110 protein-coding genes (2 of these 110 only partly in view) are annotated in these 113,288 nt (G+C 63.6%); 44 read left to right on the forward strand and 66 right to left on the reverse strand.

Features of this window, described 5'->3' with window-relative positions:
- On the forward strand, window positions 1–552 hold the 3' portion of the coding sequence (locus ACYG97_RS00740) for an LLM class flavin-dependent oxidoreductase (RefSeq protein ID WP_023732175.1). It extends 804 nt beyond the left edge of the window; the window shows 552 of its 1,356 coding nt (coding positions 805–1,356); the start codon falls outside the window, past its left edge; it ends in the stop codon at window positions 550–552.
- A 62-nt stretch (window positions 553–614) separates the two neighbouring features.
- On the opposite strand, the gene ACYG97_RS00745 is transcribed toward ACYG97_RS00740, so the two are convergent.
- The 16 genes from ACYG97_RS00745 to ACYG97_RS00820 form a co-directional block, all read right to left on the reverse strand.
- Window positions 615–2,324 (reverse strand): APC family permease, encoded by a 1,710-nt coding sequence (locus ACYG97_RS00745; protein WP_023684441.1) that lies wholly within the window; start codon window positions 2,322–2,324, stop codon window positions 615–617.
- A gap of 307 nt (window positions 2,325–2,631) precedes the next feature.
- Complete coding sequence (locus tag ACYG97_RS00750; protein ID WP_023732174.1) at window positions 2,632–5,001, reverse strand: DUF1989 domain-containing protein; 2,370 nt, start codon at window positions 4,999–5,001, stop codon at window positions 2,632–2,634.
- Window positions 5,002–5,353: 352 nt separating this feature from the next.
- Window positions 5,354–5,986, reverse strand: a complete 633-nt coding sequence (locus ACYG97_RS00755) for a sarcosine oxidase subunit gamma family protein (RefSeq protein WP_084023662.1) — start codon at window positions 5,984–5,986, stop codon at window positions 5,354–5,356.
- Window positions 5,964–8,957: a sarcosine oxidase subunit alpha gene (locus tag ACYG97_RS00760; RefSeq protein ID WP_031253312.1), complete on the reverse strand. Its 2,994-nt coding sequence runs from the start codon at window positions 8,955–8,957 to the stop codon at window positions 5,964–5,966. The genes ACYG97_RS00755 and ACYG97_RS00760 overlap by 23 nt, the downstream gene beginning before the upstream one ends.
- Window positions 8,958–9,138: 181 nt before the next feature.
- Window positions 9,139–9,414: a sarcosine oxidase subunit delta gene (locus tag ACYG97_RS00765; protein WP_023732171.1), complete on the reverse strand. Its 276-nt coding sequence runs from the start codon at window positions 9,412–9,414 to the stop codon at window positions 9,139–9,141.
- Window positions 9,415–9,424: 10 nt separating this feature from the next.
- Window positions 9,425–10,678 carry a sarcosine oxidase subunit beta family protein gene (locus tag ACYG97_RS00770; protein ID WP_023732170.1) on the reverse strand — a complete coding sequence of 418 codons (1,254 nt, stop codon included), beginning with the start codon at window positions 10,676–10,678 and terminating at the stop codon, window positions 9,425–9,427.
- 36 nt (window positions 10,679–10,714) lie between these two features.
- The gene (gene glnT / locus ACYG97_RS00775; RefSeq protein WP_023696631.1) at window positions 10,715–12,022 is read right to left on the reverse strand and encodes a type III glutamate--ammonia ligase; all 1,308 of its coding nucleotides are present in this window, start codon (window positions 12,020–12,022) and stop codon (window positions 10,715–10,717) included.
- Between the two features lie 30 nt (window positions 12,023–12,052).
- Window positions 12,053–13,381, reverse strand: a complete 1,329-nt coding sequence (locus ACYG97_RS00780) for an FMN-binding glutamate synthase family protein (protein ID WP_023668552.1) — start codon at window positions 13,379–13,381, stop codon at window positions 12,053–12,055.
- A gap of 6 nt (window positions 13,382–13,387) precedes the next feature.
- Window positions 13,388–14,116, reverse strand: a complete 729-nt coding sequence (locus ACYG97_RS00785; RefSeq protein ID WP_023732169.1) for a GltB/FmdC/FwdC-like GXGXG domain-containing protein — start codon at window positions 14,114–14,116, stop codon at window positions 13,388–13,390.
- Window positions 14,117–14,120: 4 nt separating this feature from the next.
- Entirely contained in the window at window positions 14,121–15,017 is an 897-nt protein-coding gene (locus ACYG97_RS00790; protein ID WP_023668550.1) for a class II glutamine amidotransferase, read from the reverse strand.
- Between the two features lie 84 nt (window positions 15,018–15,101).
- Window positions 15,102–15,425 (reverse strand): hypothetical protein, encoded by a 324-nt coding sequence (locus ACYG97_RS00795; RefSeq protein ID WP_023732168.1) that lies wholly within the window; start codon window positions 15,423–15,425, stop codon window positions 15,102–15,104.
- Entirely contained in the window at window positions 15,422–16,111 is a 690-nt protein-coding gene (locus ACYG97_RS00800; protein WP_023732167.1) for a hypothetical protein, read from the reverse strand. The genes ACYG97_RS00795 and ACYG97_RS00800 overlap by 4 nt, the downstream gene beginning before the upstream one ends.
- A 42-nt stretch (window positions 16,112–16,153) precedes the next feature.
- On the reverse strand, window positions 16,154–17,548 hold the full coding sequence (locus tag ACYG97_RS00805; RefSeq protein WP_023668547.1) for an APC family permease: 1,395 nt from the start codon (window positions 17,546–17,548) through the stop codon (window positions 16,154–16,156).
- A 14-nt stretch (window positions 17,549–17,562) separates the two neighbouring features.
- The gene (locus ACYG97_RS00810) at window positions 17,563–17,724 is read right to left on the reverse strand and encodes a hypothetical protein (RefSeq protein ID WP_023668546.1); all 162 of its coding nucleotides are present in this window, start codon (window positions 17,722–17,724) and stop codon (window positions 17,563–17,565) included.
- Between the two features lie 27 nt (window positions 17,725–17,751).
- Window positions 17,752–18,129: a hypothetical protein gene (locus tag ACYG97_RS00815; RefSeq protein ID WP_023668545.1), complete on the reverse strand. Its 378-nt coding sequence runs from the start codon at window positions 18,127–18,129 to the stop codon at window positions 17,752–17,754.
- Window positions 18,130–18,157: 28 nt separating this feature from the next.
- The gene (locus ACYG97_RS00820; RefSeq protein WP_245260716.1) at window positions 18,158–18,544 is read right to left on the reverse strand and encodes a hypothetical protein; all 387 of its coding nucleotides are present in this window, start codon (window positions 18,542–18,544) and stop codon (window positions 18,158–18,160) included.
- A 185-nt stretch (window positions 18,545–18,729) separates the two neighbouring features.
- Between ACYG97_RS00820 and ACYG97_RS00825 the strand changes: the two genes are divergently transcribed.
- From ACYG97_RS00825 to ACYG97_RS00840, 4 genes are read left to right on the forward strand one after another with little or no spacing between them, the layout of a single operon-like run.
- Window positions 18,730–19,863, forward strand: coding sequence for an aminomethyltransferase family protein (locus tag ACYG97_RS00825; protein WP_023732165.1), 1,134 nt, complete (start codon window positions 18,730–18,732; stop codon window positions 19,861–19,863).
- A 41-nt stretch (window positions 19,864–19,904) separates the two neighbouring features.
- Window positions 19,905–20,501 carry a dimethylamine monooxygenase subunit DmmA family protein gene (locus ACYG97_RS00830; protein ID WP_023732164.1) on the forward strand — a complete coding sequence of 199 codons (597 nt, stop codon included), beginning with the start codon at window positions 19,905–19,907 and terminating at the stop codon, window positions 20,499–20,501.
- Window positions 20,498–21,463 carry a PDR/VanB family oxidoreductase gene (locus tag ACYG97_RS00835; protein ID WP_023732163.1) on the forward strand — a complete coding sequence of 322 codons (966 nt, stop codon included), beginning with the start codon at window positions 20,498–20,500 and terminating at the stop codon, window positions 21,461–21,463. Before ACYG97_RS00830 ends, ACYG97_RS00835 begins: the two co-directional genes overlap by 4 nt.
- 9 nt (window positions 21,464–21,472) lie before the next feature.
- Window positions 21,473–22,513, forward strand: a complete 1,041-nt coding sequence (locus tag ACYG97_RS00840) for a heme-dependent oxidative N-demethylase family protein (protein ID WP_023732162.1) — start codon at window positions 21,473–21,475, stop codon at window positions 22,511–22,513.
- Between the two features lie 123 nt (window positions 22,514–22,636).
- On the opposite strand, the gene ACYG97_RS00845 is transcribed toward ACYG97_RS00840, so the two are convergent.
- Complete coding sequence (locus ACYG97_RS00845; protein WP_023687066.1) at window positions 22,637–23,347, reverse strand: helix-turn-helix domain-containing protein; 711 nt, start codon at window positions 23,345–23,347, stop codon at window positions 22,637–22,639.
- A 265-nt stretch (window positions 23,348–23,612) separates the two neighbouring features.
- Here ACYG97_RS00845 and ACYG97_RS00850 point away from each other — a divergent pair, with 265 nt between their 5' ends.
- A complete protein-coding gene (locus tag ACYG97_RS00850) occupies window positions 23,613–24,971 on the forward strand; it encodes an NAD(P)-binding domain-containing protein (protein WP_023732161.1) in 1,359 nt (452 codons plus the stop codon).
- Window positions 24,972–25,012: 41 nt separating this feature from the next.
- Here ACYG97_RS00850 and ACYG97_RS00855 read toward each other — a convergent pair whose 3' ends face one another.
- From ACYG97_RS00855 to ACYG97_RS00900, 10 genes are all read right to left on the reverse strand, one after another.
- Complete coding sequence (locus tag ACYG97_RS00855) at window positions 25,013–25,807, reverse strand: hypothetical protein (protein ID WP_023687067.1); 795 nt, start codon at window positions 25,805–25,807, stop codon at window positions 25,013–25,015.
- 295 nt (window positions 25,808–26,102) lie between these two features.
- Window positions 26,103–26,903 carry a hypothetical protein gene (locus ACYG97_RS00860; protein ID WP_023732160.1) on the reverse strand — a complete coding sequence of 267 codons (801 nt, stop codon included), beginning with the start codon at window positions 26,901–26,903 and terminating at the stop codon, window positions 26,103–26,105.
- An 8-nt stretch (window positions 26,904–26,911) separates the two neighbouring features.
- Entirely contained in the window at window positions 26,912–28,891 is a 1,980-nt protein-coding gene (locus ACYG97_RS00865; RefSeq protein WP_023732159.1) for an ABC transporter permease, read from the reverse strand.
- A complete protein-coding gene (locus tag ACYG97_RS00870; protein ID WP_023732158.1) occupies window positions 28,888–29,967 on the reverse strand; it encodes a quaternary amine ABC transporter ATP-binding protein in 1,080 nt (359 codons plus the stop codon). The genes ACYG97_RS00865 and ACYG97_RS00870 overlap by 4 nt, the downstream gene beginning before the upstream one ends.
- Window positions 29,968–30,027: 60 nt before the next feature.
- Window positions 30,028–31,002 (reverse strand): ABC transporter substrate-binding protein, encoded by a 975-nt coding sequence (locus ACYG97_RS00875; protein WP_023732157.1) that lies wholly within the window; start codon window positions 31,000–31,002, stop codon window positions 30,028–30,030.
- A gap of 425 nt (window positions 31,003–31,427) precedes the next feature.
- Entirely contained in the window at window positions 31,428–32,246 is an 819-nt protein-coding gene (locus tag ACYG97_RS00880) for an SDR family oxidoreductase (protein ID WP_050590350.1), read from the reverse strand.
- Window positions 32,224–32,988 carry an SDR family oxidoreductase gene (locus ACYG97_RS00885; protein ID WP_023732155.1) on the reverse strand — a complete coding sequence of 255 codons (765 nt, stop codon included), beginning with the start codon at window positions 32,986–32,988 and terminating at the stop codon, window positions 32,224–32,226. Before ACYG97_RS00885 ends, ACYG97_RS00880 begins: the two co-directional genes overlap by 23 nt.
- 106 nt (window positions 32,989–33,094) lie before the next feature.
- Entirely contained in the window at window positions 33,095–34,603 is a 1,509-nt protein-coding gene (locus tag ACYG97_RS00890; RefSeq protein ID WP_023732154.1) for a sugar ABC transporter ATP-binding protein, read from the reverse strand.
- 30 nt (window positions 34,604–34,633) lie between these two features.
- Entirely contained in the window at window positions 34,634–35,572 is a 939-nt protein-coding gene (locus ACYG97_RS00895) for a sugar ABC transporter substrate-binding protein (RefSeq protein ID WP_023668529.1), read from the reverse strand.
- A 128-nt stretch (window positions 35,573–35,700) separates the two neighbouring features.
- Window positions 35,701–36,684, reverse strand: a complete 984-nt coding sequence (locus tag ACYG97_RS00900; protein ID WP_050590357.1) for an ABC transporter permease — start codon at window positions 36,682–36,684, stop codon at window positions 35,701–35,703.
- 286 nt (window positions 36,685–36,970) lie between these two features.
- Here ACYG97_RS00900 and ACYG97_RS00905 point away from each other — a divergent pair, with 286 nt between their 5' ends.
- Window positions 36,971–37,933: a sugar-binding transcriptional regulator gene (locus tag ACYG97_RS00905; protein ID WP_023668527.1), complete on the forward strand. Its 963-nt coding sequence runs from the start codon at window positions 36,971–36,973 to the stop codon at window positions 37,931–37,933.
- A gap of 16 nt (window positions 37,934–37,949) precedes the next feature.
- Here ACYG97_RS00905 and ACYG97_RS00910 read toward each other — a convergent pair whose 3' ends face one another.
- The 9 genes from ACYG97_RS00910 to ACYG97_RS00950 form a co-directional block, all read right to left on the reverse strand.
- A complete protein-coding gene (locus ACYG97_RS00910; RefSeq protein WP_023732153.1) occupies window positions 37,950–38,195 on the reverse strand; it encodes a hypothetical protein in 246 nt (81 codons plus the stop codon).
- Window positions 38,192–38,542, reverse strand: coding sequence for a hypothetical protein (locus ACYG97_RS00915; RefSeq protein WP_156937148.1), 351 nt, complete (start codon window positions 38,540–38,542; stop codon window positions 38,192–38,194). Before ACYG97_RS00915 ends, ACYG97_RS00910 begins: the two co-directional genes overlap by 4 nt.
- A 97-nt stretch (window positions 38,543–38,639) precedes the next feature.
- Window positions 38,640–40,127, reverse strand: a complete 1,488-nt coding sequence (locus ACYG97_RS00920; protein WP_023732151.1) for a xylulokinase — start codon at window positions 40,125–40,127, stop codon at window positions 38,640–38,642.
- A 20-nt stretch (window positions 40,128–40,147) separates the two neighbouring features.
- The gene (locus ACYG97_RS00925) at window positions 40,148–41,470 is read right to left on the reverse strand and encodes an NAD(P)H-dependent oxidoreductase (protein WP_023732150.1); all 1,323 of its coding nucleotides are present in this window, start codon (window positions 41,468–41,470) and stop codon (window positions 40,148–40,150) included.
- Window positions 41,471–41,631: 161 nt separating this feature from the next.
- The gene (locus tag ACYG97_RS00930; protein ID WP_023732149.1) at window positions 41,632–42,735 is read right to left on the reverse strand and encodes a mandelate racemase/muconate lactonizing enzyme family protein; all 1,104 of its coding nucleotides are present in this window, start codon (window positions 42,733–42,735) and stop codon (window positions 41,632–41,634) included.
- A gap of 17 nt (window positions 42,736–42,752) precedes the next feature.
- On the reverse strand, window positions 42,753–43,460 hold the full coding sequence (locus tag ACYG97_RS00935; protein WP_023732148.1) for a GntR family transcriptional regulator: 708 nt from the start codon (window positions 43,458–43,460) through the stop codon (window positions 42,753–42,755).
- A gap of 180 nt (window positions 43,461–43,640) precedes the next feature.
- Window positions 43,641–44,795, reverse strand: coding sequence for an efflux RND transporter periplasmic adaptor subunit (locus ACYG97_RS00940; RefSeq protein ID WP_460221549.1), 1,155 nt, complete (start codon window positions 44,793–44,795; stop codon window positions 43,641–43,643).
- Window positions 44,796–44,809: 14 nt separating this feature from the next.
- The gene (locus ACYG97_RS00945) at window positions 44,810–47,998 is read right to left on the reverse strand and encodes an efflux RND transporter permease subunit (protein WP_023732146.1); all 3,189 of its coding nucleotides are present in this window, start codon (window positions 47,996–47,998) and stop codon (window positions 44,810–44,812) included.
- Window positions 47,992–48,252: a hypothetical protein gene (locus ACYG97_RS00950; RefSeq protein WP_023668519.1), complete on the reverse strand. Its 261-nt coding sequence runs from the start codon at window positions 48,250–48,252 to the stop codon at window positions 47,992–47,994. Before ACYG97_RS00950 ends, ACYG97_RS00945 begins: the two co-directional genes overlap by 7 nt.
- Before the next feature lie 242 nt (window positions 48,253–48,494).
- Between ACYG97_RS00950 and ACYG97_RS00955 the strand changes: the two genes are divergently transcribed.
- Complete coding sequence (locus ACYG97_RS00955) at window positions 48,495–49,076, forward strand: TetR/AcrR family transcriptional regulator (protein WP_023668517.1); 582 nt, start codon at window positions 48,495–48,497, stop codon at window positions 49,074–49,076.
- A 336-nt stretch (window positions 49,077–49,412) separates the two neighbouring features.
- On the opposite strand, the gene ACYG97_RS00960 is transcribed toward ACYG97_RS00955, so the two are convergent.
- The 7 genes from ACYG97_RS00960 to ACYG97_RS00990 form a co-directional block, all read right to left on the reverse strand.
- Window positions 49,413–50,435, reverse strand: a complete 1,023-nt coding sequence (locus ACYG97_RS00960; protein ID WP_023668516.1) for a LacI family DNA-binding transcriptional regulator — start codon at window positions 50,433–50,435, stop codon at window positions 49,413–49,415.
- A gap of 137 nt (window positions 50,436–50,572) precedes the next feature.
- A complete protein-coding gene (locus tag ACYG97_RS00965) occupies window positions 50,573–51,367 on the reverse strand; it encodes an ATP-binding cassette domain-containing protein (RefSeq protein WP_023668515.1) in 795 nt (264 codons plus the stop codon).
- A 4-nt stretch (window positions 51,368–51,371) separates the two neighbouring features.
- Complete coding sequence (locus tag ACYG97_RS00970; RefSeq protein WP_023668514.1) at window positions 51,372–52,358, reverse strand: ABC transporter permease; 987 nt, start codon at window positions 52,356–52,358, stop codon at window positions 51,372–51,374.
- Between the two features lie 118 nt (window positions 52,359–52,476).
- Window positions 52,477–53,409 (reverse strand): substrate-binding domain-containing protein, encoded by a 933-nt coding sequence (locus tag ACYG97_RS00975; RefSeq protein ID WP_023687083.1) that lies wholly within the window; start codon window positions 53,407–53,409, stop codon window positions 52,477–52,479.
- 296 nt (window positions 53,410–53,705) lie between these two features.
- Complete coding sequence (locus tag ACYG97_RS00980; protein ID WP_198029665.1) at window positions 53,706–54,734, reverse strand: ABC transporter permease; 1,029 nt, start codon at window positions 54,732–54,734, stop codon at window positions 53,706–53,708.
- Entirely contained in the window at window positions 54,731–56,275 is a 1,545-nt protein-coding gene (locus ACYG97_RS00985) for a sugar ABC transporter ATP-binding protein (protein WP_023726381.1), read from the reverse strand. The genes ACYG97_RS00980 and ACYG97_RS00985 overlap by 4 nt, the downstream gene beginning before the upstream one ends.
- A gap of 137 nt (window positions 56,276–56,412) precedes the next feature.
- Window positions 56,413–57,570, reverse strand: coding sequence for a fumarylacetoacetate hydrolase family protein (locus ACYG97_RS00990; RefSeq protein ID WP_023668510.1), 1,158 nt, complete (start codon window positions 57,568–57,570; stop codon window positions 56,413–56,415).
- 176 nt (window positions 57,571–57,746) lie between these two features.
- Here ACYG97_RS00990 and ACYG97_RS00995 point away from each other — a divergent pair, with 176 nt between their 5' ends.
- The 6 genes from ACYG97_RS00995 (at window position 57,747) to ACYG97_RS01020 (ending at window position 63,825) form a co-directional block, all read left to right on the forward strand.
- On the forward strand, window positions 57,747–59,024 hold the full coding sequence (locus ACYG97_RS00995) for an NAD(P)/FAD-dependent oxidoreductase (protein ID WP_023732143.1): 1,278 nt from the start codon (window positions 57,747–57,749) through the stop codon (window positions 59,022–59,024).
- Window positions 59,025–59,091: 67 nt separating this feature from the next.
- The gene (locus ACYG97_RS01000) at window positions 59,092–59,973 is read left to right on the forward strand and encodes an ABC transporter permease (RefSeq protein WP_023732142.1); all 882 of its coding nucleotides are present in this window, start codon (window positions 59,092–59,094) and stop codon (window positions 59,971–59,973) included.
- On the forward strand, window positions 59,970–60,797 hold the full coding sequence (locus ACYG97_RS01005; protein WP_023709184.1) for an ABC transporter permease: 828 nt from the start codon (window positions 59,970–59,972) through the stop codon (window positions 60,795–60,797). Before ACYG97_RS01000 ends, ACYG97_RS01005 begins: the two co-directional genes overlap by 4 nt.
- Before the next feature lie 25 nt (window positions 60,798–60,822).
- Window positions 60,823–61,929, forward strand: a complete 1,107-nt coding sequence (locus tag ACYG97_RS01010) for an ABC transporter substrate-binding protein (protein WP_023668506.1) — start codon at window positions 60,823–60,825, stop codon at window positions 61,927–61,929.
- A gap of 212 nt (window positions 61,930–62,141) precedes the next feature.
- Window positions 62,142–62,750, forward strand: coding sequence for a helix-turn-helix domain-containing protein (locus ACYG97_RS01015; protein WP_023687089.1), 609 nt, complete (start codon window positions 62,142–62,144; stop codon window positions 62,748–62,750).
- Window positions 62,740–63,825 carry an ABC transporter ATP-binding protein gene (locus ACYG97_RS01020; RefSeq protein WP_023687090.1) on the forward strand — a complete coding sequence of 362 codons (1,086 nt, stop codon included), beginning with the start codon at window positions 62,740–62,742 and terminating at the stop codon, window positions 63,823–63,825. The genes ACYG97_RS01015 and ACYG97_RS01020 overlap by 11 nt, the downstream gene beginning before the upstream one ends.
- 440 nt (window positions 63,826–64,265) lie before the next feature.
- On the opposite strand, the gene ACYG97_RS01025 is transcribed toward ACYG97_RS01020, so the two are convergent.
- Window positions 64,266–64,970, reverse strand: coding sequence for an SOS response-associated peptidase (locus ACYG97_RS01025; RefSeq protein WP_023732141.1), 705 nt, complete (start codon window positions 64,968–64,970; stop codon window positions 64,266–64,268).
- 186 nt (window positions 64,971–65,156) lie between these two features.
- On the opposite strand from ACYG97_RS01025, the gene ACYG97_RS01030 reads away from it, so the two are divergent.
- Window positions 65,157–65,510, forward strand: a complete 354-nt coding sequence (locus ACYG97_RS01030; RefSeq protein WP_023732140.1) for a nuclear transport factor 2 family protein — start codon at window positions 65,157–65,159, stop codon at window positions 65,508–65,510.
- Window positions 65,511–65,600: 90 nt separating this feature from the next.
- On the opposite strand, the gene ACYG97_RS01035 is transcribed toward ACYG97_RS01030, so the two are convergent.
- Together ACYG97_RS01035 and ACYG97_RS01040 are read right to left on the reverse strand one after the other, a co-directional pair.
- Window positions 65,601–66,080 carry an SRPBCC family protein gene (locus ACYG97_RS01035; protein WP_023732139.1) on the reverse strand — a complete coding sequence of 160 codons (480 nt, stop codon included), beginning with the start codon at window positions 66,078–66,080 and terminating at the stop codon, window positions 65,601–65,603.
- Window positions 66,077–66,433: an ArsR/SmtB family transcription factor gene (locus ACYG97_RS01040; protein WP_023687094.1), complete on the reverse strand. Its 357-nt coding sequence runs from the start codon at window positions 66,431–66,433 to the stop codon at window positions 66,077–66,079. Before ACYG97_RS01040 ends, ACYG97_RS01035 begins: the two co-directional genes overlap by 4 nt.
- Window positions 66,434–66,595: 162 nt before the next feature.
- Between ACYG97_RS01040 and ACYG97_RS01045 the strand changes: the two genes are divergently transcribed.
- Window positions 66,596–66,943 carry an ArsC family reductase gene (locus tag ACYG97_RS01045; protein ID WP_023687095.1) on the forward strand — a complete coding sequence of 116 codons (348 nt, stop codon included), beginning with the start codon at window positions 66,596–66,598 and terminating at the stop codon, window positions 66,941–66,943.
- Between the two features lie 139 nt (window positions 66,944–67,082).
- On the opposite strand, the gene ACYG97_RS01050 is transcribed toward ACYG97_RS01045, so the two are convergent.
- The 3 genes from ACYG97_RS01050 to ACYG97_RS01060 all read right to left on the reverse strand — a co-directional run bounded on the left by ACYG97_RS01050 (window position 67,083) and on the right by ACYG97_RS01060 (window position 69,712).
- Window positions 67,083–67,439, reverse strand: a complete 357-nt coding sequence (locus ACYG97_RS01050) for a DUF488 domain-containing protein (protein ID WP_023704867.1) — start codon at window positions 67,437–67,439, stop codon at window positions 67,083–67,085.
- A 15-nt stretch (window positions 67,440–67,454) separates the two neighbouring features.
- The gene (locus ACYG97_RS01055) at window positions 67,455–68,711 is read right to left on the reverse strand and encodes an aminopeptidase (RefSeq protein WP_023732138.1); all 1,257 of its coding nucleotides are present in this window, start codon (window positions 68,709–68,711) and stop codon (window positions 67,455–67,457) included.
- Between the two features lie 86 nt (window positions 68,712–68,797).
- Entirely contained in the window at window positions 68,798–69,712 is a 915-nt protein-coding gene (locus ACYG97_RS01060) for a LysR substrate-binding domain-containing protein (RefSeq protein WP_023732137.1), read from the reverse strand.
- A 106-nt stretch (window positions 69,713–69,818) separates the two neighbouring features.
- On the opposite strand from ACYG97_RS01060, the gene ACYG97_RS01065 reads away from it, so the two are divergent.
- From ACYG97_RS01065 to sbmA, 3 genes are all read left to right on the forward strand, one after another.
- A complete protein-coding gene (locus ACYG97_RS01065; protein WP_023732136.1) occupies window positions 69,819–70,028 on the forward strand; it encodes a hypothetical protein in 210 nt (69 codons plus the stop codon).
- Window positions 70,029–70,111: 83 nt separating this feature from the next.
- On the forward strand, window positions 70,112–71,269 hold the full coding sequence (locus ACYG97_RS01070) for a YbfB/YjiJ family MFS transporter (protein WP_023732135.1): 1,158 nt from the start codon (window positions 70,112–70,114) through the stop codon (window positions 71,267–71,269).
- A gap of 115 nt (window positions 71,270–71,384) precedes the next feature.
- Window positions 71,385–72,641 carry a peptide antibiotic transporter SbmA gene (gene sbmA, locus ACYG97_RS01075; RefSeq protein WP_023732134.1) on the forward strand — a complete coding sequence of 419 codons (1,257 nt, stop codon included), beginning with the start codon at window positions 71,385–71,387 and terminating at the stop codon, window positions 72,639–72,641.
- A 26-nt stretch (window positions 72,642–72,667) separates the two neighbouring features.
- Here sbmA and ACYG97_RS01080 read toward each other — a convergent pair whose 3' ends face one another.
- Complete coding sequence (locus ACYG97_RS01080) at window positions 72,668–73,672, reverse strand: polysaccharide deacetylase family protein (RefSeq protein ID WP_023732133.1); 1,005 nt, start codon at window positions 73,670–73,672, stop codon at window positions 72,668–72,670.
- Window positions 73,673–73,865: 193 nt separating this feature from the next.
- Between ACYG97_RS01080 and ACYG97_RS01085 the strand changes: the two genes are divergently transcribed.
- Window positions 73,866–74,528, forward strand: coding sequence for a tetratricopeptide repeat protein (locus tag ACYG97_RS01085; protein ID WP_023732132.1), 663 nt, complete (start codon window positions 73,866–73,868; stop codon window positions 74,526–74,528).
- Between the two features lie 76 nt (window positions 74,529–74,604).
- Window positions 74,605–76,035, forward strand: coding sequence for a ribosome biogenesis GTPase Der (gene der / locus ACYG97_RS01090; protein WP_023732131.1), 1,431 nt, complete (start codon window positions 74,605–74,607; stop codon window positions 76,033–76,035).
- 233 nt (window positions 76,036–76,268) lie between these two features.
- On the opposite strand, the gene ACYG97_RS01095 is transcribed toward der, so the two are convergent.
- Complete coding sequence (locus ACYG97_RS01095; RefSeq protein ID WP_023732130.1) at window positions 76,269–77,177, reverse strand: LysR substrate-binding domain-containing protein; 909 nt, start codon at window positions 77,175–77,177, stop codon at window positions 76,269–76,271.
- 117 nt (window positions 77,178–77,294) lie between these two features.
- Between ACYG97_RS01095 and ACYG97_RS01100 the strand changes: the two genes are divergently transcribed.
- The 7 genes from ACYG97_RS01100 to ACYG97_RS01130 all read left to right on the forward strand — a co-directional run bounded on the left by ACYG97_RS01100 (window position 77,295) and on the right by ACYG97_RS01130 (window position 82,881).
- Window positions 77,295–78,590, forward strand: a complete 1,296-nt coding sequence (locus ACYG97_RS01100; protein ID WP_023732129.1) for an MFS transporter — start codon at window positions 77,295–77,297, stop codon at window positions 78,588–78,590.
- Between the two features lie 137 nt (window positions 78,591–78,727).
- On the forward strand, window positions 78,728–79,912 hold the full coding sequence (locus tag ACYG97_RS01105; protein ID WP_023732128.1) for a cell wall hydrolase: 1,185 nt from the start codon (window positions 78,728–78,730) through the stop codon (window positions 79,910–79,912).
- Window positions 79,913–80,177: 265 nt separating this feature from the next.
- Complete coding sequence (locus ACYG97_RS01110; RefSeq protein WP_023668486.1) at window positions 80,178–80,570, forward strand: AtpZ/AtpI family protein; 393 nt, start codon at window positions 80,178–80,180, stop codon at window positions 80,568–80,570.
- Between the two features lie 65 nt (window positions 80,571–80,635).
- Complete coding sequence (locus tag ACYG97_RS01115; RefSeq protein WP_023668485.1) at window positions 80,636–81,394, forward strand: F0F1 ATP synthase subunit A; 759 nt, start codon at window positions 80,636–80,638, stop codon at window positions 81,392–81,394.
- 68 nt (window positions 81,395–81,462) lie between these two features.
- On the forward strand, window positions 81,463–81,687 hold the full coding sequence (locus ACYG97_RS01120; RefSeq protein ID WP_006206606.1) for a F0F1 ATP synthase subunit C: 225 nt from the start codon (window positions 81,463–81,465) through the stop codon (window positions 81,685–81,687).
- Between the two features lie 92 nt (window positions 81,688–81,779).
- Window positions 81,780–82,379: a F0F1 ATP synthase subunit B gene (locus ACYG97_RS01125; RefSeq protein ID WP_023684380.1), complete on the forward strand. Its 600-nt coding sequence runs from the start codon at window positions 81,780–81,782 to the stop codon at window positions 82,377–82,379.
- Window positions 82,380–82,389: 10 nt separating this feature from the next.
- A complete protein-coding gene (locus tag ACYG97_RS01130; RefSeq protein WP_023732127.1) occupies window positions 82,390–82,881 on the forward strand; it encodes a F0F1 ATP synthase subunit B in 492 nt (163 codons plus the stop codon).
- Window positions 82,882–83,114: 233 nt separating this feature from the next.
- On the opposite strand, the gene ACYG97_RS01135 is transcribed toward ACYG97_RS01130, so the two are convergent.
- Entirely contained in the window at window positions 83,115–83,828 is a 714-nt protein-coding gene (locus tag ACYG97_RS01135) for a ribonuclease HII (protein ID WP_023732125.1), read from the reverse strand.
- Between the two features lie 154 nt (window positions 83,829–83,982).
- Entirely contained in the window at window positions 83,983–85,137 is a 1,155-nt protein-coding gene (locus tag ACYG97_RS01140) for a PA0069 family radical SAM protein (RefSeq protein ID WP_023732124.1), read from the reverse strand.
- 150 nt (window positions 85,138–85,287) lie between these two features.
- Here ACYG97_RS01140 and ACYG97_RS01145 point away from each other — a divergent pair, with 150 nt between their 5' ends.
- The gene (locus tag ACYG97_RS01145) at window positions 85,288–85,791 is read left to right on the forward strand and encodes a glycosyltransferase (RefSeq protein ID WP_023732123.1); all 504 of its coding nucleotides are present in this window, start codon (window positions 85,288–85,290) and stop codon (window positions 85,789–85,791) included.
- 254 nt (window positions 85,792–86,045) lie between these two features.
- On the forward strand, window positions 86,046–87,020 hold the full coding sequence (locus ACYG97_RS01150; protein WP_023732122.1) for a hypothetical protein: 975 nt from the start codon (window positions 86,046–86,048) through the stop codon (window positions 87,018–87,020).
- On the opposite strand, the gene ACYG97_RS01155 is transcribed toward ACYG97_RS01150, so the two are convergent.
- The 7 genes from ACYG97_RS01155 to ACYG97_RS01185 all read right to left on the reverse strand — a co-directional run bounded on the left by ACYG97_RS01155 (window position 87,010) and on the right by ACYG97_RS01185 (window position 91,278).
- On the reverse strand, window positions 87,010–87,438 hold the full coding sequence (locus ACYG97_RS01155) for a GFA family protein (protein ID WP_023732121.1): 429 nt from the start codon (window positions 87,436–87,438) through the stop codon (window positions 87,010–87,012). The two genes, ACYG97_RS01150 and ACYG97_RS01155, sit on opposite strands and share 11 nt — an antisense overlap.
- A 124-nt stretch (window positions 87,439–87,562) precedes the next feature.
- Window positions 87,563–88,117 (reverse strand): molybdenum cofactor biosynthesis protein B, encoded by a 555-nt coding sequence (gene moaB / locus ACYG97_RS01160; protein ID WP_023732120.1) that lies wholly within the window; start codon window positions 88,115–88,117, stop codon window positions 87,563–87,565.
- Window positions 88,104–88,997 carry a 4-(cytidine 5'-diphospho)-2-C-methyl-D-erythritol kinase gene (locus ACYG97_RS01165; protein ID WP_023732119.1) on the reverse strand — a complete coding sequence of 298 codons (894 nt, stop codon included), beginning with the start codon at window positions 88,995–88,997 and terminating at the stop codon, window positions 88,104–88,106. The genes moaB and ACYG97_RS01165 overlap by 14 nt, the downstream gene beginning before the upstream one ends.
- 26 nt (window positions 88,998–89,023) lie before the next feature.
- Entirely contained in the window at window positions 89,024–89,209 is a 186-nt protein-coding gene (locus ACYG97_RS01170) for a membrane protein (protein WP_023668475.1), read from the reverse strand.
- A 72-nt stretch (window positions 89,210–89,281) separates the two neighbouring features.
- Window positions 89,282–90,139, reverse strand: coding sequence for a S49 family peptidase (locus ACYG97_RS01175; protein WP_023702057.1), 858 nt, complete (start codon window positions 90,137–90,139; stop codon window positions 89,282–89,284).
- A gap of 120 nt (window positions 90,140–90,259) precedes the next feature.
- Window positions 90,260–91,054, reverse strand: a complete 795-nt coding sequence (locus tag ACYG97_RS01180) for a tRNA1(Val) (adenine(37)-N6)-methyltransferase (RefSeq protein ID WP_023702056.1) — start codon at window positions 91,052–91,054, stop codon at window positions 90,260–90,262.
- Window positions 91,054–91,278, reverse strand: a complete 225-nt coding sequence (locus ACYG97_RS01185; RefSeq protein ID WP_023692106.1) for a putative signal transducing protein — start codon at window positions 91,276–91,278, stop codon at window positions 91,054–91,056. Before ACYG97_RS01185 ends, ACYG97_RS01180 begins: the two co-directional genes overlap by 1 nt.
- 221 nt (window positions 91,279–91,499) lie before the next feature.
- On the opposite strand from ACYG97_RS01185, the gene ACYG97_RS01190 reads away from it, so the two are divergent.
- The 5 genes from ACYG97_RS01190 (at window position 91,500) to ACYG97_RS01210 (ending at window position 96,708) form a co-directional block, all read left to right on the forward strand.
- Entirely contained in the window at window positions 91,500–92,516 is a 1,017-nt protein-coding gene (locus ACYG97_RS01190) for a polyprenyl synthetase family protein (RefSeq protein WP_023668471.1), read from the forward strand.
- Window positions 92,517–92,603: 87 nt separating this feature from the next.
- On the forward strand, window positions 92,604–93,272 hold the full coding sequence (locus tag ACYG97_RS01195; RefSeq protein WP_023732118.1) for a GntR family transcriptional regulator: 669 nt from the start codon (window positions 92,604–92,606) through the stop codon (window positions 93,270–93,272).
- Between the two features lie 351 nt (window positions 93,273–93,623).
- Window positions 93,624–94,214: a biotin transporter BioY gene (locus ACYG97_RS01200; protein WP_023702054.1), complete on the forward strand. Its 591-nt coding sequence runs from the start codon at window positions 93,624–93,626 to the stop codon at window positions 94,212–94,214.
- Window positions 94,215–94,323: 109 nt separating this feature from the next.
- Window positions 94,324–94,740, forward strand: coding sequence for a DUF1284 domain-containing protein (locus ACYG97_RS01205; RefSeq protein WP_023732117.1), 417 nt, complete (start codon window positions 94,324–94,326; stop codon window positions 94,738–94,740).
- A gap of 192 nt (window positions 94,741–94,932) precedes the next feature.
- Window positions 94,933–96,708, forward strand: coding sequence for a tetratricopeptide repeat protein (locus ACYG97_RS01210; RefSeq protein WP_023732116.1), 1,776 nt, complete (start codon window positions 94,933–94,935; stop codon window positions 96,706–96,708).
- Window positions 96,709–96,917: 209 nt separating this feature from the next.
- Here the strand turns inward: ACYG97_RS01210 and ACYG97_RS01215 are convergent, their stop codons facing one another.
- A complete protein-coding gene (locus ACYG97_RS01215) occupies window positions 96,918–97,379 on the reverse strand; it encodes a GNAT family N-acetyltransferase (protein ID WP_023684366.1) in 462 nt (153 codons plus the stop codon).
- Window positions 97,380–97,555: 176 nt separating this feature from the next.
- Here ACYG97_RS01215 and ACYG97_RS01220 point away from each other — a divergent pair, with 176 nt between their 5' ends.
- The 3 genes from ACYG97_RS01220 to glyS all read left to right on the forward strand — a co-directional run bounded on the left by ACYG97_RS01220 (window position 97,556) and on the right by glyS (window position 102,194).
- Window positions 97,556–98,500, forward strand: a complete 945-nt coding sequence (locus tag ACYG97_RS01220; protein WP_023684365.1) for a glycine--tRNA ligase subunit alpha — start codon at window positions 97,556–97,558, stop codon at window positions 98,498–98,500.
- A 398-nt stretch (window positions 98,501–98,898) separates the two neighbouring features.
- Entirely contained in the window at window positions 98,899–99,300 is a 402-nt protein-coding gene (locus tag ACYG97_RS01225; protein WP_023732115.1) for an endonuclease domain-containing protein, read from the forward strand.
- A 425-nt stretch (window positions 99,301–99,725) separates the two neighbouring features.
- On the forward strand, window positions 99,726–102,194 hold the full coding sequence (gene glyS, locus ACYG97_RS01230; RefSeq protein WP_023732114.1) for a glycine--tRNA ligase subunit beta: 2,469 nt from the start codon (window positions 99,726–99,728) through the stop codon (window positions 102,192–102,194).
- A 76-nt stretch (window positions 102,195–102,270) separates the two neighbouring features.
- Here glyS and ACYG97_RS01235 read toward each other — a convergent pair whose 3' ends face one another.
- Both ACYG97_RS01235 and ACYG97_RS01240 read right to left on the reverse strand, forming a co-directional pair.
- On the reverse strand, window positions 102,271–102,660 hold the full coding sequence (locus ACYG97_RS01235; RefSeq protein ID WP_023668461.1) for a hypothetical protein: 390 nt from the start codon (window positions 102,658–102,660) through the stop codon (window positions 102,271–102,273).
- Window positions 102,661–102,819: 159 nt separating this feature from the next.
- Window positions 102,820–103,272, reverse strand: a complete 453-nt coding sequence (locus ACYG97_RS01240; RefSeq protein ID WP_023732113.1) for a hypothetical protein — start codon at window positions 103,270–103,272, stop codon at window positions 102,820–102,822.
- Between the two features lie 372 nt (window positions 103,273–103,644).
- On the opposite strand from ACYG97_RS01240, the gene ACYG97_RS01245 reads away from it, so the two are divergent.
- From ACYG97_RS01245 to ACYG97_RS01255, 3 genes are all read left to right on the forward strand, one after another.
- A complete protein-coding gene (locus tag ACYG97_RS01245; RefSeq protein WP_023732112.1) occupies window positions 103,645–104,610 on the forward strand; it encodes an L-threonylcarbamoyladenylate synthase in 966 nt (321 codons plus the stop codon).
- An 18-nt stretch (window positions 104,611–104,628) separates the two neighbouring features.
- On the forward strand, window positions 104,629–106,059 hold the full coding sequence (locus tag ACYG97_RS01250; protein WP_023732111.1) for an FAD-binding oxidoreductase: 1,431 nt from the start codon (window positions 104,629–104,631) through the stop codon (window positions 106,057–106,059).
- A gap of 184 nt (window positions 106,060–106,243) precedes the next feature.
- Complete coding sequence (locus ACYG97_RS01255) at window positions 106,244–106,810, forward strand: DUF6101 family protein (protein WP_023684357.1); 567 nt, start codon at window positions 106,244–106,246, stop codon at window positions 106,808–106,810.
- A 174-nt stretch (window positions 106,811–106,984) separates the two neighbouring features.
- On the opposite strand, the gene ubiA is transcribed toward ACYG97_RS01255, so the two are convergent.
- Window positions 106,985–107,968 (reverse strand): 4-hydroxybenzoate octaprenyltransferase, encoded by a 984-nt coding sequence (gene ubiA / locus ACYG97_RS01260; protein WP_023732110.1) that lies wholly within the window; start codon window positions 107,966–107,968, stop codon window positions 106,985–106,987.
- A 51-nt stretch (window positions 107,969–108,019) separates the two neighbouring features.
- A complete protein-coding gene (locus ACYG97_RS01265) occupies window positions 108,020–108,931 on the reverse strand; it encodes a LysR family transcriptional regulator (protein WP_023732109.1) in 912 nt (303 codons plus the stop codon).
- Window positions 108,932–109,022: 91 nt separating this feature from the next.
- On the opposite strand from ACYG97_RS01265, the gene ACYG97_RS01270 reads away from it, so the two are divergent.
- Complete coding sequence (locus tag ACYG97_RS01270; protein WP_023706642.1) at window positions 109,023–109,817, forward strand: phytanoyl-CoA dioxygenase family protein; 795 nt, start codon at window positions 109,023–109,025, stop codon at window positions 109,815–109,817.
- 133 nt (window positions 109,818–109,950) lie between these two features.
- Entirely contained in the window at window positions 109,951–111,234 is a 1,284-nt protein-coding gene (purD, locus tag ACYG97_RS01275; RefSeq protein ID WP_023732108.1) for a phosphoribosylamine--glycine ligase, read from the forward strand.
- Between the two features lie 3 nt (window positions 111,235–111,237).
- Here the strand turns inward: purD and ACYG97_RS01280 are convergent, their stop codons facing one another.
- Window positions 111,238–112,350: a glycoside hydrolase family 25 protein gene (locus ACYG97_RS01280; protein WP_033003791.1), complete on the reverse strand. Its 1,113-nt coding sequence runs from the start codon at window positions 112,348–112,350 to the stop codon at window positions 111,238–111,240.
- Between the two features lie 448 nt (window positions 112,351–112,798).
- On the opposite strand from ACYG97_RS01280, the gene ACYG97_RS01285 reads away from it, so the two are divergent.
- Window positions 112,799–113,288, forward strand: partial view of an acyl-CoA dehydrogenase family protein gene (locus ACYG97_RS01285; RefSeq protein WP_460221550.1) — the 5' end (the start) only. It continues 1,280 nt past the right edge of the window; 490 of the gene's 1,770 nt are visible here — the first part of the coding sequence; the start codon lies at window positions 112,799–112,801; its stop codon lies beyond the right edge, outside the window.

The raw sequence follows: 113,288 nt of genomic DNA on the forward strand, positions 1-113,288 counted from the left end.
GACATCAAGATCCTGCCCGGCGCCTTCGTCATCGTCGGCGACAGTGTCGAGGAAGCACAGGCCAAACGCGCCAAGCTCGACAGCCTGGTCTATTACGAGAGCGGCATTGCCTCGCTGTCGATCGCGCTGGGGCACGACGCATCCGGCTTCGATCCCGAGGCGCCCCTGCCCGAAATCCCCGAGACCAATGCCTCGAAGAGCGGCCGCGAGCGCGTCATCGAGCTGGCGCGCCGGGAGACTTTGACCGTCCGCCAGCTGGCGCAGCGGCTCGGCGGCTATTCCGGCCTTGCTTTCGTCGGCACGCCGAAAACCATCGCCGATTCGATGGAGGAATGGCTGTTTGCCGAAGGGTCAGACGGCTTCAACGTCATGTTCCCCTATCTGCCAGCCGGGCTCGACGACTTCGCCGAGAAGGTGGTGCCCGAGCTGCAGCGGCGAAAGCTCTTCCGGCGCGAGTATGAGGGCACCACCTTGCGCGAGAATCTCGGCCTGAAGCGTCCGCCGAACCGGTTCTTCAAAGGCTCCGAAGGGGCCATTCGCAAGGCCGGCTGACGTCCTGCCATAAAAAGAAACAGGCGCGCCGAAGCGCGCCCATTCTTTTCAAGCCATTACTTTCAGATGACGAAGTACCAGTTGGCGAGCAGCATCACCACCACGCCGGCGACCAGCGTCAGGTAGGGCAGCATGCCTGCCTTTTTGACCGAGAGGTCTGCGCCCGCCATGCCGAGGTCGGCCAGCATGTGGTCGGGGAACTTGCCCTTGTCTTGGACGTAGTGCCGGTAGCAGAACACCGGGATGATCAAGGCGGCTGTGATCAGGCCGGCCCAGAGCGCCATCGGGTTCCACACCTTGGCGCCGGCGCCCATGAAGATGGCGTTTACATAGGCGAAGATGGCGCCGAGGCCGAGCAGCCAGCTCGGCGCCTTCCAAGGCCGGTTGATGTGGCCGTTGTCGATGCGGTGGATCCAGCCGGCATTGAGGTTGAGGAAGTTGAAGATGATGTAGCCGCAGTTCGACACGGCGAGGATGAAGAAGAAGCTCGTCGCGTCGGCCGAGGCGATGGCCAGCACGATCAGGTTGAAGACGAGATCGGTCCACATGGCGCGCGTCGGCGCGCCATGCTCGTTGACGTGGCTGAGATAGCGCGGCAGCCAGCCATCGACCGAGCCCTGGTAGAGCGTGCGCGACGAGCCGGCCATTGCCGTCATGATGCACAGCACCAGCGCCAGGATCATCAGCATCACCAAGAGGCTGTGGATCAATGCGCCACCCCCGACCATGCCGGCCAGTGCATCGGCGACACCCGAGCCGTCGACGATCGGCGTCGCCAGCATGCCGTTGAGGCCCAGCACGCCCTGGAAGGTGAAGGGCACCAGGATGAACAGAAGCATGCAGAGCAGGCCGGAATAGAAAATCGCCTTGAACGTGTCGGTGCCCGGGTTCTTGAACTCCGATGTGTAGCAGACGGCGGTCTCAAAACCATAGGTCGACCATGCGGCGATGAACATGCCGCCCAGCACCAGCGTCCAGCCGGCAATGTTCCACGAGCCGGGCTCCGGCGCGTAAGCCGCCGCCAGCGGCACCAGCGGCGAAAAGTTCGCCCAGTTGATCTGGCCGGTGACGATCGGCACGACACCGACGATCAGCATCGGGATGATGACCAGGAGGCCGATATACTTCTGCACATTGGCGGTGCCGAGAATGCCGCGATGCTGGATCGAGAAGATGATCAGCATCAGCACCGCGCCGATGAAGAAAGTGGCATTGAGGGTGAAGGAGACAGGACCTAGCGTGTGGCTGAACAGCGTCCAGTTGCGGATCGCCGGCGTGGCCGCCGCGGTCACCGCGGCGATGGCGTCGGCAGGCACCGTTCCGGCATGCGCCGCGATATAGGCGACGACGTCCGGCGACGCCTCGGTGAACAGCGGCACCGGCGCCAGCGCGTTGAGAATATAGGCGGCGGCGATCGAGCAGCCCAGCGACAGCACCGGCGACCAGGCGAACCAGTTGCACCACACCGACAGCGGCGCGATGAACTTGGAATAACGCAGCCAGGCGGTGGCGCCGTATATCGAGGCGCCGCCCGACTTGTTCGGGAACAGGCCGGCGATCTCGGCATAGGTGAAGGATTGCAGGAAGCCCATGATCATGGAAGCGATCCAGATCCCGAATGCCAGCGTTCCGGTCGTGCCGGCAATGCCGCCGATCGAAAACAGGACAAGGGCAGGAACGCCGCTCGCCACCCAGAAGGCGCCGCGCCAGTCGATGTTGCGGAGCAGCTTGCCTTCAGCGGGCTGCTCCAGGGCAGTGGTAATCGTGCTCATCTGTCTGAATTCCCCATTTTTGTGTTCCCGGCCGGTGATGCCTCAGCTTCGCGAAGCTTGTTCCCCGGTACATGACCGCACGACTCCTGTGTTTCCACTCAGTCGTATTTTTTTCTTAACAGTGAAGATTGATCCGGCGCGCTTTCACGTCAAGTGATTTGTGGCGTCGTGCACATCACGGTTGCGAAACGCTCGCTTTGTCCTTCTCCCCTTGTGGGGTGAGAAGCGGTCCGCGGTAGCGGACGGAAAGCCAATTGCTTTCGAGCTTCGAACGCCCTGAGCCTGCGAAGGGCCGGGGGTGCAACCCTCAGGATCGCGGCCTGGTCTTTTGCGGATCGTAGTGAGCGAAGGCCACCACCCGCGCCGGCAGCCGCTTGGCATGACCGTCGAGCTTGCCGATCTCCACCTCTGTGCCGGTGGCCGCATGGGTGACGTCAAGCCTCGCCAGGGCGATGTTCTTGTCCAGCACCGGCGAGCGCATGCCCGAGGTGACGACACCGATCTGGGCGCGGCCGACATGCACGCAATCGCCATGGCCGACCGCGACATTGCTGTCGATGTCGAGGCCGACGAGCTTGTGCTGCGGATGTTCCTTGCGCCTTATCAGCGCCTCGCGGCCTATGAAATCGTCGGTCTTGGTCTTCAACGGCACGGTGAAACCAATGCCCGCCTCGAACGGGTCGGTCTGGTCGGAGAATTCGTAACCGGCGAAGATCAGCCCGGCTTCGATGCGCACCATGTCGAGTGCCTGCAGGCCCATCGGCTTCAGCCCGTGCGGCTGGCCGGCCTCCCAGATGGCATCGAACACTTTTTCGGCGTCGCGTGGGTGGCACCAGATTTCGTAGCCGAGCTCGCCGGTATAACCGGTGCGCGACACCACGACCGGAATGCCATTGCCGCCGCCGATGCGCGCGACAGCGAAGCGGAACCATTCGAGTTCGTCGATCGACGGTTGCAGCGGCGAGGTCCAGACCACCTCTCGCAAAATGTCACGGCTCTTCGGCCCTTGGACAGCGACATTGTGCATCTGGTCGGTGGACGAGCGCACCAGCACTTTGAGGCCGAGTTTTCTGGCGGTGTCGCGCAGCCATTCGCCGGACAGGTCATCGCCGCCGACCCAGCGGAAATTGTCCTTGCCGAGCCGCAGCAGCGTGCCGTCGTCGATCATGCCGCCATGCTCGTAGCACATGGCGGAATAGACGACCTGGCCGACGCCGAGCTTCTTGACGTCGCGGGTCAACGTGTATTGCAGCAGCGCTTCGGAATCGGGACCGGTGACCTCGAACTTGCGCAGCGGCGACAGGTCCATGATCACCGCGTCCTGCCGGCAGGCCCAGTACTCGGCGATCGGCCCCTCTTTGGCGAAAGAATTGGCCAGCCAATAACCCCGGTATTCCACGAAGTTGCGGGTGTGCTTGGCGAAGCTGGAATGGAAGGCGGTCTCGCGGGTCATTTTCGGTTCCGAATCGGGCGTCATGCGTCTGGCGATCGCTCGCGAGAATTTGTGCTGGCCGGAATAGGTTCGCACATGGATGTCGGTCGGGTTCCAGCCATTGGCCGGTGTCGTGTCGTCGGGACAGGCGGAGGAGACGCAGACAACGTCGGTGAGCGCCCTGAGCAGCACATAGTCACCCGCCCGCGACCACGGCTCGTCCGACACCATCACGCCATGGGCGTCGATCGCCGTGTTGAAGAAGAAGTTGATCGCCATCCAGCCGGCACGGGGCGTCACACCCTTGTCGGCCAACGCGCGATTGAAATTCTCCGAGCAGTTGGTGTGGCCGGGATAGCCGATGTCGTCATAATATTTGGCCGCACACGCGAGCGCGAAGGCGTCATGCCGGCCGCACGTGTCCTGGATAACCTCGACCAATGGCTCCATGTCCTGGTCGTAATATTTCGAGTGAAGGCCGGGCATCGGGTAGCTCGACCCCATCAGCGTGCGCGTGGTCGTAACGTCGAGCGGATGGTCCAGCCCCTTGTCCAGCTTGCGCGCCGAGAAGCACTGGAAATCGGTGCACTGGCGGCCGTCGACATCGATGATCTGCAGGTAGTCGCCGGCCTTGACGAAGTAGGATTCGGCTGTCGCCGAATGGACGCGCAGATCGAGCACCAGATCGGCAAGCGGATCGGCCAGCTGCGACTTTGTCTTCAGGCGCACGGTGGCGCGGCGCACCATGACGGTGAGCGGCGTTGCCGTATAATGGCCGTCGACGAGCATCGGCCCGCCGGGTGCGGCAATCAGCATCGCGCCGTCGCGCGTGACCGTGAATGCCTGCTCGGTGCCGGCAGGCGTTGCGCCGCCGAACACACGCACCGCCTTGGGCTCGTCGAGCTGCACCTGGCGGCGCTCAAGGCCACGACGGACGGAAGCCAGGCTGTCATCGCCCTCGGCCAGAAGCGCCTTGATCCCGGCGGCATTGCTGTTGGACTTTTCGCCGAGGATGGAAGGATCGGTGGCGCCGGTCCTGCCCCAGGCCAGCAACTCGCAAGCCTGCCCGCCCTCGACATTGCGCACGGTGAACGTATCGCCGGCCTCGACCTCGATCAGCACCGCGCCATTGCCCTGGATCGTATACCGCTCCATGCCCGGCGGCAGCGCGATCTGTCCGGGCCTCACGACGAGGCTCGGCCGCGGCGGCCCAGCTGTCACTGAAGGGTAGGGCGACTGGCTCATCTCAGCCTTGCGGTTAGAGAAACATGTTTGCCTGTGTGTAAAATTATTTTAGCAGCAAGAATAGCAGCGCGGTTGGGTTTGGCAAGGTGGAGGTGGCGTTCTCGACGCGGTCGCTGCAGGTTAGACCCTTCCAATCAAACCCATCTTCCGAACGCCAGCGCCGCCCCTCATCTGGCTGCCCATCTTCTCCTCGTAAACGGGGCGAAGGATGCTGTCGTCGCCGGTTTCGCCAATCGCCAGCGTTGCAGGACGAGCGCCGAGGCTGCGACCAGCTTCTTTCTCCCCGTCACTATACGGGGAGAAATGCCCGGCAGGGGAATGAGGGGCGGCGCCAACATCTGAAACTATCGAGCTAAAGCTCCTCGGAATGCCCGATAGCCACACCATACTCCGCAGCCGAATCCAACATCGTGTGCCACAGACTTTCGGCAAACGTCGCAAACACCAGGAGGTTGAACACCGCCTGCCCATCCGCCTTGTCACCACCACGCCAGAGCGTGACGCTGGTGTGATCCATCGAGGTCGCGGCAGCAGCGCCAACCGGAAACGCATCGGGATGCAAATCAATCGACGACAGTTTCGCCAGCATGGCGCGCGCCTTGAGGCCGCAGATGCTGATCAGCACGCGTGCATGCGATTGGTCGGATAGCGAAGCGGAAGATGCAAAGGTCTGAGCGAGCACCTCAGTCCTGCCACCCTTCGACAGGACAAAAAACTGATCCGGTCCCGACCAGATCGGCGTCGCATCAGCGGTGCCAATTGCCTTCGGCGTTTCCGGAGCCGCGACGCCGAAACGAGCGTTCGCGGCCTCGGCCAAATCACCCGCCTTGCCGCGCCGTGCCATCACCTGGACGAGGTCGAAATTGCGGATCTCGGTCAGCGACACACCGGCATCGCCTTGCGGGCCGCAAGCGCCAGGAGCGAGCGCGCGCTCGAGCGGGCTGCGAACATCCCAGAAAAAGTCAGCCACGCTGGCGCCCTCCATCGGGATCGTAGAAGACGGGATTGCAGAGTTCGACATCGTAGTCTTCACCGCGCAGCGGATCATGCGCGTGGACGATCTCGCCGATGCGTTCGCGGCCGCGCTCGACAAGGCCGAGACCGATCCACTGGTCGAGCGTCGGCGAGAAGCAGACCGAGGTGACGTAGCCCTGGTCGTTATCAGGCCCGGGCGTCTGGCCCTTCGGGATGATGTGCGCGCCGGAGCGCAGGCGGCGCGCCTTGTCGACCGGCTTGATGCCGACCACGACCTGCCGGTCCGGCGCCACCAGCGCCTCGCGGCCGGCCATGACGCGACCGATGAAATCCTTCTTGGTCGACATCATCTTGCCGAGACCGAGATCGGCGGCGGTCGTCGTGCCGCTCAGTTCCGGTCCGGCGACATGGCCCTTTTCAACGCGCATGACGCCGAGGGCTTCTGTGCCATACGGCGTCACGCCGAACGGTTTTCCCGCCAGCATCAAATTGCGTGCCATCGCTTCACCGTAACGCGCCGGCACCGAAATCTCGAACGCCATCTCGCCGGAGAAGGAGATGCGGAACAGCCGCGCCTTGATGCCGCCGCGCAAAGCGACTTCGCGCACGCCCATGAATGGAAAACCTTCGTTCGAAAGGTCCTCGGCAGGGTCGACGATTTCCTTCAACAGGTCTCGCGTCCTTGGCCCGGCAATCGAGAATTGCGCCCACTGGTCGGAGACCGAGGTCAGTTGCACGTCGAGTTCGGGGAATAGCACCTGCCGGCAGAATTCGAGATGCTGCATCACCAGCCCGGCCTTCGCCGTGGTCGTGGTGAGGAAATAATGGTCATCGGCCAGCCGCGAGGTCGTGCCGTCATCATAGACGAGGCCGTCCTCGCGCAGCATCAGCCCGTAGCGGGCTTTTCCCACGGCAAGGTTTGAGAAGGTGTTGATGTAGACGCGGTCGAGGAAGGCGCCGGCATCGGGGCCGTGCACATCGATCTTGCCCAGCGTCGACACATCGCAGAAGCCGACGCCGCCGCGCACCGCCTTGACCTCGCGGGTGACCGATTCCAGCCAGTCTTTCTCGCCGGCGCGCGGATACCATTGCGCGCGCTTCCACAGGCCGGTGTCGACAAAGATCGCGCCCTGTTCGGCCGCCCAGTGATGCGACGGCGTCAGCCGCGTCGCATGGAAATTTTCGTCGCGATGGTGGCCGGCAAAGGCGCCGATGGCGACCGGCACGTAGGGCGGGCGATAGATGGTCGTGCCCGTCTCGGGAATGGATTTGCCCGACACCGCCGCCATGATGGCGAGGCCGGCGACATTGGACGTCTTGCCCTGGTCGGTCGCCATGCCGAGCGTGGTGTAGCGCTTCAGATGCTCGACCGATTCAAAACCCTCGCGCTGCGCCAGCTCGATGTCGGACGCGGTGACGTCATGCTGCTGGTCTACAAAGGCCTTGCCTTTGCCGGCGACGTGCCAGAGCGGGGTCAGTGAGAAGGACTCGTCGCCGGCAACAGCTGCAGAGCCCGGATTGCCATTGCGTCCCGCGTCCCGCGCCGCTGCGGCGCCGGCCTCGAAACCTGCGCGCAGGCAGGCGCCTAGCCCGAAGTCGCCGTTAGCCGCACCTGCGGCGACCATACCGGGCGGCGCGCCGTCCGGCACGAAGGCGGCGATGTCGTCTCGCCATTTCGGCCGGCCGCGATGGTAAGAGGTGAGCCCGACCGCCGGATTCCAGCCGCCGGAAACGGCAAGCCCGTCGGCCTCGACCTCGGCGCGCGCGCCGCCGGTCAGCGACACCGCTATTTTTCTTACGCCGTCCTTGCCGCCGTCGACGCCGCTGACCGAACCATGCAGCACGGTGAAGCCGTTCCTGGAAGCGAGAGAACGATGGGCAGGCGAGACGTCAGGCCGCGCGTCGATCACCGCCGCGATCTGCAGCCCGGCGCCGAGTGCCGTCTCGACCGTGCGCCAGCCATCCTCATTGTTGGTGAACAGCGCGATCCGCTTTGCCGGCGTCGCCGCATAACGTGTGACGTAGGTGCGGATGGCGGACGCCATCATCACGCCGGGCGTGTCATTGCCGGCAAAGACGATGGGACGCTCAATCGCGCCGGCGGCGACGACGCAGCGCTTGGCCACGATGCGCCACAGGCGCTGGCGCACCTGATGCTCGGGCGGCACCGGCAGATGATCGTTGACCCGCTCGATCGCGCCATAGGTACCGCCGTCATAGACGCCGAACAGGGTCGTGCGGGTCATGATGCGGACATCCGGCATCGAGCTGAGCTCGGCCAGTGTGCGCGACAGCCACTCCGCGGCCGGCAGACCGTCGATCGTGCCGCCATCCGACAACAGACGGCCGCCGGGCGCAAAATCTTCTTCGCACAGGATGACGCGCGCACCGCTGCGGCCTGCAGCGAGTGCGGCGGCGAGACCGGCCGGACCGGAGCCGGCGATCACCACATCGCAATGCGCCCAGGCCTTGTCGTAGTGATCCGGATCGGGGGTGACCGCCGCGCGACCCAGACCCGCGGCGCGTCGGATCGCCGGCTCGTAGACCATTTCCCAGAATTTTGCCGGCCACATGAAGGTTTTGTAGTAGAAGCCGGCGACGAAGATCGGTGCGAACAGCTGGTTCACCGACATCACATCGTGGCGCAGCGACGGCCAGCGGTTCTGGCTGGCCGCTTCGAGGCCTTCATAGAGTTCGGCCGTCGTGGCCTTGGTGTTGGCCTCGCGCCGTGCGCCGGTGCGCAGTTCGACCAGCGCGTTGGGTTCTTCCGAGCCCGCAGTCAGAATGCCGCGCGGACGATGGTATTTGAACGAGCGGCCGACCAGCTTGACGCCATTGGCGACCAGCGCCGACGCCAGCGTGTCGCCCTGGAAGCCGGAAAATGTCGTGCCGTCGAAGCGGAAGGTGAGGGGGGTGGAACGGTCGATGAGACCGCCGGATGAGAGACGATGAGAGGTCACGATGTCCAGCCTCTGATCCATATGGTGTCATGGCGAAGGATGGCGCCGCCCCTTACCCTCCCCCTTGTGGGGAGGGTCGCTGCGCAGCAGCGGGGTGGGGGTGCGGCACCGACCCCCACCCGGACCTGCGGTCCGACCTCCCCACAAGGGGGAGGTAGGGGGCTGGCGCTTTTCGCGACGGCTACGATTTCGACAGGATAGCTCATTTCGCCACCTGCCTCGCCCCGGCGCCCGCCGCCGGCTCCACCGCCGAGATCTCGTGCGTCAGCGTGTTGCGGGTGACCTTCAGCCAGGCCCGGCAGCCACCGCCGTGATACCAGTTCTCTGCCATCACGCCGGCGATGTTGTCGCGCAGATAGACATAGTCGTAGACGGCATCTTCGCCGGCATCCGCCGCCGGCCGTACAGGCTTGGCGTCGCCGAGATAGCTGAACTCGCCGAGTTCGCGTTCGCCGCAGAAGGGACAGACAATACGCATCTCGCCAGCCTCAGTGCAGGTTCGGTTGGGCGCCCTGGCCCTTTTCGTCGATCATGGCGCCAGTCCGGAAGCGGTCGAGGCGGAAACGAGCCGCCTCCTTGTGCGTTTCGTCACGCGCCAGCAGATGGGCAAAGACCAAGCCCGACCCCGGCGTCGCCTTGAAGCCGCCATAGCACCAGCCGGCATTGAGATAGAGTCCGTCGACCGGCGTCTTGTCGATGATCGGCGAGCCGTCCATCGACATGTCCATGATGCCGCCCCATTGGCGCAACAGCCGCACGCGACCGATCATCGGGATCAGCGCCATGCCGCCCTCGCAGACATCCTCCATGACAGGCAGATTGCCGCGCTGGGCATAGGAATTGTAGCCGTCGATGTCGCCGCCGAAGACCAGCCCGCCCTTGTCCGACTGGCTGACATAGAAATGGCCGGCGCCGAAGGTCATGACGCCGGGAATGAGCGGCTTGATCGCCTCCGAGACGAAGGCTTGCAGCACATGGCTTTCGATCGGGAGGCGCAGGCCAGCCATTGCGGCGACGCGCGAGGAGGAACCCGCAACCGCCATGCCGACCTTGCCGGCGCCGATCTTGCCGCGCGAGGTCTCGACACCGGCCACCTTGCCGTTGCCATCCCGGACAAAGCCGGTGACCTCGCAGTTCTGGATAATGTCGACGCCGAGTTCGCTCGCCGCATGGGCATAGCCCCAGACCACCGCGTCGTGGCGCGCCGTACCGCCGCGGCGCTGCAGGAGGCCGCCCTGCACGGGAAAGCGCGCATGGTCGAAATTCAGGAACGGCAGCATCTTCTTCAGCGCCGCCTGGTCGAGCAGTTCGGCATCTATGCCATTGATGCGCATGGTGTTGCCGCGCCGCGCATAAGCGTCGCGCTGCGCATCGGAATGATAGAGGTTGAGGACGCCGCGCTGGCTGACCATGGCGTTATAGTTGAGGTCCTGCTCCATCCGCTCCCAAAGCTTCATCGAAAGCTCGTAGAAGCCGGTATTGCCGGGCAGGCCGTAATTGGAACGGATGATGGTGGTGTTGCGGCCGGCATTGCCGGAGCCGATCCAGCCCTTTTCCAGCACGGCGACGTTTCTGATGCCGAACTCGCAGGCGAGGAACCAGGCGGTGGCGAGCCCATGGCCGCCGCCGCCGATGATCACCACATCGTAGTGGTCCTTGGGCGGCGCATCGCGCCAGGTGCGCTGCCAATTCTTGTGGCCGGAAAGGGCAGCACGGGCGAGCGAGAAGATCGAATATTTCATCAGGTCATTCCGAGGTCGCTCGCACAGCTGGGACGATTATATGTCCAGCGTGTGGTCGCGCTCCCATTGCGTGAAGTGCGAAGCATAGGAATTCCATTCCTGGTGCTTCAGCTTTAGATAAGCCGACGAGAATTCCTCACCCAGCGCCGCCTTGAGCGATTTGTCCTTGTCGTATTCGCGAAGCGCGTCGAGCAGATTGAGCGGCAGCTTCGGCGCGCCTTTCACCGTGTGGCCGTTCTGGTACATGTCGATGTCGTAGCGCTTGCCGGGATCGGCCTTGGAGCGGATGCCGTCGAGACCGGCGGCAATGATGACGGCCTGCAGCAGATAAGGGTTTGCGGCGCCGTCCGGCAACCGCAGCTCGAAGCGGCCGGGGCCGGGCACGCGCACCATGTGGGTGCGGTTGTTTCCGGTCCAGGTCACCGTGTTCGGAGCCCAGGTGGCGCCCGAAATGGTGCGCGGCGCGTTGATGCGTTTGTAGGAGTTCACCGTCGGGTTGGTGATGGCGGCCAGCGCCGAGGCATGTTTCATGATGCCGCCAAGGAAATTCTTGCCCTTAGCCGACAGGCCGAGCTCCATCGCATTGTCGGCAAAGACGTTGACCTTGCCGGCCTTGTCCCACACCGAAATATGGGCGTGGCAGCCATTGCCGGTCAGGCCCTGGAAGGGCTTAGGCATGAAGGTCGCGCGCAGGCCGTGCTTTTCCGCCACCGACTTGACCATGAACTTGAAGAACGAGTGCTTGTCGGCGGTCGCCAGCACATCGTCGAAGGCCCAGTTCATCTCGAACTGGCCGTTGGCGTCCTCATGGTCGTTCTGGTAGGGGCTCCAGCCCAGCGCCAGCATATGATCGCAGATCTCGGCGATGACATCGTAGCGGCGCATCACCGCTTGCTGGTCGTAGCAGGGTTTTGAAGCCGTGTCGTATTTGTCGGAGATGACGCTGCCGTCCGGCGAGATCAGGAAGAACTCAGCCTCGACGCCGGTCTTGACATGCATACCGTCAGTGGCGGCTTCCGCAATCAGCCGGCGCAGCGTGTTGCGTGGCGCCTGCTCGACTTCCTTGTCGTCCATGATGCAGTTGGCGGCGACCCAGGCGACATCGCGCTTCCACGGCAGCTGGATCACCGAATCCGGATCCGGCACCGCCAGCATATCAGGATGCGCCGGCGTCAGGTCGAGCCAAGTGGCGAAACCGGCGAAGCCGGCGCCGTCCTTCTGCATGTCGGCGATCGCCTGCGCCGGCACCAGCTTGGCGCGCTGGCCGCCGAACAGGTCGGTGTAGGAAATCATGAAATATTTGACGCCGTTCTCTTTGGCGAATGCGGCGAGATCGTTCCCCATTATAGTTCCTCGCTTATTTTGATGTGTTTTTTAGAAGCCGTTTTTCCCCGGTATCCAGTTGGTGCCGGCCAGCGGCACGCCGGCCATGGCGGCGGCTTCGATGGTGAGGGCTACGAGATCCTCGGGCTCGAGATTGTGCAGGCTGTTCTTGCCGCAGGCACGCGCAATGGTCTGCGCCTCCAGTGTCATCACCTTGAGGTAGTTCGCCAGACGCCGTCCCGCGGCGACCGGATCAACCCGCTTCATCAGTTCGGGGTCCTGCGTGGTGATGCCCGCGGGGTCGCGGCCCTCGTGCCAGTCGTCATAGGCCCCGGCGGTGGTGCCGAGCGCATTGTACTCCGCTTCCCAGCGCGGATCATTGTCGCCGAGTGCGACCAGCGCTGCCGTGCCGATCGACACCGCGTCCACGCCGAGCGCCAGCGCCTTGGCGACGTCGGCGCCATTGCGGATGCCGCCCGACACGATCAGCTGCACCTTGCGGTGCATGCCGAGATCCTGCAGCGCCTGCACCGCCGGCCTGATGCAGGCAAGCGTCGGCTGGCCGACATTTTCGATGAATACTTCCTGGGTGGCCGCCGTGCCGCCCTGCATGCCGTCGACGACGACGACATCGGCGCCGGCCTTCACCGCAAGTGCAGTGTCATAATAGGGGCGGGCGCCACCGACCTTGACGTAGATCGGCTTTTCCCAGTCGGTGATCTCGCGTAGTTCGAGGATCTTGATCTCGAGATCGTCCGGCCCGGTCCAGTCGGGATGGCGCGAGGCCGAACGCTGGTCGATGCCTTTCGGCAGCGTGCGCATTTCGGCAACGCGATCGGAGATTTTCTGGCCAAGCAGCATGCCGCCACCGCCCGGCTTGGCGCCCTGGCCAACGACCACTTCGATGGCGTCGGCGCGGCGCAAATCCCTGGGGTTCATGCCGTAGCGCGACGGCAGGTACTGGTAGACCAGTTGCTTGGAATGGCCGCGCTCTTCCTCGGTCATGCCGCCGTCGCCGGTGGTGGTCGACGTGCCTGAGAGTGTGGCGCCACGGCCGAGCGCTTCCTTGGCCGGGCCGGACAGCGACCCGAAGCTCATGCCGGCAACGGTGATCGGGATTTTCAGCTCGATCGGCTTCTTGGCATAGCGCGAGCCCAGCACCACCGACGTGTCGCAGCGCTCGCGATAGCCTTCCAGTGGATAGCGCGAGATCGAGGCGCCGAGGAACAAGAGGTCGTCGAAATGCGGCAGCTTGCGCTTGGCCCCGGCGCCCCTGATGTCATAGATGCCGGTCGCAGCCGCACGGCGGATTTCGGAGAGTGTGTAGTCGTCGAAGGTCGCGGATTTGCGCGGCGTCGTCGGCGGGTTCTTGTAGGTCATGCTGCCTCAATACGCGTCGGCGTTGTCGATATTGAAATTATAGAGCGTGCGCGCCGAGCCGTAGCGCTTGAATTCCGACGGCTTGACGCCGGTGACGCCGGCGCGGTCGAGCAGTCCCTGCAGCAGTTCGATATGCTCGGGCCGCATCTCCTTGGCGATGCAGTCGGCGCCCAGGCTTTCGACGTTGCCGCGCACGAACAGCCGCGCTTCGTAGATGGAATCGCCAAGTGCGTCGCCGGCATCGCCCAGCACCACCAGATTGCCGGACTGCGCCATGAAGGCCGACATGTGGCCGATATTGCCGTGCACGACGATGTCGATGCCCTTCATCGAGATGCCGCAGCGCGACGAGGCGTTGCCCTCGATGACGAGCAGCCCGCCCTTGCCGGTGGCGCCGGCATACTGGCTGGCGTCGCCCTTGATGACGATCGAGCCCGACATCATGTTTTCGCCGACGCCAGGTCCGGCCGAGCCGTGCACGGTGATGGCAGCGCCGTCATTCATCCCGGCGCAGTAGTAGCCGACGCTGCCGCGCACATCGATGCTGACAGGCTGGTCGACGCCGACCGCAACCGAATGGCTGCCCTTCGGGTGCAGCACTTCCCACGCCGTTTCGTTGGAGCCGGGCGTCAGATTGTGAAGCGCCTGGTTGAGCTCGCGCAGCGACGACACATCAAGATCGAAGACCCGGGACGCCTGGTCTTGCGCCGCCTTCGAAAGTTTGGTTGCCGGCATGGGCTCAATGCTCCCAGAAATAGACGGTTGCGGGTTCCGGCTCCCAGACCCTCGCATTGTCTATGCCGGGCAGCTTGGTCAGCGCCCGATATTCCGAGCCAAAGGCGACATACTGGTCGGTCTCGGCCATGACGGCGGGCTTGCAGGCGATCGGATCGCGCACCACGCCGAAACCGTTCTTGGTGCCGACGACGAAGGTGAAGAAGCCGTCGAGGTCGGACAGCGTGCCTTCCAGCGCCTCGCCGAGGTTCTTGCCATGCGCCATCTGCGAGGAGAGATAGGCGGCGGCGACCTCGGTGTCGTTCTCGGTCTCGAATTTCATGCCCTCCCGCACCAGCTCACGCCGCACATTGTTGTGGTTGGACAGCGAGCCATTGTGCACCAGGCACTGGTCGGCGCCGGTCGAGAACGGATGCGCGCCCATAGTGGTGACGGCCGATTCCGTCGCCATGCGGGTATGGCCGATGCCATGCGTGCCGGTCATCGAGCGGACGTCGAAGCGGTCGACGACCGCTTCCGGCAGACCGACTTCCTTGTAGATTTCCACCGCTTCGCCGGCGCCCATGATGCGCACGTCGGGGCGGATTGACTGCAGCGCTTCGCGCGCGGCATCGACCTTGTCGGGCGCGGTTCTCAACACTGCATGGGTGGACTTCACCGCTATGCTCACCGGCGCGCCGATGGCCTTCGCGAGTTCGGCGTCGAGGCCGCGGAAATCGCGCTCGGGCTTCGCGGACTGGATGGTGATCTTGGCTTCATTCCTGGAAGGCGCGCCATAGATGGCAATGCCGGCGCTGTCGGGGCCGCGATCGCTGAGCGATATCAGCATCTGCGACAGCATCGAGCCGAGCTGCGGCTCAAGCGACTTGTCTTTCAGAAAAAGTCCGACGATTCCACACATGTCAGCCTCCCGGCGTTACCACTAGACGATGATGTATCGAATGCGTCGTGCGAATTCAATCATATGAAAAAAATATTCCTGTAGTTACGTATGCGGTTCGATGCCGCTTGGTGCACTATCGCTGCCGTCGCGGGCGCTGTGAAACCATGTAGCGGTGCGGATGCGGGCGATTTTGTAGGCGTCGAGGATCGACAGCGCATAGATCAGGAAGCCGCCGGCGTGGCGGCCGACGAAGCTGGCGTCGGCCGGCGCGATCTTGGCTGTCACCCAGGCGAGGATCACCATGAAGAACAGGAATTGCAGGCCGCGCACAGGCACGCCCAGAATGACGTGGCCGCTGGCCGGCAAGACGATTGCGGCGCCGAGCACGAGATAGGGGTTTGCCGGTGGGGGTAGGGGGGCGTTCATGCCACCTGCCTTTCCTGTCGGTTGATGGCATCGCGCAGCGCCGATGCTGAGGTCAGCAGTCTCTCGACCAGCGTTGGATCCAGCCTTGCGCCGCCGAATGCGGCCTGCCGGAACACGCCGTAGCGCGCCCGCTCGGCCTCGGCCAGCAGCCAGACGATGCGCACGCCATTCGGTGTGATCAAGAGTTCCTTGGCGCGACCTTCGGCAAAGATGTCGAGATGGCTGGCGATCAGGTTTTGCGGAAAGCGCGCCGCCCTGAGGTCGGTTCGCAGCACCGCTTCGGCCGGGAATCCGGGTGCCTTCGGCAGTGTGTGCTGGAGGTGATCGAAATTGGAGAAGGTCGTCGGCGAGCCCGGCCGCATCATCATGTCGAAGGTCGCCGGCACCGCAACCGGCTCTGCGATCGTGACACTCAACCATCGCGCCGGCAGCTTTCGCGTTGCCAGCGTGTCGACGATGGTGCGCAGCTGCACGCGCTGTCCGTTCCATGTGCCGGCCCAGGTGACAACGCCGGCTGTGCCATCGGAGACATCAACGGCATCTGTGATGACGGTCCGGATGCTGGCTGCCTCGGCTGCAAGATCAGCCTTGGCCTTTTTGCGGCTGGCGCGCGTATGCCAGGCGAGGTGCAGGACGAGAGCCACGGCGACCGCCCCGGCCAGCAATGCTGTCGTCACGTCAGACACCTCGTCACGCCATGCCCGCCCAGACCGGCAGGCCCTCTCCTGTCAATAGCCCTGCGGCTTCGGCCACGGCATGGTGAACTGGTCGCCGCGACGCACATAGCGGTAACGGTAGAAGTGGAACCACAGCGAGATCAGGAAGTAGAAGGCGACCATGGCGATCAGCTGCGTGCCGTAGCCGAGGAAGATCGCAAAGAATGTCACCACGCAGAGGCAAAACAACACGATGGCCGGGATCGGGTGGAACGGGTGCGTATAGCCGCGGCGGATCGTGCCCAGCGGCCACTTTTTGCGGAACATCATGATGTTGATGCTCATGAAGGTGTATTGCAGCACGCCCGACAGGATCGAGAAGGTGATCGCCTGGTTGAGGTCGGCAATGAAGGCGAAGGCGAGCGCGATCGGCAGCAGGAACAGGATCGAGCGATAGGGCGTGCGGTATTTCGGGTGCACGGCCGAGAACCATGTCGGCAGATAGCGGTCGCGTCCAAGCGAGAACCACGCGCGGGCCGCATCGTTGATACAGCCATTGGCCGACGCCAGTGCCGCGAGCAGCGTGGCGACGAACAACAGGTTTTCCAGCAGCGGGCTGCCGGTCAGCTTGCCGGCGTCCCACAAGGGATAATAGGTGATACCGAGGTACTCCCAGGGCATCAGCGAGGCGCAGACATACCAGGTCATGGCGGCGGCGATCAAAAGCGTGATCATGCCGGCCATGGTGCCGTAAGGCAGCGAACGCGCCGGCGAGCGCACTTCCTCGGCGGCCTGCGTGGTGCCTTCGATGCCGAGATAGTACCAGATGCCGAACTGGAAGGCCGCGATGACGCCGATCCAGCCATAGGGCAGCGCATTGCCGGGGGTGACCAGCTCGTTGAGCTTCAGCACAGCACCCTGCGTCCAGGGGCTGACCGAGAAGAACAGGATAACGATCGAGACATAGGCTATCGCCGTGATGACGAAGTTGACGTTGAGCGTCATCAGCACGCCGCGATAGTTCAGCCATGCCAGCACGACGATGGTGGCGGCAATGAAGGAGTTGTGGGTGAGCCCTTCGACGCCGGCCTTGGCGACGATGGTGTCGCCGAGCAGGATGGCGTCCGAAACCTCCAGCATGGTGTAGGCAAAGACCAGGAACAGCGCGACGTTGAAGGCCATCAGGGGCCCGACAATGTGCTTAGCCTGCGCGTATTGGCCGCCGGCGGCGGCAACCGTCGATGTCACCTCGGAGTCGATCATGGCGACCGAAGTGTACAAGAGCCCGACCACCCAGCAGACGATCAGCGCCGCCAGTGCGCCGCCCTTGTCCGCCGAGAAATTCCAGCCGGTGAATTCGCCGACCAGCACGATGCCGACGCCAAGCGCCCAGACATGGGCCGGGCCGAGCACGCGTAGCAGTGAAACTCTGTCGCCGTGTATTGCCGGTTCAAGCGTGATCGTCATTGTTCAATCCCCACTCAGATCCGGTGTTTTTCGGAAGCGGCTTCAAGCTCGCCTTCGCGCGAGGAAGTCAGCACCTCCTCGGAATAGGTCGTGTCGATCTTGAACCAGTCGTAGAGCATCCACAGCGCAAGCACGACCGAGATGCCCCACGATGCGTAAGAGAGTGCGACCCACATGAGCGTGCTTCCCCAAAATCTCTGGCGTTACTTGTCGTCGAACTTTTCGTTGATGACGTCGCGATATTCGCGGTCGGAGGCGCGGAACAGGAAGACAAAATAGCCGATCAGCACCGCCGCCATGATGATCAGCGTCGGCCAGTCGATGATGTAGTGGAAGCGGTTCTGGATGATGTCGTGCGCGGTCTCCGGCGTATAGCCGAGCTTTTCCCAGATCGAGGCCATGGTCGGGTTCTGTCCCAACGCTTCCCAGGTCTTGGCATCGAGCGCGTCGATGGATTTCGCCGCACCCGCCAGGCCGAGTTTCAATGGCAGCCACAGCGCCACGAAAATGGCGACCACGACGACCACGATATCGAAAATCTGCCCGGCCTTGCCTTGTTCCGGCGGCGTGTAGCGCGACATGTCTTCTACCCCTCAGGACGTTCTATTTTCAGGACTTGCGGCTGCGGGCCGCGTCGGCGTTCTTGATGTCGAGACCGTAGATGAAGTCCTTGTCTTCCTTGTAGTGATTGACCATCGCCAGGATGGCGGCCGTGTTGAAGATCAGCACTGCGGCCGCCGCGATCGCGACGACCATCTTGATCCCGGTGTCCGGGATGTAGGGCCATGTCATGACGAGCACGAAGAGGATCGTCGCCCAAAGGCAGATGATCAGGAGCGCGGATCCGCGCAGGTCGGAACGGTACAGCGCTTCGATGCGCTGCTGCAGGTCTGACATCGGTTTCCCCTTTTCCAGCGCCCGACCCCGAATTGGCCGCCCGCTGCCCTCTTTCAACAGAGTGAAATTTTTTTCATAAATTCGGGCCGAATCCAGCAATTGTCAAGCCGATTTTACGTTGGGTTAACCGTTTGTCCCCAGCGGTAAATATTGCCTGACAATGAAATTATTTGCTTGCGGGTATTGCGGCATCAGGACGTTTGCGATCAATATTCGACCAAATGCTCCCGCCTCCGCGCAGGGAGCCGGGAACACAATAGCATTTTCGAACGGAGGATTTGCGCATGACGGCATCCTGGAGATTTTCGACCCTGGCGGATCGCCATCGCGCGTTAGGCGCGAAGCTCGAAGACTGGAGCGGCATGGGCACCGCCTGGACCTACGACAAGGACGCCGACGAGGAATACACCGCCATCCGCAGCAGGGCCGGGCTGATGGATGTGTCGGGCCTGAAGAAGGTTCACATCACCGGGCCGCACGCCTCACACCTCATCGACCTGGCAACGACGCGCGACGTGGAGAAGATCTATCCCGGCAAGTCGGCCTATGCCTGCATGCTGAACGAGGCCGGCAAATTCACCGACGACTGCATCCTCTACCGCACCGGGCCGAACGCCTGGATGGTGGTGCACGGCTCCGGCACCGGCCATGAGGAATTGCAGCGCGCTTCCGTCGGCCGCGACGTATCGCTGCGCTTCGACGACAATCTGCACGACCTGTCGCTGCAGGGACCGACCGCGGTCGACTATCTCTCAAAGCATGTGCCGGGCATTCGCGACCTCAACTATTTCCATCATATGCAGACGCAGCTGTTCGGCTTTCCCGTCATGATCTCGCGCACCGGCTATACCGGCGAGCGCGGCTACGAGATATTCTGCCGCGGCCAGGACGCCGGCACGATCTGGGACAGGATCCTCGACGAGGGCAAGAGCGCCGGCATCATTCCGTGCCGCTTCACCACGCTCGATATGCTGCGCGTCGAAAGTTATTTGCTGTTCTATCCCTATGACAACTCGCAGAAATATCCGTTCGAGAACGAAGGCCCCGGCGACACGCTGTGGGAGCTCGGCCTCGACTTCACCGTCAGCCCCGGCAAGACCGGCTTTCGTGGCGCCGAAGAGCATTACCGCCTCAAGGGCAAGGAGCGCTTCAAGATCTACGGCGTGCTGCTCGACGGCAAGCAACCCGCGGATGAGGGCGCGCCGGTCTATCGCGACGGCAAAAAGGTGGGCGTGGTCACCTGCGCCATGTATTCGCCGCTGGTCGAGAAATCGATGGGCATCGCCCGCCTCGACGTCGACTGCGCGGTCAAGGACACCAGGCTCGAGATCCGTAACAAGAGCGGTTCGATCAGGGCGACGGCGCAGCCTCTGCCCTTCGACGATCCCAAAAAAACCAAGCGCACGGCGAAAGGCTGAGGCACAATCGACAGCGAGGGTTTCGAGGTACGAAGTAGAGAATGGCAGCCAAAACGATCATCAGCCGGCCCATTTACGGAACCCTGTCCCCGCAGCCCGGCAAGCATCATCTTTTCGTGGCGGATGCGGAAGGCGCGCTGACGATCGTCGATATGGCAAGGACGGCGCCCCCCGGCTTCTTCGACGGCGCCGAAATCGTCTTCATTCCCGGGGCCGACGGCAAGCACGTTGCCGCTCTTGAGGCACTGAAGTCCGCGCAATTTCATGTCGCGCCAACCTTCGCCAGCCTGCTGCCCCGGCTGAAGCAGACGCTTGCCAACGCGCATATGGGCCTGCGCCTCTATCTCGCCGGCACCGAAGGGCTGATCGGCCAGGCCATGCAGGTGGCGCTCGAAGCCGGCATCGATCATACCTCCATGCAGACCGAGCATCGCGGCTCATTGGCGCGGCGCATGCAGTGCGTGCATTGCAAAGGCATCACCGAAAATGTGACGACGCAGCCGGCCACCTGCGCGCATTGCGGCCTGCTGCTTCTGGTGCGCGATCATTATTCGCGACGGCTGGCAGCATTCCAGGGCGTCTGCATAAATGCCGAGGATCGCTCGGAGATTCCTCCCATCGAGGAGGTCTTCCCATGAGCACCGGCACCACCAAGCTCGATGTCGTCGTCAGCGACGTCGTCCCGGTCAACGAACTGGTGACACGCTTCCATTTCCGCCGCCGTGGCGGTGAGCTTTTGCCGACCTTTTCCGGCGGCGCCCATGTCGTGGTCGAGATGCGCGATGGCGACCGCACAAGGCTCAATCCGTATTCGCTGATGGGGTCGCCGCTCGACACCCGCGAATACACCATCTCGGTGCGCCGCGACGATGTCGGCCGCGGCGGCTCGCTGTTCATGCACCGGAGCGTCAAGCCTGGCCTGGAGATGGTGGTCAGCTACCCCGTCAATCTGTTCTCGCTCGACCTCAGGGCAAAGAAGCATCTGATGCTGGCCGGCGGCATCGGGATCACGCCGTTCATGGCGCAGACCGCGCAGCTCGCCGGGTCCGGCGGCAATTTCGAGCTGCACTACACCTGCCGCACCGCCTCGCTCGGCACCTATGCCGATGTGCTGCAGGAGCGCTATGGCCGTCGCGTCCGGCTCTATCACGACGACCGCGGCGAGCGCATCGAACTCGACCGTCTCTTGTCCTCGCAGCCGCTCGGCACCCATCTCTATGTCTGCGGCCCGGCCGGCATGATCAACTGGGTGCGCGAGCGCGCCGCGGCTCTCGGCTGGCCGGCGGAGACCGTGCATTACGAGCATTTCGCGGCACCCCAGCCCGGCCTGCCGTTCGACGTCACACTTGCCGTCAGCGCCAAGACCATCCGCGTCGGCGAGCAGCAGAGCCTGCTCGAAGCCATCGAGGCCGCCGGCGTCGATCCGCCCTATCTCTGCCGCGGCGGTGTCTGCGGCCAGTGCGAGACCAACGTCGTCTCGTATGACGGCAAGTTCATCCACAACGACCACTGGCTTAGTGAGGAAGACCACCGTTCCGGCTGCAAGATCATGCCGTGCGTGTCGCGCTTCGAAGGCAAGTCACTGGTCCTGGAAAGATAGGAGGCGAGCTTGGGCATCACCTTTCGCAAGGAAACGTTTCGGGACGATTTCACCTTCAAGAACAGCCCGGAACACATCAGGCGGTTTCCGTTCCCGTTCCACGAAGACGCCTACATGTATGCGGTCAACATCGAGCCGCATGTGGTTGGCCCCAAGGGCAGCGTTCTGGAAAACCTGATCGACGTCGACGAGCACTATGTCGCCGAGATGCAGGACCGTGCACTGGTGCTGGCCGACGATCCGCTGCGCTGCCAGTCGCTGCCGCATATGACGCTGGCCGGCTGGGACCTGCTCGAACTTTTGATGGAGCAACAGGCACTTGGCTATCCCGAGCATTTCACCCTGACCCGCGACGGCGACCGCTGGCGCTGGATCAACCGGCCGCTCGGCATCGACGACACCTTCACCTTCGGCGACACCTCGACACTGCCTTACGGGCCGATGGAGTACATCACCCGCCAGAGCCAGGGTGATTTCTGCATTCTCGATCAGCGCGACGGCAATCTTTGGATGGACGCCGGCATGGTCACCACTCAGGCCGACTGGTCGCTCGATTTCGACATCGGCATGAATTTCTTCGAATGGCACGCGCCGGTGCCGCTGGCTCATGAGAAGGGGATTTTCGTCAGGGCGCTGAAGTTCCTCACCAACATCCAGCAGGGCAAGCCGGCGCGGCGTCTCAACTGGACGATGACCATCAACCCGCGCCTCGACACCAGCCCGGAGAATTACCACAAATGGGGCCCGGACCGCGCGACGGTGACGCCGGAGAATGTCGGCGACAAGGTGCATCTGCGCGTCGAACTGCAAAGCTTCTGGCGCCTGCCGCGCTCGAACGGCATCGTCTTCCCGATCCGCTGCTATCTCATCAAGATGGACGAACTGGTGACACAGCCGAAATGGGCAAGACGACTGCACCGGGTGATCCGGGATTTGCCGGAAGAGCTGGCCACCTACAAGGGCCTGACGCGGTATCGGCCGACATTGGTGGAATGGCTGTCGAAGCTGGATGATGGCAGTGCGACGTCACCGGGGTTCGGGCCGGACTAAAGGCCCCCTCATCCGGCCGCTGCGCGGCCATCCTTCTCCCCGAGCGGAGAAGAGATCGCCAGCGCTGACGCCAGACTCCTCTCCCCTCGGGGCAATCCGGGTGAGGGGGCTGCGGCGGTCCGACTACCCCGCGCTCTGCGGATAGCAAATAATTGACAGATACCGCATCGGAAGTTTCGTCAGTTGCTCCGGCCCGTGCGGCGCGTCGGCGTCGAAGAACAGGCTGTCGCCGGGCTTCATCGGATAGAGGTTGCTGCCGTGCCGGTACACCACCTCGCCCTCCAGCATATAGAGGAATTCCATGCCCTCATGCTGGAAGGTCGGGAACACATCCGAATCCTCGGTCAGTGTGATCAGATAGGGTTCGACGACGACGCCGCTGGTGTTGGAGCCGATATGGCCGAGCAGATTGTATTGATGGCCGGCGCGGGTGCCGCGGCGTTCGACATCGAGGCCTTCGCCGGCCTTGACGAAGACGGCGCTGCGCTCTTCCTCGAATCGGCGGAAGAAGGCGGTGACGGGAACGCCGAGCGCCCTCGACAGCGCCTGCAGTGTGGTCAGCGACGGCGAGGTGATGCCGTTCTCGATCTTCGACAGCATGCCCAGCGAAATATCGGTGGCGACGGCGAGATCGGCGACGGTGATGCCGAGCTTCTTGCGGAAGGCGCGCACCTCGCGCCCGATCGCCACCTCCAGCACTTTTTCGCGGGTGTCGCGAATGGCATGCGGGTTCTGCGTCAGCGGCGCGCGGATGGTCTTCCCGTCCACGGATGCCTTCGCCGGTGGCTTTGCCCTTGTCGAAGCAGTCTTGGAGTCGGAACTTGTCTTCGCCATCTCGCCCCCGAATCCCCATGATTATTTCACTCCAGGTGAACATATTCGGTGCCGATACAGAAACGCAACCGCGCAGCAAGCCCGTTAAGTCGAATGGTGTCCGCACCGGATTTGCGCCGTCATCCGTTTCCGGAAATCCGCTGGGGCGAAACGCGGTTTCTCCACAAGGCCTGTTGACAGCATCCAAGAGGCAATTACTGTCCTGTGAGTGAAATTTGTTTCGTAAGAGCAATTCCAAAAATCGAATGACACCGGGAGGCCTGCCATGAAAACGCGCGTTGCCGTCATTGGAGCGGGGCCATCCGGTCTGGCCCAGCTCAGGGCCTTCAAGTCGGCTGCCGACAAGGGCGCCGAGATACCCGAAATCGTCTGCTTCGAAAAGCAGTCCGACTGGGGCGGCCTGTGGAACTACACCTGGCGCACCGGCCTCGACGAGCACGGCGATCCCGTCCACGGCTCGATGTACCGCTACCTCTGGTCGAACGGACCGAAGGAGTGCCTGGAATTCGCCGACTACACGTTCGAGGAGCATTTCGGCCGCCCGATCGGATCCTACCCGCCGCGCGCGGTGCTGTGGGATTACATCAAGGGTCGCGTCGAGAAATCAGGCCTGCGCGAATGGGTACGCTTCAACAGCCCGGTGCGCATGGTGACTTTCTCCGACGAGACGAGGAAATTCACCGTCACCGCGCATGACCGCACCAACGACGTCACCTACTCCGAGGAGTTCGACAATGTCGTCGTCGCCTCAGGGCATTTTTCCGTTCCCAACGTTCCCTATTTCGAAGGCTTTTCGACATTCAACGGCCGCATCCTGCACAGCCATGATTTTCGCGACGCCATGGAGTTCAAGGGCAAGGACATACTGATCATCGGCCGCTCCTATTCTGCCGAGGACATCGGCTCGCAATGCTACAAATACGGCGCCAGATCTATCACCTCCAGCTACCGCTCCAAGCCGATGGGGTTCAAATGGCCGGAGAACTGGAAGGAAGTGCCGCTGCTGCAGAAGGTCGTCGGCAAGACGGCGCACTTCAAGGATGGCACCACCAAGGACGTCGACGCCATCATCCTGTGCACCGGCTATCTGCATTCCTTCCCGTTCCTCACGGAAGAGCTGAAGCTGAAGACCGCCAACCGCATGTGGCCGGACGGGCTCTATGAGGGCGTCGTGTGGGAGAAGAACCCGAAACTGTCCTATATCGGCATGCAGGACCAGTTCTACACTTTCAACATGTTCGACGCCCAGGCCTGGTTCGCCCGTGACGTCATCATGGGCCGCATCAAGCTGCCGTCGGTACAGGCGATGGCCGAGCACGGCGCCAAGTGGCGGGCACGCGAAGAGACGCTGGAAGACGCCGAGCAGATGATCTGGTTCCAGGGCGACTACACCAAGGAATTGATGGACCAGACCGACTATCCCGGCTTCGACGTCGAGGCGGTCAACCAGACCTTCATGGAGTGGGAGCACCACAAGGCGGAAGACATTATGAGCTTCCGCGACCACGCCTACCGCTCGCTGATGACCGGCACCATGGCGCCATTGCACCATACGCCCTGGCTGCAGGCGCTGGACGACTCGATGGAAAGCTATCTCCAGGTGAAGGGCGTGGCAGCGGAATAGGTCGGCGTGATGCAAAACAATGCGCCGGCACCGGCCCAGTTTCAATTCAGAGGGTAGTCGGGAGCCGCATCGGTCTCCGTCACCTTGACCCAGACCAATTCGCTATAATAGGCGCCCTCCGGGCCGGTGCCGTACATGGACAGTCTGTCAGCCATCAGCAGATGTGTCATGTCGTTGAGTGCCCGGCCGGTCGGCTCCTCGGGCCAGGCGAAGACGCCGTCGGTTTTGGCGCCGAACCTCACATCGGTGCATCCGAAATCGATCTCGACCTTCCACGACAGCAACGGCCTGATATCGCTGAGCGGCGGGCGCGGCGGATCGGGCTGCTCGAAGTGATGGTCGACCGAGACTCTCGTCGGCACTGCCGGCGTGATGCCTTTGGCTTTGAAGGAGGCGATGGCGTCGTCGCCAAATCGTGCGAGCAGGCCAGCGTGCCATAACCGGTAGGTCGCGCGGAAAAAGCCGCTGACCCGGATAGATTTGCCATCGTTGTTGAAGACGTTCACAGCGGCGTAGAAACGGCGCAGTCGTGGCGCCAGCGCCCGCCAGTCGCATTCGGCCGGTGTCCCCGGCGTCGCGATGAAATCGTCAAGCAGATCGCTGCCGCGCACATTGGCGTTCAGCACCGTGCAATCCTCACCATGGATATGCCAGTGCCGCCGGAGCTCGGCTGCTGCGATGCCAGGCTTGCGCAGCTCTTCCACCGAGGCGCGAACCCGAGCAATCGCGTAGGACGTAGCCGCATCCAACGTCTCAAACCCCGAAACCACATGCTCGCCGGTCTTGGCCATGTCGAAGACGACGACAGTAAAAGGCGGTTCGCGCTGATCGGGCATTCGGCAGCAAGCTCAGGCTGGTCGAGGATGAAGCAGCTTTCCGCGCGAAAATGCGTCAAAGTCAAGAGCTGGAGCGCGGCCTGCCATTTCCAGAAGAGGCGAACTCCAGAAGAGGCGAAACCGTCTATCCGAGCCGTGCTTGAGCTTTCGCGGCTCAGGGGTCGGAGACCGACCGCGATGATGTCGATGGCAGGTTGTTGCCAGCCCGCGACAATGCCGCGACCCTGGACCGTGCGATGAACACTTCCTGGCCAGATCGCGTGTGCCGGCCACGGGGCAGGTGATGATCATCACTTCAATCCAGCGGATAGTCGGGAGGCGCCTCCGTCTCGGTCACCTTGGCGGTTAGTATCTCGCAGTCGTTGGCCCAGTCGGGGCCATCGCCGCGCATGGCCATCATGTCGGCCATCAGCAGGAACTGCATGGTTCTGAGCGCCCAGTTGGTGGGCTCTTGCGGCCAGGCGAAGATTCCGGCGGCGTCGCCGCCGAACTTCACGTCATGGCAGACGAAACCGACCTCGACCTTCCAGGATCGCAGCGTCACGCCTGGCGGCGGGTAGGGCGGGTCGGGAAGCTCGAAGTAATTGGCGACCATGAGCTTCGTCGGCTCCGCCGGCTCGATCCCCTTGGCCTTGAAGGCGGCAATGGCGTCGTCGCCAAAGCGCTCGAGCAGACCGTCTCGCGACAGCCTGAAGGTCGAGCGAAAGAAGCCGCCGGCCCAGACGGATTCGTTGTTGCCGTTGGAGATCAGCAGCGAGGCGCGGAAGCGGCGCAGCCTGGGCGCGAGAACTTGCCAGTTGCATTCGGCCGGCATCGACGGCGTCGCAATGAAATCGTGGAGTAGATCGCTGCCGCGCACTCCGGCGTTCAGCACCGAACAGTCTTCGCCATAGAGGTGCCAAAGCTGGCGTAATTCGGTGGGTGTGAGGCCAGGCTTGCGCAATTCCTCCACCGAGGCGCGAACCCGCGCAATCGCATAGGCCGTCGCCGCCCCCAGCTTCTCGAAGCCGGAAATCAGATGCTCGCCATCCGGCTCGCCGGTCTTGGCCATGTCGAAAACGACAACGGTAAAAGGCGGTTCGCCGGGATTGGACATTTCAACAATTATCCTAGTCTTGCCCGCGCCTTCGCCGTCCAGGCATTGAACAGCCGGTCGGCGACGATGCCGATAAAGGCTATTGCCAGCCCGGCGACAATGCCGCGGCCGGAAGCGGCTTTCGACAGCGCGATGAACACTTCCTGGCCGAGATCGCGCGTGCCGACCATGGCGCAGATGATGATCATCGCCAATGCCATCAGGATGGTCTGGTTGACGCCGAGCATGATCTCGGGGAGCGCCAGCGGCAATTGCACGCGAAAGAACGTCTGGCGCGGCGTGCAGCCGGAAACCTTGGCAGCCTCGATCAATGCCGGCTGCACCTGGCGAATGCCGTGATTGGTGTAGCGGATCGCCGGCACCACGGCGAAGGCGATCGTGGCGATCATGGCCGTGACGTCGCCAACCCGGAACAGCATCACCACCGGAATGATGAAGCAGAAGGACGGCAGCACCTGCAGCGTGTCGATGATGGGCGTGACGATCTTTTCGAAGCGGTCGCTGCGCGCGGCCATCAGGCCAATCGGGATGCCAATCAGGCAAGCGATGAAGGCCGAGATGCCACAGAGATAAACCGTCGCCATGGTCTTTTCCCACAGGCCGGTGACGGCGCAGAAGGCGGTCAGCGCGGCGACGAGGGCGGCGAGACGCAGGCCACCGAACTGGTAGCCGGCGAGGCCGAGCAGGGCCACCGCGCCGAGCCACGGAAAGCCTTCGCAGAAGGCGCGCAGCGGGTTCAGTACATTGAGGATGAGCGCCACGCGAAACGCTTCGATCACGTCGAAGAAGTTGATCGTCACCCAGCTCACCGCCGCCTTCCACAGTGGCGCAGTGGTGAAGGTGATCGCCTTCGGCACCGCCGCGAAGGCCGGTACGAACAGGCCGAGCAGCGTCGTCACGACCAGGATGGCGATGGCCAGCGACAGATTGGGATAGCGCCGCCAAACGCTCTGGTTCGCCTGCCGTTGAACGTGGCCTTTTGCCTGCTTATGCGCGATCGCCTGGCTCAGCCGGTCGAGCGCGATTGCGAGCGCCACAATGGCGAGCCCGGCTTCCATCGCTTCGCCGACCTTCAGCGCACGCAGCGCCAGCAGCACATCATAGCCGAGGCCGCCGGCGCCGATCATCGAGGCGATGATCACCATGTTCAGCGCCAGCATGATCACCTGGTTGACGCCGATCATCAGTGTCGGCCGCGCCGACGGCAGCAGCACGCGCCACAATTTCTGCCGCGCCGTGCAGCCGGCCATCTCTGAGAAATCGTCGATCTCGGAGGGCACCCGCGACAGACCCAGCATCGTTGCTCGCACCATGGGCGGCGTGGCGAAGATGGCGGTGGCGATCATCGCCGAGACCGGGCTGTTGCCGAACAGGAGCAGCATCGGGATGAGATAGGCGAAGGTCGGGATGGTCTGCATCAAATCGAGGGCAGGGGAGATGATCAGCCGCTCGGCCCATGGCTTGCGCCACGCCCAGATGCCGGCGAACAGGCCGGTGACGATGCAGAACGGCACCGCGATGGAAATCAGTGCCAGTGTCAGCATGGCGCTGGTCCATTGGCCGAACAGCGCGGTGTAGAGGAAGCAGCCGCCGACCAGCATGCCGAGTTTTCTACCGCCCACGGCGTGCCCGGCGATGAAGGCGGCTACGCAGACGCCGATCCAGGACAGGCGCGGCAGGACATAGGCATCGGCACCGTGACCAATCTTGAAATTCTTGGCCAGCAGGTCGAGCGCGAAATCGAGGGGAACGCCGAGCACCGCGGTGATCGAGCGGGTCAGCCAGGACAAGTTCGACTTGATCCAGCGCATCAGCGCACTGACCCAGTCGGCGACGGGAACGACCGCATCGGCCGGATAGTCGACCGCCCATGGCAGCCTCTCCTGCAGCAGGAATACCACCAGCACGGCGGCCAGCGCCAGCGCCCAGATCAGCAGCCAGCGCTGAACCGGCGGCCTCGTTTCGCTGGCGCTTGCCGTGACCGTCATGCGCCGGCTCTCGTATGCTCGATACCGGCCAGCAACTCGATCACCGATTGCGGCGTCACCTCGCCGATCGGCCTGCCGGTGCCGTTGACCACGGCGAAGGGCTTACCCGAAGCGACGATGCTGGCCGAGAAGCTGGCGATCCTGGCGTCGGGCGAAACCGTACCGCCGTGCTCGGCGCCATCGCAGGCACGCATCAGGCTGCGGGCCGAAATCACCTTGGCGCGGTCGACATCGCGGGTGAATTCGGCGACATAGTCGGTCGCCGGGTTGACAACCAGCTGTTCCGGCGTGCCGGTCTGGATGACCTCGCCATCCTTCATGATGGCGATGCGGTCGGCAAGCCTTATCGCCTCGTCGAAATCATGGGTGATGAAGACGATGGTCTTGTGCAGCATGGTCTGCAGCCGCATCAGTTCGTCCTGCATCTCGCGGCGGATCAGCGGGTCGAGCGCCGAGAACGGCTCGTCGAGGAACCAGATCTCCGGCTTGGTCGCGAGGCTGCGGGCAATGCCGACGCGCTGCTGCTGGCCGCCGGAGAGTTCGCGCGGATAGAAATGCTCGCGGCCGCGTAAGCCCACGAGATCGATCACCTCCCGCGCTCTCGTTTCGCGCGTCGGTCGGTCCTGGCCCTGGATGCTCAGGGGAAAGGCAATGTTGTCGAGCACGTTAAGATGCGGCAGCAGCGCAAAATTCTGGAACACCATACCCATGCGATGACGCCGCAGTTCGATCAGCGCCGCATCGGAAATCTTGAGCAGGTCGTTGCCTTCGAATTCGACCTTGCCGTGGGTCGGCTCGACCAGCCGCGACATGCAGCGCACCAGCGTCGACTTGCCGGAGCCGGATAGCCCCATGATGATGAAGATCTCGCCCTGGCGTATTTCGAGATCGACGGCGCGCACCGCACCCACCAGTCCTGCGGCAGCGACATCGGCCATGCTGGCCTTGCCGTCACGCTCGCGGATGAAGCTGGCCGCGTTCGATCCGAACAGTTTCCAGACATTGCGGCAAGCAAGCTTTATCGGCCGCGCATCCTTTGGCGTGCCAACTGCCTGCGGTTCAGTCGCTTCCGTCATCCAATGGTCCTTCTGGAAAATGGAGATAAGACCCGCCGGGTCCGGCTTCCAGTCAGGCGATCACTGCGCCCAGGCTTTCCAGTCGGCTTCGTGGGCAGCGATCCAGGCGGCGGCGACATCTTCGGGCGTCTTGCCGCCGAGGTCGATCTCGCCGCTCATCTTGTTGAGCTCATCGGTATCGATCGTGTACGCCTTGGCCACCTTGTAGGCGACCGGCCATTTGTCCTTCATGCCGGACCAGGAGTATTTCCAGATTTCGCCATGCGGTTTGCCGCAATCATATTTGGCATCCGGGTTGGTGCCCCATTTCGGGTCGGTGTAGCACTCGGGCGTATACTCCGGGAATTCGACCCACTCGCCCTTGTACTTGGCCGGCGCCCAATGCGGCGAATAGATCCACAGCATGATCGGCGCCTTGCGCTGATAGGCCGAGTCCAGTTCGGCGAACATCGCCGCGTCGGTGCCGGCATGGATGACAGTGAAGGGCAGCTTCAGCGCCTCGACGCGCTCGTCGTCAAAACCCTCCCAGGTTACCGGGCCGCCGAGATAGCGGCCCTTCGGCGCCGTCTCCGCTGTCGAGAACGCCTCGGCGCATTTCGGGTCCTTTAGCGCTTCCCAATTGGGCAGGCCGGGGCATTTCTCCTTCATATATTCGGGAAACCACCATTCCTCCTTGGCCTTCGGCCCGAGCTTGCCCAGCCGCTCGGTCTGGCCGGTGGCGTCTGAAGCCTTCATCGCCTCGCCGGCCGTCGTGTCCCAGAACTCCAGGCCGACATCGAGGTCGCCATTGGTGAGACCGGTGGTCAGGCTGGAGAGGTAGTCGGCGGTCGGATATTCGACGGTATAGCCGAGCTTTTCGAGGATACCGCCAAGGATCTTGGCGTTGAGGTTGACGCTGGTCCAGTCGAACAGCGCGATCTTGATCGGGTCGTTGGATTCAGGTGCTGCTGCGTGGACCGGTGATGTAAGCGCACTTGCGGTGGCAAGCGCCAGGGCTCCCATTGATAGGTTCGAAATCACACTGCGAAATGACATGCTTGTTCTCCTGTCAAACCATGTGGAAATTTCTTGATCGTTCCCTTCTTGCGTCTTTTCTTGATTGTGTTGGAAAGGCGGGTCGTTACGCAAGCTCGTTCGCACCAAGCCAGTGCCGCGGCCGCAACTTGCGCAGGCGAAATGGTTGCTCGACTTGGTGTTTATGTGATGCCGGGCGGGCCCGCGTCATGGCATCGGATGGATTGCTGCGTGAGCAATCGTCAACAGATCGATCGCCGCTCCAGCGGCGCTCTCAGACGTGCGAGCCATCAAGGTCCCATGATCTCGGCCGGCGAGCCCCGTCCTCGCCAAGGCCGTTTCATGGGATGAAATTATATATACCAACGTTCAAGCGGCGCAACGGCTGATGCCCTGTGCACTGCGGAATTTCAGACTGGTCGATTGCCAACCGCCAGAGCTGACGTTCACGACATGATCAGGCCGCCATCGACATTGATGGTTTGGCCGGTGATGTAGGTGGCGTCGTCGCTGGCGAGAAAGCTGACCAGGCCGGACACGTCCTCGCCGCTGCCGGCGCGCCCCATCGGGATGTTCTTCACCCATTCGGCCATCAGCTCGCCGGGCTTGTAGTCACCCATCAGCTTGCCCCACGCTGCGTCATTATAGGCCCACATGTCCGTGTCAATGATGCCGGGGCAGATGGCGTTGACGGTGATCTTTTCCTTGGCCACTTCCTTGGCCAGGCTCTGGGTAATGCCGACGACGCCGAACTTCGACGCCGCATAATGCGGCGTGTAGATGAAACCCTGCCGCGCCTGGCCCGATGCCGTGTTGATCAGCCGGCCGCCATCGCCATGCTTGCGGATGCGGGCGATCGCTTCCTGGCAGCACAGGAACACGCCCTTGGTGTTGACCGCCAACACCTTGTCCCACTCGGCCTCGGTCATCGCCTCGATCCGGGCGATGGTGATGACGCCGGCATTCTGCACCGAAATGTCGACACGGCCGAATTCCTTCTCGGCGAGGTCGTAAAGCGCGGTGACCTCATCCTTCCTGGTAACGTCCATGCGCATCGACGCGACCTTGGCGCCTGCCGCTTTCAGGCCGGCGGCGACGTCCTCGACGCGGGTATCGATGGCGCTGACCACCACCGCGGCACCTTCCTCGGCGAAGCGCTTCGCCATCGCCGCGCCGATGCCGCCGCTGGCTCCGGTGATCACAGCAGTCTTGCCTTCAAAACGCTTCTGCACTTTTCTTCTCCTACCAGCAGACAAAGCCGCCATCGACGATCAGGTCGATGCCGGTGACGTAACTCGCGGCGCGGCTGGCCAGAAACACGGTCGGGCCGACCATCTCTTCCGGCGTCGCCATGCGCCCCATGGGCGTGTCGCGTTCGAAGATCTTGATCTGTTCGGCGACCTCCGGCCGCTTGTTCATCGGCGTCAGCGTGTAGCCTGGGCTCACCACATTGACGCGCAGGCCGCGATCGGCCCATTCCATGGCGAGGCTTTTCGACATGTGGATGACCGCCGCCTTCGACGAATTGTAATGCGCCTGGGTCAGGCCGCGATTGACGATCGAACCCGACATGGAGGCGATGTTGATGATCGAGCCCTTGCGCCGCGTCAGCATGGCGCGCGCTTCGGCCTGGCAGGACAGGAACACGCCGCTGACATTCACGTCGTAGATTTTCTGCCACTTCTCCAGCGACAGCGTCTCGGCGGCCTCGGCTCCTGCAATGCCGGCATTGTTGACGGCGATGGTCAGTGCGCCGAGTTCCTTTTCGGTGCGCTCGATCGCCGCTGCAAGGTCAGCCTCCGACGTCACCGTTCCGGTCAGCACCAGCGCCTTGCGGCCAAGTGCCGAAATCTTGTGCGCCGTCTCGTCCAGCCCGCCCTTGGAGGTGTGGCCGAAACAGGCTATGTCGGCGCCGGCTTCGGCGAGCCCGATGGCAATGGCCTGGCCAATGCCGCTGCCGGCGCCTGTTACCAGCGCTACGTCGCCGCTGAGATCGAATAGTTTCATGTTGTTCCCCCTCCTAAAATGAGGGGGCGCCAGTCTTTGCTGGCGCCCCGCGCGGTCCGGTCCTTGGGAGGATACCACCTGCTGCGCTTTGTTCCGACTCCTGTCCTCAGCTCGTGGCGAGTTCCATCACCGCGACATTGCTCGCCTCGCTGCGGTCGAGAATGCCGCGCTGGCGGCCGCGGCTCAGCACCAGCACCCGGTGCGACAGCCCCAGCACCTCCTCGAGGTCGGAGCTGACCACCACCACCGCCATGCCGGAGCGGGCGAGGTCGGCGATCACGTCGTAGATAGCCGCACGCGCGCCGACATCGATGCCGCGCGTCGGTTCATCGAGGATGAACACTTTTGGCGGTCGCGACACCCATTTGGCAATGATCACCTTCTGCTGGTTGCCGCCGGAAAGCTTGCTGACCGCCTGGCCAGGTTTGCCCTTGACCCCGAGCCTTGCGATGCCGGCTTCGGCGAATTTCTGCACCGCTTTCGGAAACACCCAGCCCTTCGGCGCGACATGGTCGAAATTGCCGAACGCCAGATTCTCGCCGATGGTCTGGTCGAGCACCACGCCTTGCGCCTTACGGTCTTCCGGCACCAGCACGACGCCGGCCTTGATCGCTGCCGCCGGCCCGCTGAGATGCACCGATTTGCCGGCAACGCGCACCGAGCCCGACGAGATCGGATCGGCTCCGGCGATCGCCCGTACCAGTTCGGTGCGGCCGGCGCCGATCAACCCGGCAATGCCGAGGATCTCGCCTGCTTGGACCGAGAAGGAAACGTTGTTGAAGCTCTTCTCCGGCGAGGACAGGTTGTCGACCTCGAGCAGCGTCTCCTCGCGCGGCGGCGACAGATGCGGGAACATCCGTTCGACCGAGCGGCCGACCATCTGCTCCACCACTGTGCGCACGGGAATATCGGCGCGCTCGTGGCGGGCGACGATGCGTCCGTCGCGCATCACAACCACGCGGTCGGCAATCTGCGCGATCTCGTCGAGACGATGGCTGATGTAGATGAAGGACATGCCCTCCGCCTTGAGCTTGCGGATCTGCTGGAACAAAAGCTCCGTTTCCTCGCCGCCGAGCGCTGCGGTGGGTTCGTCGAAGATCAGCAATTCGGCATTGAGCGTCAACGCCTTGGCGATCTCGACCTGTTGCTGGGCGGCGATGCGCAGCGTGCCCACCTTGCGCTCGGGCGAGACGTCGAGGCCAAGCCGCTTCAACTGCGCCGAGGCCTTGGCGTTCATCTCGGCGCGGTCGATGCGGCCGCCGCGCATCGGCAGGCGCCCGACATAGACGTTTTCCGCCACCGACAGATCCGGCAGCAGCTTCAGTTCCTGATGGATCATGCCCACACCGGCATCGATTGCCGCGGCAGGCGAGGCGGGGGAATAAGGTTTCCCCCGCCAGATGATGGTGCCCGCGTCGGGCCGGGTCGAGCCGGCGATGATATTGGACACCGTCGACTTGCCGGCGCCGTTTTCGCCGAGCAGCGCCACAACCTCGCCCGGCCGCACCTCAAAGCTTGCATCGGCCAGGACCTGGACCGGTCCGTAGCTCTTGCAAAGGCCGTTGACGAAGAGCCCGTTGTGCGGGCTTTCGCTGTGGCGAGGATCAGGAGACATCGTGGCGCTCTCTATAAGCGGTGCCGCAGGTTACGGGTGCTTGGCGATGAACTGCTCTACATTGTCCTTGGTGGTCAGCGTCGCATCCTGCAGCTGCTCGGCCGGAACGCTTTCGCCGGCCACCAGCTTGATCGCCGCATCGACGGCGAGCCGGCCCATGCCTTGCGTCTGCTGCGTCGCGGTGACGTCGAACACGCCGTCCTTCAGCGCCTTGAGTGCGGCCACGTCGCCATCGAAGCCGGCAACCCAGACCTTGTGGCCGGGATTGGCGACCTTGACCGCCTGTGCCGCACCCAGCGCCAGCGCATCGGCCTGGCCGATGACGATGGAGACATCGGGATGCGACTGCAGCAGGTCCTGCGTCAGCTTGAAGCCTTCGTCCTGGTGCCAGCCTTCGCTCCACAATTCGCCGACCACCTTGATATCGGGATAGGCCTTGAGCGCTTCGCCGCAGCCCTTCGAGCGATCGACTTCCGGCGTGGTGCCCTTCTGGCCGTGGATGATGATCAGTTCGCCTTTGCCGCCGGCCTGCTTGGCGATGTAGTCGCACACCGCCTGCGCCGAGGCGACGCTGTTGGTGGCGATGAAGGTGTCGCCGGGCGCGCCGTCTGCATTGCGGTCGACATTGACCACCGGAATGCCGGCGGCCTTGGCGGTCTTGGTCGGCACGGTGGCGGCTGTGGCGCCGGCCGGAATGTAGATCAGCGCGTCGATGTTCTGCGTGATCAAATCCTGTACCTGGCTGACCTGCGTTGCCGAATCGCCCTTGGCGTCGACGGTGACGATCTCGATGCCCTTCTCCTTGCCGTAGGCTTCGACCGACTGCTTGATCTGGTTGAAGAAGTCGGCCTGCAAATTGGCCACGGCGAGGCCGAGTTTCTTGGCCTCCTTGGCCGAGGCCATGTCGGTCAGCCCGAGCATAGGAATGATTGCGGCAGCGGCGAGCAGCAGTGAACGTTTGGTGAGCATGTGTTTCCTCCGTTGATAGTCAAACTGTCCCGCCAGCGCATCGCGCCCCTTGGAACATCCCAGTTTCGGATCGACCGATCCGTCTATCGCCCGGACGTTCCGGGCGAATTCTCAATTGTGCCCGTTCTCTATCGCGCCCTGCGCCGCCAGGTATCGCTGGCGACCGCCAGCGCGATCACCACGCCGATCACCACCTGCTGGATGAAGGGCGAGACGCCGAGCAGATTGAGCCCGTTGCGCAGCACGCCGATGATGAGTACGCCGACCGCGGTGCCGCCGATCGAGCCGATGCCGCCCGACAGGCTGGCGCCGCCGATCACCACCGCCGCGATGGTGTCGAGCTCATAGCCGAGGCCGGAACTCGGCTGCACCGAATCCAGCCGCGCGGCGAGCACGATGCCGGCAAGACCCGCAAGTACGCCGCAGATGGCGTAGACCCAGTTGGTCAGTGACTTCACCGGAATGCCGGAGAGCCGCGCCACCTCGGCGCTGCCGCCGATGGCGTAAAGGCTGCGGCCGGTGGCGCGGTAGTTGAGGAAGATGGCGAAGACGATCGCCAGCACCATCATCACCCCGACTGTGACCGACAGGAAGCCGAAATGGCGGATGATCGACAGGCTGGTGAACCAGTCGGGAAAGCCGACGATCTGCGAACCGTCGGTGATCATATTGGCAAGACCGCGCGCCACCGACATCATCGCCAGCGTCGCGATGAACGGCGGCAGCCGGGTGACGGTCACCAGCAGGCCGGACACCAGTCCGCAAAGGCCGGCGACGACCAGTGCTGCAACGACGCCGGCCGCAAGGCCGAGATTGAGATAGTCGGGGTGGGAGACAAAGCCCATCACCATGGCGGCCAGCGCCAGCACCGAGCCGACCGAGAGATCGATGCCGCCGATCAGGATCACCAGCGTCATGCCGATTGACATGATGCCGAGCACGGTGATCTGGTCGAGCACGTTGAGGATGTTGCGCACGGTGAGGAACGTGTCGGTGGTCAGTGTCAGCGCCAGGCAGAGCAGCAGCAGTCCGATCAGCGGTCCCATGGTTCCGGCAAACAGTGCCGAAAGCTTCGCGGCCGTCGCACCTTGAGTGCCGGGCGCGGCTTTCAACTCGCCAGCCTTCGACTCGCTTGCATCATTACTCACGGCCACTTCGTCTCCTCCGTCAGCGAAACGGCGATGGCCTGCCGTCCGCTCTTGTTCACCAGGCACCTCCCTGTGAACAATTTATCTTTGATATGCAATTTTGTTCAGCTAAACTGTTCATTAGAAAATTGTCAAGAGCCGTTGCGCCATTCGGCGGTGGTTTGCGCCACCGGGCGGTTTGTCCTAGGGAAGGCCAGGGGGCGGCGCTTTGCGGAAAAGATTTCCGAAATCTGCCGCGGGAGGGCAAAAGATGGCGACCGTCGAAAACGAGAAGGCTTCGCGCTTCCCCGATGCCGAGCTCAAGGCCCGCGCCGCCTGGCACTACTATGTCGAGGGTCTGACGCAGGAGCGCATCTCCGAGATCCTCGGCGTCGGCCGCATCAAGGTGCACCGCATTCTCTCCGCTGCCCGCGAGGAGGGCATCGTGCAGTTCCGAATTCGCGACAGTGTCGTCGAATGCGTGCAGCTCGAGGAGAGCCTGAAGCAGCGCTTTGGGCTAAGCCAGGCGGTCGTGGTGCCGTCGGCCGCCGACCGCAGCAACGCGCCGCTGATGATCGGCCACGCGGCTGCCGCCTATCTCGCCGACAATGTGAATGCCGGCGACGTCATTGCGCTGGGCTGGGGCCGCACGCTGAAATTCGCCATCAACGAATTGCCGAGGCGGCCGATCGCCAGGACGACGGTCGTCTCGATGCTCGGCGGCCTCACCCACGCGCAGCCGCTCAACCCGACCGAAAGCGCCTGGGAGTTCGCCGAAAAGATCGGCGCTGAATGTTTCCTGCTGCCGGTGCCGGTCTATGCCGACAAGCCGGAACAGCGCGATGCCTTCATGAGCCAGCGCAGCGTCCAGGATGTCGTCTTCCGCGCGCGCCGCGCCAACATCGCCGTGCTCAGCGTCGGCTCGTTTTCCAAGGACAGCCCGATCGCCAATTACGGCTTCATCAAGCCGAGCGAACTTGAGGAACTGCAGGCCGCCGGCGCGGTCGGAGACCTCTTGTGCCATTTCATCGACGCCGAGGGCCACCCGGTCGACCATGAGGTCAACCGCCGCGTCTGCGCCTATCCGCTGCAGGATTTGTCCGATATTCCGAGCATCATACTGGTTTCAGGTGGTCAGGAGAAGGTCGCTGTGATGCGCGCGGCGCTGGCCAACACCAGGATTTCGGTGCTGATCACCGATGAGGATGCGGCCAAGGGCCTACTCAACCGTTGAGCGCTGTCGGCCTGGGTCAGAATTCGCAGGGCTCCGGACGACTGTCGTCCGACCAGTCGGCCAGTGCGATCGGCACGAATTTTCCCGCGACCGGTTTGCCGTCGTCCAGGTCCTTTGAAGCGGTGCCTTTGCCGGTGAGAAAATTGATGTCGCAGCCGCCCAGCGTCGTCTCGACCGAGCCGTCGGCTTTCTGCACATTCCAGTCCCAGTCGCGACTGTAGCCGGCGACAAGGAATTTACCGCCGCGCCAGACGATGGTCAACGTTGTATCCCATGATTTGTTGGCGCCGCAGCCGAAGCACGAGGTGACGACAAGCGATCCCTTGCCCTTGCTTTCGAGCCCGAGAATACGGTCCTGCGTAGCGCCTTCTTGACGAAGTCAGGCTTGCGCGAAGGATCGAGCTTTCCTTCACCGGCAGCCAGATAGATCGAGAGATCCGCCAGCCCGCTGTCGGAATCCGCCGCGATCACGGCCCGATCCATCCTGCCGTCATTGTCCATGTCGAGCGTGACCTCGAAGGGCGGCTCGTCCTGCGCACGCGCCGTCATTGGAGCTGCCGCAAGCGCGACAATCCAGGGCAGGGCGGCAAGATGAAATACTGCTTTCATGAGCCCGATGAGTCTAGCATTGGCCGGGCAGGACGCAAAATCGGCAAGCTGGGCAGGTTGGGCATGGGAGCCTCACGCAGGCAAGCTGCGCTTGAACTCAGATCGCACCGAGCCGCGCGTGGATGTCGCGTGTCGCGTGATAGAGGTCGCGGTAGATCGCCTTGCGCGCCCGGTAAGCCGGCACCAGCGTCATATCCGGATCGACACGCCTGGCCGGCGCCGCCGCCATTGCCTTGGCGGCGTCTTCCGTCGAGGCGAACCAGCCGATCGCCGAAGCCGCCAGCATGGCCGCGCCAAGGGCCGCCGCCTCGTTGACCGGCGACACGAACAGCGGCCGCTCCAGCACGCTGGCCATGATCTTCATCAGCAGCGCCGAATTGGTGCCGCCGCCGGCGGCAATCATCTCTCCCGGCTTGCCGCCGCTTTCGGCCTCCATCGCCTCGCTGGCGATGGCCTGCTCCAAAGCGATGCCTTCCAGCGTGGCGCGGAAGAGATGCCTGGGCTCATGGTCGAGCGACAGGCCAACAACGGCGCCGCGCGCCGCGCCATCCCAATAGGGGCTCATGACGCCGGCCCAATAGGGCATGACCAAAAGACCGTCGCCGCCGGCCGCAACATCGACCGCACCCTTCTCCAGTTCTGCCGCGGAAGACGCGCCGGTGGTGCGCACGATCCAGTCGACCAGTTGCATGCCCGAGCGCAGCACGGTTTCCAGCATGAAGCCGGAGCCGGTCGGCGAGACCAGCGTGCGAAACGCGTCCGATGTGGTGACCGTGCCGGAATAGCAGCCGCTGACGACGCCGGAGCCGAGCGAGAGATAGCTCCTGCCGGCACCATAGACGCCCATGCCGAGACCCATGGCCTGGCCATCGCCGGCGCCGGCGACAATTGGCGTGCCCGCTTTGAGGCCAGTCAGCTGGGCAATGCTTTCGGCAAGGCCGCCGCAGATTTCGCCTGGGCCGATCAGCGCCGGCAACTGCCGTGGCTGCAGCCCTGCAGCCGCGACAAGCTCAGGGTGCCATTCGCCTGTCGCGACATCGAGCAAGCCGAGCGGGTCGGCACTTGCCGTGCTGGTAACCAGCCGTGCGGTCAGCCGGTGAACGAAGAAGCCATGAACATCGACCAGGGCGGCGGCGTTGGCCAGCACCTGCGGCTGGTGTTCGGCCAGCCAGGCGATGGCATAGAGCGCCGGCGTCGGATCCGGCGGCTTGCCGCTCCAGTCGCGGATCGTCTCGCGGCCAAGCTCGGCCGACAGCCTGGCGACTTGAGGCCGGGCGCGCTCGTCAAGCCACAGGATCGCCGGGATGAGCGGCGTGCCGGCCTGATCGATCAGGGTGAAGGTCTCGCGCTGATGGGCTATGGCAATTGCCGCCACGCGCGCGGCGCCGACCTTGTCGGCAACCTGCTTCAGCGCACTGATGAGGGCTGCCCACCAATGTTCGGCATCCTGCTCGAAATGGCCGGGCTTCGGATTGGCCAGCGGATAGGCCTCGCGCGCCTGGAACAGCTCCGCGCCGTCGCCGGTGAAGGCGATCGCCTTCACCGCCGTCGTCGAGGCATCGATCCCGATAACGACATCGTCCATCACAGGGAGATCCCGAAGGTTCAGGCGGCGTTGGTCACAAACTGTCCATCCGACTGGTCTAGACGGCGGCGGATCTGCGTTATCACCATCGAATCGTCGGGTACACAATTTTCATAGGTAAGGAAGTCGCCGGTCTTGACCGGCTTGACCACCTTGGCGCGTTCGGCAATCCCGAGCGGCAGCGCGCCCTTGGCGCGGGCGTCCTCCCAGGTCATGGCGAAGCCGCGATAGTCGTTCTCGCCGATCATGCCGAGCGATAGGCCCGCGCCGAGATCGCTCTTGGCCACCGCCACCGCTTCGGCGACCGGATGGTCGAGGGGCTCCATGTCGGCGCGTTTGTAGACAACGGCGCGCGCCGCCGACAGTGGCACTTCAAGGCTTGTCAGGTGATAGGGACGGTAGATCGTGAAATAGGGGCCCTTGCCGACCTTGAGGTCGACCATGCGCTCCAGCACGCGCGGATGCCTCGTTTCGATGATGCAGAACACGCCGGGCGCCACGCCCTTGCCGATGGAATAGTCGACCACGCCCTTGCGGTGCAGCACGCCGCCATCCTCGCGCGGGCAAAGCACGCTGGCCAGTTCCTCCAGCGTCGCCGTCGGGCCGTGCATGCCCGGCACGTCGGGCACCAGCCCGGTGGCGTTGGCAATCGCCACCATCTCGATCGCCGTCTTGGAACCGTCGACGAACTCGACCAGCATGCGCGCATTCATGTTCCGCTCGGCCGCCTCCTTCTCGTAGTCGGCGGGCATGGCGTCGATCTTGAGCGGGTTGTTTTTGCCCTTGCCGGCGGCGATGATGTTGAAGCCGAGGCTCTTGGCGAAGCCGATGATCTCCAGCGTGCAGGCGGGTTCGTCGCCGGCCGCACCGGTGTAGACCACGCCGGCCTTGCGCGCTTCCTCCTTGAGGAAGCGGCCGATCGTAATGTCCGCCTCGACATTGAGCATGACGATGTGCTTGCCGTTCTTCATCACTTCGAGCGCAAACAGCGTTCCGATGTTGGGATTGCCTGTCGCGTCGATGATGACATCAATGCGGCCGGCCGCGGCCAGCGCATGCAGATCTTCGGTGACAGCGATCTTGCCGGCCTCGATGGCGCGGTCGATGGCAGAGGCGTTCGCAGCCTGGACGATGTCGGAGCGGTCATGGCCGGCGAGCAGTGCGGCATCGATCGCCGCTTGCGGCCGCACCTCGGAAATGGCACCGATCCGCATGCCCGGCATCAGCGCCACCTGGACGACGATGTCGGTGCCCATCTGCCCGGCGCCGGCGAGTCCGATGGTGATGGGCCCTTGGGCTTCAGCGCGCTGCAGAAGTTCCGCTGCAAATTGCGGATGGGCCATATCGCTTCCTCCAGTCATGACGCGCCGCAGCGTCAAATCATCATTTTGAACATTCCTATTTACATTTGAAAAATATTTCAACCCGCAAATCGGAGAATGGCTGCAGGACCAAATCTCCCACGGAGGATTCGTGGGGTGACAGCTTCATGCTGCGCTTGATCTCAGCCGATCTCTAGGAAAGGCTTGCCGAGCAGGTCGGGCACGACATCGATGCCGAGGCCGGGCCCGTCGGGAATGCCCATGTGGCTGCCGGTGACCGGTGGGGCGTTGGAGGCCGTGCGCACCGTCACCCACTCATGGAAGGCGATGGCGTGCAGCCGGCGTTCTTCCGGCGTCGACAGCGACAGATGCGCCATCGCCGCCGTGTCGATCTCGGCGCCGCCCGTATCCTCGACGGTGATCATGAAACCGAGATCGACGGCGACGTCGCGGATTTGCCTTGTCCTGGTTACGCCGCCAAGCCGCGAGATCTTCAGCGTCAGCCCGTCGGCGGCGCCCAGGCGATGGATTTCCAGCATCGCCTCGAGCGAGATGACGCTCTCGTCCAGCACCATCGGCTTGTCGAGCATGCGGCGCACCGACATGTTCTCCTCGATCGTCGTGCAGGGCTGCTCGAACGTGTAGTCGATGCCGCGCGTTGCATCGGCGAACTGCCGCGCCTGGTAGGGTGTCCAGCCGGCATTGGCGTCGCAGAAAATCACCGTGCCTTTCGGCACGGCCGAAGCGACTGCGCTCACCCGCTCGATGTCTTCATGCACATTGCCGCCGACCTTGACCTGCAGCCGGCGGCAGCCCTGGGCGATGATCCTTTTGGCCAGTGCCGCCATCTGGTCGAGCGTGCCGTGGGTGACGACGCGGTAGGTCTCCGCCATGTCGCTCTCGCGGCCGCCAAGCATGGTCACCAGCGGCACGTCGGCGGCCCGGGCCGCCAGATCCCAGCAGGCCATGTCGAGCGCCGACTTGATGTAGCGATGGCCCTTGAACACCGTATCCATCAATCGGCCGATGCCGGCGAGGCCACGCGGGTCCTGGCCGATCAGGTGCGGCGCGATCTCGACCACGCCCGCGCGCGTTCCCGCCGGAAAGGCGGCCGAATAGAAATTGCCGAGCGGCGCCATCTCGCCCCAGCCGGTTACGCCGCTGTCGGAGGTGATTGCGACGATCACCGCATCGAAGCAGTCTGCAACCCGCCCCTTGGACATGCGGTAGGGCCCGTCCACGAAGGGCTGCACGACGCGATAGGCCTTGATGGTTTTGATCTGCACTTGTCTGTCCGTTGTCTCTAGGCGTTGAGGAGGGTCAGCCCTTCGATGTTCCGCTGGTCGAGGCCACGCGCATAGGCAAGCAGCTCTTCGAAATCGAGGTCGATATGTTCACGCGCATGGCGCTGGGCGGCGCGCATGTCGGCGCCCTTCAAGAGCCGCACATAGGTCTCGTGGAGATCTTCGGCCGGCACCGGCTCGTTGCGGGCCCGCTGGTGCAGGGCAAAATACATCTGCAGCCGGCTGGTCAGCCGCTGCCAGGTTTCCAGCAGCACCGAGTTGTCGGCCCATTCATAGATCAGCCCGTGCAATTGCAGCGCGGCTTCGATCTGGCGGGTGGTGTCTCGCGCGCGCGTCGCCTGCTTCACTGCCTCGTGCCGGCGGTCGAGTTCGCCGAAGAAGCGCTGGTCGCGCAGCTTCCATGTCCGCTCGATGGCGAATTCATCGAGCACCTTGTTCAGCGAATAGGCGTCGTCGATATCTTTGGCGGTGACATCGATGACGAAGGTGCCGGCATAGGGAATGCTGGTCAGGATGCCTTCCTGCACCAGCTCGCGCATCGCCTCGCGCAACGGCGCACGGCTGACCCGCATCTGCTCGGCGATCCTCAGCTCGTTGAGCTTTTGGCCGGGTTCCAGCTGGCCGGTCAGGATCGCCCGCCGCAACAGCGCAACGATCTCGGCTCGGCGTGTCGTATCCGCGATCGGATTGAAGTCCAGCTTGGCCATTCCGTCACTCCAGTGAGAGCCGGAAACAGACAAGCAGATTGTCGACAATCCTACAATATGTTTGTTCCGGATTCTTGTGCCTTGCGGTTACTCCAAAAACGGCGTGCGGCGCTCCATAAAAAAACGGCGCCCTCGGCGTGGAAGCCGAAGGCGCCGCAGGACCGGGGCTGATGGGGGTTATCAGCTGGCCGGTTTCTCCTGGGGCAACGGCGAGATCGGCATTCCTGGGCCGATCTTCTGCAGATTGCCCGTTATCACCTGGTCGCCTTCGGCAACGCCGCTGAGGACCGCCACAAGGTCGCCGCTGGTCGCGCCAAGCGAGACGATGCGCTGGTCGACCGTGTTGCCCTTGCCGACGATATAGACATATTTGCCGAGCTGGCTCGAACCCAGCGCCACCTGCGGCACCATCAGCGCGTCGGGCAGCTGCTTGATGTGCAGCCGCACGCGGACATACTGGCCCGGCAGCAGCGAGAACTTCGCATTGCCGATGGTGGCGCGCGCCGTAATCGTGCCAGTCGAGTGGTCGACCGTGTTGTCGATGAAGGTGAGTTCGCCCTTCTGGCTGGCTTCGGTCTCGCCGGGCAGCAGCACCTCGACCTCGATCGGGCCGGCGGCGCGGGCCCGTTCGATTTCTGCCAGGTCCGTCTCGCTCGGATTGAAGGTGACGTAGATCGGGTCGAGCTGCACCAACGTGTTCAGCACCGTGCCGGCGACGCTGACCAGCGTGCCGACCGAAGCCTGGTTGCGGCCGACGCGGCCGGCAAACGGAGCGTGGATTTCGGCGTAGCTCAAATTGAGCTCGGCCGTCCGCACCGCCGCCTGGTTGACGGCAAGCGACGCTTCGGCCTGACGCAAGGTGCTCGTGCGCTGGTCGAACCCATCCTTGGCCAGATAACCGCTCTTGGCGAGTTCGGAGCCGCGGCCGAGATTGGAGCGCGCATAGTCGAGGCTCGCCTGGTCGCGCTGCACTTCGGCCTTGGCCTGGTCGAGAGCCGCCTTGAAGTCGTCGGGCGAGATCTTGTAGAGCAGATCACCCTGGCGCACATCCGCGCCGTCCTTAGCCGTCTGCTCCTGCAGATAGCCGGGCACGCGGGCCTGCAAGGTGACGCTGCGGATCGCCTCGATGCGGGCGGCGTAGTCGAGGTAGATCGGGATCGTCTTCTTGACCACGCTCGTCACCGGCACCGGCATGACGAATGCCGCAGGTGCTGCCGTCGCTGCCGCCGTGCCGGCATTGAGGCTGAGATTGCCCATGTCGAGGAAGTGGACGCTTGCCACCGAGATCGCTCCCAGGGCGACGGCCGTTCCCAAAGCTATTTTCCATTTACGCATTTTGGTCTCCAATTCTATTCGGCTGCTTCGGCCAGGCGCATCCGCGCTGGTTCGGCTGTCGGTTCATTATTGTCCTGGTCATGAGCGGCGTTCTGTTCGCTGCGCACGCGGCCTTCGCGCAGCTGCTCGATGACCGCGTAGAAGACCGGCACGAACACCAGCGACAGGATGGTCGCCGCGACCATGCCGCCAAACACGGTGGTGCCGATCGACTGCCGGCTTGCCGCACCCGCACCCGTCGCAAACATCAGCGGCAGCACGCCGAGGATGAAGGCGAAGGCCGTCATCAGGATCGGCCGCAGCCTCAGCCGCGCGGCTTCCATCGCCGCGTCGACAATGCTCAAGCCTTCCTCGCGCCGCCGCCTTGCAAACTCGACGATCAGGATCGCGTTCTTGGCGGCGAGGCCGATCAGCATGACGAAGCCGATCTGCGAGTAGACGTCGATCTGCATGCCGCGCAGGAACAGGGCTGCGAAGGCGCCGAACAGGGCCAGTGGCACCGCCAGCAGCACCATGAACGGCATCGCCCAGCTCTCATACTGCATCGCCAGGATCAGGAAGACGAAGACGATGGCGAGGCCGAAGACGACCGACGCGATCGATCCTGCCTTGAGCTCCTGGAAGGTGATGCCGGTCCATTCGAAACCGAAATCCCTGGGCAAAGCGGTGGCGGCGGCCCGTTCCATCGCGGCAACCGCCTGGCCCGACGAGAAGCCGGGGGCTGCGCCGCCATTGATCGTGGCCGAGGCGTTGTTGTTGTAGTGCGGCACGGTTTCCGGGCCGACGAACGGCACCAGTTTGCCCAGTGTGCTCAGCGGCACCATGCCGCCGGAGGCGTTGCGCACATAGAGCCGCGAAAGGTCGCCTGCGTCGGCACGTGCATCCTTGTCGGCCTGGATGGTCACCCGGAAGGTGCGGCCGAACAGGTTGAAGTCGTTGACGTAGAGCGAGCCGAGATAGATCTGCAGCGTGTTGAAGACGTCGGGCAGGTTGAGGCCGAGCAGTTTGGCCTTGCTGCGGTCGAGGTCGTAGTTGAACTGCGGCGTCGAGGTCGAGAACGGCGAGAACAGCTGCTGCGGGTTGATTTCCGGCTGCTTGCGCGCCTCGGCGATCACGGCTTGCGTCGCGTCGTTGAGGGCTGAACTGCCTCGCCCGGTGAGGTCCTCGACGACGAATTCGAAGCCGCCCGTGGTGCCGATACCCGGGATCGAAGGCGGATCGAAGGACAGCGCGAAGGCTTCCGGAATCTGCATCAGCTTGCCGCGCACATCGGAGACGAGCTTGGACGCGCTCTGGTCGGGGCCGCGCTCTTCCCACGGCTTCAGGATGGCGAACTCGACAGCCGAGTTCGACTGCGCCGCACTGGTCAGGAAGTTCAGGCCGCTGATCGAGCCGACAATCTCGACGCCGGGTGTTGCCTGCAATATGTCGCGCGCTTTCTGCGCCACCGCATCGGTGCGTTCCAGCGAGGCGCCGTCAGGCAGCTGGATGACGACGAAGAAGTAACCCTGGTCCTCGACCGGAAGGAAGGTCGAGGGCAACTTCTGCCAGACGAAGTAGGTGGCCACCAGGCCGGCCGCGAACAAGCCGAGCATGATCCAGCGCAGCCGGATTAGGATACGCACGCCGTGCGCATAGGCATGCGACAGTCTGTCGAAGCCCGTGTTGAACCAGCGGAACGGGGCGAACTGCGTCTCGCCGCGATGGAGCAGGAAGGCGGCGCTCAGCGCCGGGCTGAGCGTCAGCGAGTTGAAGGCGGATATGCCGACCGAAATCGCCACCGTCAGCGCGAACTGATTGTAGAGCTTGCCGGAGACGCCGGGAATGAAGGCAACGGGCACGAAGACGGCCATCAGCACTGCGGTGGTGGCGATGATCGGTCCGGTGACCTCGGCCATCGCGGCCTTGGTCGCCGCCAGCGGTTTGAGGCCCGCCTCCAATTGTCGCTCGACATTTTCGACCACCACGATGGCGTCGTCGACGACGAGGCCGATGGCCAGCACCATGCCGAGCAGGGAGAGCATGTTGAGCGAGAAGCCCATCATTTCCATGACGACCATCGTCGCCACCAGCGACACCGGAATGGCGATGGTCGGGATGATCGTCGTGCGCCAACTCTGCAGGAAGATGAACACCACGGCCACGACCAGCACCAGCGCTTCGCCGAGCGTGATCAGCACGTCATGCATCGATGCCGACACGAAGCGCGTGGTGTCGTAGTGCATGGCGTAGGAGACGCCCTTGGGGAACCGTGCCGACAGTTCCTGCATCTTGTCCTTGACGTGCTGCTGCAGATCGAGGGCGTTGGAACCCGGCATCTGGTAGACGGCCAGCACCACCGTCGGGTCCTTGCCAAAGAAGGCCGACGACGAATATTGCAGCGCGCCGAGCTCGATGCGGGCGACGTCGCGCAGCCGCACCAGCGAGCCGGTGCCGGTGTTGGCGCGCACGACGATGTCGCCGAACTCCTTGGGGTCGCTCAGGCGGCCGACGGCGTTGACCTGCATCTCGAAGGCGGTGCCGGCGGGCGCCGGCGACTGGCCGATCTTGCCGGCCGCCACCTGGACGTTCTGTTCCGAGATGGCGTTCTGGACGTCGACAGCGGTGATGCCGAGATTGGCGAGCTTGTCCGGATCGAGCCAGACGCGCATCGAATAGCGGCGTTCGCCGAATATCTGGACGTCGCCGACGCCAGGCAGCCGCTTCAGCGGATCGACGACCTGCAGATAGGCGAGGTTACTCAGCGCCACCGGATCGACCGAACTGTCGGGCGAGGTCAGGTTGACGATGAGGACGAAATTTGGGTTCTGCTTCTTGATCGTCACGCCGCCCTGGTTGACGATCGCCGGCAGCGAGGAGGCCGCTTGCGAGACGCGGTTCTGGACGTCGACGGCCGCGGTACTCAAGGAATAGCCGACATCGAAGGTGATGGTGATGGTCGAGGAGCCGTCATTGGAGCTCGACGACGACATGTAGGTCATGCCTTCGACGCCGTTGATCTGCTGCTCCAGCGGCGTCGTCACCGTATCGGCGACCACTTGCGCGCTGGCGCCCGGATAATGGGCGCTGACCACGACCTGCGGCGGCGTGATGTCGGGAAACTGCGAAACCGGCAAAAGGAAATAACAAATCGTCCCGGCGAGCACCATGATGATGGCGATGGCCGAGGCGAAGATCGGACGATGGATGAAAAAGTTTACCACGACACGCAAACCTCTTTAGAAGAACCGGCCTCTTTAAAAGAATGGGCAGACCGGGACAGCCGCCTGCTGCGCACCGAACCCGGGTCCTGCAAAAAATACGAAGACGGCGCCGCGCCGCTGAGGCCCTGCTCATCGGCAACGGTCCTCAGCATCGCTTCGAAGGCGCGCGGGTTGACGCGGTCCGCTTTCATCACCAGCCGGATCATCGGATCCCGGATGGCTTCATCGATGGTCAAATCCTTGCGCTGCGACATTGGAGCGTCTCCATTCCAGCGATTCGCATCGGACGATCGCGAACCGGTTTTCATCTCTTCACCGGCCGGAGCCGCATGACCTGCAATTTTCACCCCGTGTGATCTGGCAGGACCAGTTCACGGCCTTGTTATTGACGGAAGGCCACATAGGTGTTACCAGTAAGTAACATTCGGATAGTTACAGACCGGTAACACCCTAGTCAAGAGGTGAACCGAATTTTTAGGGAGACAAGGAGACTGCGATGGCAGACGGCATTACCGATCGTGTGCGCCCCCGGGATCGAATCCTGGAGACGGCGCAGGACATGTTTCACAAGCATGGCATCAAGGGCGTCGGTGTCGACGCCATCACGGAAGCCGCCGGCACCAACAAGATGACGCTCTACCGTCATTTTGAGTCCAAGGACGAACTGATCGTCCAGTGCCTGCGCGCGTCGGCGGCTAAAGGGGCCGCGATGTGGGACCAATTCGAGGCGGAGCATCCCGGCGACAAGCTCGCCCAGTTGCATGCCTGGATTCGCATGGCCGCTGCTTGCCTGGCGGCTGACGGTCGCGGCTGCGACATGGCCAATGCCGCCGCCGAATTGACCGAGCCGGACCATCCCGCCAGGAGCGTGATCAAGGAGCTCAAGAGCGCTCAGCGCGATCGCCTCGTTGCGCTGTGCCGGGATGCGGGCATCGGTCAGGCCGAGCTTCTGGCCGATACGCTGTCGCTGCTGTTCGAAGGGGCGCGCGTCAGCGTGCAGACCATGGGCTGCCAGGGCCCCAGCACGCAGTTCGTGCGCATGGCTGAAGGCCTGATCAGCTCTTTCAGGGCGCGCTGAATTCCAGCTTTCGGAGTTGAGGAGTCCCCATCATCCGGCGGGGCTTTTGGCTATTCTCCGAACTTGCCCGTCAACTTTAATTTAGATTCATTTGAGAATGAAAAAAGCCCGCTGCCGGGAGGAGGTGGCAGCGGGCTCGATTTCGAACGAGATGCGGGAGGAGGTGCACCGCGCTCAGCGTCGGCATCGCATCTGGGAGGAGTAGATGGCCGACACCCAGATGAGTACGGGTTGCCCAATGATTCGGCAACAATGAAAGTTGCATGGCTGCTGTGCAGATTTGCGGCATCTACCCCGACTTGTCGTACAAATCGGAGAAACCGCCACGGCGCGACTTCACTGCACCGGCACGTTTTCCTTGAAGATCAGCCGTGGCTCGATGAACTTCTTCGTCAGGTAGGGCGCGGCGGACGCGATCGAGCCGAGCAGGCGGATCACAGATTGCTCCGCGATCAGCCGCGCATTCTGGTCGATGACGACATCGGCGAGGTCGTCGACGAGATAGCCGCGCGTTTCCTTGGTCAGGTCGTGGCAGATGAAGACCGGCTTCTTCTTTGGCTTGGCCTCGAGCAGCGCTCTCGCCACACCTGAGCGCCCGGCCCCGACGCAATAGATGCCGAGCAGTTCCGGCTCGTTGTGCAGCGCCTGCATCGTTGCTGTGTAGCTGCCTTCGGGTTCGTCATTGATCTCGACCGCACTCGAGACGGTGAGATTGGGGAATTCCTCTGTCAGTACCGACCGAAAACCCATTTCGCGCTCCTCGTGCCCGCGATAGGAACGCGAGCCGACGACCATCGCCAGATGACCCTGGCGGCCATTGAGGAAGCGCCCCATCAACAGCGCCGCCGTGCGTCCGGCAACCCGGTTGTCGATGCCGACATAGGCCGAACGCGGGGCGGCTGGAACGTCGGAGACCAGCGTGACAAGGCGGATGCCTGCCTCGACCACATCGCGCAATATGTTGCGCGTTCGCGGATGATCGACGGCAATGACGCCGACGCCATTGGCCTTCAGCGACAGATTTTCAACCGCCGCCTGCAGCGCTGCCGGCGAGATGCCGCCGAGATTGTGGATCCGGCACGAGGCGACCAGCGGCAGGCGTCCCGCATAGTCCTCGATGTGCCCGGCGAGGTCGATCATGAAACCGTTGGCGCCGATCGGCAGGAAGAATTCAAGATGCGCCGGCCGCGACGGCAGCGTCACCTGATCGACCACCGGCAAATAGCCGAGCTGCTTGGCCGCCTCCATCACCCGTTGGCGGTTGGCGGCGCTCGCGCCGGCCCGGTTGTTCAGAACCCGGTCGACGGTCGCGGTCGACAGGCCGCAGCTCCTGGCAATGTCGGCAACGGTGGCTTTCATGGCTGCAGTCATAGAGCATGATCCCGAAAAGTGGGAACCGGTTTTCTCGGACAAACGGGAACCGTTTTGTTAAAAGGTCATGCTCTACAACGAGTTAGAGCGGATGCGTTTCCGTGCCAGGACGGCGCGAAGACGGTTCAGCCGTGCGATGGCCCGCCTTCGATGATGGCGTCGCGGATCTCCTTGTCCGACATCCCGGTGATGATGCGTTCGACCTCGGCCACGCTGGTCTTCTTCGGGTCGATGTCGTCGGCCACCACCTTGCCCCGGCGCATGACGACGATGCGGTCAACCACCTGGAAGACATGGTGGATGTTGTGGGCGATGAAGATGCAGGAATGCCCGGAATCGCGCGCGTTGCGCACGAAGCTCAGCACGCCTTGCGTCTCGGCGACGCCGAGATTGTTGGTCGGCTCGTCGAGGATGATCAGGTCGCTGTCGAAGTGCATGGCGCGCGCGATGGCGACGGCCTGCCGCTCGCCGCCGGACAGGGAGCCGATCGGCGTCGTCGGCGGGATGTTCTTGGAGATGCCGACCTGTTTCAACAGGTCGCGGGCGACATTGTTCATCGCCTCCTGGTCCATGCGGTTCAAAAAGCGCGGCGGTTTGATCGGCTCGCGGCCGAGGAACAGGTTGCGCGCGATCGACAGCTGCGTCACCAGTGCCGAATCCTGGTAGATCGTCTCGATGCCGTGCGCGATGGCGTCGCTGGTGCTGCGCAGATTGACCTTCTTGCCGCGGATGAAAATGTCGCCGCTGGTCAGCGGCACCGCCCCCGACAACACCTTGATCAGCGTCGATTTGCCGGCGCCATTGTCGCCGAGCAGGCCGACGATCTCCCTTTCGTTGACATGAAAATTGGCGTCTTCGAGCGCCTGCACGCGCCCGTAGGACTTTTTGATGTTGGACATGCGGATGAGCGGTTCAGCCATGGTTCTAGGTCCCTGCCTGATGCCGGCGTTCCAGCCATGAGTGCAGCGCCATCATGCCGAGGATGATGGCGCCGATGAAGATGTTGTAGGCCAGCCCGGGCACGCCGATCAGCACGATGCCGTTGCGCATGACGCGCAGGATGAGGATGCCGAGCACGGTGCCGATGATAGTGCCGCGCCCACCGGTCAGCGCCGTGCCGCCGATCACCACCATGGCGATGACTTCGAGCTCGTAGCCGGTGCCGCTGTTGGGGTTGGCGGCCGACGTGCGCAGCGACGAGATGACGCCGGCAAGCGAAGCCATCACCGACGACAGCACGAACAGGCCAATCTTGACGCCGCTGACGTTGACGCCGCGCGCCCTTGCGGCGCCTGGATTGCCGCCGGCTGCCTGGATCCAGTTGCCGGTCCGGCTTTGCGTCAGCACGTAGCCCAGTGCGATGGCCGCCGCGATGAACCAGAAGAGCGACATGTAGATGCGGAACGGGCCGATGAAGAAATCACCGACCAGCGCTTCGGCCAGCCAGCTGCCCTCGGCGCTCCACGTCCGCTGCGGAAAGCCGTCGGTGACGAACAGCGCGGTGCCGCGCACCACCAGCAGCATGCCGAGCGTCACCAGGAAGGATGGGATTTTCAACTGCGTGACGAACCAGCCATTGACCAGGCCGATGAAGGCGGCGATCAGCAGCGCGGCGAGGAAGCCGACCTCCAGCGAGGTCAGACCGCTGTTGAACAGCGTCCACATCAGCACCGGCGAAAAGCCGAACAGCGAGCCGACCGACAGGTCGAATTCACCCGACGTCATCAACAGCGTCATCGCCAGCGCGATCAGCCCGAGCTCGACGGTGAAGGCCAGCGTGTTGGAGATGTTCTGCGGCGACAGGAAATCGTGGTTGATGCTCCAGAACACCGCGATTTCGACGATAAGCAGAACGAAGGGCCCGAATTCCGGCCTCGCGATCAGGCGTTGGATGAGCGAACGGTTTTCCACTGATAACCCGCGACAGGAAGGGAAAGGCTGAAACCTCGCACGTCGTGCGAAGGGTTCGGCGAAAAAGGAAAAAGACAGTCGCGACCGCGGCTGCGGCCGCGACTGTTGAAGGTCTGGGTTATTTACCGGACAGGATGTCGTCGTAGACCTGCGCGGTGTCCTTTTCATAGAGCGCGCCGGTGATGACGTTGAAGCCCGGGGGAATGCCTGACGCCGCCATGTTGGCCAGCGACAGAGCGACATAGCTGGTCGCCTGCGGGTCCTGCCACTGGCCGGCATTGACGTAGCCGGTCAGCACTTCCTGGGTGGTGTCGAGCGAGTTGCCCCAGCCGACGACCGGGATTTCGCCCGGCTTGATGCCGGCCTGGTCGAACACCCGCTTGATCGAGCCGGTGACCAGATCGCCGAGGCCGATGATTGCCTTGACCTTGGCCTTGTTGGCGGTGAGATAGTCGACCATGCGGTTGATGGCCTCGGCCTGGTCGAGGGTCGCTTCGGTGATCTCATAGGTGATCCCCAGCGGTTCGAAGACGCTCTTGATGCCTTCCTCTTCCTGGACGCCGTAGGTGGCGCCGGGGATTTCGACCGGCATCCAGACGAAGTCGCCCTTCTTCACCAGGCCCTTGTCGACCAGATATTGCGCCCAGTGCTTGCCGAAGGTGACGTTGTCGCCGCCGACATAGGCGTCGAAGCTTGCCTTGGGATCGGGCGTGTTGAAGTTGATGATCGGGATCTTGGCGGTGTTGGCTTCCTTGGCGATTTCGATCAGGCTGCCCGGATCGGGGCTGGTGGTAACGATGCCGTCGGCCTTTGCCGAGATCGCGGCGCGCACGGCCTCCTGCTGCGAGGCAACGTCGCCATTGTGGAACGAGGTGTTGACGGTGTTGCCGGTGTCCTTCGCCCATTGCTTGGCGCCGGCCAGGAAGTAGGTCCAGACCGGGTCGGCCGGGCCGCCATGCGAAATCCAGTAGAACGTCTTGGCCTGTGCCGCCGCCGGAACGGCCAGCGCCACAATCAAGCCAAGCACGAGTAATCGTAGCCTCGTCAGCATTTGCTTTCCTCCCATGTTGAAAAACGACCTCCACGTCCGGCGATGATCCGGGCCATGCCCTTGTTCCTCTCCTCCTGCCAGCGCCGACCCGGATGCGCAGAGCATCTTCTTTTGCGGCCGATGGCAAGCCTCCATCCGCCCAATGGATGGTGGCGCGATGCAACGCGCCATCATCGATCCCATCAGATCGCATCAGTTAGAGGGCAATTCCAGGAAAAGTGTGAAACGGTTTTCCGTCCGGAATTGCGTCAACCAAGAGATAGAGATATTTCCCGGCAAGCAGGCGGGGCTTAAACTCAGGCGCGCGGATTTTCCTGGAAGCGCTCGGCCTGGCGGATGCGCAGCACCTTGTCCAGCCGGTCGAGCGCGAGCGCCAGCACCATCACCGCGCCGATCACGAAGGGGCTCCATGCGGCGTCGATGCCGAACAGGGTCACGCCGCTCAAGATGACCTGGACGATCAGCATGCCGATCACCGCACCGAAGACGGTGCCGCGCCCGCCGGAAAGCGAGGTGCCGCCGATGATCGCCGCGGCAATCGCCATCAGCACGAAACCGCCGCCTTGGTCGACGTCGGTAACGGGAGAGCCAAGCCACAGCGCGCCCGCCAGCCCCGAGACGATGCCCATCAGCACCAGCGTCTGCAGCCGCACAGCACCTGTCGGGATGCCGGCATAGAGCGCCGCCTGCGGATTGCTGCCGACGGCCTGGATCCGGTAGCCGAAGCGGCTGCGGTGAAGCACGAGGTGCATCACCACCGCCATTGTGACGAAGACAAAGACAGCCGTCGGCACTAGGCCGAACAGCTTGCCGTGAACGATCTCAAAGAAGTCGCCGCCTGGGCTGGCCGGAGCTGTCGCTTGCATCTTGACGGCCACCGCCGCCAGGCCCCGGAACATTGCAAAGGTGCCCAGCGTAACGACGATGGCCGGCAGTCGCAGCGCCACCACCAGCAGGCCGTTGACGAGGCCGAGCCCGGCGCCGAGCAGCACGCCGGCAAGGGCGGCAAGCCACGGGTCGATGCCGGCGGCCAGAAGGAATGCGGTGAGAAGGGCCGCGAGATGGAATATCCAGCCGACGGAAAGGTCGATCTCGCGGAGTGCGAGCACGAACACCATGCCGATCGCCAGCATGCCGGGATACGCAGCGGTTTCCAGCAACGACAGCACATTGGCCTCGTCGAGGAAATCCGGCCGGGCAAAGCCTGTAATCGCCACAAGGACAACGAGCCCGATGAGCGGCCTGAGTTCGACGGGCAGGCGAAGGCTGCGCTTCGGGTGGGCAGCCGAACCGGCAAGCTGTAGCATGGGATCCAATCGTGTCATGCCATGGCTCCCACGAGTTTCTTTTTCGGCCGCTCCGCCTCCGGCATCTCGCCGGTGGTGGTCAGTTGCAGCACTGTCCTTCGCTTCATCTCGGCGCCGGACAGCTCGCCGGCGACCCGGCCGCGGTGGAAGACAAGGACGCGGTTGCTGAGGTTGGTCAGTTCGGACGGCTCGACCGAACGCAGCAAAACGATACAGCCATTGGCCGCCATCTGCCGGATCAGCGCATAGATCTTGCGCTTGGCAGCCGCCTCGATACCGCCAGCCGGATTGTCTAGGAGCAGCACTTGCGGCGCCGTCTCCAGCCATTTGGCGATTACGATCTTCTGCTGATCGCCGGCCAGCAGCGAATTCACCGGCGCGTCCGGCAGGCCCTTGATGCGCAGCGCATCGATCTGCCTTGCGGCGGCGGCGATCGCGGCCTTGGGCGAGTAGCGGCGAGACCCCCAGTTGCGGGCGCCGGTAGCGATGTTGCCTATGTTGAAGGCCAGCGACCGGTCGGGCATCAGGCCGTTGCACAGGCGGTTGGCCGGCACCAGGCCGATGCCGCGCCGCGCCGCTTCGGTCGGATTTCCAGGCAAGCCGTAGCCGTCGGGGAGCCGCACCCTGCCGCTTTGCGCCTGGCGCAGGCCAAACAGCATCTCGAACAGGTCTTCAACGCCCGACCCCTCAAGCCCGGCCAAGCCGAGGATCTCGCCGGAGCGGGCGGTGAAGCTGACGCCGGAAATCCGGCCGCCGCTCAGACCCTCCACCGTGATCCGCGGCCTTATCGTGCTGGCATTGGCCGGCAGTGCAGGCGGGAACAGGCTGCCGCGCTGCTGGCCGATCATGGCGTCGATCACATCGGCTTCGCTCAACGCCGAGCGCTCACTTGTCAGCACGTCACGGCCGTTGCGCATCACGGTGACCTGGTCTGCGATCGCAAACACGTCCTCCAGCCGGTGCGAGACATAGAGCACGCTCGTGCCCTTGGCCTTGAGGTCACTTAGTACGGTGAACAGGTGCTCGGTCTGGCGCCGGTCGAGCGCAGAATTCGGTTCATCGAGGATCAGCAGCCTCGGGCCTTCCAGAATTGCGCGGCCGAGTTCGACATATTGCCGTTCGCCCATGCCGAGTTGTCCCACAGGAGCGTGGACATCGACGTCGAGCTTGAGTTGCCGAAGCAAGGTGCGGCTGCGTGCCTCCATCTCGCGCCTGGAGACGAAGCCATTGCGCAACGGCTCGCGATTGACGAACAGATTGGCCAGCACCGAGCGGTCGGCAAACAGGCCGAGCCCCTGGTGGACGACGCCGAAGCTGTGCTTGCGTGCAGCGATCGGGCTGTCGACGGTGACGATCTGGTCGCCGACGCGGATGGTGCCGCTGTTGGGCCGGAGCACGCCGGCAAGCAGCTTCACCAGCGTCGACTTTCCGGCGCCGCTTTCACCGACGACAGCATGGATGGTCCCCTGTCCGACAGACAGGTTCATATCCCTGAGCGCGACAACGCCGCCATAACGCATGGCGAGATTGCGCACCGATATCATCGGCAAACCGAGCATGCGATTCGGCCCCCACAGACCGCGCCCCGATCCTGGAGCGAATTTCCGATACAGTCACCCGGATTCCGCTAACAAACGGCTTACAGGGACCGGATGCGAACGTTTATCGGCTATCCGTTCGTCCCGCTGCTCCGAAATCAGATCAGGTCGGCCTTGGCGAGGTCCCGCATGAGATGGCTGGCGCCGTAGGTCCAGTGCGGGCAATCGGGCGACAGAAGCACGCGGTTCACCAGCGCGCCGAATTTCTCCGACGAGATGGTGACGATGTCGCCGATCTTGTGGGTGAATCCCTTGCCCTTCTCGCCGCGATCCTTCGACGGCACGAACATGGTGCCGAGATAAAGCGCCAAGCCGTCGGGATACTGGTGGTGCGGCCCCATGGCGGCCGCGACCAGTTCTTCGGGCGAACGGCTGATCTCGGCCATCGAGCTCGCGCCCTCCAGCGAAAACCCGTCCTCGCCCTCGACCTTCAGCCGCACAGTGGCGCGCTTGACATCGTCGATGGAAAAGCTTGCGTCGAACAACCGGATGAAGGGCCCAAGCGAGGCCGAGGCATTGTTGTCCTTGGCCTTGCCGAGCAGCAGCGCCGAGCGTCCCTCGACGTCGCGCAGATTGACGTCGTTGCCGATGGTCGCGCCGACGATCTTGCCGGTGCTGGCGGCGATCATGGCGATCTCCGGCTCGGGGTTGTTCCAGGTGGAGACAGGATGCAGCCCGACATCGGCGCCGAAGCCGACGGACGCCATCGGCTGGCATTTGGTGAAGATCTCGGCGTCGGGGCCGATGCCGACTTCCAGATATTGCGACCAGGCGCCGCGCTGGATGAGCTTGGCCTTGATCTCCATCGCCTCAGGCGAGCCGGGCTTCAGCTTCGACAGATCGTGGCCGATCAGCCCGGCAATGTCGGCGCGGATGGCGTCGGCCTTTTCCGCCGAGCCGCGCGCCTGCTCCTCGATGACGCGTTCGAGCAGGCTGACCACGAAGGTCACGCCCGACGCCTTCACCGCCTGCAGGTCGACAGGCGAGAGCAGATAGGGTTTTGCCGGATCGCGGGTGGCCTGAAAACTGTTGGCGGCGATCGCGTCGAGCGAGCCGATCGGTTCGCCCTTGGCAGAGCGCACGTGTCCGGCCGGATCGGCCATCTCGCAGATGTCGCGCACTGTGGGTGCGGTGGTCGAGGTGACGTCGAAAACGATGCCGTCGCGCACGGTGACCACCAGCGGATGCGAGGCATCGCTTGCCCTGGCTCGGCCGATGAAGAGCCCGTCGGCGGGAAGCTGCGTTGGGTTCGTCATGGCTTACGGTCCTTTGATGATCGAGATGGCAGCTGGGCCGCTGCACTTTCACCGGATTCACGCCAAAGGTCTATCCCGTGGCGCAGGCAATTGTCGGTTCTGACATGAGGCCCGCTCTTTCAAAAAAATGAAACTGGCACTAGAATTTTCATTTTCCGCATACTCCAGGTGAAGCCTTGCCCGCACCGTTTTCCGTTCCGATCTGGCAGAAGCCGCAGACCGCATCCGCCTTCCAGTTGCTCGTCACTGCGCCGGTCGACGTTGCCATCGTCGGCGGCGGCTTCATGGGCCTGTCGACCGCCTTGCACGCAGCCCGGCTCGGTCTCGGTGTACAGGTGCTGGAGGCTGGCGAGATCGGCCAGGGCGCCTCGGGCCTCAATGGCGGCCAGGTCATTCCCGGCCTGAAATATGATCCCGAATGGCTGCTCGAGCATTTCGGCCTCGAGCGTGGCCAAGCGCTGGTCGATTTCGCCGCCTCGACGGCGGATACGGTGTTCGATCTCATCCAAGACGAAAAGCTGGCGGTGCCGTTCACGCGCAATGGCTGGATCCAGGCCGCGCATACCGAAACCGCATTGAAAGCGGCGGCGAACAGGGATCGTCAATGGCGGGCGCGTGGCGCCCATGTCCGGCTTCTGAATGAAAGCGAGATCGCCGATATGACCGGCGCGCAAGGCTATCTCGGCGGCTGGCTCGACCGCCGCGCCGGCATCATCGATCCGCTCGCCTATACAGTGGAACTGGCGCGCATCGCTGCCGCCGCCGGCGCCAGCATTGCCGAGCGGCAGAAGGTGGTGAAACTCCGCAAGGAGGCCGGCCTTTGGCGTGTTTCAACCGAAAACGGCGCCGAGGTGCGGGCGAAAGCGGTTGTCCTGGCGACGAACGCCTATACCGATGGACTGCTTCCGGGCCTCGCCGAAACGATCGTGCCGCTGCATTCCTTCCAGGTCGCCACCGCGCCGCTGTCATCCAACCTTGCGGCGACGATCCTGCCGGAAGGGCAGGCGGTGTCCGACTCCAGGCGCATTCTCGTCTACTACCGCAAAACAACCGACGGCCATCTGGTGCTTGGCGGCCGCGGCCGCATGGCGCGGCCGAGGAGCGAGGCCGACTGGGCGCATCTGCAGCGCGCGCTGGTGCGGCTCTATCCGGCCTTGGCCCATATCTCGATCGAGAAACGCTGGTTCGGTCGTGTGGCGATGACGCCGGATCACCTGCCGCACATCCATGAGCCGGAAAAGGGCCTGCTCGCCGTAGTTGGTTGCCAGGGCAGGGGCGTCGGCCTGATGACCGCGCTGGGAAAACGCATGGCGGGCTACCTCGCGGGCGGCGATGTCAATCAATTGCCGTTCCCGCTGTCGCCGGTCCGGCCGATCCCGTTCCACGCCTTCCGCCAGGTCGGCGTTGCCGCGACCATTGCCTGGTACCGGATGCTGGACGCGTTCGAGCGTTGATTCAACTTGACAGTTTCACAAATATGAAAAAAGTTAAGTCGATTTCATATTTCTGTCGAGTAGCCCGATGTCGACCGTCGTTGCGTCTGAAGCGCCAGCAGGCTCCGCCCGGGGCTTCCGCTTCGCCATGTTGCTGCCGGGCGGGCTGGTCACCGTCCTCCTGATCCTGTTCGCCCTCGGCCTCGTGCTGTTCCTCTCACTTCGCGGCAATGACGGTTCGCTGCTCGGCGCCGGCTTTACGGCAGGCAACTTCATCACCGTGGTCTCCGATCCGCTCTACTGGACAGTGACGCTGCGCTCGCTGGTGATCGCCGGCCTGGTGACGCTGGCGACCGTCGTCACCGCCTATCCCGTCGCTTACTATCTCGCCTTCCATGCCGGCCGCCGCCGCAGCCTGCTTTTGTTTCTGGTGACCCTGCCGTTCTGGACCAGCTATCTCCTGCGCGTCTTCGCCTGGAAGATCGTGCTCGCCTACAATGGCGTGCTGAACTCGGCGCTGATCGAAAGCGGCATCTGGTCGGAACCGACGCTGGCCTTCCTCAACACGCCGGCGGCGGTGGTCATCACGCTGGCGCATGCCTATGCGCCCTTCGCCATCCTGCCGATCTATGTGGCGCTGGACACCATCCCGAAATCACTGCTCGAAGCCGCCTCCGATCTCGGCGCCAGACCGTTCACGGCGTTTCGCCGCGTCGTCTTGCCCAATTCGATGCCGGGCGTTCTGGCGGCCGCCCTCGTCGTCTTTGTGCCGACGGTCGGCGACTATGTCACCCCGGCCATGGTCGGCGGTCCCGCCAGCACCATGATCGGCACATTGATCCAGTCGCAGTTCGGCAAGGCCAATGACTGGCCGTTCGGGGCGGCACTTTCAGTCTGCGTGATGCTGGTCATCCTCTGCGTGGTGCTGGTCGCATGCGGCGCCGACCGCAAATTCGGCAGCCGCACATGAGCGCGGCGCGGAGAGATGATGGCCGCGGCTGGCTCGGCGTCTATGTGCTTGCCTATCTCGTCTTCCTCTATCTGCCGGTGCTGTTGATCCCGCTGTTTTCCTTCAACAACTCCATCCAGGCCGCGTTTCCGCTGCAGGGCTTCACGCTCGAATGGTATGCCACGCTCTATGGCAATCCGGCGCTGTCCGGCGCGCTTTTGAACAGTCTCGTCATTGGCGTCGTGGCCGCCGCCGGCGCCACGCTCTGCGGCATCACCGTCTCCTATATGGACCTCTATGGTCGTTCGCCGCTCGCCGCCACCATCAGCGCCATCTCCAGGCTGCCGATCCTGATCCCCGGCGTCATCGTCGGCATATCGTTGCTGATCCTCGTCAATCTCATCGGCCTCGGCCCGTCGCGCATCGCCATCGTTCTCGGCCACATACTGGTGGCGCTGCCGACCACCGTGGTGATCATGCGCAGCCGGTTTGCCGCAATTCCGAAAACCATTCGCGAGGCCGCACTCGATCTCGGCGCTTCCGACTGGACGACCTTCCGGCGGGTGATGTTGCCGCTCTCGCTGCCGGCCATCGTCTCGGCCTTCATGCTGGCCTTTCTGATTTCCTTCGACGAGTTCATCGTCGTCTTCTTCCTCGCCGGCACCGAGCCGACGCTGCCGCTCTACATCTGGAGCCAACTGCGTTTTCCTCGCTCGCTGCCGACCGTGATGGCGCTGGGGACAGCTATCCTTGCTGTGTCCGTCATCATCGCCGGCATCGCCGAAATCCTGCGCCATCGCGGGCTGAGCACAGCCCGTCGGACGGCGCCCACCAGTCCAGCCTGAACCATAACAAAAGAGGAGAACCGAAATGGCATTCGACCCGAAATCAATTACTGGGCTGAAATCGATCACTGGCCCGAAATCGATCACTGCAAAGACAGCCCGCACCGGGCTTGCCGCGCTTGCAATCGTCCTGTCGTCGACTGTCGCCTTCGCCGCCGACAAGCTGCAATATTTCACCTGGTCCGGCTATGAACTGCCAGACTTCAACAAGAGCTTCCTGACGGCCCATCCCGATGGCGTCGAGGCCTCGATCTTCGGCGACGACGACGATGCCTTCACCAAGGTCAAGGCCGGCTTCCGCCCCGATATCGCCCATCCCTGCTACGACAAGGTGGCGCGCTGGAACAAGGAAGGCCTGCTGCAGCCGATCGATACCAAGCGCATCAAGAACTGGGATTCGATCTTCCCGGTGTTCAAGAACCTGCCCGACATCCAGGCCGGCGACGGCAAGGTCTGGATGGTGCCGTGGGATTGGGGCAACACCTCGATCCTCTACCGCACCGATCTGGTGAAGAACCCGGAAGCGAGCTGGAACCTTCTGTGGGACAAGCAATATGCCGGCCGCATGGCGACCATCGATGCCGTGCATGACACCCCGATCGTTGCCGCACTTCTGGCCGGCGTAAACCCCTTCGACATGACGCCCGAGCAGATGGACAAGGTGGCGGAAAAGTTGCGCGAGCAGCGTCCCCTGCTCTCCAACTACACCACCGACATGACCTCGGTCGAACAGGCGCTGGCCAGCGGCCAGCTGGTCGCCGCCATGACCTGGAACGCGTCGGCAACCTCGCTGAAGAAGCAGGGCGTGCCGGTCGAGTTCATGAAGCCGAAGGAGGGCATGCTGACCTGGGCCTGCGGCTTCGTCATGCTCAAGGACGCCAAAAACGTCGACCTCGCCTATGACTTCATCAACAGCCGGCTCGACGCCGACTCGGGTAAGTACCTGATCCAGGCCTACGGCTATGGCAGCTCGCTCAGCACCGCCTTCGCCGGCGTGGCGAAGGACGAACTGGACAAGCTGCAATTGCCGGCGGACCCGGAGGTGATGCTGAAGACCACCATCTTCACCGGCCCGATGAAGCAGAACGACGATGTGGCGAAGATGTTCGAGAAGGTGAAGGCCGGGGGGTGAGCAGCGCAGACCTCACCTTCTCCCCTTGTGGGAGAAGGTGGATCGGCGCGCAGCGCCGAGACGGATGAGGGGTGGTCCAGGGAACGCCAACGTCTCACTCCGCTGGAACACCCCTCATCCGTCGCCTTCGGCGACACCTTCTCCCACAAGGGGAGAAGGGGGAGCTCTTCGGCGCTGCGCCGCGCCAATAGGACAGTTACAAGGACCCACGCATGGACATGCTTGACGACGCAACCGAGAAACCAAAGGCCGACGCCGACATTCGCGTCGGCCGGCGCGTGCGGGCGCTGCGGCTGGAGCGCAATTTGTCGCTGGCCGAGCTGGCAGCAAAAGCCGGCGTCTCCATCGGTGCGCTGAGCCAGATCGAGCGCGGCCTGTCTTCGCTGCGCGTCAAGGTGATCTGGCCGCTTGCGGCCGCGCTCGACATCGAGCCTTCGGCGCTGATCACCGACGGCAACGAAGCCGCCAACGATCTCTATTGCGTGCGCGCCGACAAAAGGCGGCAGCTCCCGGTCAAGTCGGAAGGCATCGCCAAGGCGCTGCTGTCGCCGCCGGGCGCGGCGCTGACCGGCCTCTTGGTGACCGTGGAAGCCGATGGCGGCACGGCGGAAGCCTATGCGCATATCGGTCACGAGTTCGGCTATGTCCTGTCGGGCGAGGTCGAACTGGTGGTGGACTCGACAAAATACGTGCTGAAGAGCGGCGACTCCTTTGCCTTCAAGAGCACGCTTCTGCACGCCTTCCGCAATCCCGGCACCGAGCCTTGCCAGATCCTCTGGGTCAACACCACCAAGCCGTCCGAGGTTCGCGATGGCGCCTGATGCGCTGGTACGCCTGGACACGGTCTCGAAGGTTTTCCCCGGCGGCATTGTCGGGCTCGACGCCGTCGATCTCGACATTATCAGCGGCGAGTTCATCACCCTGCTCGGGCCCTCGGGCTGCGGCAAGACCACCAGCCTGCGCGTCATTGCCGGTTTCGAGAGCCCGTCGAGCGGCAAGGTGCTGCTCGATGGTCGCGACATCACCGCGCTCAGGCCGTTCGACCGTCCCGTCAACACCGTGTTCCAGGATTATGCGCTGTTCCCGCATATGAACGTCGCCGAGAATGTCGGCTTCGGCCTGTCGCTGCGCAAACTGTCCGGCGCCGAGCAGGCAAAGCGCGTCCGCGAAGCCCTCGATATGGTCGGCCTCGCCGACAAGCTCGGCGCCCGCGTTTCCGAACTGTCGGGTGGCCAGCGCCAGCGCGTCGCGCTCGCCCGCGCCATAGTCTGCGAGCCGCGCGTTCTGCTGCTCGATGAACCGCTGTCGGCGCTCGATGCGCATCTGCGCGAACAGATGCAGGTCGAACTGAAGCGGCTGCAGTCGCGGCTCGGCACCACCTTCGTCATGGTCACCCACGACCAGACCGAAGCGCTGTCGATCTCCGACCGCATCGTCGTCATGAACAAGGGCCGCATCGAGCAGATCGCGCCGCCGGCTACGCTTTACGACCGGCCGGCGACGAAATTCGTCGCAAGCTTCATCGGCACCATGAACCTCTTGCAATCGCGCTTCATCGGCCGCGACGGCGACCGCCTGCGCTTCGCCGCTGGCGGGCTTTCGCTGGAAGCAACATCTGAAACCGGCGACACACCCGGCGAAGGCACTGAGCGCACCATCGGCGTTCGCCCCGAGGACTTGCTGGCCACCACCGATGCCGCCGCCGGCACCGCGCCGGCGCGCGTCAACTCCATCGTCTTCCACGGCCGCACGCTGCGGCTGCATGCTGAGCTGGGGCAGGGATTGCCGGTGGTGATCGATGCGCCGCGCCAGGCCGAGGGCTTTCAATTCAGCGTCGGCGACGTGGCGCATATCAGCCTGCGCCGTGGTGCCAACTGCCCTATGCTGCCAAGCTGATCCAACCCAATCCCTTCATCGACGGTTGGATTTAACCTGCTGTGAAGATCGCCAAGGTGGAATTAAGTGTGAATTGACTCGCAAAGGAACATATTCCTACTTTGCGGGATGCCCGAACTAAGCACCCGACCGCGCCGAAATGTGCAAACCCTCTGCTTGGCGCATGAAGTCGGGCAGCTAATTCGTGTTCGATGTCGGAACTGCAACATCACTCGACACTATCTGCCTGGCGATCTCGCAAAGCTGGTTGGTGATATCCCCTTTTGGGATGTGGAGCGGCACATGCGGTGCGAGCGCTGCAAAGGTCGTGAGCTCGATGCAGGCATCATTCTGCCAAGCGCTGCTGAACGCCTTAAAATTCGCGTCAGACGTCTTGTCGAAATCCGCATGGTTCGCCGGGTAATCTGGCGAGACGACGATTGAGGAGAGCCGATTTCGGGCTAAAACAGAGACCCTTGGGCCGGGGCCTGTGGTGGGAACTTGATCTGTGTGGCTGGCTTCTCAACGATCACCAACGCGTCGTTGGGCGCCGTCCGCTGCAAACGCCGTGCTTCCGACCATGGCGCCGTCAGCCAAGCCTCGGTTTCCTCCGGCGTGGTGAGGATCACGGGCATAGCCTTCTCATGTATCGGCGCAATGAGAGCATTAGGCTTGGTGGTCATGAAGGCGTATAGCTCGAAGTCGCCGGGACCGTCCTTGACCTTTCGCACGCCCTGCCAAGACGTCCAGAAACCAGCGAAGAAGAACAGCGGCCGGCTCTCGCCACGGGCAAACCAGTAATTTCGCTGGATTCCTGTTTCCGGGTCTTTATCGTTCGCCGCAGGGCTGGGCTCGGCGAAGCTGGTCACCGGCACGACACATCTGTGCTCGACGCCCACATATTGCTGCCAGTGCGAATATTGCGGATTGCGAACGTTGGTGGTGCCGTAGTCGGCCTTACCTTTCATGCGCTCGGGCGGCGTTGGCAAACCCCAAAGCAGTTTCGCCAGTTCACGCTCCCCATCCGCCCTGTTGCGAACGACCAGCCCAGGTTGATTGGGATAGACATCAAGCGAAGGTTCGAGGTTGCCGCTGATATCGTGCAATGTGCGGGTCCATTGGCGGACCGCCTCTTGCGTCGTCGTGATGTTGTAGAGGTTGCACATGCACCCAGCATTGCGGAATTGGCTTTTGTCTGCAACCGAAGTCGCTGTCCGACGCCGCCGCAATCGTCGTCACACAGCCGCGCTATATCATCGTCCTGACACACCTTGTCAGCTGTCGTGTGGGTAAAGGTGGCGGGCCGGCAAGCGCTTCCCTACTTCAAACCAGTCTGAACAGGAGGAACACACATGACCATCGCGGATGTTGCCAAGGATTTCACCGAAATGCTCCAGCAGGGGGATCACCTGGGTGCTGGTGAAAAGTACAATGCCGATGATATCGTCAGCCTCGAAGCGATGGAGGGGCCGATGGCCATTGCCCGTGGCAAGGAAGCTCTCAGGCAAAAGGGCGAATGGTGGCAAGCGAACCACGAACTCCATGGCGGCTCTGTCGAAGGCCCCTATGTCAACGGCGACCAGTTCGCGGTGCGCTTCAAGTTCGACATAACGCCCAAGGCCACCGGCGAACGGGTCACCATGGACGAGGTTGGCCTGTACACGGTCAAGAACGGCAAGATCACAGAAGAGCGCTTCTACTACTGAGCCCGGGTGCCGTCGGGTTCCGGCGCGCTTCGCTGCACGACCCAAAAACCAGGCGGCCGGGACAAAAGTCCTGGCCGCAGTGGGAAAAGCTCAAATGGTCTTCACATACTGCGCCAACTGATCGGCCACCGTGCCCCAGCCGTCGAAGAACCCCATCTCTTCATGATTGTTGCGGGTAGCCTGGTCGCGATGGATGGCCGTTGCCGTGTAGCGCGTGCCCTTGTCATCCGACTGAAGCGAAATGACTGCGGTGATGAAGGCCTCGCCCGAGGGCCGATAGCCCGGCAGCAGCGCATCGGTCCACACCAGCCGCTCGTTCGGCACGATCTCGAGATAGCAGCAATGGCGGTCGTTGACCTCCTTGCCGTCGGGCGATTGCATGCGCGTCCGGAACAGTCCGCCCGGACGAAGGTCGATCTCGCAATCGGTGATCAGCCAGGGCTTGGGCGTGAACCATTGCTTGACATGCTCCGGCACCGTCATCGCGCTCCACAAGAGTTCGCGCGGCGCGTCGAGCTTGCGCTCCAGCACAAGGTCCAGTCTGGGGTCGGGCTTGAAGGGATAGCTCACTTTTCTTGCTCCTTGAGGCTCATCACATAGGCGTCGAATTGATCGAGTCGGCGCTCCCACAGCGTGCGCTGTTCGGCCAGCCAGTTTTCGGCGAGCTGCAGCGGTTCGGGCGCCAGCTGATAGGTCCTGGTGCGGCCGATTTTTTCCGATCGCACCAGACCGCAGCCTTCCAGCACTTTCAGATGCTCGATGAAGGAAGGCAGCGCCATCTCGAAAGGCTGCGCCAACTCGCTGACCGAGGCCGGACTGCGGTTCAACCGCTCGACCACGCGCCGCCGCGTCGGGTCAGCCAGCGCGCGGAAGATGCCGTCGATCGGCGGGAGACTTGTAGTTGGGGCGTGGAGGCTTGGCATGGGCGATCCTGAGGTCCGTCGACGGGTATAGAAAGATACTTAGGAAAATTCCTTAGTATTAAGCCCTAAAAATGGGCTGATGTGACCGGGGTGCTGGCAAAGCGGGAAGGACGGTTTTAGGCTGTCCGGCGGATTCGACCACCAGCCCAAGGGAAGTGCGTTTTGACGATCACCATGTACGGCATCACCACCTGCGACACGATCAGGAAGGCGCGCACCTGGCTGGAGGGCCACGATGTGCCTTACCGTTTTCACGACTACCGGGCCGAGGGGATAGAGGTGGGCAGACTGGATGGATGGATCGGCAAGGTTGGCTGGGAAAAGCTGCTCAACAAGGGCAGCACGACCTTCCGCGAACTGCCCGACAAGCACAAGCAAGGGCTCGACGAGAAGAAGGCCAGGAAGCTGATGCTGGCCAACCCGACGATGATCAAGCGCCCGGTGCTCGAGGTCGGGGATGAGATTTTGGTGGGGTTCAAGCCGGAGGCTTATGAAGGGGTGGTGAAGTAGCGTAGCCCTGCCTCGTCCAGCCTATGGCGTAGCAAGGAGCGAAGCGACGCAGCGCAGACACGAGGATGACGAACGCGTGGAGGGCGATCGCTAATTGTGAAGGCTTTCGCTTGCGGCGTATGCAGCGGTTCGCTGTCTCTCAACCCGTCCAGCGCAAATACCCCGCCAACGCCACCGCATTGTTATGCGCCTCGTCATGTGCGCCATAAAGCAGCGTCACCTTGGCCTTGCCGAGCAAGCCACGCAGTTTCGCCACCGCTTCTCTATTCCCATCCAGCTCGACCGAATACCGCACCTGAAACTCCGCCCATCGCGCCGGCTCATGTCCGAACCACCTCCGCAATTCATCGCTCGGCGCGATCTCCTTCAGCCACAGCGTCAGCGCGGCATCCTCCTTGCTGATGCCGCGCGGCCAGATGCGATCAACCAGCACCCGCTGCCCATCATCGGGCGCGGGTGCTTCGTAAATTCGCTTGACCGTCAGGTCGAAGGCCATCCGCCCTCCGCGAGCTTACGCCCACTCACCCTTGCGCATCACCGGCACCTTGCGGCCATCCTTGTGCACGCCGTCTATGTCGATCTTGTCGGAGCCGATCATCCAGTCGATGTGGATAAAACTCTTGTTGCCGCCGCGCTGGGCGATTTCGTCCTGGGTGAGCGAGGCGCCGTCGACGAAGCATTTTGAATAGCACTGCCCGAGCGCGATGTGGCAGGCGGCGTTCTCGTCGAACAGCGTGTTGAAGAACAGCAGGCCGCTGGCCGAGATCGGCGAGGAATGCGGCACCAGCGCCACCTCGCCGAGCCGGCGCGAACCCTCGTCGGTGTCGAGCACTTTCTTCAGCACGTCCTCGCCCTTCGAAGCCTTGGCCTCGACGATCCTGCCCTCTTCGAAACGCACCGAGATATCGTCGATCAGCGTGCCCTGGTAGGACAGCGGCTTGGTCGAGGATACACGGCCGGAGACGCGCCGTGCATGCGGCGTGGTGAAGACCTCCTCGGTCGGGATGTTCGGATTGCAGGTGACGCCGTTCTTGGCAGTCGAAGCGCCGCCCATCCATTCATGGCCATCGGCCAGCCCGACGGTGAGGTCGGTGCCCGGGCCGCTGAAATGCAGATCGTGAAAATTATGGCCGTTGAGCCATTCGGTGCGGCTGCGCAACGCTGCATTGTGCGCCGTCCAGTTTGCGATCGGGTCTTCCACATCGACCCGTGATGCCGAAAAGATCGCATCGGCGAGCTTCACCACCGCGACATCGTCGGCATCGCCGGGGAAGACCTGTTTTGCCCAGGCGAGATCTGGGAAAGCGACGATGTTCCAGTTGATGTCGAAGCCGGTGATCTTTTCCAGCGCCGGCTGGTAGGCCATAGAGTTCGCCTTGTTGGCGCGCGCCACTTTCGCCGGGTCCTGCGCCGACAACAGCGACGGGTCCTCGCCGCGCACGGCAAGCCGCGCCGCATTGTTGGAAAAGGCCTTCGCCATGCCTTCATACATCCAGCCGGCGGCGCGGTCGAAGCCGGCATCCGCGCCGTAGCGGAAGCGCGCCAGCGTGATCTCGTCATCATTGAAGATTGGGGTCACCAGGCCGGCGCCCGCTTTATAAGCGTGCTCAACGATGCGCCTGGTCAGCGGCAGTGCGGCGATCGACGAGGTCAGCACCAGATCCTGCCCCGGCTGCAATTGCAGCCCCACCTTGATGGCGACTTCCGCCAGCCTGTCGAGCTTCACCGGGTCGATGGTTGCGGAAACGCCGCGCGAATGTGTGGTCATGATCCTGCCCTGCCTTGGTCTTGGAGGTGAAGCTCCAACATAGATCGGCGCGGCTGTGCTTTCCAGCACCGTCGCGACGGACAGCCCTAGGCAGCGCTTTCCAGCGCGCTGAACTGCGCCACGGTCGCCGCGATTTCCTCGCGGATCCAGATCTTGAAATCGCGCACCTTGCGGCTTTCGGTCTTGGTGGCCGAGGTCACCAGCCAGTAGCCGAGGCCGCTCTGCGCCCGCACGCCGAAAGGCGCGACGAGGCGGCCGTCGGCCAGCGCGTCGGCGGCCAGCAATTGCCAGCCGAGCATGACGCCATGGCCGGCGATTGCCGATTCCAGGCACAGCATCGGGTCGGTGAAGCGCGCGCCTTTGCGGAAGGTGACTGGTTCGACGTCAGCGGCTTTGAACCAGCTCTCCCAATTGATCATCGCCCGCTCGTCGGTGATGGCGCAGGTCTGCGCGAGGTCTTCGATCGATTTCAGTTTCTCGGCGATCACCGGCGCGCAGACCGGGAAGACTTCCTGCGCCAGAAGCAGCTCCGCCCGCCCGCTCGGCCATTTGCCGTCGCCGAGCCGGATGGCGATGTCTATGTCGGAGCGTTCGAGATCGGCGAGCCGCACCGAGGCGTCGATGCGCAACAGCACATTGGGATGCCGGTCGAAGTGACGTGACAGCCGCGGCAGCAGCCATTTCGAGGCGAAGGCCGGCGCCACCGAAACCACCAGCGTGCACTGGCTTGCCTCGTCGGCCAGCGCCACCGCCTGCGCCAGCTCGCGAAAACCGGCGCCCAGCCGGGCGGAAAAAACCGTGCCGAACTCGGTCAGCACCAGCCCGCTCGCCGTTCGTTCGAACAGCGCCTGTCCAAGCTGCTTTTCGGCGCGGTTGATCTGCTGGCTGACGGCGCTGACGGAGACGTTGAGCTCGCCGGCAGCGGCCGCCAGCGAGCCGAGGCGGGCGACGGTTTCGACGGCGCGCAGGCCGTTGAGATGGACGCGGTTCAGCATAGCCATTCCAGTTTTTCTAAACCGGCGCGGCCGAAATCTCAATTGAAAGACGGCGGAATAGAGCAGATTTTAGCGGGACAGTCAGACCGGCGAGTGGGCCGAGGAGGCAAGGATGGTGACGATCTTATCATTGCTCAAGATCTTTGCGGCTGTTGGCGCGCGGCAAGGCCCGCGCCATGCCGGCGACGCCGTCAATTGGGTGATCGATCCCCTGTCGCATCCGGTGTTCGACACCATGTCTGAGCGCGAGCTTGGCGACATGCCGTTCCGGCTGACGGCGCGCCGCACCGCCTACGAGACCGGCGCAATCGGCTGTGGTTGAGATTCTTAGACATTAGTCGCGAGCCTACTGGCCCAACACAAAGCGGATTGTTTCGGCGGCCGCCAAATCTATTGTGCGCTGCAATGAACGCTGCGCCATCACCCTTGCGTCTAGCCGTAGCCGGCATGATCGCCATGGCCGTTGCCATGGGCATTGGCCGCTTCGTCTACACCCCGATCCTGCCCGGCATGATGGAGGAACTGCATCTGTCGCCGGCCGATGCCGGCTGGATCGCTTCGGCCAACTATCTCGGCTACCTCGCCGGCGCGCTTGCGGCGGCCGGCGGCTGGGCGCATGGGCGCGAGCGGCTGCTGATGTTTGGCGGCCTTGCCGCAAGTGCTGCGCTCGCCGGCCTGATGGGGCTGAGCGAGACGATGACCGCCTTTGTCGTCATCCGCTTCCTTGCCGGCCTGGCCAGTGCCTTCGTCATGGTGTTCATGGCCTCGATCGTCTTTGGTCATTTGGCAGCCGCCAACAGAAGCGACCTGCAGGCGCTGCATTTCGGCGGCGTCGGCCTCGGCATCGCGGCATCCTCGGCGCTGATGGCGGTTCTGGTCACCGAACATGCCGGCTGGGCGTCGGGCTGGCTGTGGTCGGCGGCGATTTCCGCCGGCGGCCTTGCGCTTGTCGCCTGGCTTGCCGGCGGCACCGCGCCCGCTACCGGCCTGGCCGGGCGCGAACCGGCGCTGCCCAAGGACCGGTCGCTGATAAAAGTTATCGTTGCCTACGGCCTGTTCGGCTTCGGCTACGTGGTGACGGCGACGTTCCTCGTTGCCATCGTGCGCCAGGGCGGCGGCGGCCGCGTCTTCGAGGCGACCGTCTGGATGGTCACCGGCCTTGCCGGCTTCCCCTCGGTGTGGCTGTGGCAGAAGGTAGCGGCACGGATCGGGCTTTATGCCGCCTATGCCTTGGGCTGCCTGGTCGAAGTGGTCGGCGTCACCGCCAGCGTCGCCATGGGCGGCGCCGCCGGCCCGTTGCTCGCGGGCGTCCTGCTCGGCGGCACCTTCATCGCCGTTACAGCACTCGGCCTGCAGACCGCCAGGCAGCTCGTGCCGCAGGCGCCGCGCCGGATCTTCGCCATGATGACCGCCGCCTTCGGCATCGGCCAGATCGTCGGCCCTGTCGTCGCCGGCCTGCTGGCGCAAGCCTCGGGCAACTTCTTCCTCGCCTCGATCGTCGCTGCTGGCGTATTGCTGGTATCTGCTGGGATCACCTGGTCGGCCGCGCCAAAATCGCCATGATTGTGGTCTTGCTCGATGCCGGGCATCGGGCACGGGCATTTGCTTTCCACCTAATGTGTGACTTTATGCCCGCTGAACCCCGCTGATTTGCGCATCGACCGAGGATTTCACCACAGTGTTCGTATCCTTCTTCCCGCAGCCGAAGCTGTTTTTCACCTCGGCCGCCGTCTGGAGCCTTTTGCTCATCATAATTTGGTTTTTCGGCGGCCAAGAGCTGGGTACCCTGATTGGGCTTGCTCCGGTGGCAGCCGACACGCCCGTTGGCGTTGAAGTCTTTTGGTCTGACCCGTTCGTCTGGTTCTACCTATACTACGGCACAGGCGTAGCGCTTTTCGCTGGCTTTTGGAGGTGGTATTCACCCCATCCTTGGCAGAACTGGTCGATCCTTGGGTCCGCGCTCATTCTCTTCGTGATCTATTTCCAGGTTCAAGTGGATGTAGCCTTTAACGCTTGGTACGGACCGTTCTACGATCTCATACAGCGGGCGCTCGGCAAGGCGTATTCGACAACGCCGTGGGATTTCTACAGCCAACTGCTGACCATCTCCTGGGTCGCTGGATTGGCCGTTGCCGTGGGTGTCCTTAACCTATTTTTTGTGAGCCATTGGATCTTCCGCTGGCGCACGGCGATGAATGAATACTACATGTTCTATTGGGACAGGCTTCGCACTATCGAAGGAGCGTCGCAGCGTGTCCAGGACGACACCATGCGCTTTTCCACGACGATGGAAGCACTCGGTGTGAATTTGGTCCGCTCGGTAATGACGCTGATCGCATTCTTGCCCGTTCTCCTCGTTCTGTCGAAAAATGTAACTGAATTGCCAATCGTCGGAGAGGTCCCTTACTCCCTAGTGGTGGTAGCGATTGTTTGGTCGATTTTTGGGACTACTTTCTTGGCGCTCGTCGGCATCAAGTTGCCAGGCCTCGAATTCCGTAACCAGCGCGTCGAGGCTGCCTATCGAAAAGAACTTGTTTATGGTGAAGATGATCCGAATCGTGCTCGGCCGCCCACTGTCGCCGAACTATTTAACAATGTGCGGCGAAATTACTTTAGGCTTTACTTCCACTACATGTATTTCAATGTGGCTCGCATATTTTATCTTCAGATAGATAATATATTCCCTTATATAGTATTGGTCCCAACGATGGTGGCCGCCAAAATCAGTTTGGGTCTATTGAACCGAATTCTCGATGCCTTCGGGCAAGTGCGCTCCTCGTTCCAATATCTCGTCAATGCGTGGACAACGATTGTCGAGCTTCTGTCCATTTACAAGCGCCTGCGTGCCTTCGAGGCAATTATCCACGGCGAGCGGCTTCCCGATATCGATCGTCGTTTCCTCGCGCGCCAGGCAAAGGAACCCGACCCGGCTTGATCCTATTTGCACAGACGGTTGGCGGCTCAGCCGCCCACCGCCGCCTGCCTCTCGCTACCACGTTGCCGCTGCACATAATCGCGAAAACTGATGCATTCGACGTCGGCTTTCACGCACGTCTCGTCGGCAAAGCGCTCCAGCGCGTTCCAGTAGGCGCCGTCATTCATCAGCGTGAAATGGAAGCTCAGCACCAGCGGGATGCGCTTGCCCTGATATTGCTTGTCGAAGGCGGCGCGGAACGCCTGGTAGGTCCGATCGCTGAACTCGGCTGCCTGGCTCGGCCGCTCGAAACCGCCGGAATGCCTGACATAGAGATTGTAGTCCATGGCGATCACCGGCCTTGAACTCGGGCCTTCCGGGATCTGTGGCAGCGAAAAGCGGGTCAAGCCGCCGCTGGTCGGCGGCTCGACCGGGCCATTCGAAATGCCGCTGGCGTCATAGTGGTAGCCTGTTTCAGCCAGGGCCTCGTAGAGCCCTTTGCCGGTCGAGAGGTAGGGTGCGCGAAAGCCGACAACCACATGTGCGATAGCGTGCCAGCCTGCCGGCTCGGGTGCTATGCCGTTGATCGTATAGGCGTTCTCCAGAATGCGCCCGAACGATGCGAATTCCTTCAGCCAGTCGGTCTTGCTCCAGTCCTTGCCGTCGAAATGGCCGCAGCCATGGCTGGCAATGTCATGGCCCTCCGCAGCGGCAAGCCCGATCTGGTCGAGTCGGTCCGCGACTTCCTGCTTCGAGACGGCAAAGCCGATGTTGGATTTGCCCGCGGACCTGGCCGGCGCGGTGTATTCGGCGCGTGTCTGCTGCGACAGCAGGAACACGCAGGACAGAAAGTAGGTGAAATGCGCGCCGGTGCGCTTGGCCAGCGCCCGGCTGCGCTGCCATTGCGAGATCTCCCGGGCGCTATCGAACGAGATGATGACGATTTGCTTCGGCTTTGCCGGGGCAGGCGGCGCCGGCGGGTCGGCGAAAGCCGCACCAGCCATGGCAAGCACGGCTGAGGAAAACGCAACAACGCGGGACAAACGTGGCATCGGCAATCTGGGCTTGATCTGGAGGCAGTCCAAGCCGGCTATCGGCAAAATGTGGCGTGGGTGCGATCAACGTCGGCAGCTATGCGCCCGGCGATTAGCCGATTTTCCTGCCGAGCCCCTTCCATGCCCGCGAAATTTCGCTAAAACGCGGGCTCAAGAAGCGCCCCTGTTAGGGCAGCAATGGTTTTGATTGATGTCCGACGACAGTTTTATCCGCGAAGTCAACGACGAGATCCGTCGCGAGCAGGCGCAGGCGCTATGGGACCGCTTTGGTCCGGCGATCCTTGGCCTCGCCATCCTGGTGGTGCTTGGCACCGCCGCCTTCGTCGGCTACCGCTATTGGGACGAGACCCGCGCCAACCGCTCCGGCGATGCCTTCTCGCAGGCGCTGAAGCTTGCCAATGACGGCAAGAGCGACGAGGCGCTGACCGCCCTCGAACAGCTGGAAAAGGACGGCTACGGCGCCTATCCGCTGCTCGCCCGCATGCGCGCGGCAACCGTCAAGGCCGACAAGGGCGACTTTGCCGCCGCCGTTACGGATTTCGATGGCGTCGCCGCCGACACCGCCATTCCGCAGGGCATTCGCGACATGGCGCGCCTGCGGGCAGCCCTGCTGCTCGTCGATCACGGCTCCTTCGCCGATGTCTCCAGCCGCGTCGAGGCGCTGACCGCCGACAACAACACGCTGCGCCACACGGCGCGCGAAGCGCTCGGCCTTGCCGCCTGGAAGGAAGGCAAGACCCAGGATGCGCTGAAGCTGTTCGACCAGATCGCCGCCGATGACGGCGCCCCGCGCAACGCGCGCCAGCGGGCGACGCTGATGTCCGAACTGATCCGCGGCTCGGGCGCGTCATGATACGCATCGCCCAAAGCCTGCCCTCGGGCCTGACCCAAGGGCGCGCTGCGGTTTGGGCGATGATATGGATAGCCGGATGAGCTTCAAAGTCGCCATTATCGGCCGGCCCAATGTCGGCAAATCCACGCTTTTCAACCGGCTGGTGGGACGGAAGCTGGCGCTTGTCGACGACACGCCGGGCGTGACCCGCGACCGTCGCGTCCACGCGGCCAGACTCTACGATTTGCATTTCGACGTCATCGACACCGCCGGCTTCGAGGACGCGGCCGCCTCGACGCTGCCCGGCCGCATGCGCGCGCAGACCGAGATCGCCATCCGCGAAGCCGACCTGATCTTCTTCACCATCGACGCCAAGTCCGGGCTTTTGCCCGACGACCGCACCTTTGCCGAGATCGTGCGCAAGTCCGGCAAGCCGGTCGTGCTGGTCGCCAACAAGGCCGAGGCCAAGGGCGCCCAGGGCGGCATGCTGGAAGCCTGGGAACTCGGCCTCGGCGAGCCGATTCCAGTCTCGGCCGAGCATGGCCAGGGCATGCCCGATCTGCGCGACGCGGTGATCGAGGCGCTGGGCAAAGACCGCGCCTTCGGCGAGGAAGAAGACGAGGCCGAGGACGTCGCCGCCAGCGAGGTGCTGATCGGCGAGGACATCACCGATCCCGACGCCGAACCCGCCTATGACGACACCAAGCCGATGCGCATCGCCGTCGTCGGCCGGCCCAATGCCGGCAAGTCGACGCTGATCAACGCGTTGATCGGCGAGGAGCGGCTGCTGACCGGCCCGGAAGCCGGCATCACCCGCGATTCCATCTCCGTCGACTGGGACTGGCATGGCCGCCGGCTAAAACTGTTCGACACTGCCGGCATGCGCCGCAAGGCCAGGATCCACGAGAAGCTGGAAGTGATGTCGGTGCAGGACGGCTTGCGCGCCATCCGCTTTGCCGAGATCGTCATCATCGTGCTCGACGCCACCATCCCGTTCGAGAAGCAGGATCTGCAGATCGCCGACCTGATCATCCGCGAGGGCAGGGCGCCGGTCATCGCCTTCAACAAATGGGACCTGATCGACAATCCGCAGGAACTGCTGACGGAACTGCGCGAAAAGACCACACGGCTTTTGCCGCAGGTGCGCGGCATCCAGGCGGTGACGGTTTCGGCCGAGACCGGCCGCAGCCTCGACAAGCTGATGGATGCCGTCATCAAGACGCACAAGGTGTGGAACAGCCGCGTTTCCACCGGCAAGCTCAACCGTTGGCTGGAAAGCATTCTGGCGCATCACCCGCCACCCGCCGTCGCCGGCCGCCGGCTCAAGGTCAAATATGTCACCCAGGCCAAGACCCGGCCGCCGGGTTTCGTCGTCCAGTGCTCGCGGCCCGACGCGATGCCGCAATCCTACGTGCGCTACCTCTCCAACAGCCTGCGCGAAGCCTTCGACATGCCCGGCGTGCCGATCCGGATAGCGCTGCGGACTTCGGACAACCCGTTCGCGGGGAGAGCGAACAAGCGCAAGTGAGCGATGACGGTTGCGGAATTCTCCGCAAGATTGGCGGGACAGCACCCCCCTCTGCCCTGCCGGGCATCTCCCCCGCAAGGGGGGAGATCAGTCGTTTCGTCTTTGGAGCCTCTCTTGCAACGTTGAAAATTGGCGAAAGCATTCGCGAGATCCAATCTCCCCCCTTGCGGGGGAGATGTCCGGCAGGACAGAGGGGGGTGTGACGGAACGCTACGCTGGACAGCCGCTTCCGTCTAAGCGACCTCTCTCAACCGCTCGTCCTGCGGCAGCGCCGCCACCGCCGCGTGCCACAATATATCCGCCAGCCGCGCCGCCACCGGGTCCAGTTCGGCGTCTTTCTGGTGCAGCACCAGCGCCATGGTCGGCAGCGCGGGTAAGCCCAGCGTTTGCGGCGCCATCGCCCTGACATTGGCCGGCAGGCCGATATCGGTGCGGATCGTCAGGCCGAGGCCGGCGGCGACCGCCGCCCAGATGCCGCCAAGGCTGGGGCTGGAGAAGGCCATCCGCCATGGCAGGCCGGCGCGGTCGAGCGTTTCCGTCGTCACTGTGCGCAGCAGGCATGGCGCTTCCAGCGCCACCAGCGGCAGTGCCTCGCCCTCGCGCAGCCTGGTCTCGATCAGCTTTGCCGGCCCGATCCAGCGCAATTGCGCGCCGCCGACATGCCGGCTGTAAGGCAGCGCCTGGCCGCTGTCCCAGGCCAGCGCAATGTCGAGATTGCCTGATGTGATCCGCTCGGCGAGTTCATAGCTGCGCCCGATCCGCGCCTCGATCTTGACCTTGGGGTGCGCGCGGGCGAAGCGTCCGAGCACCTCCGGCAGCACCGCCTCGCCGAAATCCTCCTGCAGGCCGAGCCTGACCCAGCCTTCCAGTTCCACGTCGTGGATGGCCGAGGCCGCCTCGTCGTTCAACTCGAGCAGCCGCCTGGCATAGCCGAGCATGGTTTCGCCGGCTTCGGTCAACGCCAGTCCGCGGCCCGACTTGCGGAAGATCGGCGTCGCCGCCTGGTCCTCCAGCTTCTTCAGTTGCGCGCTCACCGCCGAGGTCGAGCGTCCAAGCCGGTCGGCGGCCTTGGCGAAGCTGCCGAGTTCCATGCCGGTGACGAAGCTTCGGAGGACATCGAGGTCGAAGGTTACGCGGCGCATCTCAACGATCCTGTTTTTCGGGTACGATTGTCAAAAAATTCCCGATATTCGGGATGAAGTTATGGCGGTAAAGACGAGGTGTCAAGGTCCCGAGAGGGCATCAACAGGAGTCCCGCCATGTCGATTGCCGACGCAAATTGTGAGCCAGGCCGGGTTGGCCGAGCCGCCGCCGTCAGGTCGAAGGCTGAACGATTTCGCGCCAATCATCGCTGGAAGGTGCTTGGCATCGGCGTTGCCGCCAATGCCAGTTTCTCCGCCACCTTCGCCGGCATACCGGCGGCGACGGTGTTTCTGCGGTCGGGCTATCACTTGAGCAATGGCAATCTCGGCCTGGTCCTCGGCCTTCTCGGACTGGGCGTTGCCTTGAGCGAACTGCCCTGGGGTCTGCTCACCGACCGCTGGGGCGATCGCGGCGTGCTATTGACCGGCCTTGGTGCGACCGCGGCGTGGCTCGCCCTGATGGCGTTGTTCATCGTGCCCTCAGTGACCTATGTGCCTGGCGTCGCAATGCTGGCCGCATGCCTTCTGGTCACCGGCCTGCTCGGCGGCAGCGTCAACGGTTCCAGCGGCCGCGCCATCATGGCCTGGTTCCACGAAGGCGAACGTGGCTTTGCCATGAGCATCAGGCAGACCGCGGTGCCGCTCGGCGGCGGGCTCGGCGCGCTGGTCCTGCCGTCGCTGGCATCGGTGCACGGTTTCGCGGCGGTCTTCGGGCTGCTGGCCGCCATGAACGCCGTCTCTGCGCTGTTTGCCTGGCGATGGCTGCACCAGCCGCCGGAATTGGACAATGCCGGCAGCATGGCCATGGCAAAGTCGGGCGGTCCGGCGCCGCTGCGCAATGTCGAGGTCTGGCGCATCGCCACCGCCATCGGCCTGCTCTGCTTTCCGCAAGTGGCGGTGCTCACCTTCGCCTCCGTCTTCCTGCACGATTTCGCCGGCATGGCCACGCTCACGATCAGCGCCAGCCTTGCCGCGGTGCAGACCGGCGCGATGGTGATGCGCGTCTGGAGCGGCCGCTTCACCGACCGCCATGGCAACCGCCGCTGGTTCCTGCGCCTCTGCAGCATGACGAGCGCGCTTGGCTTCGCGGCCGTCTGCCTGCTGGTCCTGGCGGCAGGAGCCACGCCAGACGCCCATGCCGCGTTGATCCCGGCGATCGACGTGCTGCTGGTCGTTGCCGGCATTTCGGTCTCCGCCTGGCATGGCGTCGCCTACACCGAACTCGCCACGCTTGCCGGCGCCAGCCGCGCCGGAACCGCGCTCGGTCTTGCCAACAGCTTCGTCTTCATCGCCTTCTTCGTGGTGCCGACCGCCATTCCGGCTTTGCTGCTCATCTGGTCGTGGCCTGGCGTCTGGCTGGTGGGCGCGCTCTGCGCCATGATTGCATGGCCAATTTTCCTGCGGCCGAACTGACGGGTTGGCCGGCCTGCAAGCGGCGTCCCATTTCGGGCCGCTTCGGAAAAACACGATCAACCGCGTTAACCCCGCATCAAGGTTAATGCTTCACTTTGGCTCTCCAGTGGCTCAGTGGCGTTTCTGGAGAGTTCCCCGTGCATCGACGTGTCCTGAAGCGGCTGGCCGCCGCCGCCGGTGAGAAAAAACGTTCCTTCGTATCGCCATTGGTCATCGGGCTCGGCATCTGGATCGGCTTTCCAACTGTCGTCGCCTACCAGGACATGGGCAGCTTGATTTCCGGCCTCGAAGCCTCGGGCACCCGCTGGAACTCTTATGTCGAGCGCTCCGTCGCCGGCTCGGTTCATGCCGCCGAAATGCCTTTCATCGATTCCGTCACCACCGGTTCGCTCTCGGGTTCGGGCGTGCGCCTGCCCGGCGTCGGCAAGGTCTCGTTTCGCGGCAAGGGCAATGTCGCCGGCATCACGCCCGACGAGGACCGCATCATGCGCGCCGACAAGAAGGGCCGCATCATCCAGGTCTCGCCGGTGGCGCCGCCGAAGAACTTCAATGCCGGCTCGATCTTTCAGCGCACGTCCTCGCTGCTGCGGCCGAGCATGGACAGCGGCCTGAAGCTCGCCTTCGCCAAGCCCGGCATCAAGGGCAAGGAAATCCAGATCGCCCAGGCCTTCCACACCAACGTGGACAAGAAGCCCGATCCCGGCGTGCCGGCCATGCTTGCCGCGTTGGTCAACAATGACAGACCGGACGTGCTGGCCACCGCCTATGCCCAGGCCGAACCCGATTACGCCAAGGCCTCACCCTTCGAAGCGCTGCTGCAGGACGAGGAGCCGAGCAGCGGGCGCTTCATTCCGCCGATGGCCAAGGGTGACCACTCGTGGATCCAGAACCCGCTGCCGGCCAGCGTCTTCTCCACGAAGGAGCAGGCCTGCCTCGCCAACGGCATCTATTTCGAGGCGCGCGGCGAATCCGTGCGCGGCCAGGCCGCCGTCGCGCAGGTCATTCTCAACCGCGTCCGCAATCCGGCCTATCCGAACTCGATTTGCGGCGTCGTCTACCAGAACGACAACTGGCTGAACCGCTGCCAGTTCTCCTTCGCCTGCGACGGCAGCAAGAAGCGCATCGAGAGCCCCGCCCATTACAAGACCGCGCAGGACGTCGCGATGGCGGTCACCGCCGGCAAGATATTCATTCCCGAAGTCGGCTCATCGACCCACTACTACGCCAACTACGTCCATCCGGGCTGGGCGCGCACGATGCAGAAGATGACCAAGATCGGCCTGCATATCTTCTACCGCACCTATGGCGGCGGCTGGAGCTGAGCCCTTCGGCTTGCCTGTCGCAAACGAACCGCAAAGGCCCTGGAAGCCGAAATCGGACAGCGGTCGCCGGACGGATTCGGGGCATGTGCCGACCCGATAGTGCCGGGCACGATGTCGCACCTCGCCAAGTAATTGATTCCAATAGAAAAAATACATGGCTTTGAAGTCCCGCCCGTGGCTTGACGGGCGCAAACCCTCTAACTATGTTGCCGGCGACTTTAGAAGCGGACGGACGGTGACGGTCTGACCGGGCAGGGGGGTTACGATGGCCGACAAGAACGGGCCAGACGGAACCGGAGAAACCGGCCGCGGCAGCAAGCACGAGGCCGACATTCGCGACGAAGATCTCGAACGCCGCCGGCGTGAGCTTGGAGCATCGCTTGCGACAAGACGGCCGGATCAGCTCGAGGGGAATGACGGCGCGAAAGCGACGGCCGGATATGGCCAGGCGCTCAAGCTGTCCAGCGAGTTCATCGCCGGGATAGTGGTGGGTGTGGGCCTTGGCTGGTTTCTGGATCGCGTGGCGGGAACCTCGCCATGGGGTCTGGTCGTCGGCTTGTTGCTGGGCTTTGGCGCCGGCGTGCTCAATGTCCTGCGTTCGTCAGGTGTTGTGGCGGAATTCGGAAAAAGCGAGAAGTCGCACGATCCGAAAGAATGAAATGGCGCGCCGCCAATGGCGCACAAGGACACTTAAGGCCGCTCGCGGTTTTGACGGGGATGTAAATGGCTGCTGACAAGGTCGATCCGATCCACCAGTTCCATATCGTCAAGCTGATTCCGATCAATATCGGAGGCTATGACCTGTCCTTCACCAATTCGTCCCTGTTCATGGTCGCGACCGTGCTCGTCGCATCGGCGTTTCTGTACCTCTCGACCTCCAGCCGCAGCCTTGTTCCCGGGCGCCTGCAGTCGGTTTCGGAAATGGGCTACGAGTTCGTCTCCAACATGCTGCGCGACGCCGCCGGAACGCAGGGCATGAAGTTCTTCCCCTTCGTGTTCTCGCTGTTCATGTTCGTGCTGGTCGCCAACCTGCTTGGCCTTTTCCCCTACTTCTTCACCGTCACCAGCCACATCATCGTCACCTTCGGCCTCGCAGCCCTCGTGATCGGAACCGTCGTTGTCTACGGCTTCACGAAGCACGGTCTGGGCTTCCTCAAGCTCTTCGTGCCGCACGGCGTTCCGGTGTTCCTGTTACCGCTGGTGGTGCTGATCGAGGTGATCTCCTTCGTGTCGCGCCCGGTCAGCCTCTCGGTTCGTCTGTTCGCCAACATGCTGGCCGGCCACATCACCCTGAAGGTGTTTTCGGGCTTCGTCGTCAGCCTGAGCGCGCTCGGCGCCGTCGGCGTTGCCGGTTCGGTGTTGCCGCTGGCCATGGCAGTCGCGCTGACCGCGCTGGAATTGCTGGTCGCTTTCCTGCAGGCCTACGTCTTTGCGGTGCTGACCTGCATGTATCTGAACGACGCCCTGCATCCCGGGCACTGACCTTAGAATTTCCGGCATCTTTCGCCGGATGGAATTGCAACGGAATTACAGATCCAAAGGAGTTTAAAATGGACGCAGAAGCAGCAAAGTACATCGGCGCCGGTATCGCTTGCCTGGGCATGGGCGGCGCGGGCATTGGCCTCGGCAACATCTTCGGCAGCTACCTGGCGGGCGCCCTGCGCAATCCGTCGGCCGCCGATGGCCAGTTCGGCCGCCTGATTTTCGGCTTCGCCGTGACCGAAGCTCTGGGCATTTTCTCGCTTCTCATCGCGCTTCTCGCCTTGTTCGGCTGAGCCCCTGTTCGGCCAATTATCGGTCGGACGAGCTTTGGGAAGAATTGGCTGGCCGCATTCCTGCGGCCATGCCTGATATCAGGGGATAGTCCATGTTCGTGACATCTGCGTTTGCGCAAGAGTCCGCACCCGCCGCTGAAGGCGCCCACACCGGTACGGAAGGCGACACGCATTCCGGCACCGGCGTGCCTGCCGAGGCGCACGGCACGTTCCCGCCATTCGATCCGGCGACGTTTCCGTCCCAGCTTCTGTGGCTGGCGATCACGTTCGGGCTGTTCTATTTGTTCCTGAAGAAGGTGGTGATGCCGCGCCTTGGCGGCATCATCGACGTCCGCAGCGATCGCATCACGCAGGACCTCGACCAGGCCGCCAAGCTGAAGGGCGAGGCCGACGCCGCCGTTGCCGCTTACGAGCAGGAACTGGCGGAAGCCAAGGCCAAGGCCAACGCGATCGGCCAGCAGGCCAACGACGCTGCCAAGGCTGAAGCCGAGGCTGCCCGCAAGAAGGTCGAGGCCGCCCTCGACAAGAAGCTCGGCGAGGCCGAGGCCAGCATTGCTTCCATCAAGGCCAACGCCATGAAGGAAGTCGGCACGATTGCCGAGGACACCGCTTCAGCCATCGTCGATGCGCTTGTCGGCGGCAAGACGAGCAAGGCCGAGATCTCGGCTGCGGTCAAATCCGTGGCCCGGTGAGGAGCACATTATGGACGCCACATCTCTCGCAACGCTCTGGGCAACGGTTGCCCTCGTCATTTTCCTCGGCGTTGCCGTTTACATCAAGGTGCCGGGCCTGATCGCCAAGTCGCTCGACGCCCGCGCGATCAAGATCAGCGACGAGCTTGCGGAAGCCCGCCGGTTGCGCGAAGAGGCCCAGCAATTGCTCGGACAGTACCAGAAGAAGCGCAAGGAAGCCGAGCAGGAGGCCGCAGCCATCGTCGCTGCCGCCAAGCGCGAGGCCGACATGCTTGCCGCCGAGGCGCACAAGAAGACCGAAGACTATGTCACCCGCCGCACTGCGCTTGCCGAGCAGAAGATCGGCCAGGCAGAACGCGAAGCCGTCGCCGAAGTGCGCGCCAGCGCCGTCGACATCGCCGTCGAGGCGGCCCGCACGCTGCTCGCCGGCAAGATCGACGCCAAGGCCGGCGCGGATCTTTTCAAGTCCGCGCTGCAGGACGTGAAGGCCAGGCTGAACTGAGCGGGGTTAACTCGCTGACATCAAGCCGCCCGGGCAACCTGGCGGCTTTTTTGTTGAGCGGCGACGGAGATTGGCGAAGGCGGTGGTGCGCCTGATCTCCCCCCTCGAGGGGGAGATGTCGCCAAAGGCGACAGAGGGGGTCCGTTCGACCAGGCGCGACGCTCTTTCTGCGACCAAGAAGGGCTAGCGCTTGACGCGCGGCGCCCCCCTCTGGCCTGCCGGCCATCTCCCCCTCAAGGGGGGAGATTACCATTACTCCACCCGGCGAAGCTCTCTTCCTCAACCACCTCAACTCCACCCAGCCTGAACGGCGCGAATGACGCCCGGTGCAGCCTTGCCACCGGACCATGCGCTTCGATCGCGGTGCGGTGCCGCACGGTGGCGTAGCCCATATGGACTTCGAACCCGTAGCGTTCGTGGTGGCTGCCGCAGCCGCACATCATGCGGTCGCGCATCACCTTGGCGACGATCGAGGCGGCGGCGATCGATTGCGAGCGCTGGTCGCCCTTGATCAGCGCGCGGCCTTCGCAGAGGAGGCCCGGCGGCACATCGCGGCCATCGGCCAGCGCCAGCTTCGCCTGGATCGGCAGGCCGGCAAGGGCGCGGCGCATGGCTTCCAGGCTGGCCTTGAGGATATTGCTGCCGTCAATGCCTTCGGCGCTGACCGAGGCCATCGACACGCCGAGCGCTGACCCCAGGATTTTCAGGAACAGCGCCTCGCGCTGCAAATGGTTGAGCCGTTTGGAATCGTCTAGCCCGTCGGGAATGTTGGCGGGATCGAGGATCACCGCCGCCGCCACCACCGGCCCGGCCAGCGGACCGCGGCCGGCCTCGTCCATGCCTGCCACCGGCCACAGGCCTTCAGCCATCGCCTTCGTCTCGAAGGAGAAGTCGGGCTTTTCGACGATTTCGAAAAGAAGCGGAGAATCGGAACGCGCGCGAGCCATGTTGCGGCGAGGTTCGCATCGGCTCCGATTCTCCGCAAGTCCCTCCAGGGTCGAGTGGGGCAAGACCGGGAGGGCACCGTCTGCAGGCCGGGGGACAGGCCGGACGGGATTCTTGGGTCGCCTGCCAACCACGAGGGCAGGGCAGGCGCTACTCTCAGAGCAGCATCAGCTGCTCGGTCGCCTTGGCGGCGGCGACAAACTGGTCGGTTCGGAGCGTGCGCCGCTCGGCGTTGAGGCCGAGCCGCTTGGCCGTGATCTCGAAGCGCCGGCCGATCTGCCAGGCATAGGGGCCGGCGCCTTTCATCCGCTTGCCCCATTCCGAATCATAGTCCTTGCCGTCGCGCATCGAACGGATCAGCGACATCACGTGCCGGTAGCGGTCGGGATAATGGCGCAGCAGCCAGTCCTTGAAGATCGGCGCCACCTCGAGCGGCAGGCGCAGGATGACATAGCCGGCCTCGCGGGCGCCTGCGGCGCGTGCCGAATCGAGGATGCGCTCCATCTCCTGGTCGGTCAGGCCGGGAATGATCGGCGCCACCATGACAGAGGCCGGGATGCCGGCATCGGAAAGCTGCCGGATTGCCTCAAGCCGCTTGGTCGGCGTCGACGCGCGTGGCTCCATGGTGCGCGCCAGCATGCGGTCCATCGTCGTCACCGACAGCGCCACCTTGGCCAAGCCCCGTTCGGCCATGCGCGACAAGATGTCGATGTCGCGCGTCACCAGATGGGATTTGGTGACGATGCCGACCGGATGGCCGCGCGCCTCCAGCACTTCGAGGATCTCGCGCATAATCCGGTATTGTTTCTCGATCGGCTGGTAGGGATCGGTGTTGGTGCCGATCGCGATGGTGCGCGGCTGATAGCCATCCTTCGACAGTTCCTTGTCGAGCAGCCGCGCCGCACCCGGCTTGGCAAACAGCTTCGCTTCGAAATCCAGCCCCGGCGACAGGCCCATGAAGGAATGCGTCGGCCGGGCGAAACAATAGACGCAGCCATGCTCGCAGCCGCGATAGGGGTTGATCGAGCGGTCGAAGGAAATGTCGGGCGATTCGTTGCGGGTGATGATGGTGCGCGGCTTCTCGACCTGCACTTCGGTCTTGAACGGCGGCAATTCCTCCAGCGAATTCCAGCCGTCGTCGAACACATGCCGGCTGACCGGCTCGAACCGGCCGGACGGGTTGATGCCCGCGGAACGGCCGCGGTTGCGATCCGGACGGACGCGCATGCCGCTCTGTTCGATCATCGCATTGGCCATCTCGGCTCGCCCTGCTCCGAAAGCAGCAATGTCCGCACGCACGATATGTTCCATTTTGGCCCTTTCCCAAGGACTGTCGGCTGGCTGTCGAATCGCTCTGTTCATGAAAATAATCCTATTTCGCTGATGAGAACAAAGCAAGAACTTTTTTGTTGGGCCATGCACAACTGGCGCTGCGCCGGGCTTTCCGCTATTCGGCTAAACATGCTCAGCGTTCTCATCGAAACCCGGGATGACGAAGAAGGCCTTGCCCGCACGCTCGCCTCGTTGATCGGCGGCGCGGTCGAGGGCGTGGTGCGCGATGTCATCGTCTGCGACACCGGCTCGACCGACCAGACTCATCGGGTTGCCGACCATGCCGGCTGCCACTTCGTGGCCGGCGGCATTGCCGCGGGAATCAGGCAGGCGAAGGGTGACTGGCTGCTGTTTCTGGAACCCGGCGCAAGGCTGGCGGAGGGCTGGATCGACGACGTTGTCGCTCACACGGCGTGGCAAACCATGCCAGCGCGCTTTTCCCGTGCGCGCGGCAGCCGCACGCCGTTCCTGTCACGGGTGTTTTCGGGCAACCGGGCGCTGGCCGAAGGGCTGGTCATCAGCAAGCGCCAGGCCGCTGCCCTGTCGAAGAACGCGCACAGCGCCGAAGCCCTTGCGCGCGGTCTCGCCACCAGGCGGCTCGACGCCGAAATCTGGCTGGCGCCGAAGAAGTGATGTTTCTCCCTTCTCCCCGTTCCCAGGGAGAAGGGTGCCCGAAGGGCGGATGAGGGGCAGCGTCGGCGTCCCCCCGGAATTGACACTGTCCGCTGCGCCGTCCGGCTTTTTCGCCGCAAAAACCTATTGTGCATTGCACAAAAGCTGACGCGGGATTAGCATTCCGTTGATGCGGGATATCGGGGTTTGGGTAGTGCCGGAGCGGTAAGCAAGCGCCGCGTCGTCGTTGCTGCCGTTCATATCTGAGGACCCCGATGAACCTTTCGTCCCCTGACAAATCCGGCGCCCCCAGTCTGGAAGCCATTGCCCGCAACGGCAGCCTGCTCCGCCGCATTGCGGTGCGTATCCCGACCTATCTGTCCGACCTGCGCGAAAATCCCGCATGGCTGCCGATGTTCGTGCTTGCCCGCACCATGCCGGCGCGCAAACTGCACTGGCTTGGCGCCAAAGCCGCGCGCCCCGCGCAGAGTGCCGTAGCGACGATGTTCAGGGGCGTCGACCTCAAGTCGATCGTCGCGGCGCTGCGCACCGATGGCCTGTTCTCCGGACTGGTCCTTCCGCAGGCAATCCACGAAGAGGTCGCCAGCTTTGCTCAGAGCACGCCGTGCTTCGGCAATTTCGACCGCCGGCTCGAATTCATGCCCGGAGAACACGCAGAAGCCGAGAAGCGGTTCGGCCGCTCTTTGCTAAGCGGACACTATTTCGAGCGCATCCTCGGCTGCAAGGCGGCACTCGCCATCCAGAACGACCCGCTGCTGCTCGACATCGCCCAGCACTATCTGGGCGGGCAGGCAAAGCTGATCACCACGCGTGTCTGGTGGAGCTTTCCGACCGGCGAGGCTTCCGACGCCGACAAGAACCTTGCCTCGCTCGGCAAATATCATTTCGATCTCGACGACTGGCGGATGCTGAAATTCTTCTTCTATCTCAAGCCCTGCGATGCCGGCACCGGCCCGCATGTCTATGTCAAAGGCAGCCACAACAGGCGCAGCCTCAAGCACCAGTTGACGCTGCTGGTCGGCCATCCGGCGCAAGACGTGCTCAAGGTCTATGGCGACGACAGCCCGGTCACGCTGACCGGCGAGGCCGGCCTCGGCTTCGTCGAGGACCCGTTCGGCTTCCACATGGGCACCGTGCCGTCCACCACGCCACGGCTGATGATGGAGGTCGGCTTCGGCGTCTCGCCGCCCTCGCGCCGCCGCTTCCACGGCGAACCGGTCATCCGCTGAGGCCGGAGCCGATCTCGACCGGCATCCAGCGCGCTTGCCGCCGGGCAATGCGACCCTCTTTGTTCTCGGCATCATAGTCCATTGGGACCGGCTCGCGGTTGAACCGCGGCCGGTCATCCAGCGCATTGACGATGACGATCGCTCTTGGGTCGCAGTCGGTGGTCACAGCAGCGACATAGACGCCGCAGCCCCGGCAGATGAGATAATCGGCGGTGCGCAATCCGAACCGGTATCGGTGCAGCCGCGCCTCGTCCTCGACCGAGACGATCAATCGGCCCTGCGGATCGGCGGCGCGCGAACCATGCCGGACACAGAACGCGCACTGGCAGGCGCGGATCTCCACCTCGGCCGGCTCGATTCCCGTTTCGAACGTCAGGTGGATGTTGCCGCAATGGCAGCCGCCGCGATGCGCGCTCATTGGATCTCTTCCGTCTTGACTTGGCGACAGACTATCCGCCCGACGACCCGGAGGAAATGACCTCTCGAAGGCGCAGCCGCCATTCTGCCTGACAAAGGCAGCACTTGGCCGGCTTTGCCTTGGTTTACGAGGCGGCCTTGCCGCGCCGCAAATGCTCGTCCAGGCGCGGCATGATCTCGACGAAGTTGCAGGGCATGTGGCGGTAGTCGAGCTGCGGTTTCAGGATGCCGTCCCAGGCGTCCCTGCAGGCGCCGGGCGAGCCCGGCAGCACGAAGACGAAGGTGGCGTTGACGACGCCGCCCGTCGCCCGACTCTGCACTGTCGAGGTGCCGATCTTGTCGTAGGAAATGCGGTGGAACACTTCGGAAAAGCCATCCATGCGCTTCTCGAAGATCGGCTCCAGCGCCTCCGGCGTCACGTCGCGGCCGGTAAAACCGGTGCCGCCGGTGGTGATGACGACATCGATGTCTTCGTCGCGCGACCAGCCCAGCACCTTGTCGCGGATTTTCTCCCGGTCGTCGGTGACGATGTCGCGCGCGGCCAGGACATGGCCGGCCTCGACGATGCGATCGGCCAGCGTCCGCCCTGATTTGTCGTCGGCAAGGCTGCGCGTATCGGACACCGTCAGCACCGCGATGCGCACCGGGATGAACGGGCGGCTTTCGTCAATTTTGGTCATCGGCCCCCTCTGAAGCGATGCTTCGTGTCGCGGCGACAAACCACTCCGGTTCGCGGCTGCGGATCTCGGCGGCGGCGCGCTTGGCGACATTGCCGGTCTCGAACAGCCCGAAGCATGTCGCGCCGGATCCCGACATGCGCGAGAATCCAGATCCGGCCCTGTTCAGCAGGGAAAGCGCTCTGCCGATGGGCGGCTGTATTGCTTGCGCCGGTTCCTCAAGATCGTTGCGGGTGATCTCCAGCCAATTGCGGACGCCGTGGAAATCGAAACCGCGCGGCAGCGGCGGCAGTCCTTCATTGTCGCGTTTTTCAAGTGCATTGAACACATCGGGCGTGGAGACGGCGACGCCGGGATTGACCAGCACCAAGGCCAGCGCAGGAAAATCCGCAATTGGCGACAGCTCATCGCCGACGCCACGCGCAACCAGCGGTTTTGCCGCAAGACACATCGGCACGTCGGCGCCGAGCGTGAGACCGATCCGGCTCAGTTCGGCCTCACCGATGTCGAGACCCCATGTCCTGATAAGACCGTGCAGAACGGCGGCCGCGTCGCTCGATCCGCCGCCGACGCCGGATGCGATCGGCAGGTTCTTTTCCAGCCGGATGGCAACCGGCGGCGTGCTCTGCTGGCCAGCCTGCCTGCGCAGCGCCTCGCGCGCCTTCACCACCAGATTGCTGTCGTCGATCGGCACGGAAGTCGCGTAACGGCCCGATACGGAGAACCGGTCGGCGTCGGCAGGCTCGATCTCGACCCTGTCGCCGAAGCGGGTGAAAACGACCAGGCTCTCGAGCAGATGGTAGCCGTCGGCGCGCTTGCCGGTGACGTGCAGCGCCAGATTTATCTTGGCGGGCGCAAGCCACGTCCGGGCTGCGGCATCCAAACTGTCGGCTGCTGACGGGATGATGCTCAGTCCTTGGCCAGGCGGTATTCGCCGGTCTTAGGATCCTGGACCAGCGTGCCGTTGGTGCCGTTGGCTGCCTGCTTTTCGGTGCGCCGCACCTTGGCGGTCACACGTTCGGCCTCGCGGACGAAGGTGCGGTAGCCGAAATAAGCGGCTGCGCCGACAACTGCGAAGAAAATGATCTGTGGCATTTCAAAGCTCCTCCCTCGCAAGGCGGCAAGGCAGACTGTCAAGCCCTCATGCTAGACTCTTTCCCTGCTTTTTCAAAGCCCGAAGCGAGCCCACAATGCGCGCTCTTCCGCCGCATCGATCACGCCGCTTGCGGCGGCGGCGGCAATATCGGGCGCTGAAAAGTTCGAGCCGAACAGGCCGATGCGGCCAAACAGGCCACGCGGCGCGGTGACCAGCCTGAGCTGGGTTTTCGCGCCGAAGCGGGTTTTCAGTACCGTGCGCATGTCGCTCAACGCATCGACGAGGCCAAGCTCCAGCCCTTTCTTGCCGGTCCAGAACAGGCCGGTGAACAGGTCCGGATCGTCCTTCAGCTTGGTGCCACGGCGTTCCCTGACCAGGTCGATGAAGGTCTCGTGCACTTCCAGCTGCAGCGCCTTCAGGCGCTCGACGTCTTCCCTCTTCTCCGGCTTGAACGGGTCGAGCACCGCCTTGTTCTGGCCGGCGGTGTGGACACGGCGCTCGACACCGATCTTCTTCATCAACTCGGGAAAGCCGAACGAGGCCGAGACGACACCAATCGAACCGACGATGGAGGACGGATCGGCAAAGATCTCGTCGCCGGCGACCGCGATCATGTAGCCGCCCGAGGCCGCCACATCCTCGACGAAGACCAGCACCTTCTTGTTCTTCTCGACCGCGAGGTCGCGGATGCGCTTGAAGATCAGCCGCGACTGCACCGGCGAGCCGCCAGGCGAATTGATCGAAATGGCGACGGCGGGCGCATCGAACAGGAACGCCTTTTCGATGAGGGCGGCGGTGGACGCCAAGGAGAGGCTCGGCCGGAACGGGCCGCCGCCGGCCATGATGGTGCCATGCAGCCTGATGACGGGAATGGTGACGACGCTGGATCGCCAGGATTTCGGCAGCAGGCGGTTGAAAAGGCGGTTCACGAGGTGGCTGTCTCCAAATGGCTTCAACGCATGTAGGGATTTGCCGGTCAACGGCAATGCTGCAATCCATCTCAGCCAACTGTGTGCCGGTTTTGCGGCAACGACACTGACGGGCCCAAATCAATCGCCAAACAGCGACGCCAGTCCGTTGTTGATCATCTCGGTTCGTTCCGACGGGCCGTCGCCCGTTTGCCCATGCAGCATCAAAGGCGGGCGGATAGACAGCTTGCCGCGCGCGCCGAGCGCTGCCCTGACGACAATGCGGATTGCGGCTGCTTCCGGGCGCGGATGCACGGCCAGCATCTCGGCGTCGCCGAAGCGGCCCGACAGCGCATGGAGGAGGTCGCCAAGCTGTTCCGGCCGCGCAATGACGGCCAGGCCCCCGCGCGGCTTGGCGACGGCAGCCGCACTTCGGATCCAGCTCTCGAACAGCCCGTCGTCCATGACATGCGCTTGCCGCCGCAGCGGATCTGGCGTGGCGCGGTCCTGCGCCGCGTTGAAGGGCGGGTTCATGATGACGAAATCGAAGGAATTGTCGGCAAGGCCGGCTTGCGTCCGCGCCCGGCCCGACAGCGTGACGTCGGCGGTCAGCACCGAGGCGCGATTGCCGAGATGCGCATTGCCGGGATGGGCGAGCGTGGTTGTGGCGAAGCCTGCCATCTCGGTCGACCGTTCGACGAGCACGACCTGCGCCTCTGGGCAGCGCGACAGCACGGCAAGACCCGCCGCACCGGCGCCGGCGCCGAAATCGGCGAGGCGTCCAGCAAAGCCGGATGGAACTGCTGCCGCCAGCATCATGGCATCCATCCCGGCGCGATGCCCTGTCCTGGGCTGGACCAGCCAGAAGCGGCCGCGATGGAAGGCATCGACCGTATGGGCCGGCGTATCGCTGGTAAGCGCGCTCGCTTCAGCCATTATGTCTGGCGGATTTCGTTCTCGATGCCGGCGTCTTTCAAGATGCGCCGCGCCTGATCGGCCTGGTCGGCATCGACCATGACGCGCTTCTGCAAAAGACCGATCGACCCTTCGAGAATGCTCATGTTCTGGTCGGCGACGAAGCAGGCAATCCCGGCATCGCGCATCAGCGATTCGACAAAGGAGATGATCACGGCATCGTTGGTGCGCACGAGTTCTATCATCGGACGAAGTTCGCAGGTTGCAGCGTTGATGTAAACGCTGGAGCATGGCGCCGAAAAGTGTGGAGCGGTTTTCGGGCAACGGCATGCGGTCGCTAAGGTTGACACGCCGTCACCGCAGCCGCGCCAATTCGCCTCTTGCCGTGCCCGTATGTGCCGCCCTAGAGTCCCAGGCGGGACCAGGGTGCCGTCGCACGCGTGATCAAAGACGGGAGTGTTTGTTGGTGGGTGTCGTTCTCAACATCGAAAACGGGAAGCGGGAACCCGCCTCCATCAAGGATCTCATCGACCTGACAGCAGCCGATATGGGGCGCGTCAACAAACTGATCCTGTCCAAGGCCGGCTCCGACGTCGAGATGATCCCGGAGGTCGCCAATCATCTGATCTCGTCGGGCGGCAAAAGGCTGCGTCCCATGCTGACGCTCGCGGCGGCCCAGATGTTCGGCTATTCCGGCGAGGGCCACGTCAAGCTCGCCACCGCGGTCGAGTTCATGCACACCGCCACGCTGCTCCATGACGACGTCGTCGACGAGAGCGGCATGCGGCGCGGCAAAAAGACTGCCCGCATGATCTGGGGCAACCAGGCGAGCGTGCTGGTCGGCGATTTCCTGCTCGGCCAGGCTTTTCGCATGATGGTCGATGTCGGTTCGCTGGAAGCGCTCGACATCCTGTCCAGCGCCGCCTCGATCATCGCCGAGGGCGAGGTGATGCAGCTGGCGGCCGCCAAGAACCTCGATACCACCGAGGACGAGCATTTCGCCGTCATCAAGGCCAAGACCGCGGCGCTGTTCTCGGCTGCCGCCGAGGTCGGTCCGGTCATCGCATCGGCGACGCGCAACGATCGCGCCGCATTGCGCTCCTACGGCATGAATCTCGGCCTTGCCTTCCAGCTCATCGACGATGCGCTGGATTATGGCGGCTCCAGCCAGGAGCTGGGCAAGAATGTCGGCGACGATTTCCGCGAAGGCAAGGTTACGCTGCCGGTCATCCTCGCCTACCGGCGCGGCACCAAGGCCGAGCGCACCTTCTGGAAGCGCGCCATCGAGGACAATGTCACCGACGATGCCGGACTGGAAAAGGCCATCGGCCTGATGACCCGCCATGGCGCCATTGCCGACACCATCGGACGCGCCCGCCATTTCGGCGAGATCGCCCGTGACGCGCTGGCGCCGCTGGAGGCGACGCCGCAGAAATCGGCGCTGATCGACGTCATCGACTTCTGCATCAGCCGGGTGAACTGATCCGCGCCTGGCGCCAAAGAAAGTTTGCATGCAAAATCGGGCAATCACCGCTCGACAATCGGCAGCAGTGCAAATTATCTATAAAACATGGCAAAGACCGCAGACGACACCATCGCCATGCGCATCAGCAAGGTGCTGGCGGATCGCATCATATCGGGTGCGATCGAACCCGGCGCCCGGCTGCGGCAGGATCACATCGCCGAGGAATTCCAGACCAGCCATGTCCCGGTGCGCGAGGCCTTTCGGCGCCTAGAGGCGCAAGGGCTGGCGGCCAGTGAGCCCAGGCGGGGCGTACGCGTCGCCGCCTTCGACCTCGGCGAAGTCAGGGAAGTCGCCGAAATGCGCGCAGCCCTCGAAGTGCTGGCGCTGCGCCATGCCGCGCCGCATCTGACGGCTTCCATTCTCAATCTTGCCGAAGAAGCCACAAAGGCCGGCGACAAATCCCGCGATGTCCGCTCTTGGGAGGAGGCCAACCGCACCTTCCACCGGCTGATCCTGGCGCCCTGCGGCATGCCGCGGCTCATCGCCACCATCGACGATTTGCACGCCGCAAGCGCCCGCTTCCTGTTCGCCGCCTGGCGCTCGGAATGGGAAATCCGCACCGACCAAGACCATCGCGCGATCCTGAGCGCGCTGCGGCAGGGCAATACCGAATCGGCCGCCGCCACGCTTGGCCGGCACGTGCAGTGGATCGGCCAGAAACCAGTCAAGACCGCGTCGGGCAAGATGCGCGAAGCGTTTGCCATCGTCGGGTAGGGACGAAGGGACAAGTCGTCGGATTCCGCGCGTAGCGATCCTTCACACCCCCCTCTGTCCTGCCGGACATCTCCCCCGCAAGGGGGGAGCTCAACAGCTTTGCCGTTGCGTTAGTCCTGCAACGTCGGCCATTGGCGAAAGCAAAGGCGACATCCGATCTCCCCACTTGCGGGGGAGATGGCCGGCAGGACAGAGGGGGGTGCTGTCCCGCCAGCCTTTCCAAATGTCCTTTATTCGACACGCAAGCCCAAGCCTTTAGGGGTGAGGGTTGCCATTCCCGCGCAAATATGGATTCGATGATAGATCGAACAATAAAATTATCTATAATTTCAAACCAGCTAGGAAGCAACCATGACCGACATCGCCTTTTCGCCGTCCAAGCCGTCCTTCAGCCCGTTGCGCCTGCAAACCCGCTCGCATAGCTGGCAGGCCGCGGCCGTCGTCCTCGGTACGCTGTTTCTGGCGCTGTTGTCCCAGATCGAGGTGCCGATGGTGCCGGTGCCGGTCACCATGCAGACCTTCGCCGTGACGCTGGTCGGCGCACTTTATGGCTGGCGGCTTGGCGCCATGACCATCATCGCCTGGCTCGCCGAGGGCGCCGTGGGCTTTCCTGTCCTGTCCGGAGGGGCAGCGGGCGCGTCGTATTTCGTCGGGGCAACGGGCGGTTATCTCTTCGCCTTCCCGCTCGTCGGCGCGCTTGTCGGCTGGCTGGCCGAGCGCGGCTGGAACGGCAACCGCGTGCTGCTCGCCTTCGCCGGCATGGTCCTCGGCAACCTCGCCTGCCTGGTTCTCGGAACGGCCTGGCTCGCCGTCATGATCGGCCTCGAACAGGCCATCGCCTTCGGTTTCCTGCCGTTCCTCGTCGGCGGCCTGCTGAAATCGGCGCTCGGCGCCGCGACGCTCAAGCTGTTTTCCGGTAAGGCGGACCCGGCAGGAGCATGATCCCGAAAAATGAGTCCGGTTTTCGGAAGAGATCATGCTCAAACAAAAAGATGGAGCCCCATCCCGATACCATCGGGATGGAACAGGCTCCGCTGGCGCGTCCTGACCGATGACCGTCCGGCTGCGCTCCCACCATCTGCTTTGCCTGCTGACCTATATCGGCGAAGGGTACAGCGCAGCCTTCATCGCCAATTATGACGTGATCGCGAAACGTCTGGGCCGGGGCGAGGATATTCTGATCGTCTCCGGCCCCGACGACATCTGTCGGCCGCTGCTCGGCGAGGCCGAGCCCCACTGCTTGCGCGAAAGCGCCGCAGGCCGCGACGAGCTGGCAGCACGCGATGTCGGCAAGCTGCTGGCCCGGCCGATCCGGGCCGGCGTCCGCTTCAGCCTCGACGCGGCAACGCTTGCCGCCTTGCGCGCGGCCTTTTCAGCCGGCGTGACGCGTGAGGCCTGCCAGGGTTGCGAGTGGGCCGGCCTGTGCAGCACGATAGCGGCAGGCGGATATCGCGATGTCAGGCTGTAGCTCCCAACCCCGATCTGCTATTATCTCGAACCGACAGTGTGTGTGTCGCCATGGTTTGTTAATCGGGTGACCCGATTGTGAATTCGGCCCGGATTGAAGCCTGACCCCAAAAAGGCCATGCTTTGTCAGGAAACATCGAGTCTATGGCTTCTCCGCGCCGACGCGGGATGGCGCTTGGCTGAAAGGGATACGATGCGGCAAGGACGTGCGCGCTGGCTCGCGGGGCTGGCAATTGTGGCAGGGATGGCGATTTCTCCGCTGCCTGCCTACGCCAAGGAATCGACCGACCCGGTCAAGATCACCTCCTTCTCGGGCGCCTATCTCGCCGCCCGCATCGCCGAAGGCGACAACGACCTCGACAATGCCATCGCTTATTACAAGCAGGCGCTCGCCTTCAATCCCGGCGACACCTCGCTGCAGCAAAGCCTGATGCTGTCGCTGATCGCGCAAGGCCGCTTCGAGGAATCGCTGGTCTATGCCGACAAGCTCAAGGCAGTTCCCGACGTCGAGCGCTTCTCGCGTCTGGCTCTGGCGGTCGATTCCTTCCACAAGAAGGATTTCACCAAGGCGCAGTACTGGCTCAAGCTGTCGCTCGAATCCGATCTCGACCGGCTGATTTCCGGCGTCATGTCCGGCTGGGCACAAGAGGGCGCCGGCGACCCCACCGGGGCGATGGCCTCGATCGACAAACTGCAGGGGCCTGACTGGTTCGGCCTGTTCAAGTCCTTCCACCGCGCGCTGATCGCCGATGCCGCAGGCCTGTCGGACAAGGCCGACGCGCTTTATGACGCGACCCTGACCGACGTCACGGCCGGCGGTGCCGCGCCCGAGACATGGATGCGCAACGCCCAGGCCTACGCGTCTTTCCTGGCGCGCAAGGGCAACAAGAACAAGGCGCTCTACGTGCTCGACAAGGCCGAGGCGTTCGCGCCCGGCAAGCTCGACATCCAGGCGCTTCGCGACAGGATCAGGAAGGGCGACAAGATCGAGCCCTTCGTCGCCAGTCCCTCCGAAGGCGCCGCTGAAATCCTGCTCGACCTCGCCATCGCGCTCAATCGCGGCGGCGGCGAGCCGTTCGTGCGCCTCTATCTGCAATATGCGCTCGCGCTCAAGCCCGACAGCGACGCCGCTTTGGTGCAGCTTGCCGCCGTTGCGGAGCAGTTGAAGGACGGCGAAGGCGCCATTGCCCTCTATAGCCGCATTCCAGCCTCTTCGCCTCTGAAAGAGCTTTCCGACCTGCAGCTCGGCCTCAACCTTGCCGATCTCAACCGTCACGACGAGGCGATCGCCCATCTGAAGACATTCGTCGAAGCTCACCCCGATGACATGCGCGCCTATCTGGCGCTCGGCGGGGTCTATGCCTCGAAGGAGGATTTCCGCTCCGCCGCCACTCTCTATGACAAGGCGGTCGCGGTGCTGAAGACGCCGACCAATGCCAACTGGAACATCTACTATCAGCGCGGCATCGCCTATGAGCGGCTGAAGGAATGGCCCAAGGCCGAACCGAACTTCCTCAAGGCGCTGGAACTGTTCCCCGACCAGCCGCAGGTGCTGAACTATCTCGGCTATTCCTGGGTCGACATGAACATGAACCTCAAGGAAGGCCTGGCGATGATCCAAAAGGCCGTCGACCTCAGGCCGAGCGACGGCTACATAGTCGATTCGCTGGGCTGGGCCTATTTCCGCATGGGCCGGTTCGACGACGCCGTGCGCGAAATGGAGCGCGCCGTGTCGCTCAAGCCGGAAGATCCGGTGCTCAACGACCATCTCGGCGATGCCTATTGGCGCGTCGGCCGCAAGCTCGAAGCCACTTTCCAGTGGAACCAGGCGCGCGACCTGAAGCCGGATCCCGATGTGCTTGCCATTTTGCAGCAGAAGCTGATGAAGGGCCTGCCGCCGATCGAATCCAACACGGCGCAGGAAACCCCGAAGGTCAAGCCGGCCACCCCGCCAGCGCCGAAGGGGTGATCGGGCCATACTTCTGATGAAACGGGGCTCGCTGAGCCCCGTTTTTGTTTCGGCTTGGCGTCTTAGAGCAATTCCAGGAAAAGTGTGCGCGGTTTTCCGCTCGGAATTGCGACAGAAACAAAGAGATAGAGACGCCCTATCGCGATCGTCGTTCTATGGCGGAGCAAGGAGCGAAGCGACGGGGCGCAGACCCAGCGTTGGCGCTCATTCTAGAACAGCTTTCGGTAGACGACGAAGCCCGAGAGATCGCCGATCTTGTCGTAGAGCTTCATCGCCGTGTGGTTGGTTTCGTGTGTCAGCCAGTAGACGCGGCTGGAGCCTGCGGTTTGCGCCCTGGTATAGACGTCTTCGATCAGTGCCCGGCCGACGCCCTTGCCGCGCGACGCCTCATTGGTGAAGAGGTCCTGCAGATAGCAGTTCGGCGAAATCGCCGTCGTGGTGCGGTGATAGAGATAGTGGACAAGACCGAGAAGCTTGCCTTCGCTCTCCGCGACCAGCGCATGCATAGGCTCATAGGCATCGAAGAAGCGCGACCATGTCATTGCAGTGATGTCACCGGGCAGGGCGGTCTCGCCCGAGCGGCCGTAAAACGCATTGTAGCCGTCCCACAGCGGCAGCCATTGCTCGTAATCCTCTCGGGTGACGGGGCGTACGGTGAGCTGGCCTTGCATGGCTGAACCTCTGTCGTTGAAGCTGGGCGAGCAAACGGCCACCGGCACCGTCCGGCAATGGGCCAGTCCGAAGCAAAGCGTTCAACCTCTCATCAAGGCGGCGATAGGCGCTGCCTTGACGCTAGCCGGCCCGGCAACTAGGGAATGGCATCATTTCAGCGCTTTCCGAGGCCGCCGTGACGTCAGACAGTCCAGCCCATATACATCCCAGCCGCTCGTTCCAGGGGCTGATCCTGACCCTGCACAATTACTGGGCCGCCTATGGCTGCGTCATCCTGCAGCCTTACGACATGGAAGTCGGCGCCGGCACCTTCCATCCGGCCACCACGCTGCGCGCGCTCGGGCCCAAGGGCTGGAACGCCGCCTACGTCCAGCCCTCGCGCCGGCCCAAGGACGGCCGCTACGGCGAAAACCCCAACCGGCTGCAGCATTATTACCAGTACCAGGTGATCCTGAAGCCCAACCCGCCGAACCTGCAGGAACTCTATCTCGGCTCGCTCAAGGCGATCGGCGTCGATCCGTTGCTGCACGACATTCGCTTCGTCGAGGACGACTGGGCAAGCCCGACGCTTGGCGCCTGGGGGCTCGGCTGGGAGTGCTGGTGCGACGGCATGGAAGTGTCGCAGTTCACTTATTTCCAGCAGGTCTGCGGCATCGAATGCGCGCCGGTGGCGGGAGAACTGACCTACGGCCTGGAGCGGCTGGCCATGTATGTGCAGGGCGTCGACAATGTCTACGACCTCAACTTCAATGGCCGAGAAGGCGCCGAAAAAGTCACCTATGGCGATGTCTTCCTGCAGGCCGAGCAGGAATATTCCAGGCACAATTTCGAATATGCCAACACCGCCATGCTGCTCAGGCATTTCGAGGACGCCGAAGCCGAATGCAAGGCGCTGCTCGCGGCCGGCGCCCCGGCTTCGAACGACAATCTGCCGATGCACCGCATGGTCTTCCCGGCCTATGATCAGTGCATCAAGGCCAGCCACGTCTTCAACCTGCTCGACGCGCGCGGCGTGATTTCGGTGACCGAGCGGCAGAGCTACATCCTGCGGGTGCGCAATCTGGCGAAGGCCTGCGGCGAGGCATTTTTGCAGACCCAGGCCGGCGGGCTCGCCGCCTGAGGCTCACTTCATCATTTCGAGGGAAATGTTGATTGGGGCCAATATCGGGCCAGTCGACCCCGCCATGGTCCGCATAGCCTGCCGTACGCCCGGCATCGAGAAGGCGCCATGCACCTGCGCGGCGAAACAGGCGCTGAGCGCGATGATCTGGAGGAGTCTCGATGCCGTTTTCATGGTCGTTCAGCCAATAAGTTCCCTGCCTGAGCGTTGGTCGCTTCAGCGCTGCGTTTGGTTCATGGAAATCTTTGATCCAAGGACGGGCGGGCTGGTTGCGGCCCGACAGGGGCGGTCAAAATTTCTGGAAACAGCGGTCAGCCGAGTTGCTATGCCCTCTTACCTCCCCCTAGATGGGGGAGGTCGCCGCGAAGCGGCGGGTGGGGGTGACAGCGCGACGTTCCATGCCAAAACTCGATCGATTCAAGCTGCAGTCTGCGCAAAGGCTTCGCGCGGCGATGACCGACGAGGAACGCATCCTGTGGCGGCATCTGTGGCGCATTCCAGTAGAAGGCACTCATTTTCGCAGGCAGGCGTCGGTAGGCGTTTACTTCCCTGATTTCACCTCCCACCGGCTGAAGCTGATCATTGAGGTGGACGGTGTCCATCACAGCTTCGATGACCAACAGCACCATGACGAGCGTCGAACGAAATGGTTCGAGAGCCAGGGTTATCGAGTCATTCGCTTCTGGAACCATGAAATCAAAAACGAACTGGATTCCGTGCTCGATACGATCTATGCGGCGGTGGAAGAACGAAAATCACACCTGCGTTTGCGCGATGGTGCCGAAGGTATCGGCGGCTGAGAGGTCGCCACCCCACCCCGGCGCTACGCGCCGACCCTCCCCATCAAGGGGAGGGTGGGAGCTTAACCATGCCAGACCTGCTCTTAGAACTTCGCTCCGAGGAAATCCCCGCCCAGCCGCGCGTCCGCAGCGCCGGAGGCGCGAGGACGCGCAATCAGGAAGAAGGCATGCGGGTGGAGAAACTCTGATGCCTGATCTTTTGCTAGAACTTCGCTCCGAGGAAATCCCCGCCCGGCCGCGCAACCGCAGCGCCGGAGGCGCGAGGACGCGCAATCAGGGAGAAGGCATGCGGGTGGAGAAACTCTGATGCCTGATCTTTTGCTAGAACTTCGCTCCGAGGAAATCCCCGCCCGGCCGCGCAACCGCAGCGCCGGAGGCGCGAGGACGCGCAATCAGGGAGAAGGCATGCGGGTGGAGAAACTCTGATGCCGGATTTGTTGCTGGAACTCCGCTCCGAGGAAATCCCCGCCCGCATGCAGCGCAAGGCGGCGGGCGATCTCAGGAAGATGCTGACCGACGGTCTGGTCGAGGCGGGTCTGACCTATGACGCCGCGCGCGAATACTGGACGCCGCGGCGCCTGGCGCTCGATGTCAGGGGCCTGACCGCGCGCTCGAAGGATATCCACGAGGAGATCAAGGGGCCGTCGACGACGGCGCCGGAACAGGCGGTGCAGGGCTTTCTGCGCAAGGCAGGTCTTGCCTCGGCTGCCGAGGCGCATGTCCATTCCGATCCGAAGAAGGGCGATTTCTACGTCGCCCATATTTCGAAGCCGGGCAGGGCGGCGGAAGAAATCGTCGCCGAACTGGTGCCGGCCATCATTCGCGGCTTCCCCTGGCCGACATCGATGCGCTGGGGGCCGGCTTCGGCCAAGCCCGGTTCGCTGCGCTGGGTGCGGCCGCTGCAGACGATTCTGTGCACCTTCGGGCCGGAGACCGAGGAGCCGGTGGTGGTCGATTTCGAGATCGATGGCATCCGCTCGGGCAATATCACCTACGGCCATCGTTTCATGGCGCCGGGTGAAATCACCGTGCGTCGCTTCGACGATTACGTGACCAAGCTGGAAGCGGCCAAGGTCGTGCTCGATGGCGACCGCCGCAAGGAGATCATCCTTGCCGACGCCCGCAACCTCGCCTTCGCCAACGGGCTCGATCTGGTCGAGGACGAAGGGTTGTTGGAAGAAGTGTCGGGCCTGGTCGAATGGCCGGTGGTACTGATGGGCGAATACGAGCAGGCCTTTCTCGCCATTCCGCCCGAGGTGGTCCGGCTGACCATCCGTGCCAACCAGAAATGCTTTGTCACCCGGCCGCAGGGCGACGGCGAAAACCTTTCCAACCGCTTCATCCTCACCGCCAACATCGAGGCCAACGACGGCGGCAAGGAGATCGCGCACGGCAACGGCAAGGTGGTGCGCGCCCGCCTGTCGGATGCGCTGTATTTCTGGAAGACCGACCAGGGCGATCTGCCCGATCTGGGAGAGCTCGAGGCATCGGCGAAAAAGTTCGGCCTCGATCTGAAAAAGCCGCTCGACCAGCGCATGGCCCGCCTCGACCATCTCAACGTCACCTTCCACGCCAAGCTCGGCACGCAAGGCGAGCGGGTAGAGCGGATCAAGCTGCTGGCGCAAGAGATCGCGCCGACAGTGGCGCAGTCCATCTCCCTCCTCGAGGGGGAGATGGCCGGCAGGCCAGAGGGGGTCGCTCCGGCCGCCGCGACGCCGTCCGGTCTCTCGAAGAAAGAGGGAGTTGGCGCTCCACGCGAGACGACCCCCTCTGTCGCCTTCGGCGACATCTCCCCCTCAAGGGGGGAGATTGCCGCGCTCGCCGGGCGTGCGTCGGTGCTCGCCAAGGCCGATCTCACCACCGAAGTGGTCGGAGAATTCCCCGAACTGCAAGGCGCCATGGGCCGCAAATACGCGCTGCTGCAGGGCGAGCATCCGTCCGTGGCTGCAGCGATCGAGGAGCACTACAAGCCGCAAGGTCCGTCTGATCGCGTGCCGATCGATCCGGTGTCGATTGCCGTCGCGCTGGCCGACAAAATCGATACGCTGGTCGGCTTCTGGGCCATTGATGAAAAGCCGACGGGGTCGAAGGACCCTTACGCGCTGAGAAGGGCCGCACTGGGCGTGGTGAGGATCCTGATCGAGAATGGGATCTCACTGCCGCTGACATCGCTCTTCGATAGTGCCTATCAAACGGCGAGTTATCTCGCGTCTAAGGCTGGACGGGCCTTTGGCCCCGACCTCCTCGCCTTCTTCCACGACCGCCTGAAAGTCTATCTCCGCGACCAGGGTGCTAGGCATGATCTCATTGACGCCGTGCTGGCAGGTGGTGGAAGCGCGCCAATCTCCCCCCTTGTGGGGGCGGCGAAGCCGACAGAGGGGGGCGCTGTCCCGCCGACCTCTCATTCTGGCGCGCCCCCCTCTGCCCTGCCGGGCATCTCCCCCACAAGGGGGGAAATCGGCCAATCGCACTCGGATGACCTCCTGCAGATCGTGCGCCGCGTCGAGGCGCTCGGCTACTTCCTCGACACCGAGGACGGCAAGAACCTGCTCGCCGGCACCAAGCGCGCGGCCAACATTCTGGCCGCCGAGGAGAAGAAGAAAACGCGTGTCGCCGCGACTGTTGAGCCGGCGCTGTTTCGCGAGGAGGCCGAGAAATCGCTGTTTGCGGCGGTGAATCAGGCGGAGAGAGAAGCCGGCGAAGCGATTCAAAACGAAGACTTTTCCGCCGCCATGCTGGCGCTTAGCGTGTTGCGTGAACCGGTTGATTCATTTTTTGAACGCGTTCTCGTGAATGATGAGGACCAGGCCGTGCGCGCCAACCGCCTGGCGCTGCTGGCTCGCATCCGCACGGCCACCGATCAGGTCGCGGATTTTTCCAGAATAGCTGGCTAAGGGACGGACAAGCCCGAACACGGGCGGCGTTCACACGCCGCCCGTCTTGTTTTCAGTCCTCCCGAGGCTGACTCCGTCAGTCCTCCAAAATGCTGACATGCACGCTGTCTGAATAGACGTCGACCTGGATCAGCGGCTCGCCATTGACGATGGCGTTCCGTGTCGAGGAGCTCATCGCGCCACCGCGCTTCAGCATGCGTTCCAGATACGCGCGATCATCGTTGCTGCGGAACCAGTCATCGCCCTGGTCGTCGGCATCGCGCCGGTGGAACTTGTGCCAGTTGGCGCGGTCCTGCCGCACCATCTGTGCTGCGCTGCTCAGCTCATAGCCGTCGCTGGCATGGTGGTCGCGATCGGAAATGCGCGCGACGTAGGACCCTAGCTCGTCACCGGCCTGCGCGCCGCCGACACCTATAGGTGACGCCAGCAACAGGCCGGCAATAGTCAAAGATTTCGTCATGTTCATGATAACCCCTCGCTCTCCTAGAACCCGGCGCGCTCATGCCAAACCCGATTGGCGAAATTGGGGCCGCCGCCGCCAAGCCGATCGTGCGCCGGGGCGTCGATCGGCGTCAAGCGGCATGGATCGGCCGACTGTCTTGGCCGACTGTCTTGGCTGAATGGCCTACTCGGCTTTGCCGACGCCCTCGATCGGCTGCTGCGGTGTTGCTGCCGGCTGCGGCGCTGCCGGTTGCGACTCGGGCTTGCCGTTCGATGCCGTTGCAGTTCCTGCTGGTGCGGTCTCTGCCGTCGTCTCCGCTGCCGGCGCTGAAGTGCTCGCACTGGCCGGAGCCGGCGCGGCGAAGGCACCGCCGACGACGCCGCCGCGAATGATCATCGGATCCTGCCTAGGCTTTTCGGGGATCGCCGCGACCTTTTCATAAGTCACATCGGGCTGGGCATCGCCGAGCGCGACGATCGATGGCGACGAAGCGATCCTGACCGGTTCGGATCCGCCAACCTTGATGACCGATGGCGTCGAGGTCGAGACGCCGAGAAAGACGATCGACGAGGCGTGCGCCCCACCGGTCATCGCCGCCAGGGTGAAACCAAGCGCTCCAAGCACACGCATCGACATCGAAACCGTCCCCTTGCCCGACAAGCCGCCAGCCCTAACCGCAAATAGCCTTAACCCCAGTGGATTGATGCCGGCTTGCAGGGAAACGTAGCATTTTAGGCATTGATAATTCGCCAACGCCGGCTTGCCCGAAAACCACTGCCGTATTAGAGCAATTCCAGGAAAAGTGAGTAGCGGTTTTCCGTCCGGAATTGCGCAAAAACAAATACTTAGAGCGTTTCAGCGAACCGCTGAACCGCTCTAATGCATGTCGCTCAAAAGTGGCCCCGGTTTTGAGAGAACGACATGCATCAAAACAAAGACCTAAAGCGCGTCGCATGAATCCGGTTCAGCGCGACGCGCTTTAGGTCCGGTGCCTGTGAGGTGAAGCGAGTGGCTGAGATACTATCCGTCGGCGAAGCGATGGAGCAGGCGTTGGCGCTGCTCGAGGGCGGCGACGTCGTCGCTATCCCGACGGAGACCGTCTATGGACTGGCCAGCGACGCGACCAATGGCGTCGGCGTCGCCCGCATCTTCGAAGCCAAGGGCCGGCCGCGCTTCAACCCGCTGATCGCCCATGTCGCCGATCTCGCGATGGCCGAGCGCATTGCGATCTTCGACCCGCTGTCGAAGCGGCTGGCCGAGGCGTTCTGGCCGGGGCCGCTGACGCTGGTGCTGCCGCTCCGACCCGGCAACGGCATCCATCCGCTGGTCACCGCCGGGCTCGATACGATCGCGCTCCGCATGCCGAGGGGCTTCGGCGGCGAGCTGATCGCCAGGCTCGGCCGGCCGCTGGCCGCGCCCAGCGCGAACTCTTCGGGCAAGATAAGCGCCACGACGGCGCAAGCCGTGGCGGCCGATCTCGGCGCCAAAATCCGGCTGGTGGTCGATGGCGGCGCCACCCCGGTCGGGCTGGAATCGACCATCGTCAAGGTCGAAGGCAACAGCGTGCGGCTGCTGAGGCCAGGCGGCATCGCTGCCGGCGATATCGAGGCCGTCACCGGCCTCAAGCTGCAGCGCGGCGCGACGGCCGGCATCGAGGCGCCCGGCATGCTGGCGTCGCATTATGCGCCGGGCGCCGCGGTGCGGCTCGACGCGCAAAACGTGGTTGAAGGCGAGGCCTTGCTGGCCTTTGGCGTCCGCCGCGCCGAAGGCTGGCAAGCGGCGGCCGCCTTGCGCAACCTGTCGGCATCAGGCGATTTGCGCGAAGCCGCAAGCAATCTGTTCGCGTATTTGCAGGAACTCGACCGCAGCGGTGCGGCGACGATCGCCGTCGAGCCGATCCCGTTCGATGGGCTCGGCGAGGCGATCAACGATCGGCTGTTTCGTGCCGCTGCCCCCCGTGACAAGCTCGACTGAGCGCCATAGTTTGCGCCCATGAACGACTCCCCCTTCGATCTCGATCCCGCCCTCATCGACCGCTTCACTGCCATTGTCGGCGAAAAATATGCACTGAGCGACCAAGCCGATATTGCACCGTATCTTACCGAGCGGCGCGGTCTGTGGCATGGCAGGACCGCCTTGGTGCTGCGTCCCGGCAGCGTCGACGAGGTGAGCCGTATCATGCGGCTGGCGAGCGAGACGGGAACGCCGGTCGTGCCGCAAAGCGGCAACACCGGGCTGGTCGGCGCCCAGGTGCCTGACGCATCCGGCCGCGAGATCGTGCTTTCTTTGTCGCGGCTGAACCGCATTCGCGAGATCGACGTCTTCTCCAATACGGTAACCGTCGAGGCCGGCGTTATCCTGCAGACGCTGCAGGAAGCGGCCGATGCCGCCGACCGGCTGTTTCCGCTGTCGCTCGCCGCGCAAGGGTCCTGCCAGATCGGCGGCAATCTCTCGTCCAATGCCGGCGGCACCGGCGTGCTTGCCTATGGCAATGCGCGCGAACTCTGCCTCGGCGTCGAAGTGGTGCTGCCGACCGGCGAGGTCTTCGACGATCTGCGCAAATTGAAGAAGGACAACACCGGCTACGATCTGAAGAACCTGTTCGTCGGCGCCGAAGGCACGCTCGGCATCATCACCGCAGCGGTGCTGAAACTGTTTCCCAAGCCCAAGGGGCGCGAAGTGGCCTTTGCCGGCCTGTCGTCGCCGGAAGCAGCGCTTTCGCTGTTCAGCCTGGCGATGGACCGGGCAGGGGCGGCACTCACCGCCTTCGAGCTGATCGGCCGGCGTCCGTATGATTTCACGCTGCGCCATGCGCAGGGCGTCACGCGGCCGCTGGCGCAGGATTGGCCATGGTATGTGTTGATGCAGGTGTCGTCGGGCCGTTCGGCCGAGGACGCCAGGGGGCTGATCGAAGAAGTGCTGTCGGCAGGCCTCCAGCAAGGCATCGTCGGCGACGCGGTGATCGCGGCCAGCCTGGCGCAGGGCGACGCGTTCTGGAACTTCCGCGAGGTGCTGCCGGATTCGCAAAAGCCCGAAGGTGCTTCGATCAAGCATGATATTTCGGTGCCGGTGGCATCCATCCCGGCGTTTATCGAAAAGGCGGCCGGTGCAGTGGCTTCGGTCAGTCCGCAGGCGCGCGTGGTCTGCTTCGGTCATATGGGCGACGGCAATCTGCACTACAACATCTCCCGGCCGGAGGGCGGTGACGACGAAGCGTTTCTCGGCCTCTACCACGCCATGAACCATGCCGTGCACGATGTCGTGCGCTCCTTCCACGGTTCGATCTCGGCCGAGCATGGCATCGGCCAGTTGAAGCGCGACGAACTGATCGCCACCGCGCCGCCAATGGCGATCGAACTGATGCGCCGGGTGAAGGCCGTCTTCGATCCGGCCGGCATCATGAATCCCGGTAAGGTTATCTGATCCTTTCAACATTTTGTGGCTGGTCTCATTCCGATAACCATCGCCTGAGATCAGCAAAATTTAACTGACTTTCTTAAGCCGCGCGGCAGAAGCTCGCGCTAATGTTTCACACAACGAGGCCGGGAAAACTGGCCCGGTGGGATCCGTGAAAGCGGCTCTCAGGAGAAACACAGGAAGGCAGCAGATGAACAGTGTATTGAAGCCCGTCTGGGCCGGGCGCAACATGCGCCTCGACCCATTCCGCCTGCCGCAAGTGGTGAGCTATGCCACGCGCGACGACTATGGCGACGTTACCTTCACCATCGACCAGCGCGGCGCCGTCATCCGCCGCACGCTCGAGATGAGCGGCGTGCCGGCGATCATCGCGCTGCCCGCCAACGCGTTTCGCGGCGTCGCCGCCCGCGCGATGGAGGATGCGCAAGGCAATGTCACGGTAACCCTCGAACTCCTGCACAACGACCCGATGCTGTCGGTGCCGCTGCTGGTGGCCGACGATCTCGACGACGTCGCCGCCGACTGGCGCGCCTGGGCCGACGCCTACCGGCTGCAGATGCTGCTGATCGAATCCGACGGCATTGCCCGCACGCTTGAGGAATCGCTCGGCGCCGCCATCAAGGCGCTGCCGGCCAAGGATCGCCGCAAGGGCCGGGTCTCGACCACGCGCCGCCCGCGCTTCCTCGCCCGCCGCAGGGCCGGCGACCTCGGGCTGAGGCTGGTTATTGATGGCCAGGAGATTATTTCGAGAGAATAGAGCGCTCCTCTTCCTTCTCCCCTTGTGGGGGAAGGTGGATTGCCGCGAAGCGGCAAGACGGATGAGGGGTGTTCCAGGGAACGCCAACGCCTCACTCCGCTGGAGCACCCCTCATCCGTCTCGGCGCTGCGCGTCGATCCACCTTCTCCCACAAGGGGAGAAGGAAGAGGGAGCCTACACCAGCGGCTTCAGCGCCACCCACAGCGCACCGCCGATCAGGCCGAGGAAGATCAGCCAGCCGACCTGGTTGCTCGATTTGAACAGCCGCAGGCATTGATCGGGATCGTTGATATCCAGAACCGCTATCTGCCGCGCCATATGCGCGCCGGCGGCGATCAGCCCGGCCAGCGCCACCACCGGCGCCTGCACCGAGGCGAAGGCGATGGCAAAGCAGACCAGCGTGCCGCCATAAAGCCCGACCAGCCAGGTCTTGGTGTTGTCGCCGAACAGCCGCGCTGTCGAGCGCACGCCGACGATAGCGTCGTCTTCCTTGTCCTGATGCGCGTAGATGGTGTCGTAGCCGATCACCCACAGGATCGAGCCGATATAGAGCATGATGGCCGAGCCATCGAGATCGCCGAACTCCACCGCCCAGCCCATCAGCGCGCCCCAGGAGAAGGCGAGACCAAGCACGAATTGCGGCCAGTTGGTGAAGCGCTTCATGAAGGGGTAGACGGCGACGATCACCAGCGAGACGATGCCGAGCGGAATGGCGAAGTCGTTGAACTGCAACAGCACGACGAGGCCGACCAATGCCTGGATGACCAGGAATATCCAGGCCTGGCGGCGCGTCACCTTGCCGGCCGGCAGGGGCCGCGAACGGGTGCGCTCGACCTTGTTGTCGATGTCCTGGTCGACAATGTCGTTATAGGTGCAGCCGGCGCCGCGCATGGCGACGGCGCCGACAAAAAACAGGAACAGGACCCACGGCGACGGCAGCAATGTGAGCAACGGGTCGGTCGGGCGCGGATAGGCGCTGGCCGCAAGCGCTGCCGACCACCAGCAGGGCCACAGCAGCAATTGCCAGCCGATCGGCCGGTCCCAGCGCGCAAGCTGCGCGTAAGGCCACAGCCAGCGCGGCAATATCTTGTAGACCCAATGGCCGCTCGGCGCGTCGGCGACGCGGCCCTGTGCGGCTTTCGACTGGATGGTTTCCATCGTGCTGGAGTGGCAGCAGCGGCGTGCGCCGTCAAGCGGCCGCATTGTCGCTCAGGCGGTGAAAATATCGTGGCTGGCAAACCATTCCTTCGCCACCTCCGTGAAGGCCAGCGCCGCCTTCGACAGCCTTTGCCTTGTGTCATGGGTGAGGATGATGCGCTGCATCGGCAGCGGATCGGACAGCGGCTTGCAGACCAGCGGCAGCCCGTCATAACTCCTGTCGCCATAGGGCCTGGTGTAGCTCACCGCGACGCCGAAGCCGTTGGCGACCATGCTGCGCTGCAGTTCGAACGAACTCGCCGTCGATTGCGAGACCGGCGACAGGCCGCGGCTGAGGAACAGGTCCAGCATATGCTGCCAGCTATGCGGCTGGTCGGTGGTGATCAAGGGATGGGTCGCCAGCTCCGCCAGGCTGACGCTCGCCTGGCTGGCCAGTGCGTGGCCTTGCGGCAGAAGCGCGTGTGGCCGCAGCTCATGCAGCAGGATGCGGGCGAAGTGCGAGGGCAGGCCGAGATCGTAGGTCAGGCCGAGATCGATTGCCGCATCGCCGAGCCGCCGGCCCAGCGTCTCGAAGGTCTCGTCGCGGACCACCACGGTGACCGCCGGGCAGCGTTGCGAAAAAGCGCGGATCAGCGCCGGCGCGAAATAGGGCGCCAGATCCTCGAAACAGCCGAGCACAAGTTCGCCCCCGACATCGGCGTCGCGCGTCCCGAGCCCAACCAGTTCGTCCGCTTCGGCCAGCACCTGCTTTGCCTTCGCCACCGCGCTGCGGCCGAACGAGGTCAGCGCGATGCCGCTGCCGCGCTGGCGCACGAACAGTTTCTGGCCGAGCGTCGCTTCGACATTGTCGATCGCCACCGAGATCGACGGCTGTGAGACGTTCAGCATCCGCGCGGCCGCGGTGACGCTGCCGTGACGGGCAACAGTGACGAGGTAACGCAGCTGGGTGAGGGTCAGGTTCATAGAGTAAAGCTATAAGAGAGATGAGAAGTTATTATTTTACGCGATGTGCGGCGACTGCGATAGTCGGTCATCGAAACAGGGAAGACATGAGATGGCCGCCAGACATATTGATGCCGCAGCGATTGCCGACTACCAGCGCGACGGCGCGGTCTGCATACGCGGCGCCTTCAAGGACTGGGTCGGCACCATCGCCGCCGGCATCGAGCGCAACATGCAAAACCGCAGCGCCACGGCTTCGGACATCGCCAACGGCAAGGGCAGCTTCTTCGACGATTACTGCAATTGGGAGCGCATTCCCGAATTCGTCGACGTGGTGCGCAATTCCCCGGCCGCGGAACTCGCGGCAGCGGCGATGCAGTCGCGCAGCGCCCAGTTCTTCCACGACCATGTGCTGGTCAAGGAACCGGGCACGCAAAAGCCGACGCCTTGGCACCAGGACATCCCGTATTACTTCGTCGATGGCACCCAGACCGTCAGCTTCTGGATTCCGATCGATCCGGTCAAGGAAGCGACGCTGCGGCTGATCGCCGGCTCGCACAAATGGGACAAGATGATCCTGCCGGTGCGCTGGCTCGATGACAGCAATTTCTATGCCGGCGAGGGCGATTATCTGCCCGTGCCGGATCCAGACAAGGACCCGTCGCTGAAGGTGCTCGAATGGGAGATGGAGCCGGGCGACGCCATCCTGTTCGACTTCCGCACCGCGCATGGTGCGCGCGGCAATCCGACCGCGGCGCGTCGCCGGGCGCTGTCGCTGCGCTGGGTCGGCGACGATGCGCGCTATGTCGAGCGCCCCGGCCGTACCTCGCCGCCCTATCCCGGCCATGACATGAAGCCCGGCCAGAAACTGCGCGAGGACTGGTTCCCGGTCGTCTTCCAGAGCTGATACCGGCCGGGGACGCCGTGCTCTCGGCGCGACGTTCCCGTGCGCAACCGGTATGGCGCAAGGTAAAACTCTTGACCCGCGCCGCCCGGGGCAATAGCGCAGTCCCTGTCGTGAAATGACAAGGGACATCGGCATGCGCGTTTTGTTGATCGGCTCCGGCGGCCGCGAACATGCCCTGGCCTGGAAGATCGCGGCCTCGCCGCTTTTGACCAGGCTCTATGCCGCGCCCGGCAATCCGGGCATCGCCCACGAGGCCGAACTGGTCAAGCTCGACATCGCCGACCATGCCGCTGTTGCCAGCTTCTGCAAGGACAACGCGATCGACCTCGTCGTCGTCGGGCCGGAAGGCCCGCTAGTCGCCGGCATTGCCGATGACCTGCGCGGCGAAGGCATCCGCGTCTTCGGCCCGTCGAAGCGCGCAGCGAGGCTCGAAGGCTCGAAAGGTTTCACCAAGGACCTCTGCGCCAAATACGACATCCCGACCGCCGCCTATGGCCGCTTCACCAATCTTGCCTCGGCGAAAGCCTATGTCGAAAAGGTCGGCGCGCCGATCGTCATCAAGGCCGACGGGCTTGCCGCCGGCAAGGGCGTCACCATCGCCATGACGCTGGATGAGGCGCAAGCCGCGCTCGATGCCTGTTTCGACGGCGCCTTTGGCGACGCCGGTGCCGAGGTCGTGGTCGAGGAATTCATGACCGGCGAGGAGGCGAGTTTCTTCTGCTTGTGCGACGGCACCACGGCACTGCCCTTCGGCACCGCGCAGGACCACAAGCGCGTCGGCGACGGCGACACCGGCCCCAACACCGGCGGCATGGGCGCCTATTCGCCGGCGCCGGTGATGAGCCCCGAAATGGTCGAGCGCACCATGCGCGAGATCGTCGAGCCGACCATGCGCGGCATGGCCGAGCTTGGGGCGCCGTTCGCCGGTATTCTCTTCGCCGGGCTGATGATCACGGACAAAGGGCCGAAGCTGATCGAATACAACACCCGCTTCGGCGATCCCGAGTGTCAGGTGCTGATGATGCGGCTGAAGGACGATCTGCTGGTGCTGCTCAACGGCGCCGTCGACGGCCAGTTGGCGCACAGTTCGATCCGCTGGCGCGACGATGCCGCGCTCACCGTGGTGATGGCGGCACAGGGCTATCCCGGGACGCCGGAAAAAGGCTCGGTCATCCGCGGGCTGGAAGAGGCGGCCGGCGATGGTGTTGAGATTTTCCACGCCGGCACCGCCATCAATGGCGGCGCGCTGGTCGCCAATGGCGGCCGCGTGCTCAACGTCACGGCATCAGGCAAGACGGTGGGCGAAGCGCAAAGCCGCGCTTACGCCGCGCTCGACCGTATCGACTGGCCGCAAGGCTTCTGCCGCCGAGACATAGGCTGGCAGGCGGTGGCGCGGGAGAAAGCCAGCGCCACCTGAGCCTCAGCGCTCGCGAACCAGTTCCGTCGAAGCGGTGCTGACCGGGTCGGCGGCCTGCGAGAAGGCGGCCTCGAGCAGAGCCTCCGAACGATACGTGGTTCGCTTCCAGGCGACATACTCGGCAATGCCGAAGCGCGCGCGGCGCGGCACCGTCTTGACCACCGGCATGCGGAAGGCGGCGCGGAATGTCTGCCAGCGCGCGCCGAGCACCGCCACCATTTCCTCGACCGTCGGTGGCGTCGCCACATCGGCGTATGTGATGGTGACTTTGCCGGCGAGCCCGGCCGCGCGCGACACCGGCACCGGTATCGAGGCGAGGTAGTCGGGCGGCACGTCGATCAGGCCGCCGAAGGGCCATTGCTGGCGCAGTGCCGCCGCGTCCATCGGCGCGACGTTGACGTCGATGTCGTTGGGCGTGCCGGCGACGCGGTAGGGGCAGCGCAGGCGCCCGCAATTGGCCTGCGCCGAAAACTGCCACAGCGCATAGCCCTGCCAGTTGCCCATCGGAAAATGCACGTCGATGTCGGGCTTGTAGCGCGCATACCAGAGCGGCAGCCGCGACAACAGCCGGTATTGATAGCGGTTGTCGGCGATGTACTGGGCGGTCTTGCCGTTGGTGTAGAGGATCGGGAAACGGCCGAGGCGCCGGTGCACCTGGCGCACGAATTCCTCGGCATCGTCCAGCGACATCCATTGCGAGGGGTCGTTGCCTTCGAGGTCGAGGGCCAGGAGATCGTCCGGCGCCGGTTCGGCGAAATCGATGAAACTGTTGGCCTGCTCGAGCGGATTGCCGGGGCGGGCAAGATGATAGGCGCCCCATTTCAGCCCGAGCGCCTTGGCCACCACCTTGCGCGTCTGGAACAGCTCGCGCGTCACCGCAAAGCGTTTCCACAGCGTCTTGCAGAGTTTGACCGTGGTTTCGTCGCCATAACAGAAATAGGGCGGCGGCAACCCGTCGGAGGCCTTGTTGATGAAGCCGACAACGCGCTTGTCGGTGGCGAGCTGCGCCCAATCGATGGAATTGTATTCATAGGCGTCGACTACCAGCGCGCGGTCGCCATCCCGCCAAGGCTCGGAAAAGTCCGAGGCTGTAGCCGCTGATATCAGCGCCATCATCGCCGCGAGAGCGATCGCTGAGCGGCGAAGAATATGCGCCGGCGTTTTCAAACAGGGGACCCCCGCTGACCAAACACCGATGGTGGACCGGTATGGTTAAGGAAGTGCTTTCGGGCAGGAGTCCTGTCGCTCTCGCGACTTCTTCATTCTATGGCGAAGCAAGGAGCGAAGCGACGCGGCGCGGACCATAGTATGCATTCCGCGACTTCGAAGCGTTGCCACGGCGCAGAATTCTGCACCGTTGCGCCCCTAGCGCGAGGTCGCGACATGGTACTCGGCGTCCGCTACGCTCCCGCTCCACCCGTGGACGACGGAGTTCGCTACAAAATCCGCGTGACAAAGTTTGACGTTTACGTAAAAAGAAAGCCGGAGGCCGCCCAGAGGCGGGTGGTTTTGCATCGGCCCGGGTCCTAGGATCGAGCGGTCGGAGCAGCGGAGGAGAAGCGGCATGTACAAGGCCCCGGTCGACGACATTTCGTTCACGCTCAAGCATGTCGCCGGGCTCAAGCCGGCACTCGACAGCGGCGCGTTCGGGGACCTCGGCGAAGACCTTGTCGACGCCATCCTGGCCGAGGCCGGCCGCTTCGCCAGCGAGGAGGTGGCGCCGCTCTACAAGATCGGCGACGAACACGGCGCGATGCTGAAGGATGCAGCCGTGACCATGCCGCCCGGTTGGAAGGCGCTTTACCGCAGCTGGATCGACGGTGGCTGGAACGCGCTGTCGGGGCCGGAAGAATTTGGCGGCCAAGGCCTGCCGACCATGTTGGGCATGGCCGCGCTCGAAATGTGGAACTCCGCCGCCATGGCCTTCGGCATCGGCCCGACGCTGACCATGGGCGCCGTCGAGGCGCTGGACAAGCATTCCTCCGAAGCGCTGAAGGCAAAGTATCTGGCAAAGCTCGTCTCCGGCGAGTGGATGGGGACGATGAACCTGACCG

The organism is Mesorhizobium sp. W067 (genome assembly GCF_054719525.1).

Coding starts and splice junctions, on each gene's coding strand:
- ACYG97_RS00745 (WP_023684441.1), bottom strand. CDS start 2,324: ATGAGCACGATTACCACTGCCCTGGAGCAGCCCGCTGAAGGCAAGCTG.
- ACYG97_RS00750 (WP_023732174.1), bottom strand. CDS start 5,001: ATGAGCCAGTCGCCCTACCCTTCAGTGACAGCTGGGCCGCCGCGGCCG.
- ACYG97_RS00755 (WP_084023662.1), bottom strand. CDS start 5,986: ATGGAGGGCGCCAGCGTGGCTGACTTTTTCTGGGATGTTCGCAGCCCG.
- ACYG97_RS00760 (WP_031253312.1), bottom strand. CDS start 8,957: ATGGATCAGAGGCTGGACATCGTGACCTCTCATCGTCTCTCATCCGGC.
- ACYG97_RS00765 (WP_023732171.1), bottom strand. CDS start 9,414: ATGCGTATTGTCTGTCCCTTCTGCGGCGAACGCGAACTCGGCGAGTTC.
- ACYG97_RS00770 (WP_023732170.1), bottom strand. CDS start 10,678: ATGAAATATTCGATCTTCTCGCTCGCCCGTGCTGCCCTTTCCGGCCAC.
- glnT (WP_023696631.1), bottom strand. CDS start 12,022: ATGGGGAACGATCTCGCCGCATTCGCCAAAGAGAACGGCGTCAAATAT.
- ACYG97_RS00780 (WP_023668552.1), bottom strand. CDS start 13,381: ATGACCTACAAGAACCCGCCGACGACGCCGCGCAAATCCGCGACCTTC.
- ACYG97_RS00785 (WP_023732169.1), bottom strand. CDS start 14,116: ATGCCGGCAACCAAACTTTCGAAGGCGGCGCAAGACCAGGCGTCCCGG.
- ACYG97_RS00790 (WP_023668550.1), bottom strand. CDS start 15,017: ATGTGTGGAATCGTCGGACTTTTTCTGAAAGACAAGTCGCTTGAGCCG.
- ACYG97_RS00795 (WP_023732168.1), bottom strand. CDS start 15,425: ATGAACGCCCCCCTACCCCCACCGGCAAACCCCTATCTCGTGCTCGGC.
- ACYG97_RS00805 (WP_023668547.1), bottom strand. CDS start 17,548: ATGACGATCACGCTTGAACCGGCAATACACGGCGACAGAGTTTCACTG.
- ACYG97_RS00810 (WP_023668546.1), bottom strand. CDS start 17,724: ATGTGGGTCGCACTCTCTTACGCATCGTGGGGCATCTCGGTCGTGCTT.
- ACYG97_RS00815 (WP_023668545.1), bottom strand. CDS start 18,129: ATGTCGCGCTACACGCCGCCGGAACAAGGCAAGGCCGGGCAGATTTTC.
- ACYG97_RS00825 (WP_023732165.1), top strand. CDS start 18,730: ATGACGGCATCCTGGAGATTTTCGACCCTGGCGGATCGCCATCGCGCG.
- ACYG97_RS00830 (WP_023732164.1), top strand. CDS start 19,905: ATGGCAGCCAAAACGATCATCAGCCGGCCCATTTACGGAACCCTGTCC.
- ACYG97_RS00835 (WP_023732163.1), top strand. CDS start 20,498: ATGAGCACCGGCACCACCAAGCTCGATGTCGTCGTCAGCGACGTCGTC.
- ACYG97_RS00845 (WP_023687066.1), bottom strand. CDS start 23,347: ATGGCGAAGACAAGTTCCGACTCCAAGACTGCTTCGACAAGGGCAAAG.
- ACYG97_RS00850 (WP_023732161.1), top strand. CDS start 23,613: ATGAAAACGCGCGTTGCCGTCATTGGAGCGGGGCCATCCGGTCTGGCC.
- ACYG97_RS00855 (WP_023687067.1), bottom strand. CDS start 25,807: ATGCCCGATCAGCGCGAACCGCCTTTTACTGTCGTCGTCTTCGACATG.
- ACYG97_RS00860 (WP_023732160.1), bottom strand. CDS start 26,903: ATGTCCAATCCCGGCGAACCGCCTTTTACCGTTGTCGTTTTCGACATG.
- ACYG97_RS00865 (WP_023732159.1), bottom strand. CDS start 28,891: ATGACGGTCACGGCAAGCGCCAGCGAAACGAGGCCGCCGGTTCAGCGC.
- ACYG97_RS00870 (WP_023732158.1), bottom strand. CDS start 29,967: ATGACGGAAGCGACTGAACCGCAGGCAGTTGGCACGCCAAAGGATGCG.
- ACYG97_RS00875 (WP_023732157.1), bottom strand. CDS start 31,002: ATGTCATTTCGCAGTGTGATTTCGAACCTATCAATGGGAGCCCTGGCG.
- ACYG97_RS00880 (WP_050590350.1), bottom strand. CDS start 32,246: ATGGCGGCTTTGTCTGCTGGTAGGAGAAGAAAAGTGCAGAAGCGTTTT.
- ACYG97_RS00885 (WP_023732155.1), bottom strand. CDS start 32,988: ATGAAACTATTCGATCTCAGCGGCGACGTAGCGCTGGTAACAGGCGCC.
- ACYG97_RS00890 (WP_023732154.1), bottom strand. CDS start 34,603: ATGTCTCCTGATCCTCGCCACAGCGAAAGCCCGCACAACGGGCTCTTC.
- ACYG97_RS00895 (WP_023668529.1), bottom strand. CDS start 35,572: ATGCTCACCAAACGTTCACTGCTGCTCGCCGCTGCCGCAATCATTCCT.
- ACYG97_RS00905 (WP_023668527.1), top strand. CDS start 36,971: ATGGCGACCGTCGAAAACGAGAAGGCTTCGCGCTTCCCCGATGCCGAG.
- ACYG97_RS00915 (WP_156937148.1), bottom strand. CDS start 38,542: ATGAAAGCAGTATTTCATCTTGCCGCCCTGCCCTGGATTGTCGCGCTT.
- ACYG97_RS00920 (WP_023732151.1), bottom strand. CDS start 40,127: ATGGACGATGTCGTTATCGGGATCGATGCCTCGACGACGGCGGTGAAG.
- ACYG97_RS00925 (WP_023732150.1), bottom strand. CDS start 41,470: ATGGCCCATCCGCAATTTGCAGCGGAACTTCTGCAGCGCGCTGAAGCC.
- ACYG97_RS00935 (WP_023732148.1), bottom strand. CDS start 43,460: ATGGCCAAGCTGGACTTCAATCCGATCGCGGATACGACACGCCGAGCC.
- ACYG97_RS00940 (WP_460221549.1), bottom strand. CDS start 44,795: ATGCGTAAATGGAAAATAGCTTTGGGAACGGCCGTCGCCCTGGGAGCG.
- ACYG97_RS00950 (WP_023668519.1), bottom strand. CDS start 48,252: ATGTCGCAGCGCAAGGATTTGACCATCGATGAAGCCATCCGGGATCCG.
- ACYG97_RS00955 (WP_023668517.1), top strand. CDS start 48,495: ATGGCAGACGGCATTACCGATCGTGTGCGCCCCCGGGATCGAATCCTG.
- ACYG97_RS00960 (WP_023668516.1), bottom strand. CDS start 50,435: ATGAAAGCCACCGTTGCCGACATTGCCAGGAGCTGCGGCCTGTCGACC.
- ACYG97_RS00965 (WP_023668515.1), bottom strand. CDS start 51,367: ATGGCTGAACCGCTCATCCGCATGTCCAACATCAAAAAGTCCTACGGG.
- ACYG97_RS00975 (WP_023687083.1), bottom strand. CDS start 53,409: ATGCTGACGAGGCTACGATTACTCGTGCTTGGCTTGATTGTGGCGCTG.
- ACYG97_RS00980 (WP_198029665.1), bottom strand. CDS start 54,734: ATGACACGATTGGATCCCATGCTACAGCTTGCCGGTTCGGCTGCCCAC.
- ACYG97_RS00985 (WP_023726381.1), bottom strand. CDS start 56,275: ATGCTCGGTTTGCCGATGATATCGGTGCGCAATCTCGCCATGCGTTAT.
- ACYG97_RS00990 (WP_023668510.1), bottom strand. CDS start 57,570: ATGACGAACCCAACGCAGCTTCCCGCCGACGGGCTCTTCATCGGCCGA.
- ACYG97_RS01000 (WP_023732142.1), top strand. CDS start 59,092: ATGTCGACCGTCGTTGCGTCTGAAGCGCCAGCAGGCTCCGCCCGGGGC.
- ACYG97_RS01005 (WP_023709184.1), top strand. CDS start 59,970: ATGAGCGCGGCGCGGAGAGATGATGGCCGCGGCTGGCTCGGCGTCTAT.
- ACYG97_RS01010 (WP_023668506.1), top strand. CDS start 60,823: ATGGCATTCGACCCGAAATCAATTACTGGGCTGAAATCGATCACTGGC.
- ACYG97_RS01015 (WP_023687089.1), top strand. CDS start 62,142: ATGGACATGCTTGACGACGCAACCGAGAAACCAAAGGCCGACGCCGAC.
- ACYG97_RS01020 (WP_023687090.1), top strand. CDS start 62,740: ATGGCGCCTGATGCGCTGGTACGCCTGGACACGGTCTCGAAGGTTTTC.
- ACYG97_RS01025 (WP_023732141.1), bottom strand. CDS start 64,970: ATGTGCAACCTCTACAACATCACGACGACGCAAGAGGCGGTCCGCCAA.
- ACYG97_RS01030 (WP_023732140.1), top strand. CDS start 65,157: ATGACCATCGCGGATGTTGCCAAGGATTTCACCGAAATGCTCCAGCAG.
- ACYG97_RS01040 (WP_023687094.1), bottom strand. CDS start 66,433: ATGCCAAGCCTCCACGCCCCAACTACAAGTCTCCCGCCGATCGACGGC.
- ACYG97_RS01050 (WP_023704867.1), bottom strand. CDS start 67,439: ATGGCCTTCGACCTGACGGTCAAGCGAATTTACGAAGCACCCGCGCCC.
- ACYG97_RS01055 (WP_023732138.1), bottom strand. CDS start 68,711: ATGACCACACATTCGCGCGGCGTTTCCGCAACCATCGACCCGGTGAAG.
- ACYG97_RS01060 (WP_023732137.1), bottom strand. CDS start 69,712: ATGGCTATGCTGAACCGCGTCCATCTCAACGGCCTGCGCGCCGTCGAA.
- ACYG97_RS01065 (WP_023732136.1), top strand. CDS start 69,819: ATGGTGACGATCTTATCATTGCTCAAGATCTTTGCGGCTGTTGGCGCG.
- ACYG97_RS01070 (WP_023732135.1), top strand. CDS start 70,112: ATGAACGCTGCGCCATCACCCTTGCGTCTAGCCGTAGCCGGCATGATC.
- ACYG97_RS01080 (WP_023732133.1), bottom strand. CDS start 73,672: ATGCCACGTTTGTCCCGCGTTGTTGCGTTTTCCTCAGCCGTGCTTGCC.
- ACYG97_RS01085 (WP_023732132.1), top strand. CDS start 73,866: ATGTCCGACGACAGTTTTATCCGCGAAGTCAACGACGAGATCCGTCGC.
- der (WP_023732131.1), top strand. CDS start 74,605: ATGAGCTTCAAAGTCGCCATTATCGGCCGGCCCAATGTCGGCAAATCC.
- ACYG97_RS01095 (WP_023732130.1), bottom strand. CDS start 77,177: ATGCGCCGCGTAACCTTCGACCTCGATGTCCTCCGAAGCTTCGTCACC.
- ACYG97_RS01100 (WP_023732129.1), top strand. CDS start 77,295: ATGTCGATTGCCGACGCAAATTGTGAGCCAGGCCGGGTTGGCCGAGCC.
- ACYG97_RS01110 (WP_023668486.1), top strand. CDS start 80,178: ATGGCCGACAAGAACGGGCCAGACGGAACCGGAGAAACCGGCCGCGGC.
- ACYG97_RS01115 (WP_023668485.1), top strand. CDS start 80,636: ATGGCTGCTGACAAGGTCGATCCGATCCACCAGTTCCATATCGTCAAG.
- ACYG97_RS01120 (WP_006206606.1), top strand. CDS start 81,463: ATGGACGCAGAAGCAGCAAAGTACATCGGCGCCGGTATCGCTTGCCTG.
- ACYG97_RS01125 (WP_023684380.1), top strand. CDS start 81,780: ATGTTCGTGACATCTGCGTTTGCGCAAGAGTCCGCACCCGCCGCTGAA.
- ACYG97_RS01130 (WP_023732127.1), top strand. CDS start 82,390: ATGGACGCCACATCTCTCGCAACGCTCTGGGCAACGGTTGCCCTCGTC.
- ACYG97_RS01135 (WP_023732125.1), bottom strand. CDS start 83,828: ATGGCTCGCGCGCGTTCCGATTCTCCGCTTCTTTTCGAAATCGTCGAA.
- ACYG97_RS01140 (WP_023732124.1), bottom strand. CDS start 85,137: ATGGAACATATCGTGCGTGCGGACATTGCTGCTTTCGGAGCAGGGCGA.
- ACYG97_RS01145 (WP_023732123.1), top strand. CDS start 85,288: ATGCTCAGCGTTCTCATCGAAACCCGGGATGACGAAGAAGGCCTTGCC.
- ACYG97_RS01150 (WP_023732122.1), top strand. CDS start 86,046: ATGAACCTTTCGTCCCCTGACAAATCCGGCGCCCCCAGTCTGGAAGCC.
- ACYG97_RS01155 (WP_023732121.1), bottom strand. CDS start 87,438: ATGAGCGCGCATCGCGGCGGCTGCCATTGCGGCAACATCCACCTGACG.
- moaB (WP_023732120.1), bottom strand. CDS start 88,117: ATGACCAAAATTGACGAAAGCCGCCCGTTCATCCCGGTGCGCATCGCG.
- ACYG97_RS01170 (WP_023668475.1), bottom strand. CDS start 89,209: ATGCCACAGATCATTTTCTTCGCAGTTGTCGGCGCAGCCGCTTATTTC.
- ACYG97_RS01180 (WP_023702056.1), bottom strand. CDS start 91,054: ATGGCTGAAGCGAGCGCGCTTACCAGCGATACGCCGGCCCATACGGTC.
- ACYG97_RS01185 (WP_023692106.1), bottom strand. CDS start 91,278: ATGATAGAACTCGTGCGCACCAACGATGCCGTGATCATCTCCTTTGTC.
- ACYG97_RS01195 (WP_023732118.1), top strand. CDS start 92,604: ATGGCAAAGACCGCAGACGACACCATCGCCATGCGCATCAGCAAGGTG.
- ACYG97_RS01200 (WP_023702054.1), top strand. CDS start 93,624: ATGACCGACATCGCCTTTTCGCCGTCCAAGCCGTCCTTCAGCCCGTTG.
- ACYG97_RS01205 (WP_023732117.1), top strand. CDS start 94,324: ATGACCGTCCGGCTGCGCTCCCACCATCTGCTTTGCCTGCTGACCTAT.
- ACYG97_RS01210 (WP_023732116.1), top strand. CDS start 94,933: ATGCGGCAAGGACGTGCGCGCTGGCTCGCGGGGCTGGCAATTGTGGCA.
- ACYG97_RS01215 (WP_023684366.1), bottom strand. CDS start 97,379: ATGCAAGGCCAGCTCACCGTACGCCCCGTCACCCGAGAGGATTACGAG.
- ACYG97_RS01225 (WP_023732115.1), top strand. CDS start 98,899: ATGCCAAAACTCGATCGATTCAAGCTGCAGTCTGCGCAAAGGCTTCGC.
- glyS (WP_023732114.1), top strand. CDS start 99,726: ATGCCGGATTTGTTGCTGGAACTCCGCTCCGAGGAAATCCCCGCCCGC.
- ACYG97_RS01235 (WP_023668461.1), bottom strand. CDS start 102,660: ATGAACATGACGAAATCTTTGACTATTGCCGGCCTGTTGCTGGCGTCA.
- ACYG97_RS01240 (WP_023732113.1), bottom strand. CDS start 103,272: ATGTCGATGCGTGTGCTTGGAGCGCTTGGTTTCACCCTGGCGGCGATG.
- ACYG97_RS01250 (WP_023732111.1), top strand. CDS start 104,629: ATGAACGACTCCCCCTTCGATCTCGATCCCGCCCTCATCGACCGCTTC.
- ACYG97_RS01255 (WP_023684357.1), top strand. CDS start 106,244: ATGAACAGTGTATTGAAGCCCGTCTGGGCCGGGCGCAACATGCGCCTC.
- ubiA (WP_023732110.1), bottom strand. CDS start 107,968: ATGGAAACCATCCAGTCGAAAGCCGCACAGGGCCGCGTCGCCGACGCG.
- ACYG97_RS01265 (WP_023732109.1), bottom strand. CDS start 108,931: ATGAACCTGACCCTCACCCAGCTGCGTTACCTCGTCACTGTTGCCCGT.
- ACYG97_RS01270 (WP_023706642.1), top strand. CDS start 109,023: ATGGCCGCCAGACATATTGATGCCGCAGCGATTGCCGACTACCAGCGC.
- purD (WP_023732108.1), top strand. CDS start 109,951: ATGCGCGTTTTGTTGATCGGCTCCGGCGGCCGCGAACATGCCCTGGCC.
- ACYG97_RS01280 (WP_033003791.1), bottom strand. CDS start 112,350: ATGATGGCGCTGATATCAGCGGCTACAGCCTCGGACTTTTCCGAGCCT.